We start from the raw sequence: 115343 nt of genomic DNA on the forward strand, positions 1-115343 counted from the left end.
CCAGAGTTTGAAACTTTCTATACCAAAAACATTTTGCTCAACGAGGGTATCCGCGCTTGGATGGCTCCTCAAGATCAGATCCACGAACAATTTGTATTCCCTGAGGAAGTTCTACCTCGAGGTAACGCTCTCTAATTACAACAACCAACCATAACAATAATCAAAGTTGTGGTTGGCGGAATATTGGCACCGCCCAGATTAAATAATCTCCTTGCTTAATGCCTAGCTGGCGTCAATATTCCAAAGTCTCCCACCAAAAGGTGGGAGATTTTTTTGTATTTATGGTTAATACTCTAAATTTATGTGTTATCTTAGGTGAAGGTTATAAACCCAGAGCGAAATGCTCTGTCCCTTTGAGACTAAGACCGCTTAGGCAACAAGGAGGTGATGCCCATGATAGAAAGTAGTAAAAGCATGGGTCATCAGGTTGCAGTTAGCCGGCTGTGTGCCGGGGCTGTTCTTTAAAAGTTAGCCTTAGTCATCTTGAGAGACTAAGTTAGCTCAAGTAGCTAGGCTAAGCTAGAAGTCCCTTCCGGCAGTCTGGTTGCAACCTGAAGACCCGCTAGACCGCTCTGACTAAGATCTCCCGATCTCAATCAGAGCGGATAGTTTTTTGGGGTAATTTTTGTTTTATCAGTGGTTGCTATTCAAAACTCAGATGGTGAGACCTGGGGTAGGCAAAGCCAAGGCGTTAAAATTTTTCAAAAGTTAAATTAATAAAGTATCAACCTCTCATATTTCTGTGTGCAGAATCGAAAAAGTTCGGTTTCATGATATCCAAGATGTAACCAACATATAGTTAGGAATTTTTCAATATGGCACAACTACTAACTGAAACCGAAATTAAAGAACGCGCAAAGGTTCTTTCAGGTTGGGCCGTTGAAGGAGCAAAGTTGCAGACGACTCGTAAATTTCAGGATTTTATCCAAGCAATTGAGTTTGTCAACAAGCTTGTTGAACCTGCTGAGTCAGCAGGACATCATCCAGACATAGAGATTTCTTATAACAAAGTCAAGATTACACTTACAACACATGATGCAGGTGGATTGACCCAGAATGACTTTGATCTTGCTGGAGTGATTTCCCAAATTCAGTAACTGATTTTTTTAACATTAAGTTCAGCTTATACCTTAGGCATTAGTCATTTGTTCCTTCTAAATAACAAATGACCAATGCCCTATGACCTATTTAAAATCCTTGATTTTTAGCTACTTATGTATGGGTGGAATTGATATTTCATCTTGGTTTGTTCCAAAAATATTAGACGAACTTATTTTGCATAAATGAGTGATTAGTTCGTTAATGCTGTGTAGTTTATGATTGTCAAGGCTTGATGCAACGTATAACTCTCTGCCGAGAAACTGCTAAGCCCCTAAAGCTTTTAAAGATTTAGCTAAGTTAGATTAGCCATAGCCTCAAACCCTACTCGCTACTTGGATACATAAATGGCTGATGTGTGACAGTTATTAAGGCGTCGCTTCAATGTTGCCATCTCAATTTAATGTTTTATAATATTTTGATATAAGGATATGTTTTTGCATAAGTTAATCACATCAATTTTTAACTCTAAGTTAATCGTTTATTAGCTTTGCGAAAACTAAAATCGTAAGTAGAGGCATTCATGCCTCATCCACAGGTTTCAAAATGAGATGCCGCATTTTTAAGAATTAGGTGCAAGAAACCGAATTATCTATACAAGGTGTGAGGAGTAAAGAAAAGATGTCTAATCTCTTGTGGAAATCCTTATTGGTTAGCCCAGCAGTTTTGGGAGCAACATTACTAGTCTCAACAACAGCAATTGCGGCTCCAAATACAACCACTGAAGTATCATCAGGCGAACAACCAGCTGTCACTGAAGTTGTCCAACAGCCAGACATATTGGCTCAAACAACCTTAGACCAGATTAACCGCTACAGTAACGAAGGTAACAAAAATAACTCTCAGTCCCAAGTAACATCAGTTTCGCAATTTTCTGATGTACAGCCTACTGATTGGGCATTCCAAGCATTGCAGTCCTTGGTTGAGCGCTATGGTTGTATAGCAGGTTATCCAAATGCCACTTATCGCGGTAACCGTGCTTTGACACGTTATGAATTTGCCGCTGGTTTGAATGCCTGTTTGGATAGAGTCAACGAATTGATTGCTACGGCAACAGCTGACTTGGTAACCAAACAAGACTTAGCAACCTTACAGCGGTTACAAGAAGAATTTTCGGCAGAATTGGCAACCCTACGGGGTCGTGTAGATGCCTTAGAAGCACGCACCGCCGAATTAGAAGCCAATCAGTTCTCGACTACCACCAAATTAGTTGGTGAAGCTGTTTTTGCAGTTAGTGATATTTTTGGCGGAAACACTGGTGATGCCAACAACACGGTCTTCCAAAACAGAGTACGTTTAGATTTGCAAACCAGCTTCACTGGTAGAGACGTGCTGCACACACGTCTTGCTGCTGGTAATAGCACAGCCTTTTCACAAATTGATAATGCTGGTGCTCCTATTAACACTGCTGAAGGCACACAAACATATCAAGTTGGTATTGGCGATGGTAACAACAGCGTCAGAATAGACCGATTGACCTATGAAGTTCCCATCGGCCCAGCCCAAGTTTACCTCGCAGCTAGTGGCGGACGACACAGCCATTACGCCGCGGTCAACAACCCTTACTTTTTCGATCAAACCGACGGGGGTAACGGTGCGCTGTCCACCTTTGCTTCTGAAAGTCCCATCTATCGAATTGGTGGTGGTGCTGGTATAGCGCTGAATATACCTTTGGGTAAAGGTGGCGGTATTCTAGGAAATAGTTCAATCACTGCGGGTTACTTGGCATCAGAAGCTAACGATCCTGCCCTCAGTGCAGGTCTTACTAACGGCGACTATGCAGCTTTAGGACAGTTGAACTTTAGCCTTGGCGATCGCGTAGCTTTAGCTGCGACCTACGTCCACGGTTATAATGCCGCAGGTGGTTTCTTGTTCAACTCCGGTAACAGTACAGATGGAGATATTGTTGCAGTAGGTACTGGACAAGCTAACACTCTAAGTCTTGTAAATGGATCTTCTACTAATTCCTACGGTGTGTCTGCTGCGTTTAGACCCAGCGATAAACTATCCATTAGTGGCTTCGTTTCTTACCATGATGTCACAGGCTTTGGTATAGGTGATGATTTTGAAGCTTGGAGCTATGGTGTTGGGGTAGCTTTACCTGATTTCGGTAAAAAAGGCAATGTTTTAGGTATTTTTGCTGGTGCAGAACCCTATGCACGTAACCGAGCAGGTTTTGTTGGAAATGACATACCTTATCACTTTGAAGGCTTCTACAAGTATCAGGTATCAGATAATGTCTCAATCACTCCTGGTGTGATCTGGTTGACCTCTCCTGGTCAAAACAGCGCTAACGACGATGCAATTATCGGTACGCTGAGAACGACCTTCACCTTCTAGAGCATTGACAATCTGCGAATAATTTAACTTAATTGCTCCCCGCCACGAGGCGGGGCTTTTTGTTGTTCGTAGCAGCAACAAATAAACCCCAGTTGTTAACCGTAGTATAATAGAGGAGTTAGGAGTCGTAACTTTAGAATTACAGCGAAATTCTCCAAGCCAGAATTTGGAAGTAAAACAGGCTTTACCCCAGGCTACCAGACTGAGGTTGTGTACTTAATCAACTTATAACTCGGTTGTCAAAACTTCTAACTTTGGCAATTTTATATTTTGGATGGCACTAAAGTTGTGCTTCCTGCATAAGTTGGATTTTGGATTGATGGAAAAATCTAAAATTTAAAATCCAAATTGAACGACTCCTAACTCCCAACTTATAAACCATTATTGCTTGTGGAACTATCGTGTAAATGTGAATATGCAATTCTAGCTTTATTAGAGATAGCTGCCCATTACGAAAGCGGCGAACCACTACAAATTCGAGAAATTGCAACACAACAAAACATACCCGATCGCTATTTAGAACAACTACTAGCAACCTTGAAGCGTGGAGGTATAGTCAAAAGTCAACGGGGATCAAAAGGTGGTTATTTATTAACCAGAGAACCTCGAAAAATTATCCTTTTTGAAATTTTAGAATGTTTAGAAGGGCAGGAGGTGAGGGCGTGCCAAGAAGATCTTAATTTCAAAAAAGTAGAAAGTTCACTTATTGAAGAAATTTGGCAAGAAGCAAGTCACGCGGCGAATTTAGTTTTACAAAAATATACACTTCAGGATCTTTGTGAAAAAATAAATTCCCGACGGCAGCTAGACATCATCTACTACATTTAGTCATTAGGAGTTAAGAGTTAAGAGTTATTCTTCTTGCCCTCTTGTCTCCCCTGCCCCTTTGCCCCTTTGCCTGTTCCCATGCCCAATAATTAATAACTAAGGAATAAATTATGCGAATTGCTCGTAACATTACAGAATTAGTTGGCCGTACACCTCTAGTGCAGTTAAACCGTATTCCCCAAAGCGAAGGATGTGTTGCTGAAATTGTGGTGAAACTAGAAAGTATGAACCCATCGGCATCGGTCAAAGATCGAATTGGGGTAAGTATGATCAAGGCTGCCGAGGAAGAGGGGCTGATTACTCCTGGTAAGACAGTATTGGTAGAACCTACCTCTGGAAATACTGGAATTGCTTTGGCAATGGCAGCAGCAGCTAAGGGTTATCGCTTAATTTTAACTATGCCAGAGACCATGAGCGGAGAGCGGCGGGCAATGTTGCGGGCTTTTGGAGCAGAACTGGAACTAACACCAGGAATGGAAGGCATGAGTGGGGCAATTAGCCGAGCGCAGCAGATAGTTAATAGTATGCCAAATACTTATATGTTGCAGCAGTTCCGCAATCCAGCCAATGCAAAGGTGCATCGGGAAACTACAGCCAAGGAAATCTGGGAAGATACTGATGGACAAGTAGATATAATTGTGGCAGGAGTGGGTACAGGTGGTACGATCACTGGTGTGGCAGAAGTGATTAAAGCACATAAGCCTAGTGCTAAGGCGATCGCTGTGGAACCGGCCAATAGCCCAGTTTTATCTGGAGGACGACCAGGGCCGCACAAAATTCAGGGAATTGGCGCTGGATTTATCCCGCAGGTGCTAAAGATAAAATTGATTGATGAAATAATTACTGTCACCGACGAAGAAGCGATCGCTTACAGTCGGCGTTTGGCAAAAGAAGAAGGGCTACTATCTGGAATTTCCAGTGGGGCAGCTTTATGTGCAGCAATTCGCGTTGCTCAACGCGAAGAAAATCAAGGACGTTTAATTGTAATGATTCAGCCGAGTTTTGGAGAAAGGTATTTAAGTACACCGCTGTTCCAAGACTTGGAGACCAAGTTAGCCGCTAGCGTCAGCTAACGATACATTGAATTAATGGTCAATTCTAAACACGTTTCTAACCATTACGAAACTCTCAAAGTTAGTCCAAATGCTAGCCAAGCGGAGATAAAGCAGGCTTATCGCCGCTTGGTTAAGTTATTTCATCCTGATAGTAATCAGGAAACAGCCGATCGCGAGGAGATTATCCGCATCAATGCAGCCTACGAGGTCTTAGGCGATAACCAAAATCGCCGCAATTATGACCAACAACTGCAAGATAAATCTCGAAAATTAGATGGCGATCGTCAACAGCGTACAGCATCAGCCCAAAAACGTTACCAGGCAACCCGCAAAACCGGACGGGATGCTGATGAGGAAGTCGAAGAATGGCTGCGTAAGGTTTATCAACCAGTAAATCGCTTACTTTGTACCATTCTTTATTCTTTAGAAGAACAAATGGAGCAATTAGCTGCCGATCCTTTTGATGATGAGTTGTTAGATGAATTTCAGGAATACTTAAATACCTGTCGTAACGACTTGAAGCAAGCACAAACTACTTTTCGTTCCCTGCCCAATCCCCCTAGTTTGGCAAGAACAGCGGCTCACCTTTACTACAGCCTAGATCAATTAGCAGATGGAATTGAAGAGTTAGGTTATTTTCCTTTGAACTACGATGAGCGCTATTTGCACACAGGTCAAGAACTATTCCGCATAGCTACGAGATTACACTGTGAGGCACAAGCATCAGTAGGTTAATGGGTATGGGAAAACGCTGTGATGCTCTGACGCAGACAAAAACTAATGACTGATGAGACAGGAATTAGTTTATGCTGGAAAAAGTGAAAGGTTAAGAAATTTGAAGTTTTATTGCCACTATACTTATGAAATGCATTATTAATCGTCGCGCTCAGTTTTCGGCAAGTCATCGTTATTGGTTACCAGAACTGAGTGAAGCTGAGAATATTGAGAAATTTGGTGTGAGAGCGAAATTTCCCGGACAAGGGCATAACTATGTCTTATCAATCTCCCTTGGCGGAGAAGTAGACGAATATGGCATGGTGTTGAATTTGTCGGATGTAAAACATGTCATCAAGCGAGAAGTTACAAACCAACTAGACTTTTCTTATCTCAACGATGTGTGGGCAGATTTCCAAGAAACTCTACCTACCACTGAGAATATTGCACGGGTAATCTGGCAACGGCTAGCACCCCACCTTCCTATAGTTGGCGTCCAGTTGCTTGAAAATTCTCAACTTTGGGCAGATTACACGGGAGAGGGAATGGAAGCCTATGTCACCATTAGTACTCACTTTAGCGCTGCCCATAGGCTAGCTCCTAATATCAGTCCTGAGAAATACGGTAAATGCACCCGTACTCACGGACACAACTACCATCTGGAAGTCACTGTGAAAGGGAAAATCGACCCACGCACTGGGGCGATCGTAGATGTAGATGCCCTAAAGCGAGTGGTGGAAGATTATGCAGTGGAACCACTAGATCACTCCTGTTTAAATAAAGACATTCCTTACTTTGCCGAGATTGTTCCCACTACTGAAAATATTTCACTTTACATCAATCATTTACTGACTTCACCTATTCAGGAATTGGGAGTCGAACTGCACAAAGTTAGGCTGTTTGAAAGTCATGAACTTTGGGCTGATTATGCCAAAAACGGAACGGAAACTTATTTCACCGTCAGTACTTACTTTAGCGCTGCTCATCGGCTGGCTGACCCCAACCTCAGTCAAGAAAAGAACACTGAGATTTACGGTAAGTGTGCGCGTCCCCACGGCCACGGACACAACTATTATTTAGAAATTACTGTTAAAGGAGAGATTGACCCAATTACTGGGATGATTGTCGATTTAGGTGGTTTGAATCAGATCGTAAAAAATGATGTGGTAGAACAATTCGATCACACTTTTATAAACGAAGACGTTCCTTACTTTGCCGAAGTTGTACCTACTAGTGAGAATATCGCACTTTACATTAGTAATTTACTGCGATCGCCCATTCAAGAATTAGGAGCCGAGCTTTACAAAGTTAAACTCTTTGAAAGTCCCAATAACTCCTGCGAAATCTACTGTACCGAGTCTGACACAAATTCAATCAGTGCAACCGTGAGTCAACCAGTATTAGCAGAGGTTTAGTAATTGGGCATTGGGCATGGGGCATGGGGCATTGGGCATTGAGCATTGAAAGTAAACACTGAGGATTTATTCTCCTTGTCCCCTTGTCCTCTTCCTATACCCAATTAGAAAAGTTTACTTACTAGGCAGTTAAAACCAGGCAGCAAAGGACTTGTCAATTCATCTTGATGAAATAAAGTACTTACTAGTTTTAATACAGCTTGTTCGCGGCGATAAATTTCAACTTTTTTCTGTATACAATCGCAAATCCAATATTCTTGAACTCCTTGCACTGAATACAGTTTTAGCTTTGTTTCTTTGTCGCGTTTCTCGTTTTTTTCGCCGGGTGAGAGAACTTCTACTACTAACTCTGGTGCGCCTGTGAGGTGTCCAGCTTCATCTAGCAAGAGTTTTAAGCGTTCGTGACTTGCCCAAACCACATCGGGGATCACATTGTCTGCATCTGAGAAAATAATTCCGGGGGCGATGTCTGACGACAAGCTGCTCCGCATCTACGCAGCTTTACCTAAACCAGTTTCATCTGACCAAATATTAAGAACTGTAACAATATTGCCGCAGCTCGTTTGATGAACCCAGTTAGGTGCTTTGGTCACAAATAATTCTCCATCAATAATCTCATAGCGATTTCTGCGTTCACGAAGTGTCTCGGAACGAGAATCGCTTGCGAAGAACTCTAGGTCAGCAGTTGTCCAACTGGAATTATTTGCATAAAAACCCCCTAGCGTTTTCTTAAATCATATTTTAATAAAAATACCGACGGCGGGCGGTACGTCGCAAATAGCGATAAATGCCCCAAGCTAAAAACCCGAAAAAGAGATTTAGCAAAAACCGAGTAAGTATAAACCACAATATATCAGATTCAAAAAGTATCGATGGATTCAACGGGCTAACAATTCTGACTAAGAGAAACAGCCCAAAAATAGCATTTCCACCTAGTAAAAGAGCAAACAGTACTAAACTTCTTTGCCAGTAACGTTGTTGGAGTGTATAGGCTGAGATTAGGATAATGGGGGGTTTGCGTTGGACTTTTCGCAGTAATTGTTCCAATCGCCAAAACATCCACAAGAGGAAGGGGAAGAAACCATAACTCAAAAAACGTAAGGGCAGTGAGTAAGCCCAAGCACTAGATAGGACATTAACTATGGCATGACAAATTACAGAATTTACCCAAGCCGTAAAAATAAACTTTCTATTTTGATTTAAACCAGTGTTGGAGGAAATATAGACTCCTAACGCATATCCCCAAGGTGCAGAGAACATAGCGTGGACTGGCGTACCGATAGTACGTTCAAAAATTGATGCTGTACCGTGGAAAAAGTAAATCCAGTTTTCTTCGGCAGTGAATCCAAGGGCAACAGCTATAGTCAAGATAAAAACGCTAGAGAGAAGTAATCTATATCGGCGTTGCAGATAGATTGGAATCACAACGGCAGCCAACTTGCAGCCTTCTTCAATTGGGCCTATTTCTACGAGTTGCCGCAGGGCAATACCAGGAAGCGATCGCTTCATCTGATGCCAGTTTACAACCGAGTTGGCTACAGTTTCAAAAATCCATTCCAGGCTCAGGGCTAAAATACCAGATATTGCCCCGAAGATAAAGAATATCAGCAATCTGAGCAGAGCCGGGGCAAATGGTATTCGACAATAATAGTAACCTAGCAGCAGCAAGGGTGGTATTGCTGCCCAAAAAACTAGAGATAAATCAAGCACTCACCTGAGCAATAATTGTACGGTGACGATGGGTATTGTTAGCGATCGCGGGACTTTGAAAACCCGCCTCAATAATAGCTTGCTCAATGTCCAAAGCAAAATATTCATCTAAATATGGCTCAGTACTTTTGAGCAAAGTCAAAATATAAGCTGGCATCTTTTTGTACACTTCAGAATTCGGATTCATGTCCATGATTGCCAAGCGACCACCCGGACGCAGTACCCGCCTAGCTTCAGCAAAAATTTGTCGAGTTGCTGACTGGGGTAATTCATGAAACATCAGGAAAACCGAAACTAAATCAAAAGAAGCATCAGGTAGTCCAGTAGATTCTGCTTGGGCATGAAGCCAATTAATTTTAGCTTGGCGTTGCCCAGCGTTGTAATGGGCAACAGCTAAAAAGTAGGGAGATAAATCCAAACCTGTGATTTGGGCTTGGGGATAAATTTCTTGCAAAGCAAAAGTACTCAAACCCACACCGCAGGCTAAATCTAGAATGTTTTGGGGTTGATTGGGGAGTTGCGCTTTGAGAATATCGTGGTAACTTTGGCGCAGTTTATCATCTCCTTGTGCTCCAGCATCCCGCCAAATTCCAGCATGGACAGTACGAGCTGCAACTTTTAGCTCCCAAGCAGCTTTCCAACTCAGGTTTCCACCTTCGTAGGCATGGAATGGGCGCAAGTAATATTCTGGGTAGGAAATATGGGGATTTTCTACTTGAGCTAGATCGGATTTCCAATCACGCGCCTGTAGTGTTTCGACTTCTTGCGTCCAAGGCACACCAATTCTTTCGGCACGTTTAATCATCATTTGTCTAGCTTGATGCTTGGCTAGGTTGGCTAAAGGCTGGATTGCCAGTATGGTATTCACCAAGCGGGAAGCGAAGCTAAGATTAGTGTTTACAGCAGCGGTCATAAATCAGTTTGCATTTAACAGCCTCTTTTACTTATGACATAATTGCTCGACACGAGTCTAGAAATGAAATGAATTGAATTATCTAACCAGCGTGGGTAGTTTACCAATATCTATCTCAACAGAGAGGGCAAAAAGCCAACTGCCATATAAAAAAAGACTACAACTAACTTTTCGAGTCTCAACTATGGCAAGAGCAAGAAGAAGAGCAAGTGGCTTTTTGAGAGATTTTCAAGAATTTGCCCTCAAAGGTAGTGTACTTGACTTAGCGATCGCTGTAATCATTGGCACTGCCTTTACTAAGGTGATTACCTCCTTGGTTGAGAATGTGATTATGCCATTGATTAATCCCTTAATTAGTGTCACCGGTAAAGATTGGAGAACCATCACAGTAAGTCCAGGAATTGCCATTGGTCAGTTTCTTGGTGCAATTCTGGACTTTTTAATCATTGCTTTCATCTTATTTATAGGGATTCGCGCCTTACAAAAATTGAAGAGACAGGAGGATGTCGCCATTGAATCTCCACTCTCAGATCCTAAGCTTGCATCTGAGGAAAGACTGACTGGTGCATTGGATAGGCTCAATCAGACATTGGAGGCTCGGAATAATCAAGTTTTGTAGCTGAGAGTGTGGAAATTGGGAGATGGGGGCACAGGGGCAGAGGAAGGAGGGGAGACAAATGCCCTATGCCCTATGCCCCTAACCTATTTTGCACGCTTGAGAGCTAACAGCATCTCTAATTCACTGGTGGATTTGTCGGGGCTGGTGGCGGTAATACCAAAGCCACGAATGGAACTGAGGATAGTATTGGCTTCGGCAGAGATGAGACTATTGACTACGGGCAAAGTTTTAGTTTTTTCCATATCTAAATAGAAATAGCCGCTGTTGGGTTTTTGCAAAGAACCTGTAACAGCTTTGAAAGCTTCGCTCTTGTCGAGAGATTCACTCTTGCGATCGGCGATCGCGTCAGCAATGGGGCCACCAACAGCCACAAACACAGTGTCTTGATCCAGCCAACCATGTGCTAATAAAGCTCCTTGTTGGGGGATTTGCCATTCAGTTACGTCTTTACCGCCGATATTTCTCTTGGCGATGTTGATTTGTTGGGTTTTGGCGAGGGTATCCAATTTTGTGAATGTGGCTTCGGCTGTTTTGCGATCGCTGGTGTCAAATACTAAAGCACCTCCAAAACCAACACTCGCTAACACCCCTTGATTTGAGGGAATCGCACCTAAGGCGAATTCCCCGTTCATCCAGCCAAAAATATCCTTATCCAAGTCAATATTGACAAATTTCAATTGTCCGCGCACTTGTTCTAGGGCTTGCTTCAATTCTGGAGAATCTTTTGATTGTTCGACTACTGTTTCCCAGCCACGACTGATGCCGTTTCCGTTCACCAAAGCAAAGGTTTCTGTGGGAAATTGCCCGACTATATTCCCAGGAGTTGATTGATACTGATATTTGATCAGTTGCGGATCTAAATTAGCGATCGCTTTGACTCGCACTCCTGCATCATCAACACCAACACCCGCCACCACAGATTTCACCTGCTTTAGTTGTGCCAAGGTTTGTGGCGGTAACTGCGTTCCTTGGGGACTTGCGGCTGCTAATTGCTGTACCATGCCTGCATAGTCTGGTACATAAACTTGAGCAAGGCTGTTTTTGACATCCACTCCTTTGAGAATATTGCTTACACCTTCTTTACTGGCAAAGGAGGACTGTCCTTTAAATGTGTCAATTGCTTTTTCTACAGCTTGCTTTTCCGGCGCTAATACCAAGTGATTATTATCTAAAACAACGCTATAGGTAGGTTTGCCATTTTCTGTAGTTTCAATAATTTTTTGACCTTGGTAGTCAGATTCCTTGAATTTAACGCCTTTTTGGGACTTTAATTTGTTAGCAAAATTCAAGGCACTGATTTTGTCCTTGATTCCCACTACTACCAAGATATTTGGTTCTGGCTGTACATTTGGCGGTGGAGTGGGTGCGCCAGGGGGCAAATTTAGCTGTACTGGTTTGGCAGGATTTGGTGGTAACAGAGCAATCATCACACCACCAGCCCAAGGCTTGATATCTTTTTCATAAGAAATGTTACTGTCACTGAACATTTCCTTATTCAAATCTTCCAGACCTTTGGCTACTAACTTTTGTGCTTCTGGGGTGCCAAACTGCCGTAACTTTTCCCAGGCTTGAGGGTCAGTAGTAATATAGGTAGCCATCATCGCTGTTGAAGGTACTACTTTTGCACTGCCTAGAGCATCTGAGCTACCCCCTGATGGGCCGCCTTTTAAATACGTATAAGCTGCGATACCTCCTACTATAACTACGGCGGCACCAACAGCAGGAATAAGAAACTTTGATTTACTTTCAGGCATTATTGTTATCTATCCTCTTTTGCTGAGATTGTTACCGAGATTTATACAAGTGTCATTGTAGAGTTTTCGGATCTATTGATAATTTCACTCATCCATTGCTACTGGAGTTTAGACTAACGCATGACAAAAGTACTCAGCAGCGCCGTTGTTGACAAGCTGCACACCTGAAAATGTAAAAACTAAAAGCTGAAGCTGACTTTGTTGGTTGTTTATTGGTTTTAAAAGTAACCTTTTTAAAATTTATCTACCAAATTATACGTAATAGCGGTTTGTCAGTAGTCCACCAGGGGACTTTCTACGGGTTGTGTGCAACAAAAGATATTAAAATAATTTAAGATATATAAATATATATATACACAAAATTATATTATTTGATATATAGTTGTTACTTACAGAATTACAAGCTGATGAAGTTAGTTTAACTTTAGGACAATATTTGTCAATATTGCAAGGTAGTGTTTACTAACTTTGTAATGTTAGGTTTTGAGTTGTTTTCTCACGAGATTATAGGCATCGATTCATATATTAATCGCAATAATACTATGGCAATTAGTCAAGCAATTTAATTTCTAAAATTAGCAGTAATTAGCCAACTTTTTTGAGAATTTAAATAATCAGAATGAGGGCTTTGCTTTGATTGCAAGATACTTGTTTAACCATGCTAATTAACATATTGATATTTTGGGATATTGGGTTAGTCGAAGATATTTAATGACAATGATTTGAGGTTGGAGAGAGATTGGTTATTGGCATGGTTTAATTCTACCTACGGTAATTTCAGCGATAAATTTAATAGTGCAGTTTTATCTGGTGAATTTTAAAAAGATTACCAAAAATGAAGTTTTGTCTTATATGTAGTGGATATTTTAAAGTATTTTTCAATAAAAAACACCCAATTTTTCTAGTGTAGATATCTTGTCTGCTTTGAATTCAAGGGTGGGCGAAATGCCTAATCTAGTGGACAGAATGACCTATATGTAGATGCAGAAAATCGTCTAGACAAAAAGAATTCCACCGCTATAAGCCATGAGAACGCCAATTGTAGAGCAAGTCATTGCATCGTAGTCAAAATTAACACAGGTTAACTTGAATTTCAGATTGAGGATATTTGACGGTAAATAGCCATCGCTCAAGCTAGATTAGATTTAAGTGACAAAAAGCTTTGTTGTCAGGAATCTTGCAATTGAGCCTCTCATATTTTTTGAGCCGCAATTCCAGTAGCCTTATATCAAGCGATCCTGTCATTTAGTCTTAACTCAGGTCGGTATTTACTGATAAAATTAGTAATCCTACAAATTAGCGGTCTAAAATTAGTCTCAAAAATACTTCAACTAGATGAGAAGCGAATCCGCAAATGATATCCTGTTCATCTCAAACAAAATAGCTCAATTAACACCGACAAGCTATCCTAAGTTATAAGAATAATTAGGAGTATTTGTACTTAATGAAAATCTACCAAGGTGCAAGAGACTCTTGACTTGATGGCAAAAAAGTGCAAAACATCAAGAAAAGTGAATGCGGAGAGATATGGACAAAAGTCCAAGATCGGTGGGCTACCTTTGGAAATTCGGATGAGATTAATTTCAATCCCGCAACGCCTAAAGTTAGTCGTCACTCCGATATTGCCCTATTGATTTGGGAAAAACATTTACTACACCGCTATTTTGCTTAACAACATCCAGCCAAGCCAGACTTTTCAGGATTACAAGGTCAGTAAGCATCAATGTCGCAGTCTTATTTTGATACAGATAATAATGGACACAAACCTTTTGAGTTACCAGGAGCAAAACCCCACTACAGCCCTGACCGTCCTGGGCAAGTAGAGCATATTTTTCTCGATCTGAGCTTAGATATTCCTGGGCAAAGCTGTCAGGGCAGTTGTAGCATTCGCCTGTTGCCAATTCGTAATGGCATTGACCGTTTGACTTTGGATGCTGTCAACCTAAATATCGAGTCTGTGCAGGTAGACGAGGTGGCGCAAAATTTTGATTACGATGGCGAACAGCTTTCGATTCAACTTTCTCAAGGCACTGAGATTGGTAAACACTTGCTGATTGCGATCGCCTACTCGGTGACTAAACCGCAACGCGGTATCTACTTTATTCAACCAGACAAACATTACCCAAACAAGCCCACCCAAGTCTGGACTCAGGGAGAAGACGAAGACTCTCGTTTTTGGTTCCCCTGCTTTGACTATCCAGGACAACTCTCGACCTCGGAAATTCGCGTTCGTGTCCCCAACCCTCTAGTGGCAATTTCCAACGGCGAACTGATTAACACCACAGAAGATGGCGATTATAAAATCTACCACTGGTCACAGCAACAAGTTCATCCCAATTATTTGATGACTTTGGCAGTAGGTGATTTTGCGGAAATCCGCGATGAGTGGAAGGGAAAACCAGTCACCTACTACGTAGAAAAGGGACGGGAGGAAGATGCTAAACGCAGCATGGGCAAAACTCCCCGGATGATTGAATTTTTGAGCCAAAAGTATGGTTATGCATACCCTTTTCCCAAATACGCCCAAGTTTGCGTCGATGACTTTATCTTTGGCGGAATGGAAAACACTTCCACAACCCTGTTAACAGATAAATGCTTGCTGGATGAACGGGCAGCTTTAGATAATCGCAATACCGAGGGTTTAGTTGTCCACGAACTCGCGCACCAGTGGTTTGGCGATTTGGTGGTGATTAAGCATTGGTCTCATGCTTGGATTAAGGAAGGCATGGCTTCCTACTCTGAGGTGATGTGGACAGAACATGAATATAGTCTCCAAGAAGCAGCTTACTATCGTTTATTGGAAGCTCGTCGCTACCTCAGTGAAGACAGCAGCCGCTATCGTCGGCCGATGGTCACAAATGTTTACCGAGAACCAATTGAACTTTTCGATCGCCACATCTACGAAAAAGGATCTTGTGTCTATCACATGATTCGCGCCCAATTGGGAGATGATTTGTTTTGGCAAGCAATTCAAACATTTCTCCAAGATAATGCTCACAAAACTGTAGAAACAATAGACTTACTTAGAGCAATTGAAAAAGCAACGGGACGCAATCTTCTGTTCCTCTTCGACCAGTACGTTTATCGTGGTGGTCATCCCGAATTTAACATAGCTTACTCTTGGGATGGAGATGCTAATTTAGCAAAAATTACAGTCACTCAAACCCAAGCAGGTGATGGTAAAAATGGCACTAAAGATTTGTTTGATTTAAAAATTCCTATTGGTTTTGGCTATAGCCAACAAGAAAAAGTTAGGAGTGAGGAGTTAGGAGTTAAAAATAATTCAAAACTCCAAACTCCAAACTCACAACTCAAAACTTTTACAGTGCGTGTGAATGAACGCGAGCAAAGTTTCTATTTTCCACTAGAAAATAAGCCGCAATATATTAGTTTTGATGTTGGGAATAATTATCTAAAAACAGTATCTTTAGAGTATGCACTACCAGAATTAAAAGCACAGCTAGAATTCGATCCCGACCCCATTTCCCGCATCTATGCAGCAGAAGCTTTAGCAAAAAAAGGCGGGTTAGAAGCAACCAAATCACTGTCTAAGGCATTAAAAAATGACCCATTCTGGGGTGTGCGGGTGCAAGTGGCGAAACAACTAACACAAATTAATTTAGACCAAGCATTTGATGGCTTAGTTGTGGGGTTGAAAGATCGAGACGCCTACGTGCGACGTGCTGTAGTGGAAGGACTTGCTCAAATCAAAACCAACGAAAGCTATAAGGCTGTCAAAGATCTGCTACAAAAAGGCGATAAGAGCTACTATGTCGAAGCCGCAGCCTGTCGTGCAGTGGGGGCGATCGCTTCTGCGAACTTAGAAGAAAAGCCCAAGGAAGACAAGGTATTAAAGCTGCTGAAATCCGTTTTAGAAGAAAAGGCGGGTTGGAATGAAGTCGTCAGAAGTGGTGCAATTGTTGGTTTAGCTGAATTCAAAACCTCCCAAGCAGCTTTAAATCTGCTGATGGAATACACGAAACTGGGCGTACCACAACCTTTGCGTTTAGCTGCAATTCGCGCTTTAGGGCAGATTTCTGTTGGTCAAAGTCCGGTTAATTTAGAACGGATTTTAGAAAGATTAACAGAACTAGCCAAAGAAACCTTCTTTTTAACGCAAGTGTCAGTAGCCACAGCATTAGGGCAAATGGAAACATCCAAAGCAATTGGAATTTTGCGATCGCTAGCTGACCAAACATCTGATGGTCGTGTGCGCCGCTACGCTGAAGAAGAAATTTCCAAGGTGCAAAATAATATCGGTTCCGAAAAAACACTGCGCCAATTGCGCGAGGAATTTGACCAACTCAAACAACAAAATCAGGAGTTGAGAAGCCGCTTAGAAAATTTGGAGGCCAAATCTAAGTAACATTACATGATAACAAAAAAGGCATAATTCGCAGTAGCTATTTGGTAATTCGTAATGTTTTTAGGAAAATTATTAATTACCGAATAGCGAAGACTATTTTAGATTTTAGGTTTTGGATTGATTGCCTTTGTAACTATTCTTACCAAGAAGGGGAAAAGGAGAAAGGGTAAGGGGTAAGGGAAGAAGAAAAAACTTTTCACCACAAGGTATAAAGCCCCTGTTTTTCAAAATGGAGAACAAAAAAGAAGATTGAGGAGATACATAGTGCGATAAAAATTGCCGACTCCATGCCTTTAAACCACTGTTTTTAAATTGCTGGTTCCTTTCCCCTTTCCTCCTCTTTTTCATTTTCTTTTTCAAACTAAAAGTTAATGTAACGAATTACACAATTAGATTAAGAAAATATTCCTTTCCCAGCCCAATACGGTTCGGATAAGCATTTTTCATCTCTGATGTGGGCTGGGAAAAGGGTAAGGGGAAAAGGGAAAAAGTTTGAAATTACCCTTTTCCCTTTTCCCTTTCCCCTTTAACCGAACCGTATTGTTTCCCAGCCCTATTTTGAAGACAGATGGCCATGTGATAAATCGCACAACGATGGATGAAACTATTTCTTTCCTAGTCATCAGTCAACAGCCAACATTTCTATTTGCAAGTTATTATCTATACAATTTTATTTTCCAGTCACACCATCTATCTTTAGGAATACAACAAATTGAAGAGGTAATAAAGTTCTGATGTAGATACAACAAAGATTACCTCTGTGTTTGTTAAACGTGAGTTTAACGAATCAAAGCTGAAAGTTTTATTTAGAAATAATTCGTAAATTCAAAATGCACATGTAGTGTCAATTGAGATATTCTATTGAGAATTTTCTCAATAAATTAGCTTTTTTGGCTGTAAAACGTGCGATACCTGACTACAAATCCTTTTCGACAACCCTAACGGGAAATAGAGTCGATTGGGTTGAGCTAAACCTCTTGGAAATTTGATGTTTGACGACCTTCAAGCATCTGTAGGGATAAGCTAAGCAAGGTTATTGTACAAAGGTTTGAGAGCTATTTTGCTGCTCTAATTCACATTGTTGAATATGGAAATATATCTGGGTGTTTCCATGCAAGTTGTGTTGGGTTGACTTCATGCGTAAACCAATTCTAACAATTTTTTATCAATTCAATCCTTGGAACAGTAGTATCGGAGGAATTCAGACGTTAATCACAACTTTTATTAAATACGCACCCCAAGAATTTGAGATGCGGCTTGTAGGAACAGGGGATGAAAAATTTCAGCCTAGTCAAACGTGGCAAACAGCAGAAATCGCAGGTAGAGAAATTAGTTTTTTACCTTTATTTTCCTTGGAAAATGATAATGTTAGAAGCCTGATTCCCACCACACTCAAGTATACCGCAGCCCTTTTCGGACGTTGCTTGTCTTCAGATTTTATGCACTTTCATCGTCTAGAACCAAGCTTGGCAGCTTGGAATTGGCATGGAGAAAAAACTTTGTTTATCCATAATGATATCCACACGCAAATGCAAGCTGTGGGTGAGAAAAAGGCGATTCTGTGGCGAAGATTTCCCGCAGCATATTTCGCTTTTGAAAGTTTACTAATTCGCCAATTTAGTCAAATTCTTTCATGTAATACCGATGCAATTCAATTTTATCAACAGCGTTATCCTGACTTGCAAAATCGCGTTGCATACATCAAAAATTCCTTTGATGGCGAAATTTTCTATCCCTTAAGTCATTTACAACGGCAAGTTGAACGGCGGAAATTAGCTATAAGGTTGGGTTTAGACGAAGAAACACGTTTTATTCTATTCGCAGGTCGTTTGCATCCCCAAAAAGATCCGCTACTGTTAGTCCGTGCATTCGCTGTTTTAAATCAACCGCAGACTCATTTACTAATAGCAGGTGATGGAGAATTAGCAATAGAAATACGTGGCGAAATTGCTCGGTTGGGATTATCTGACCGGGTGACAATGTTGGGGGCAATTGGTATGGAAGAACTGGCAAAGTTACATCGGATATGCAATGTTTTTGTTCTATGCAGCGCTTACGAAGGTTTACCCTTGGTAGTTTTGGAAGCGCTGGCTAGCGGAACACCAGTAGTTACCACTATATGTGGTGAAACCCCAAAATTGTTAGCTGCTGACAATGGTGTTGTTTGTAAACAGCGTACACCAGAGTGTGTGGCAGATGCCTTACGGCAAGTAATACTACATCCGGAAAACTATCCAACTGCATCCTGTGTGGCGACTGCACAACCTTATAGCGCTCACACTGTTATGGAGGATGTCTATAGCAAAATGCTAAGTCGTTGGAAGTTAGCAGACCATTCAGTTGGTTGATGATAAAATTTTGGATTTTGGATTGGGGATCGCCTTGGTGTATTTGGGTTTTAGCAATCCATGTGTTGCAGCATATTGCAATCATTTTTCAAATTGTTATGACTTGAACAAACATTTTTCAGAAAATAACTATTGCCATGAAAATAGCCGTCATTGGTGTGAAAGGTTTACCTCCCAAACAAGGAGGAATTGAGCATTATTGTGCAGAAGTGTATCCTCGCATAACCGAACAAGGACATTGTGTTGATTTATTCGCTCGATCTTCTAATATCAATTATCCTTGGTTTGGCCATTATGATTTTTGGGGTGTTCGAGTCATTTCCTTACCTAGTTGGGGTTTGCGGGGGGTTGATGCTTTTATTACCTCGGCACTAGGAGCGATCGCTGCATGTGGTCAGCAATATGATATTGTTCATTTTCAAGCTCTAGGCCCATCTCTATTTAGTTGTTTACCCAGAATTGCTAACTCTACAAAGGTTGTAGTTACCTGTCACGGCTTAGACTGGCAACGCGCCAAGTGGGGTAATTTATCCAGCAAGCTAATTCTTTTGGGTGAAAAATCAGCTGTACGTTTTGCCCAAGGGCTAATTGTGGTGTCAAAAGACCTCAAATCCTACTTCCTGGAAACCTATAATCGAGAGACAGTCTACATTCCCAGCGCTCCCGCCAGCTACGGTACATCAGATCCCAAATTTCCCTACGCTACCTCTTTGGGTTTGACACCAGGCCGCTACATTCTCTTTTTAGGCAGACTCGTACCAGAAAAGCGTCCTGACTTGCTCATCGACGCTTTTTGTGCATTGAAACCAACTGGATGGAAACTGGTTCTGGCTGGAGGTGTCAGCGATACCAGATCCTTCAGTGCCAAGCTATTAGAAAAGGTTGCTAATCATCGAGATATTATTTTTGCAGGCGAACTCCAAAGAACTCGTCTTTGGGAAATTGTGCGGGGGGCGGGGTTATTCGTCCTTCCTTCTGATGTCGAGGGACTGCCTTTAGCAATGTTAGAAGCGATGCGGGAAGGTATACCAGTCCTGGCAAGTAACATTCCACCCCACCAGCAATTGATTAATGATAATCGCGGAATACTTTTTAGAGCTGGAAACCTAGACTCTTGTGTACATTCCCTGAACTGGGCGATTAATCATCTGGCTGAAATGGCGGTAATGGCTAAAAATGCACAAAGACACGTGCAGCTTAACTATGGTTGGGATTGCATTACTTCTGAAACCTTAAAACTATACACAACAATACTGAATTCGCCCGATCCAGTAGGGGTATCGGAGCCTAGTAATCTGTCAAGGCGGGTGATAACTGATGCTCTGACACGGGGACGGGGAGACGCGGGGACGCGGGGATGAGGAGATGGGGGGATGAGGGAGTGTGGGGGGAAAGATTTCTTCCCCATTCTCCCACGCCTCCCACACTTTCTGTTTGCCCCATGCCCAATGCCCAATGCCCAATTAGACAAAGGTATATGTAATGGAGAAAAGTATTTCATCTTTAGTAGTGGTTTTGAAGCGGCGAAGTTGGCCGGCTTTGACGACGTTTGTTGCTGTAATTGGGGGAGCAGTAGCTTACTTAGTTTTTGCTCCAAGTTTGTATCGAGCATCAGCACAATTGATATTGGATGATAGACGGGTGAGTGTTTCTGAGTTGGGGCGTGACCTTACACAAGTACCTGCTGGTGTACCTGGCGGGCCTAGCCCGTTGGCTGAGCAGGCGGAATTGGTCAAATCAGTACCTATCTTGGAGCGATCGCTGGCTAAGGTTTTTCCTGTTCCTCAAAGCAAGTTGACAACTAAGAAATTCAGTAAAGGTTTGCGAGTCAAAATTGTTCCAGCGACGAATATCTTGGTTATTAGCTATCAGGCGCAAGACCCAATTCTGGCAGCTAAACTCGTCAATGCTGTTTCTCAAACAATGGTTGAGGAAAGTGCCGAACAAATCCGCAAAGAAGCTGCCAATGTCAGACAATTTTTGGAAAAGGAGGTTCCTTTGGCTCGTGGGCGGCTGCAACAAGCAGAAGTGTTGGAAAACAAATATAAACAAGCTACTGGTCTGATCTCTTTTGCTGACCAAAGTAAAAGTTTAGTTGATAGTTTAGCCACCCTAGAAGACCAGGAGAGGGCTTTATTTGCCCAACTCCAAGAAACGCGATCGCGTGATGCATCCCTACGAAAAATTACTACTACTAAAAGCCTCAGCAATGCTTATGCATCCATACGGGGTGGTCAAGATGAACAACTCCAGAAATTACGCACCAAGTTGGCAGATTTGCAAACCCAGATAGCTACTACACGTCTGCGTTTCACAGAGAACCATCCAAGTTTGATATTACTCCTACAACAACAGCAAGCTCTCAATGCTTTGTACAATCGGGAATTAGCTAACCTTGCGCCGGGAGATCGAGCTATTTCTCAAAATCATGTCGCATCCGATCCTCTGAGTCAGGATCTGACTTCTCAACTGATTGGCAATGAGATTGAAAGCTTGGCATTGGAAAATAAGCTCAAAGTTGTTCAGTCTTTAAAAGCTAATCTCCAGGCTCGTTTAGCACAACTACCAATTCAACAACAACCTCTGACTGTACTTACTCGCCAACAAGAAGAAGCAGCGGCATCTTTAAAGTTGTTGCAAACCAAACTCGAAGAAGCGCGGATTGCTGAAGCCCAATTAGTTGGCAATATCCGAATTATTGAAGAGGCTAAACCACCAACTTCTCCTAGTTTCCCCAAACCTGCTTTGGTATTGGCACTAGCTATTGTGGTGGGAAGTGTTTGTGCTGTTGGTGTGGTATTGCTTTTAGAAACCACGGATAACACCATACACGATACTTCCGAAGCCGAAGAAATACTGACAAAAATTCCCATGTTGGGAACATTACCATCTCTGCCTACCAGAGCGCTCAGCCTGGAAGCAGCAGAAGGTTTTTTGGACGATATTGCTTTGGTTGAACCTTATCGAATGTTGCTCAAGACCCTAGAGTTTCGCAGTTCTAAAAAGTTGCGGAGCATTGTGATTAGTAGTACTAAATCTGGGGAAGGGAAATCAGTAGTTGTCTCCCACTTAGCGGCTGTTTGTGCGATGTTATCTCGGCGAACCTTGATTATAGATGCCGACTTACATCGTCCGATGCAGCACAAGCTGTTTAACTTACCTGCCAAACCGGGACTTAGCGATGCGATCGCCAAACAGCGATCGCTATTAGATGCCGTGCAAATTGGAGATATTGAAAACCTTTCGCTGCTGACTTCTGGCGAATCACATCCAAGACCCTCACAGTTACTAGAGTCTGAGGCGATGAAGTCGTTGATTGCAGATGCTACAGATAATTATGATTTTGTAATCATAGATACTCCACCTCTAAATGTCAGCTCTGATGCAGCTACCTTAGGTCGTTATACCAATGGTGTTGTGCTGATAACACGTCCCAGTTTTACTCTCAAAGATTTTCTAAAAAAAGCGGTATCAGAACTAACACAAAATCGAATACCAATTCTCGGAGTAGTAGTTAATGGGATGGCAGTTCAAACTGAAAAGTCTTACCGCTATTTATCACATCCTGTGAAACATTCAACTCCTGCAAGGGATACTGTCAATTCTGGAAACGGTTTGAGGAACAGGTAATAGGCAATAGGCAATAGGCAAAGAAAGTCTTTTTGTATTTGAATTGAATTTCACGAGCGGTTTATAACCTAAGTACCTACCAAGCATTATGAATCGACTGTAGGGGCATACAGGCTTACACCTTTATCTATATATGGATATGGGATATAGAAATCCTATTTGATTTTTGAAGGGAATTCCGTACACTTAATTCTTCCACAACCTTATTGCCTTTTGCCTATTGCCTATTGCCTAGTTCATGAATCAAATGATAGCCCTATTGAAATGTTATGAAGATGTTGACTAATCAACGCTCCTTGATACCGAAGATTGGGTTGGTAGGTGTGGGAATTGGGTTACTCACAGCTTTTACGCCTGTTTATCTGGGGTTGGTGGTGGGCGCGATCGCAGTAGTTTTGTTGTTTTTTGCCAACTTCGAGCAAACCGTACTCGCACTATTAATCTTGCGTAGTGCCCTCGATCCTTTTTCTGCTCGACAAATCCCCTCTCTATTCGCCATTGGTGTGGATGTCCTAACTTTACTTTATGTGGTAATCACATTACTAACTGGTCGGACAGTACGTACTGATAAGTTTTGGTGGTTTTTTGCAGGTTGGGTAGCTCTCCAAGGTTTGGGAGTCATACTCATACCTTTGGGAGAACAGGATTTAGATGCTGGCGCTTTCGTAGATAGTATCCGTGAGTGGGTACGCCTTTTTTCTTCCCTAATGGTCTACTTGCTAGTAATGCAACTGCAAGACCGACTCCATCCACAAAAGATTATTTCTGCATTATTTTTCGCTCTCATCTTACCTTTGACGGCAGCAACAATGCAGATGCTTGTTCCTGTTTCGATGCTACCAGGCATACTCCAAGCTACCAAAGACCCAATCTCTGGAGAGATTTCCCGAATTAATGGCACTCTTGGTCTGGCTAATACCTTTGCGACTTTTTTGTTGCTGTTTATTGGTTTGACTTATTGGAAACTTAATCAGTCCCAGCACCGTTGGCCTTGGGTAATACTGCTTGTTGTACTCGGCTTTTTCTATGTGAGTACTAAAACTTTGTTTAGCTTGATAATGCTCGCTATTTTCATTCTGGTTTTGATTGCGCCAAGATTGAGTCTGATTAATTTGATTGGTGGAGCATTTTTATTTGCAGTAGTTATAGGCTTATTTGCCAGCACTGAGTTTGGACAACAACGCCTGGCCTCTTTAACTCAAACACCGTTGTTAAATCCAGATTTAGATATATCGCGGGCAATTTTATTGTCACACGGTGATGGTAATAGTTTTAACTGGCGGCTTGCTCAGTGGTCTTTACTCATACAGGCTTGGGGACAGTCGCCTATTTTGGGTTATGGTCTAGCAACTAGCCGCTATTTAACTATTTACAATAACTACGCCCACAATGATTATGTACGGGCATTAGTAGAGGGCGGAATCTTTGGGCTTTTAGCTTTTTTATTCTTTCTTAGTATCGAAGCTACACATTTAATTCAGTTAGTTCGGCGCACTTCTTCTACTAAAGCTCAGCAAGATTTATGTCGGGTATTGTTAGCTATTCTTGCAGCTGTGGCTATCGGTATGATTACTGAGAATATTTGGAGTCACACAACCTTCTTTTTCTATTGGTGGACTCTGTTTGCAGTTGCTACTTGGAATTGGGATCGGGGAGTGGGGGAGATGAGGGAGATGGGGAGATGGGGAGATGGGGAGAAAATTACACCTCACCACCCCACCAGCCCATAATCCCAATGCCCCAATCCCCAATCGCCAGTCGCCAATCCCTTGTTATAAATGAACCTTCTATGATTCAGCGCTTGATTGATACTGATAATTATGCTCAGATGACAGCACGACATCAACGATCCTATCGAGTGGTTTTAGTGCATCCGAGTGCGGGAGTTAACTGGAGTGGTGGCTCGGAGATTTTTGCTATAGAACTTGCCGATCGCCTCAGCACTTACTTTGATGTGGAATTATTAGCAGGCGATCGCTGTAGTCAGTTTTACTATCCAGCTGGTGGTATTGACCGGACGAAGGCGCGTGAGATTCTAAATAATTTAGCGATCGCTTCTCTATTGAAACGTTTTTTTACCCATTCTGATATTGCGATCGAACACTTGACAAGCTTTTTACCTTGTGCATTCAGGCTACTCACACACCCTGCTGACCTAATTTTTCCCTGCAATGATTACGGAGGTTTAGCAATGGCAGCTTTTGTCCGTAGCCTGATTGGTACACCGATGATTTATACCGAACATACTGGATTGTTGGCTCAAGGGCAAGTGCTTGCACGTAATTTGCGATTTCGTCCCGATCATCTCGTAGTTTTTTCGGAAGCTATGGCTAATTTTGTACGAACTTTACGACCTTCTCAACCTACTACCATTATTCCTAATGGTGTAGATACGAACCGCTTTACACCACAAGGAGAACATCTAGACTTGGGTTTAAACAAACCTCTAGTTTTGTGTGTAGCTTCTCTCAATCGTCACAGTCACAAGCGAGTTGAACTGGCAATCAAAGCTGTAGCATCGTTACCAAAAGTTAGTCTTCTCATTTGTGGAGATGGCATAGATCGAGCATACTTTCAATCTTTAGGCGATCGGTTGTTGGGAAGCGATCGCTTTGCCATCAAAATTTTTCCCAGTAATCAAATGCCCAAAGTTTATCGAAGTGTCGATGCATTCACTTTACCTTCGATTAATGAACCATGTGCGCTTTCTTATTTGGAAGCAATGGCTAGCGGTTTACCAATAGTTACCACAGACGATGAAATGCGTCGCTATATGGTTGGAGATGCTGGAATTTTATGCGATGTCACAGATATAGAAAATTATGCTGCTGCTATTGCCAAAGTTTTGAGTGGAGATTGGCAGCAAAAAGCAGTTATAAATGCTTCACGTTTTAGCTGGGATACTATTGCATTATCCTACCGCAATGTGATTTTGCAAACGATTATTCAATCCAGTAAAATTTACTCTAAAAATATTTAAAAATAGGAATTCACAATTTAAAATTCACAAATGCTTTTGTGGGGCGGGCATCTTGTCTGCCAAGTCTACAGGGCGAGCGAGACGCCCACCCCACAAAAGTTAATTGGATATTTCTTTATTTATGAGTATTTTAACTAACCAATCCAGACGCAAATTCTACAAATAAAGAAGCAATAAATACTTTCCCCATTCACAAATTATTATGTCAATTTCTCGACGAATTGCTTTTGCAGTGAGTGTTTCTTGGCTAAGTCGGGTATCGATAATTTGCTCAGGCTTAGTTTTGACTCCGACTCTTTTTCGATTTATGGGAAAAGAGGAATTAGGAGTATGGTATTTACTAGGTAATAGCCAATCTTTTTTATGGTTGTTGTCTTTAGGAATTACGCCAACTTTGACGCGGCATATAGCTTTGGCAAAGGGAAAAAGCGGCTTCGATCCAGAAGTAGAATTAACAGATGAGACTCAGCAACATATTGGAGATTTAGTAGTTACAGGTCGGTTAATTTTACAATGGTTAGCAGTAGCTGTTTTCTTTATAGCGTGGATTTTGGGTTACGGTTTAATCAGTAAAATTGAGTTACATGAAATTTCTCAAGAACAAGTACTTTGGGCTTGGACTTTGATGTGTGCTGGTTACGCGATCGCAGTTTGGTTATCTTACTTTGACTGCTTACTTGCAGGTATGGGATATGTAGGTTGGGATGGTCTAATTGCGGTTTTAACCTATTTTTTAATTATATTTAGCAACATGATTGCAGTCATGTTGGGAGGTGGATTATTAGCATTGGCAACAATTTCTGTAGTTGCTGGTTTAATGCAGCGGTTGATATTTCTCACAATTATTCGCTGGCGTTTTCCAAATTTATTGCTTTTTCAGGGCAATTGGAATATTCAATATGCTAAAGCACTATTTAAGCCTTCCTTATATTGGTGGTTAACTGATTTAGGAGCGTTTCTAATTTTACGCACTGATACTTATTTTATTGCTCTATTTAAGGGGTCTCAATATATTCCCAGTTATCAAGCTACCTATAATTTGATATCCAATATTTCTCAAGCTGCTACTGCTTTTGCAGGTTCTTCGGCAGTTTTTATTAGTCAAGCATGGCAAGCTGGAAATTTAGCAGATATTCACCGAATGACTTTACGGAATGCACGTATAGGATTGTCTATTGTGGCTGCGGGAGTTGCATTTTTGATTGTGGCAGGTGGAGATTTTATCAAATTGTGGTTGGGTAAGGGTAACTTTGTTGGCCTTGATGTCTTGTTAATTTTTTGTATTATCGTAACTCTAGAAACACAACATGTAATTTTAATCACAAGTTCGCGAGCCACAGAGGATGAAAAGTACGCTCCTTGGTCTTTAACTTCAGGTGTTCTGAACTTAATATTTACATGGGTTTTGATTAAACCGTTGGGGTTACTTGGGGTAGCAATGGCAACAATGTTCGCACAGATACTAACAAACAATTGGTATGGAGTCTATAGACCAATGGTGCGTTTGTATTTCAACTTTGGTGTTTATTTACGTCAGGTAGTTGGTTTATGGGCTACTGTCCTGGTATGCTGTTTGGGCCTGTCTTGGTTAGGGAAGAAAAGCCTGTTTCTGTTAGGAATAACTTCAGAATTGGCTGTAATTTTAAGTACCGCAGTAATTTGTGGCGTTGTTTTATCAACTTCACTGTGGATGAGTGTTTTAGAAAACCATCATCGTAAAAGTATTCTGGGAAAGCTAAAAGCTTGGCTGAAGGTGTCTGAGTTTTGAAATGACAGAAGCTGAGACTCTCAGGACTTTTGCAAAATCATGAAAAAACCTAGACGCAAAGCGGCAAGACAGAGGCTACTGCAAAGGACGCAAATGGCACAAAGAAATAAGAATTTCAGAGAGTTTTTGCGTAAACCTTAACTGTAATAAATAGTACTGTCGCCATCTGTACCTGATAGTAAATATAGTTACTAAGTCTTGGGATCGCTCTCGAATTTGTATATATAGGTAAGTATTTATATTTTTATAAACAATAGTTAAGAAAAGATAAAATCGTCTGAGAGATGGATAAGTAGTTGTAGTTTTATAAAGTATAATTAAGAAAAAGATAAACAAATCTAAGCAGTAACATAGGCTAAATTTGCCTCGAACAGTATCCGAAAAGGATGAAGTTCTGATTGTTTTAGATAAAAGACTATCCCTATCCTGTACATGCAGCTAAGTTGCAGGTCAGGAAAGAAGCCAACAAAAGTGTAAATTTCAACAGTTGAAGAGGCAAATAAAGCCGTGGGTCAGTATCAACCTGCTCAGCTAAAAGGCTACAATCCAGAAGCGATCGCTCGCTACTACCGTTACCGTCCCTGGCTAGCTTGGGGGCGATTGCTGAGAATTCTCTGGTCTTTTGCAGGATTTATACTAAGTATAAAGTTGGATGAATGGCGAGATCAAGTTGAGCAGAACAAGCTAAAACGAGCTATTGGGCTGCGAAAACTGCTCACAAGTCTGGGGCCGACATTTATTAAAGTTGGTCAAGCGCTTTCCACTAGACCAGACCTGATACGCAAAGATTTTTTAGAAGAACTGGTGAAGTTGCAAGACCAGTTACCACCATTCGATAATGCGATCGCTTACCAAATTATCGAAACCGAACTAAACCGTCCGATTCACGAAAGTTTTAGCGAACTCTCAGCAGCGCCTGTAGCTGCGGCTAGCTTAGGTCAAGTATATCGCGGTCGTTTGATTACTGGGGAAGAAGTCGCAGTCAAAGTGCAACGCCCCAACTTACGTCCGGTTCTCACACGCGACTTATATTTGATGCGCTGGGCCGCGGGTTGGCTGGCTCCTTGGTTACCTCTAAATCTCGGTCACGACCTGACTTTAATTGTGGACGAGTTTGGCACCAAGTTATTTGAAGAAATTGACTATATTAATGAAGGTCGCAACGCCGAAAAATTTGCCAGCAACTTCCACAACGATCCGCAAGTAAAAGTTCCCAGCATTTTCTGGCGTTACACCAATACCCACGTTATAACCCTGGAATGGATTAACGGCTTCAAGCTAACAGATACCCAGCGCATCCGGGAAGCAGGTTTAGACCCAGAAGCCATTATTCAAATCGGCGTTACCTCAGGTTTGCAGCAGTTGTTAGAACACGGCTTCTTTCATGCAGACCCCCATCCAGGTAACTTGTTTGCTATGCCCGATGGTCGCATGGCTTACATAGACTTTGGGATGATGGATCAGTTAGAAGAAACCACCAAAGAAACCCTAGTAGATGCACTAGTGCATTTGGTGAATAAAGACTACATCGATTTAGCCGAAGACTTTGTAAAATTGGGGTTTTTGACTCCAGACACAAATATTTGCCCAATCGTACCTGCATTAGAAGCGGTGTTGGGAAACGCCATCGGTAAAAACGTCAGCGATTTTAACTTCAAAACCATCACCGATGAATTTTCGGAACTGATGTATGAATATCCTTTCCGAGTTCCGGCGAAGTTCGCTTTGATTATTCGTTCTCTGGTGACTCAAGAAGGTATTGCCTTGAGCCTCAACCCGAATTTTAAAATCGTTGAGGTTGGCTATCCATACATAGCACGGCGATTGTTGACGGGAGAATCGCCAGCATTACGGCGACGACTATTGAACGTGCTATTTAAAGATGGTAAATTCCAGTGGCAGCGGTTAGAAAATTTAATTGAAATCGCTCGTACTGATGGTAATTTTGATGTCGTACCCACAGCCCAAATGGGATTTCAATATTTAATCTCGGAAGAAGGCAAATTTTTGCGGCGACAGTTGGTGCTTGCTCTCACCGAAGATGACCGCCTGCACACCGAAGAAGTCCAACGCCTGTGGAACCTGGTTAAAGACGACTTAAAACCGAATCGTTTATTCAATGTAGCGATCGGTATCTTAACAGAATTATCCAGAGAAGGTGCAGCTGCGATTTTACCAAAAGCTACATTCCTTGGGTCTTTTGTTGGAAACCAGTCAGTTCAGAATTCAGGAGTCAGAATTCAGAATTCAGAATGAACTCTATATTATCACTCGCGGATGTAGCTTAATTATCCGTAACAGAATAACTGAGTTTGAGTCCCCTCATTAATTGATTCTGATTCCTGAATTCTGTTAGCCTAGCGGGGCGTAGCCCATTCTGAATTCTTATTTTTATAACCAGGAGTTTCCATGTACTATTTCCCCTTGCAACCACCTTATTTTCTGTTACTTGTAGGCTTTCTCACAGCCTTAACATCTGGGATCGCATTATCTGGAACTTTGAAAGTAATTGTGCAGAAATGGCCAAGCGACCGCACAGAAAATGCTAAGCCAAGTTCCTCATTAAAACAATTATTTGTGCCATTTCTCGGCATAACTGCTGGTGTTTGTTTATTTATGTCTTCAGGCTTAGAAATATTTGGTTTTCCCTCTTTGCTAGCTTTAGGAGTTGGTTTACCAATTAGTCTGCTGACTTGTTTATTAGTATGGTTGCAGTTGGGAAGTATGCTCACCTTTGCCCAAACTAAAGGAATGCAATCTTTAGATTTAGATACTTAGGGATGATTTAGAAGGCTGAAATACAAATTCATTTGTATTACCATGTCAGTAATTAGCCATCATCCTAGAAAATTATGACATTTACTGACACAAGTGCCCAAGTGTCAACAATTCCGCCTTTAGAAAATGGTGACAAGCTGACTCGTGCTGAATTTGAGCGACGCTATGAAGCAATGCCTAACGTCAAAAAGGCGGAATTGATTGAAGGAATTGTTTATATGGCATCTCCTGTACGAGCGAATAAACACGGCAAACCCCACAGTCACATTATGACTTGGTTAGGCACTTACGAAGCCGCTACACCAGGGTTAGAAACACTCGATAACACAACTGTGCGGCTCGATGCTGATAATGAACCACAGCCAGATGCAATATTGAGAATACAACAAGGAGGGCGATCGACAATTAGCAAAGATGATTATGTCGAAGGAGCGCCAGAATTAATAGTAGAAATTGCGGCTTCTAGTGCTTCCTATGATTTACATCAAAAACTAAAAGTTTATCGTCGCAATGAAGTTCAAGAATATTTAGTATGGCGAGTTTATGACCGTCAATTTGATTGGTTTAAGTTACAAGAAGGTGAGTATATCCAACTTGAACCAAATACAGATGAGATATTTTGCTCCCAAGTTTTTCCAGGTTTATGGTTAGATAAATCAGCATTATTATCACTAGATTTAGTTAAAGTTTTAGCCGTTTTGCAGCAGGGATTATCTACACCAGAGCATAAAAGTTTTGTGGAAAAATTATCTGTTTAGCAAATATTTTCATAAACTATGACTCAAGAAGATAAAGATTTCTGTTTTTGTACCTTATACCGTTTCTTTATGAGGCTGCGCTAAATTTCTTTAGCTGTTTCTTTGTGTACTTTGCGTCCTTTGTGGTTCGTTATATAATTCGGCGCATCTTCATACAGAATTGGTATTAGCCTTGGGTGAGAGATATCGCTCTCATGCTTTCCTATTAGCTAAAGATATTGAAAACCATTCACCTTTGAGCAATTTTGATTTTTATTATAGATAAAAGTGGGGATGGGCGAGTGTGGGAAGATTACAAAAAAGCTTTCCACTCTTCCCGCACTCCCATTACCTAATACCCAATCCCTAATCCCCAGTCACTCTTACTTAGTAATTCTATCTTTGAAATTGCGATAATTTAACTTAAAATTGTTGATTTTTTGCTGAATAAAACTGGTGGTAGATTTTTGCAGAAGCGTTAATTGGCTGGGGCGAGTAAAGGTTTGAGGGCGTTTTTCAGGTGATTTTAAATAGCGATAGTGTAAGAAAACATCGCGGTAAGGAATATCAACATCTTCACCTGCACAAAGTCGCGTAAAATCTGACGAAGATACACTCATATAGTGGAGATATGTTATGGGTGTTTCTTGGGCGTAAAGAATATTATCTACAACATTAAATTTAGAAGCCCAATGACAACCCGTAGCGCCTTCATAATTGGCGTAGTTGTAGTAAGAAATTCCACTTTTTAAAACTAAATAATTAAGAACTGTTTGATCGGAATCTGCCCATGCGAGAGCATCAGCTTCACCAGCTTCTAAACTTTCTAATAGATTTGCTAAAGTAGCGTCATCAAAAATCTTCTTTTTAGAAGCAAACCAACCAGAACAAAAAATGCGATCGCTAATATTTTCTTGGTGAAAAATTTGTTGGAGTTTATCTTCTGTCCAATCAAAAATATACTTCAACTCTGATTTATATTGAAAATCATTCGTAATCCAATCATATCGATCTAACTTTTCATAAACATCATCTAATGGTTTCATCAACAAGGTATCTCCATCAAAGAAGATAAACTTGTTAAATGGCCCATCTAGACAACAAAGTTTTCTATGTCTTTCTATACGAAAATTCTCAGCTAAGCCATATTCTCTCCAGAGTTTTAATGCTCTGGGATGAGCTTTCCAGATACGAGTACCAATTTCTTCCCAGCGAGCTATTGAAGCATAATCTTCAAATAAAGTGACATTATCTCTAGTTGCTATTTCTGCCTTTACTTTGTCTAGCCGCTCATTATATGGAATTACACAAACAGGAATTTTTCTACCTGCATTCGCTTCTATACTATTGAGCAAAGCTACTAGTTGGTCGTATACTACATCATTTGCTAATGTATAAATACCATCAATCATTGGGGTACTCCTAATATTAAGTGCGAGTAGCGACAAAGGGAAATAAACGGCGAGTTAATTTTGGAATAAAGGCAAATTTACCTTCGTGAAGATAGCGATAGTGTTCCCACAATTCCCAATAAGGACTACCAGCTTTAATCCGTGTCCCAGCCCAATGCAGATATTTTAGTCGTTGTCCCCGGTCATATAGCGCGTAATCTTGCTGTTGGAAATTTCGCGAACCTGCCCAACTACCAGCCCCACCTCCAGGAATTTTGACGAGATTTCCACGTTTGGCAATCAGCTTGAGAACTAAATAATTTAAAATTGGTTGGTCTGTCACTCCTTCGGAAAAATCAAAATATTCCCGATGGGCTGCACATTCGCGCAAAGTTTCATCCATTTGTTCTTCGGTGATTGTTCCTTTTTTAGAAGCCCAAAAACCGCTATTGAAAACATCTTCTAGTTGGGTATCTGAAAAGATTTGCTGTTCTTTTACCAATGGCGAAAAAATATTTCGTAGCTTGTCATTGGCGTGATGATAATCACAACAGAAAAAATCGACTTCTGCAAGTTTGTCTAAATTGTCAGCAATTTTTTCAAAAACGACAATATCAGTATCAATATAAATAAACTCATCTAAAGGGCCAAACCAGGCCACCAATTTACGCATTTTATTTGGTAAGGCGAGAAAATCGCGATCAAAAATTTCGCCGATGCGTTGAGTAAATTTATCAATTAAATCTAAATCTGGGAAAATTTGTACATTGTGTAAGGTAGCAAGTTGCTCTGCTACCTTGTGATAATTTTCATTAAAAGGTATGAGATAAACTGTTACTTCTGGGTCGTAGTAACGGATACTATTGAGTAAGGCGATCGCATTATCGATTACCCGGTCGTTAGCAACAATATAAATTCCCCTGCTCATAAATTATCCTTGCTTGATTAACTTAAGTTTTCGCAAAGCTCTTGTGAATAAATTTGGTGTAGGAGCGTCATTATAATTCTTCGGAGGAGTTGTAAATACTGGACGCTTTTCCGGTTGGTGTAAATAACGATAATGGAGAAATAAATCTCGATAGGCAAAGTCAATATTTTCTCCAGCACAGACCGCTTGGGTGAGATTAGGAGGAATACCAATATAATGAATGTAAGTTAGCCGATTGCCTTTGTCATATAAAATATGTTCGCGTTCTTCAAAGTGTTTTGATGTTGCAGAACATCCGGTTTTTAGATTATCTGGTAATTCGCGAGCAAAGTTATAAGTAGAAAGTTTAGACCTCATTACCATGTAATTAATCAGTGGCTGTTCGCCAGCACCTTCATATAAAATTTCTGCTTCCCCGTTTTGTAAATTAGATATCAGCCAATTCCTTTGTTCTGAATCAAATATTCCCCGTTTTGAACCATAAAATCCCGAACAAAATATTTCTGAATCAATACGCTTTTGTTCAAAAACTTCTAGCAATTTGGGAGACTTAACATTATAGATTTTACTAACGTCTTTGAATTGGAAATCATAGACCACAAAATCATGAGTATCTAGCTTTTCAAACACCGAATCAAGTGAATCCATCACCAAGGTGTCTGCATCTAAATAAATAAATTTATCGAAAGGGCCATCAAAGGCACAAAAACGACGATGAGCGCCATAAAGACGGAATTTACTGCGATTCAATCGTTCTGGTGCTGCTGAAAGCATAAATTGATCCCAGCGATCGATTGATTCTTGGTTATCGTAGATAAATACATTGGGACGATTAGCTATTTCCTCGGCAATTCGCTGTGTGCGATCGTCAAAAGGATATATACAAACTGGAGTTTCTTTACCCAAAATTACATCAATACTGTTGAGTAAAGCTACCAGTTGGTCGAAAACATAATCATTGGCTAGGGTACAAATACCATTCATAATTTATGAGTGTTGAACAACAAAATCTGACAACCAGTTAAGTAGATTTAGTTTGTGTAAGATGATTTGACGTGCTTCAGCGATCGCATCTTTAGCCTGATACCAAAAATCAGGTGTTGCTGTCACTTCTTGGATGTAAGCAATGCCTTTTTCATCTAAACTAGGCAATCTTAAAAAACTACCCGGTGGCAATAATTTATCAGCAGCCGGGCCGCCAAAATAAATTGGCAAACACCAAGCAAGCAAACTATCCCAAAGTTTTTCACTTACATACCAATTATTATCAGCATAGTTTTCAATTGCTAAATTGTAATAATATGGCGCCATGCCATACCATTTATTACCTAATTCTCCCGACTTTTTCGACCATTCTGGTAAATTGCGCCCATACAAATCAAACTTAATCCCACTAGATTGTAGGGATTGCAAAAAGTCTAAACGTTGGCGATGGTTGGCTGTGCGGTTAATTCCCGAAGTAATCCAACTACATGGCGCAACTTTTTGGGGAGGTGGCATTTCATTTAAATCTTGAAATGTATTTGAGTGATACCAAATAGCGGGCATATAATCGGGAGTAGGGGCAAAATCATCAGGGCCAGAAATGTAGCCACAATATTTTTCGGCTTCTTGATAATTCCGTTTAGTTATTTCTACAACTTCATCTAAAGGCGGTTCTCTTAGTAAATAAATAATCCGTTCTTTGGGAACACCACGCAGTAGAGAATCAACATCGAAAACTGATTTTTGCTGGCGTTTGCGTAAGCTATCTAACCAAGATTGTTGCGGTGCTGGTTGGGGAAAATCAAATTGATACATTAGCAGAAAATCAGGTTTTGCTGCTCTTGGCTGCATTTGTATGTTGCCCCAAGTTCCAAATTCATGCGGGGTTTGTTGCCAAAGCCAATCGGCTCTAGTTTCTAACCCTCGATAGCTGCTAATCATTCCTACTGTTTTCATGGTCATTTTAGTTATTTGCCATTTGTCATTTATACATATTCAGAAATTAATTCTGTATTATCGACATCCTTGTAGAGACGTAGCATTGCTACGTCTCTACATTTGGCGGTTGATACGTCTCTATATTTGGTGGTTGCATAAATTCTGAATGATTTTATAGATTTTCGTTTGTTTGTGTGAAATTTTTATATTCAGTAACACCATTGTTTTTACCTGAATGCCTTTATTCAATAATTGAAGGAAGTAGAGATTTATCGACGTAACTCAGAATTTTCTCCGCTCTCTTTTCCCAAGAAAATTGCTTGACAAATTCGATGCTATCTGGATATCCTTCTATTTTTCGCGGATGAGTTTCTAAGACTCGCTTCAAACTTTCGGCGAATTTGTTGGGGTTATCTGGTTCACACCAAGCAGCTATAGCTTGGGTATTTTGAAACTCAGTTAATGATGGAATTTCTGTGGCCACGATGGGAGTTCCAGAGGCGAAGTAGTCAAACAATTTTAACGGAGATGTGAAAGTTGCGGCTTTTCCTGAACAATGGGGATGAGCTAAAACATCAGATGCTTGTAGCAAAGATGCTAATTCATTGTGCAAGATATAGCCCAAAAATTTAACGTTGTGAATCTGTTTTTCTTGAATTAATTGCTGATAATGTTCTACTTCTGTTGGCTTACCACCTGCACAGACAAATTGCACATTTGGCATTTCTTGAGCTACATCAATTAGCACATCAATACCTTTAAATTGCTGTATAGCTCCTGCATAAACTACCAATTTTTGACTTTCATCTTGCAAAAGTTTTTGACGCCATTCTGCTGCTTTTTCTGGTTGTCTTTCCATAAACAAGCGATTAAAACCGTTATGCAGCCTAATCACTTTTTCTGGTGGCATACCATTTTTAATCATGGTTTCGCGGATAGTTTCGACAACTGTGACGGCAATTTGTAACAGCGGATTGTTGACTATTTCTGGGTCAAATGGTTTTTCTTCGTGATGGTGATGTTCGTAAATGGCGGGAACGCCATTTTTAATGGCAGCTTTGACAAAATTCCAGTTGCGGCTGTGGACAAGTTTGGTAGTTGGAAGTATATGAAACGGTAAATAATATTTGCAGGCAATGGTGTTAGAATCTGTGAATTTGCTGGGAAAATGGTCAATTGGCCAAGGCATCGGTAAGGGCGCAACTTTTAATTTGTCATGGAGGTTGTAATACTTAATAAGTTCTGTTGGTGTTTTTTTAGGTTGAAAAGGACGCGCCAGATTAATTAGGTTTTTGGAATTTATTTTTTTGTCGAAGTATACCAGAACTGTGGAGTAACCCAAGTTAGCAGCAGCATTAGCAGCGTTTGTAGATTGCACTAAATGAGCCTCTGGCTGGGGCAATTCATCACCAATGAAGTAAATATAATGTTTTTTGTTATTAGTGTTTTTCATAATTTTAGGCGTTAATACTATCCTCAAATTTTTCTAAGTTGTTGATTAGATATATGGCAGATTCATAAGTTTCAGAAAGAAATTGAATTTGTTCTTCGAGGCTGTAAATCAAATTATCAGATAGAGAGCGGAGAGAGCTAAGAATAAGATTTAGAGAAGTCCGAAATTCAGCCGAAATTTGATTAAAATTTTGATAATGGCTACTGATAACATTCTGATTTTGGTCAGAAATTGAAAGAATTTGTCCCCTGATTTGCGAGTTAATAACATCATCAAAAATATCAATTGTATTGAGAATTCTCCAAGCGGATTTGTAAGAGTCTTCAATTAATTCTTGCCGTTCTTGGGCATCATCTACTAAATCATCAAGTAATAAACGCAAAAATCCAATCATCGAGTTTAATTGTGTCCGAATTTCGTGAGAGATGCGGAGCAAGCTTTGATTTTGTTTGGTCACAGTTTCAGGACGTTCGGCAAATTGCATTGAATAGAGGCGTGAGTAATAACCACCTTTTTGTAAAAGTTGTTCATGGGTTCCCACTTCTACTACTCGTCCTTGATCTAATACGGCAATTTGATCGGCTTTTTGGACTGTGGAAAGGCGGTGAGCAATTACTAATGTGGTACGATCGCGGCTGAGTTCATCGAGTGCTGCTTGGACTAAACGTTCGGAAACCGTGTCTAAAGCGCTGGTGGCTTCATCTAAAATCAAAATTTCGGGATTTTGGACTAATGCACGGGCGATGGCTAATCTTTGCCTTTGTCCGCCAGATAACATCACGCCGCGATCGCCAATTAAGGTGTCAAATCCCTGGGGCAATTTGCTAATAAATTCATAAGCATTCGCTCGCTTGGTGGCTGTAATAATTTCATCATCACTAGCCTCAGGACATCCATAAGCGATGTTATTCTTTACGGAATCATTAAAAAGAAACGTATCTTGACTGACAATTCCCATCCGCCTACGCAGGGATACCACATCAAATTGCCGTAAATCGATGCCGTCAATAGTAATAGCACCAGCGATGGGATCGTAAAATCTTGGCAAAAGATCTGCGATCGTCGATTTTCCAGCACCAGAACCGCCTACCAATGCTAAAGTCGTGCCACGCGGTAAATATAAATTTACATCTTTGAGAACTAACTTTTCATGACCGGGGTAAGCAAAGCACAAAGAATTAAAAGATACTCCCTCTTGTAATTTTGTGTAGGTAAGCTTACCGTTGCCCATGAATGGCTTATCATCCAAACTTAAAAATTCATTTGCTACATCCACGCTAGCGGCGGTACTAGCAAAGTTACTGCGAATAGTATTTAACTGAGAAAGTAATGGCAAAACTCGCAGCAACACTAATAAATATGTCAAAAGTACGGTAGAAAGCGAAGAAACTTCATTAGCAAAAAAAGTTTTACTCAAAATTACAATCATCAGCAAAGCTGTAATCCCCATCACTTCACCTATGGGTGTGATTGCTTCGGAATTAACCTGAGATTGGAAATCTGCTTTTTCGCGATCGCGGATTAATTTTTTTATCCGTTGAAATTCTTTTTCTTCATTTCCTGTGGCTTTAACTAACCGAATTCCGTTCAATGTCTCCAGCACAGAAATTGAATATGCTTTTGACATTTCACTGAGCATTTTCCCGAAAATTTTAGAACGGGAAATAGTATACTGATTAACTAACGTCACTAATGACAACAACAGCGTAGCTGCAATAGTCAATTGCCAAGAAATTGACAGCAATAAACCAACAAAAACTAAAATAGTGATTCCCAAAATCACTATTTTGACTGTACTACCTACAGCACTGGCAGCACGTCCAATTTCTCCACCCAGGCGGTTAATTAAATCACCAACCTTAGTTTTGGCATAATAATCTATATCAATTTCTAGTAATAGTTTTAATCCTGCTTCTCGCATATCGGCTGTCAGCTTACGAGTGAGAGAACTCGATGCCAAAGCACTAGCATAAGTAGCTAAATTTTTTAAAATAATTGTGAATATAATTGCCCCAGCCATTATCCCTATCCGATAATTTTCTGGAGCATTATCAAAGGGAGATATCATCTTGCTGAGGATGGGAGGCGCACTAGTTAAATCTACTTCTTGTCCGACAATTTTTAAAACCACCGGCACAATTAAAGCTGTGCTAATACCATTAAATAAAGCTCCAGAAAATCCTAACAATATTGTCAGCAGAATCAAACCTGGATAGGGTTTTGCGAATCTTAGTAGTAGTTTTCTGGTAGACATGGGGTATTTTAATTAATATGATTCACAACTGGGCAATTACTGTTTTGAGTGTAGAAGCCATCGCTTCTATGCTATAGTGTTCCACACATCTTTGTCTTGCCTTAATACCTTGCTGGTTTGCTGATTCTAAATTGTTAAAAATAAATTGAATTTTTTCAGCAAGTTGTTCGGGACAAGCAGGCTCAACTAAATAACCAGTATCAGCTACAATTTCTGGAATATCTCCAACACGGGTTGATAATACAGGTTTAGCCATTGCCATTCCATCTGTCAACTTCAAAGGAAATTGAGCGCGAGTTTCTGGAGTATCTCGTTGGGGAACAACTACAATATGAGCAGCTGCTACTAAATCAGGCATAACATCAGCTGGATATTTTGGTAATTTGATAATCCAACGTCCCCATTGTTGTTGAAGTTGGCGATCGTAATCATCATAAGGACTACCACCTACAATCACCAATCTCAAGTCTGGCTGATTAATTTTATCAAGGGCTGTGAGAATATCTTCTAACCCTTTATAAGGTCTTGGCGCACCAGGAAACATTAAAATTCGATATTCAGATAAACCATAACGGCTTCTACTTGATTCAGCATCATATTGAGCCGGATCGAATAAAGAAGTATCTTTCCCATTGGGAACAAATGCACCGCCAAATCGCTGCTGCAAAAATTTAGTATGCACTGTCACAGCATCAGCTTGATTTATCAAACCTTCCATCCATTTCACATACAAAGGATGATGAGGATTTCTCAGTGCACCGTCTGGTTTTAATAAGTCTCTCAGTAATTGTTTGGGTTCAGGATGATAATGCCAATTATCGCCACCGTGCCAACTCATCTCCCAATCATCTATATCTAGAATTAAGGGTTTTTTGCTGAATATTTTCTTGATTATGGCAACTCCAAAACTCGCTACTTGTGGTTTGATAGCATAAATTATATCTCCATTAATTTTGGGCAAAAATTCGTGGAGTTGTCCAAAAAAATCTGGAAAATTTTTACCTGGAAAATTGTAAACTTTTAAATCTGGAGGTAAATTTCGATATAAATTATTTCCAAATAAAAACCCCATAATTTCAACTTCATATCCTAAATTTATTAGGGCTGTTGCTATCAAGTATGCACGTAAAATAGCTGCACTTGATAAGTCTGAAACCAACAGGGATATCTTTGAAAATTTTTTCACTATTTTTCTAATAATTTTTATAAAGAAGAATTCAGAACTTAGTAGTCAGAATTCTGTATTCTGACTCCTTTTTATTTAGTGCGCCAAGGATTTGTAACTTGATTAGGTAAAAATACTTTAGCCAATCTATCAAAAATCCTTGTGTATAAGGAACGGGTAATATTTTTAGCGTACTGGGGTCGATAAGGATAGGTACAATGAAGGACTTTAATTTCATCCTCAACATTATAAGCATCCTGCCATTTACTGAGATAATTATAGGTAGGCGGTAGTATTTTCATGTGAGGGCGGACAGATGCGATCGCCGAAGCAAAAGCCCCTTGATCTTTTAAAAGCAATTTATCTTGGTTATTTTTGACAATTTCAAAATAATATTGAAATTTATCAAAAAATACCTTGTTGATTTCTGCTTTCCGAAAAGCTATAAACCCACCATTGTATTGCACACTATCTGCTTGCAAGGGTAAGCCTACAGATTGCAGAATTGGCAAGACATGGGGCAAAAGTTCTTCTTGTTTTCCACGCAATAAATTTGTGGCTTTAGCAATGGAAGGTTGCACATCTTCAGTTAACAAAAAATCATATTCATCCATATACTCAAATACGTCGTTGATATCGGAAAGCAAACAAATATCTGAGTCTAGATAAATAGTTCTATCAAATTCGGATGCATCATAGAGAGCCAGCTTTGCTTGTCTTGATGCTAAAACAGTATTTTCATTCGTAGGAACTGGCTTTAAAATTACATTTTTGAAAGCCTTGAGCAACGGATAGAGAACTGGTGGAACTCGGTCAATTAAAATAATTATTGGTTCCTGATGAAACTTTCTAACCGCAGCTAAGAAATGAATACAATCTTGAAAAGGGTAAAGCCCAGTTAAAATTGTAATAAATCCTCTAGTTTCTGTTGGCATAATTTCAATAAATAATGATTATTACTTGTTATTCACTCTTGGGATACTATGTCAGGAAAATTTACTCTAAGTTTGGTTATAGGTAAATACAACAGAATACAGATTGGGAAAATATAAACTTGAGAATTTATTAATTTTAACGACCAAAAATAATCAATTAAATCTAGCTTTGTATTTGTAGATTTTCCCAGAGGAATTTTACTGATAAATTCATCTGAAGTTAGCTTTATTTAAGTATAATTACCGTAAAAGCACGGTTATATATTATCATAGTTAAAATTGCAGTGGAGCTAGAATGAATCAAGTATAAATACTCGATCTAGCTTGTGGAGGTAGCATTATTACTGAGTAAAATGTAGGATTGCTACTCAATACTAAACATTTATGTTGTAAGGGAGACAGAGGTAATGCAGGTAATCCGTCTGGAAGCACTCTCAGACAACTATATATTTTTGTTGCACGATCGCCAACAAAACATCGCCGCTGTTGTCGATCCAGCGGAGGCTCAACCAGTATTAAAGAAACTGGCAGAACTAAAAGCTGAGTTGGTAGCAATTTTCAATACACACCACCATAACGATCACGTCGGTGGTAACAAGCTGTTAATAGAACAATTCCCGCAGCTAATAGTTTATGGGGGTGCCGAAGATCGTGGTAGAATCCCCGGACAGCAGGTGTTTTTGCAAGAAGGCGATCGCGTGCAGTTTGCAGACCGCATAGCTGAGGTTATCTTCGTTCCCGGACATACCCGCGCTCACATCGTTTACTACTTTCCCCCGGAAAAATCTGGTGAGACAGGCGAATTATTTTGTGGCGATACCTTATTTTCTGGAGGTTGCGGTCGCTTGTTTGAAGGAACGCCAACACAAATGGTAGATTCTTTAACCAAAATTCGCTCATTACCCGATAATACACGCGTGTGGTGCGCCCACGAATATACCTTAAAAAATCTGAAATTTGCTTTAAGTCTGGATGGTGACAACACCGACTTACAAAAGTACTTCGAGCAAGTCCAGGTTCATCGGAATCGAGGAGAAGCCACCATACCCTCACTCCTGGGAGTCGAGAAGCGCACCAATCCCTTTTTACGTTGGGATAACCCATCATTACAATTAGCTGTTAACAGGAACGATGCAGTCCAAACCTTTGCACGTATCCGGGAAATGAGAAATAACTTTTAGTTATTGGGCATTGGGAATTGGGCATTGGGCACTTGTACTGAACGTACCCCTACGGGGAAGCAAGCTACGCGTAGCGTCTCGTAGAGAAGCCGAAGTATTGGGAATTGGGCATTGGGCATTGGGCATTGGTTATTCTCCACGTCCCCGCGTCCCCGCGTCTTCCAATCTCCCCAGTCCCCATGCCCCAAGCACTTCAACTTTCTAGCGCGAATAGTTGCGATCGCCCCCTGCGTTTCGCTAGGATCTGTAAGCTTTAGGGTATTGGCAAAGCCGCTCTTAATACAGCACGGCGAAACCCAAATTAATCATATCTTACAGGAAAAACGAAAAACGATGGCGAAACGCGTGCAGTTAGTTTTAAATCAGGATATCAGTAAGCTTGGAAAATCTGGCGACTTAGTGGAAGTAGCTCCTGGCTACGCTCGTAATTATCTGATTCCTCAGAAATTGGCTATCCATGCCACTCCTGGTATTCTCAAGCAAGTAGAACGCCGTCGCGAACAAGAACGTCAACGGCAATTAGAACTCAAGCAACAAGCTGATGAACAAAAAGCAGCTATAGAAAAAGTTGGTAGCTTAACAATTCCCAAGCAAGTTGGTGAAAACGAAGCTATTTTCGGTACAATTACTGCCCAAGATGTTGCAGATGCAATTAAAGCAGCCACCGGTCAAGAAGTAGATCGTCGCGGCATTACCATTCCCGATATTAATCACCTTGGTACTTATCAAGCTGAAATCAAGCTGTTTTCGGAAGTAACAGCGCAAATTGATATTCAAGTCGTGGCTAGCTAGGTTAGACAGGGGGCAGAGGGGCAGAGCAGAGAGGGGGAAGCGTGGGGAGAGAGGGAAGTGTGGGGAGTGTGGGGAGAAATGATTCTTCCCTATCCTCCCACACTTCCTACACCTCCTGCTTGCCCCATGCCCAACGCCCCACTCCCAACTAGCTTTCATCTCAAACTAAAATCGTTTTATGGCTGAAGAACTGAGTTTTCAAGGGATAGGTAGCGAGCGCTTACCACCCCAAAATATTGAGGCGGAAGAAGCGATTTTGGGTGGTATTTTGCTAGATCCAGAAGCAATTAGTCGAGTGAGCGATCGCCTCGTTGCTGAGGCTTTTTATATTAGCGCTCACAAAGATATTTATCAAGCAGCAGTCAGGCTCCATGCACAAGGCAAACCTACAGATTTGCTGTCAGTTACAAGTTGGCTAACTGACCATGATTTACTAGCACGAATTGGTGGCAGAAATAAATTAGCAACTTTGGTAGACCGCACAGTTTCCGCTGTAAATATTGACGCCTTAGCAGGGTTAGTGATGGAAAAATACCTGCGGCGACAATTAATTAAAGCTGGCAATGAAATTGTGCATCTCGGTTACGAAACAGAAACAGATTTACCAATAGTTTTAGACCAAGCAGAACAGAAAGTTTTTAGTGTTACTCAAGAGCGTCCCCAATCAGGTTTAGTTCATATTGCTGATACTCTAATTAATAATTTCCAGGATATTGAAGATAGAAATCAAGGCATCGCCTTACCTGGAATTCCCTGCGGATTTTATGATTTAGATGCCCTTACCAGTGGCTTTCAACGTTCTGATTTGATTATTGTTGCTGCTAGGCCTGCAATGGGAAAAACGGCCTTTTGCCTCAACCTTGCTCATAATATCGCCGCTTCTTATAAGTTACCAGTTGCTGTTTTTAGTTTGGAAATGTCTAAAGAACAGTTGACACAACGTTTATTAGCTAGCGAGGCACAAATTGAAAGTGGTTATCTGAGGAGTGGACGCCTTAGCCAAACACAATGGGAACCTTTAAGCCGTGCAATTGGTATCCTTTCAGAGATACCAATTTATATTGACGATACGCCGAATATTACAGTTACACAAATTCGTAGTCAAGCAAGGCGACTGCAAGCAGAACAGGGGACTGAATTAGGATTAGTTGTAATAGATTACTTACAATTAATGGAAGGAGCAGGTGATAATCGCGTACAAGAATTGTCAAAAATTACGCGTCAACTCAAAGGTTTAGCGCGTGAATTATCTGTACCAGTTATTGCTTTATCTCAGTTGAGTCGGGGTGTGGAATCACGTACTAATAAACGCCCAATGTTGTCAGATTTACGCGAAAGTGGAAGTATTGAACAGGACGCGGATTTAGTAATTATGTTATACCGCGATGAATATTATTCTCCAGATACTCCCGATCGCGGCATTGCAGAAGTGATAATAGCTAAACACCGCAACGGGCCTACAGGTACTGTAAAACTTTTATTCAATCCACAATTTACCAAGTTTCAAAATCTTAAAATTTGAACTGGGCATTGGGCATTGGAATTGCTGAGTGAGGAGTTAGGAGTTATTCTCCTTGTCTCCCTCATCCCCCATGCCCTATGCCCCATGCCCAATTTTTACTTAACTCCTAACAATTCCACATCAAACAACAGAGTAGCGTTGGGTGGGATTACGCCACCAGCACCACGAGAGCCATAACCTAACTCTGAGGGAATGATTAGCTGACGACGACCGCCTACTTTCATAGTGCTAAGTCCTTCGTCCCAACCTTTGATTACTTGTCCGACACCGATTTTGAATTTGAAAGGTTGACCGCGATCGCGCGAACTATCAAACTTAGTACCATCTTCTAAAGTGCCAGTATAGTGAACCTCTACCGTTTGCCCACGTTCGGGAGTCGCCCCAGTCCCCTCTTTTAACTCAACGTATTTTAATCCAGAGGGGGTGGTTATGACATTGTTATTAGACGAGGGGTTAGTTACGGCATCGGCATCAGACATACTGTGACTCGCAATTAAGATATTGTTTTCAGTTAAAATTGTGGGCGCTGGCGGTGTTGAGGTTAATTGGTCAGCAATGGCAGTATTCTGTTTACTGCCTACTTGCCCCGCAACCAAAAGCACAACAAACACCGCTATGAACGCCACACTCAGGAAAATTGCTTTCAAAATTCAGTTCTCCCTACTTAGGTAGCCTGGTCAAAACATTACCAACAGAACACATTTAGTTTAAATCAGAAAGGGCAACCTAGCGCCAAAGCTTATTTTCTAAATCGCGTACTTGACGCTCCAAACGGTCAATTCTACCCCGAAGTTCGTCCACTTCCGACTGCCGAGCCACCCCCAAATCCTGCATCATATTTCGCATTTGCCGTTGCATCTGGGCGTCCCAGTTTCCTTGCTCCGACTTTAACTGCTGGGCAATATCATCTATAACTGCCTTGGCTTGTTCGGGATTGAGCTTACCATCCTTGACCAAATCATCACTTACTTGCCGCAATTTTTCTGCAACTATAGACGTTGTGCCAATACCCATCATCATTAGCTGTTGCAACCAGTTGTTGCTGTCCATACTCCGTATCCTCTTCAATTTATTTCAAACAGCCGACCCTAGCTCCTGAGTGTACGCGATCGAGCTATGCTAAAAGCGTAGTTACTCTAGCCTACAGCTCTATTCTGGCAAATTCGCGAACACAGGCATCAAAGGACGTGGTAATAGAACTCCTCAAGTTTAAAGTTGCTCCTGATTTACAGGAAAATTTTATCCACAAAGATGCAGAAATTTGGACAACAGCGCTAGCTGAGTATCTTGGATTTCTTGGTAAAGAAGTTTGGCTCAACCCCAACGACGCCTCAGAAGTTATCTTTATTATTCGTTGGGAAAGTTTTGAACACTTGGATGCTATACCCCAACAAGAGTTAGAAGCTATTGAAGCAAAGTTCGTGCAAGCATTGGGAAAATTCTATCCAATTGTGGAATCAGCAGAGTATGAAGTTTTAAAAGTATTGGGTGGCTAGAAGTCGCTACTACACAAAGCTTAGCCCACAACAACTATTTAGCGAGATCCTGGTTGTAGCTCAAATGCATCGCTTACAAAGCTTATTTGTCAAAAATATTCAGTTACCATCAGCATAGAAAATATTTCAAAAGTCATATTGAATACTCGAATCCTGTTTTTAGAGGATACAGAGGGGAAGTTGCAGTAATTCTTCTCCTACTGCTTGTGATTGGAACTTTGTAAAAAACTAGTACCAAATCAGGCTAAAATTCAGTACAAGGTAATGCAGTATTTTTTGTCAAGATTGTCATTGGTCATTTGCAAAGGACAAAAGACAAGCTAAAAATATTAAATTTTGAATTATGAACTTATTTCGTGTCAAACCTCCGCAATTATCACGCCGGAAAATTTTACAAATATCTGGAGTTTCCGGCGTAAGTTTTCTTCTTGGTGGCTGTGGAACGCCAATCTTTGAAGATGTTGTGGGTAAACTTTCTGAACCACTCAATCAAAAGGTAGAAAAGCTAATATTTCAACCACAAAAGCTTGTACCAGAATTTTCTTTCAGTGAGATTGAACCAGAAGCTTTGATAGTTAATAGCTTCAGATATAATCCCATTCTTGATTTAGAAAAGTATCGTTTAATTGTTGATGGTGAGGTTAACAATCCTCTTAACCTCAGCATGAGAGAAATTCAAAATTTGCCGCTGACTTCAATGATTATTCGCCATATTTGTGTGGAAGGTTGGGCTGCGATCGTTCAATGGGGCGGTGTACGTTTGCAAGAAATTATTGCCCTTGCTCAACCTAAGCCAAATATCCAATATGCTTACTTTAAATCAGCTGATGGCTACTATGAAAGTTGGGATATCGCTTCAGTGTTACATCCCCAAACTTTATTAGCTTATCAAAAAAATGGTGAGGCTTTGCCAGTAGAAAATGGTGCGCCTTTGCGTTTAGCTTCACCAATTAAACTGGGTTACAAGCAAAGTAAATGGGTGACTCAAATTACACTCACTAGTTATTTATCGCCTTTTAAAGGCTACTGGGAGGATCAAGGTTACGAATGGTTTGCAGGAATTTAGATAGTTGTGAGTAGGATTAAGAACTGGGGAGTTCTGTTGATTCTCTTTATATTTATATAGGTTATGTAGAAAAAATATTATTTCTAAAATTTCAATACCAATCCTTTTTACACTTCTAAAAATATGAATTTTTTTGATAAATTGAATCAAAATATTTTGCAAAATCAAAGCTTACTATTTGTAGGACTCGATCCTAATCCAGAGATGATGCCTACTCGTTATCAATCTGAAGATATCATTGCTGGTTTGTGGGAGTGGTTACAATTCATTATTTCTGAAACATCTAATTTTGTTTGTGCTTATAAACCGACACTCGGCTTTTATGAAGCGCTAGGTATTCCAGGTTTAGAACTACTACACAAAACTTTAGCAGCTATTCCATGTCACATCCCAGTTATTTTAGATGCTAAACATAGTGATTTAAATACAAGTAGCATTTTTGCTCGCACTGTGTTTACAGAATGGCAAGTAGATGCAATCACTCTCAGCCCCTATACAGGACAAGATCATGTAGTACCTTTTTTGATTTATCCTGATAAAGCAGTGTTTATTTTATGCTGTACTTCTAATCCAGGGGCAGAAGCTTTACAACAGTATCCAACAAAGGAATCACCTCTTTATTTGCAGATAGTAAAAGAATCAAAAAACTGGGGTACTCCAGAACAATTGGGTTTGGAAGTGGGAACTACAAAATCTGGAGTTTTGGCTGGTATTCGAGCAGTTGCTCCTGAAAGGATTATCATGGCGCGTAGTATTTGGGCGGGGGGAGCAAACCTGAGGCAAATTTTAGAAGCCGGCTTGAATACTAACGGTGATGGTTTGCTGATTCCTGTTCCTCAAGATATGCTGGGAAGCTCACAATTATCTGAAGAGATTCAATCTTTACGCGCAGAAATTAATCAAATTAAAACTGAAATTATTCACGAAAACTCTACTTGTTCTGTGTGGTTCTCTGATGTTTGTTTACTAAATCAGCATCCCCAACAGGATTTGATTTTACAACTGTATGACATTGGCTGCATTATGTTTGGCAATTTTGTCCAAGCATCAGGAGCCGTATTTCCTTATTACATCGATTTACGCAAAATTATTTCTAATCCCCAAGTTTTCAATCAAGTTCTCACTGCTTATGAGGAGATTTTAAAGCATCTCAATTTTGATAGGTTAGCAGGTATTCCCTATGGTTCTTTGCCAACTGCAACTGGTTTAGCTTTACGCCTGAATTGTCCGATGATTTTTCCCCGCAAAGAGGTAAAAGCCCACGGAACTCGAAGAGTAATTGAAGGTAATTTTCATCCTGGTGAAACAGTTGTCGTAGTTGATGATATTCTCATCAGTGGCAAAAGTGTGATGGAAGGAGCAGAAAAGTTAGAATCAGCAGGATTAAATGTGAATGACATTGTAGTATTTATCGACCACGAACAAGGCGTGAAAGATAGGTTACAGCAAAATGGTTATCGCAGTTATGCGGTTTTAACTATTTCGGAAATTACCAATACTCTATATCAAGCAGGAAGAATAAATGATGAGCAGTTTTTAGCTTTTACTGAAAATTAGGATTAGAGTAACGGCTGGGTTGAGAAGATTAGGGAAAGATTTTGTCGTTTTACCAAATTGATTAAATATGAATTTTTCGCTCAATCAACTACTTAGATGGCTAATTTTTACGCTACTATTTCCTTTAGTTTTTCTCAATTTTTGGTTAGCATCTCGGCTTTTTCAAAGTTTGCAACCTGTGGTGACAATTCTTTTATTGGCTACTTTGCTGGCATTTATTTTAAACTTCCCTGTTTCAATTCTTCAACGGCGAGGTGTTAAACGCAGCTATGCAGTAGCTTTAGTTTTTATAACAGCATCGATAATTTTCGTAGCGATGGGTATTATTTTATTACCTATTGTGTTAGAGCAATTTAATGAGATGGCTAAAGTCCTTCCCCAATGGATTGATTCTAGCGAAGAAAAACTAGAGATTTTAAATCAGTGGTTTTCTAGCCATAAATTAAATGTAAATTTCAGACAATTATTAACACAATTTACTGAGCAGTTGCCCCATGAATTAGAGTTTATTTCAGACAAGCTTTTAAGTATTATTATTGATACGATTGATAATATATCTGAGGCATTAATTATTATAGTGCTGACTTTTTATCTCTTGTTAGATGGGCCGAAAATCTGGGAAGGATTATTTAAGAAATTACCTGGAAATTTTGCTCAAAAAGTCAGCCAGTCTATTCAGCAAAATTTCCAAAATTACTTGATTGGTCAAGGGACTTTGGCTTTGCTGATGGGAGTTTCAGAAACATTAATATTTTTAATTTTTCAAGTCCAGTTTGCTTTGCTATTTGGTTTGGGGGTTGGGCTTTTGAGCTTAATTCCTTTTGGTGATGTTGTCAGTCTTGTTGTAATAACTTTAATCATCGCTTCACATAACTTCTGGCTAGCAGTGAAAGTTTTTGTGCTAGCTGTGGTAGTTGACCAGTTGATCGATCAGGCGATCGCACCTCGTCTTTTAGGCAAATTTACTGGGATTCGACCAATATGGGTATTAATTGCTTTGCTTGTCGGTACTAATATTGGTGGAGTCTTAGGTTTGTTAATCGCTGTACCTGTAGCCGGCTTTATTAAAGATGCGCTAGAGGATTTTTCTAAACCTGCTGATTCTGAAAATTTAGTTGAAGCTGAACCGCCATCAGAATTGTTGGCAGAAGAATCAATATCGCAATGAATAGCAATCACTATTGCTATATTTGCTTATTTTTCCGTCTTCAATTGTTCGCGTTGCTTGCCATATTCCCGCAGCTGTCTCAAAAGATTTTCTTGGGACGAGTTCGGCATAGTTTGACTAGGAATTAATTGAGAGTTCGTAGTACTAGTTTCAAGAGTTGGAGGTTGATTAATTGCATAAACGTTAGGATTTTTCTGAGATTCTATCTCCGGTAAAGGCAACTCTAAAAGCGGTTTTTGATGCGATACTTGCTCTGGAATGACTACTGGGGTACGAACTATATTATTTGGTTTGTTCACAGCAGCTTTTACTGAATCTAGAGTAGTAGCAACCTGCACCTGTTGTTGCATGTTTTGTGTAGAAGATACTAAACTACTAAGACCATTTACGAGTTGCCGGAGATTTTGCCGGAAAGTAGGATCGCCAGTCAATTCATCCAAATCAGATGTAATTTTTTGCGTGTTTTCAAAAGTTACCCGTGCTGAATCTAAAGTTTGTTGCAAGACTACGATATTCTTGGGATCGTTTAAAGCTTTAGAAGCATCACGTAAATTAGCTGAAGCTTGTGCTGCATTATTAGAAAGGGCTTCTAAATTGTTTAATAATTCTCCTTTAGTGAAGCGATTGACAGCTGGTGATAGGCTACTAACTGTAACACGTAATTGATTGCTGGTTTCGGTAATATTGTTCAGCGCACCAACCAGGGAAGCACGATTTGTTGTCAACAAATTATCTAGATTGGTCAACAATCGATTTGCTTGAATTGCAGTTGTACCGAATTGATCTACTGTTTCAGTCGCAGATACATTAAGTTGGTTAGTCGCCCGTTGCACTGAATTAGCAGTGGCTGAAAATGTATTTAATTGTTGTCGCAAACTTTTAGCTAAAGCTTTTAAATCTTGACTTAAATCTGTAAAACTGGTTGCTGCAACTGTAGTAGCTTCCAAAACTCCATTGACATTTTTATAAAATTTGGGATTGTTGTATACATTGGTTAGTTCAGTTGAACTGCGAATTAGTTCATCAACACTGATGCCAACCTGACCTTTTAATCGAGAGCCATTACAAACTATCAGGCTCGGATCGCAATTTTTATCCAAAGGTTTAGCGATCGCAACCCCAGTGGGAAGCGCTGCTTTTGGTGTAATGTCAATAATACTCTCGCTAATTAATCCGCTTTGATTAGCTTCTATCACTACATTACTGGGAATAATCAAGTCTCTTTGGACAATTTGAATCTCGACATCTATGGCATTCGCTCCTGGTTTTATTTGGGAAATATTTCCTACCTTAACGCCACGATAACGAACTTGTGTTCCCTTCTGCATTCCGCCAGCGTTAGCAAATTCGACAATAGCTTTGTATGTACCGCTAGTAGCATTTAATCTATTTATCCACAGAAAGAGTATTCCAAATACCCCAAGTCCTAGTAAGAGTAACAATCCCACAGAACCTTCTCTAAATGTTCGCCCAGAAGCGAAGCGGCTTGTCATGAAACCTCGCATTTTTCCCTCCATCCAATAATTAGTTATAAGTTAAAAGTTAAGAGTAGAGATGCTATTAATAGCGTCTGTAGTTAGGATTTAGGAGTTAGAGTTATAAGTTGAATTTTACTTTTTATTTTTAACTCTTCACTCTTCACTCTCAACTCCTCACTCTCAACTCCTCACTCCTAAATTTTTAACCCACGACTTGAATCGGCCCTTCGACACTTCCACTAATAAATTGTTTAATCAAAGGATGTTCTGTGCTGTATACTTCACTAACTGTACCCTGCCACTGTACTTTGCCTTCATACAGAAATATAAGTCTATCAGTTGTACGGCGTATAGTGCTATCTTGGTGGGTAACAACAGCATAAGTGCTACAGACTCCATGTGTACATTGCAAAGAGCGGATTAAATCTTCTATTACTGTTGAAGCAATGGGATCGAGTCCGGCTGTTGGTTCATCGTAGAGTAAAACTTCTGCACCTTCTTTAGGATTATCGGGGTTAGCCATAATCGCACGGGCAAAACTGACTCGTTTTCGCATTCCCCCAGAAAGTTCTGCTGGGTAAAGGTCGCTGATTCCCGACAAGCCTACCATATCTAATTTTTCTTTTACCAAATCTCGAATGCGCGATCGCGGTAACTTGGAATTTTGATAAAGTAAAAATCCCACATTTTCCTCCACAGTCAGCGAATCAAATAAAGCCGCCTGTTGAAACACCATACCAATTCCAACTGACTCGCCGCCATCCTCAATCAAACCCTCTCTTCGCACTCCTTGAACATAAATTTCTCCTTCGTCAGGAGCCAGTAACCCCGCTATTACCCGTAAAATTGTCGATTTACCAGTCCCCGATGGGCCAATAATTCCTAGCGCTTCTCCTTGGTAAATTGTCAAATCTACATTATCTAGAACTTTATGGCTGCCAAAGGACTTAGAAACACTTTTGAGTTCAATTAATGGTTCAGTCATTGGTCATTAATCATTAGTTATTGGTCATTAGTAGAAACGCGATTAACCCTTGTCTATATATTAGTTATTAGTCATTATTCGTTAGTCATTATTTATTGGTAATTGACAAATAATAACGGACTACAAATAAATGACAAAGGATAAATTACCAACGATTCCTTGATTTTGCAGAGTCAGCGGATTGAGCCGTAAGTCAATCCAGAATCTCAAATCGAAAATTGTCTGACAAATTACAAAGGACAAATATGCTCGATAGTGATGTCATAGTTATTGGCAGGGGATTGTGTAGTAGGCGATCGGTATATGATTAGTATTTTAATTAGCAAACTTTATTTTTTTAGCACAATATTGAGTTAAAAGGTTTAACATCGCAAAATACCTCAATATCAGGTTGACCAAAACACCTAGTAGTTGAATGCCCCAAAGTAATTGAATGTCTCAGTGATGAGAAACTCAGACGCTAGCTTTCTCTGGACATTAGCAAATCAATAATTCAACTGAAGCATCAAGCACAGGCTGAATGCTCGTTACCGCTAATATCACGCTTGTATAATCAACATCTTAAGTTGGCAGGTGGCAGAAATATTCACTAACATTGGAAAAAATACTGATAAAAATCAACTTAGAGATGATGACTATCCCTTCAGAACAGTTTGCAAGTGATAATTCCTCTGGTATATGTCCGGAAGCCCTGGAATATATGATTCGGGCAAATCAGGGTAGCGTTCCCGCCTATGGAAATGATGAATGGACTCAAAAAGCCGCAGATTATTTTCGGGAACTCTTTGAAATTGACTGTGAAATATTTTTTGCCTTTAATGGTACCGCCGCAAATTCTTTATCTTTAGCTGCACTTTGCCAGTCATATCACAGTGTTATTTGTCATGAAACAGCACACATTGAAACAGATGAATGTGGCGCTCCGGAATTTGCCTCTAACGGTTCTAAACTGCTACTCGCTCAAGGAAAAAATGGCAAGTTAACATCACAAGCTATAGAGGCAGTTGTTACTCGGCGTAATGATATTCATTATCCCAAACCTAAAGTTATTAGTATTACACAATCAACTGAATTAGGAACCTTATATTCTATTGAAGAACTTCTGCAAATTAAAGAAGTTGCCAAAAAGTATAATTTAAAGGTTCATATGGATGGCGCTCGTTTTGCCAATGCAGTTGCGGCGATGAATAAAAGCCCTGCTGAGATTAGTTGGAAATCTGGCGTCGATGTGTTGTGCTTCTGTGGTACTAAGAATGGAATGGCATTAGGTGAAGCAATTATTTTCTTCAATAAAGCATTAGCAGAAGATTTTGATTATCGTTGTAAGCAAGCAGGTCAACTAGCCTCAAAAATGCGGTTTATCTCGGCTCCTTGGTTGGGTTTATTGGAAACTGGTGCTTGGCTAAAAAATGCTAGACATGCCAACCAATGTGCTGAATATCTAGAAAATCAGCTATTAAATATAGAAGGCGTTGACTTGATGTTTCCTAGAGAAGCCAATGCAGTGTTTGTGAAATTACCCGAACAAGTTATTCATAGTTTAAAAGCCAAAAATTGGCAATTTTATACATTTATTGGTGTGGGAGGAGCGCGTTTTGTATGTTCTTGGAATACAACTAAATCCAGAATTGATGAATTGATTGATGATATTAAGAATGCAATTGTTTAGGAAAACACTAAACGATACAATAAAATGTGATGATAATTTCTGAAAACAGCAATGGTTCAAGCTACGGAATATCTTTACATTGTTAGAGATAATCAGATTCTAGGTGGGGAACCGATTATCAAAGGAACTCGTACACCTGTAAGAGCAATTGTTGAAACTTGGCGTATGGGTGTCGCCCCGGAAGAAATTCCAATAGGAATGCCCCATCTGACCTTGGCGCAAGTATTTAGTGCATTGAGTTATTATAGCGATCGCCAAGAGGAAATTAATAATTACATCAAACTTAACCGAATTGCTGATGAGCTAATTGACCCATTAGTTAAAGATTTGTGAATAGCCTTTTTATTCGCCTGTACTTAGATGAAGATGTTAATGTTTTGGTGGCAAACTTAATCCGAGCAAGAGGCTTTGATATTATCGCAGCACGTGATGTAGCACAACTTCATGCTAGCGATGCAGAGCAACTTGCTTATGCCGTAAGTCAAACAAGAACGCTAGTTACACACAATCGAACTGATTTTGAAGAACTTGTACAGACTTACTTTGCGTCAGAACAGACACACTATGGTGTAATTTTTGCTGTTCGCCGTTCACCTCAAGAAATTGCACAAAGGTTGTTAGTTATTCTTAATCAAGTAACAGCAGAGGAAATGCAAAATCAGGTAAGATATATATAGTTTTTTGGGCGTTGCTGATTGAAAATATGAATTTGTCTCACGCAAAGTCGCAAAGGCGCAAAGGTACAAAGAAAAGGAAAGGTAATTTTGGCATTTCATATTCTGATTCTGCAACGCCGTTTTTTGTTTACTATTTAGTGCAGTAGCCTTGCACCAATCATCAAACTGGACGACAACCAGATAAAATTTCGTGCATCTTCACGACTTGTCCAATTACTGCGATCGCCGGCGCACCAAATCCTGTTTCCTCGACTTGCTGGACAATTGTCTCCAATGTCCCAATTAATTCTTCTTGTTCTGGGCGGGTACCCCAGCGTACCAAAGCAATGGGCGTTTCTAAATTCAACCCAGCTTTAGTTAATTCTTCCACAATGTAAGGCAAATTGTGAATTCCCATATAAATCACAACAGTTTCGGAACCGTGGGCGATCGCACTCCAATTAACTAAGGGTTTATATTTACCTGCTGCTTCATGTCCAGTTACAAATGTTACCGAAGAACTATACAATCTATGCGTCAACGGTATACCTGCGTATGCAGCAGCAGCGATTCCCGAAGTGATACCAGGCACAACCTCAACTGGAATTCCAGCATTGACTAATTCTACCATTTCTTCGCCACCACGACCAAAAATAAAAGGGTCGCCACCCTTTAGCCGCACTACAATTGCATAATCCTGGGCTTTATCAATCAGCAGTTGAGTAGTTTCGTCTTGCAACAGTGAGTGTTTACCTCTGCGCTTACCAGCGTTAATTTGCTCGGCTTGAGGATTAATCATTGCTAGAATTGCTGGACTCACCAAAGCATCATAGATGACCACATCTGCACATTCTAATAAACCTTTCGCCTTGAGAGTTATTAGCCCTGGATCTCCTGGCCCCGCACCTACTAAATAAACTTTTCCCAAATATTTGTTCCTCTGTGTGACTGTGGGGTTCATTTGTTTATTAAATCCCAAATTAAATCGGCTAATTCTGCACTTGCTCCTAGAGGTTCTGCCAAGTGGAAATTCACTGCCGAAAATTGTAATTTTAGCTTTTCTATTGAGGCGGCGATCGCATCGGTTATTCCACCTGCGAATAAAAAATATGGCAAAATTGCAATTTCCCGATAACCAGCAGCAACCAACTCTTTCACCCGTAATTCTAAACTACCAGGTACAGACCAATAAGCAACCACCGCTCCCAAACTCGCCGCCGTTGCTTCCACTGGTTTTTGAGAATCAGGACGACGGCTACCATGAGATAAGAGAATCCATGCTTGTGCTTCTATTTTAGCAACTTGCTTAAAGAGCAATTTTTTCAAATCTGGGTGAGAACCCAAGTATGGTTGCAATTCAATCGTCATATCTTCACCAATCGCCTCTTGTGCCAAAGCTACTTCGCCGGGAATATCCGTCATTACATGGACTCCTGGCAGCAGAAATAGCGGTAGAATCTTGAGTTGATTTCGATTTTCAGAGACATTGTCAACGCCAAAAGCAGTCTTGGCAAATTCTTTAATCTGCTGGTGTAAAGGCTTTTGACTCATTTCTAAAGCAGCTATACCTACCAGATGTTCGCTATTTGCTTGGTTGTGATTTTTTTCCAATTTCTCACATACCAGCCTTGCGAGTTCCTGCATAGCAACTTCTGGGCGCGGATCGCGACTTCCATGAGATACCAATAGATATGCAGATGACATAGGCAAGCTTAAACTTTCAGTAACCAGTTTTCATATTTTACGCGAGGGACTGGGTATTCGGAGTGTTGAGTGTTGAGTTATTCTCCCAGTCCCCAGATTCTACCTCACAAGGAACTAGCGATCGCCATAACTATATATCAATAAGTAATAACTTTACAGCATAAATGTTCTTGCCTATTGCCTTATTGCTGTTCCGCAGTGAATGTATAAAATTGATCGAAAGCTCCCACAGTTTCAAATTTGTAAGAAGGTACCCAAGAACTTAGTTGTAAATCTGTACGGTAGATACTAAAAAAAATATAATTTTGCCGTTCTGTAGTTCTATTAATAATTTCCTGCATTTGCGGGTTAGCTTGATCGACTAACTTCTCACAATTAAAGCGGATTAAATTTTCGATGAAATTCGTAGTTTTTTTACATACATCGGTTTTCAAGTAGCTTGCCAGCCGTTGCACTGCATATTCCTCATAGGCAACTTGACCGGGATTAGTCTTCGCCATTGTCACACCTAAGGCGGCGAGTCCTGCTGCTGCTCCAGTATACGCGATGATGGTTAACTGTTTCATGTTTGCCAAGTGAAAGTCATTATAAATGTTAGATTCCAGAGACTCTAAATGCAATTCATCCGTTCCTTGAACAAAAAGTCTTGCTCGCTTCCCAAAAAATTGTTATAATTCAAATTGTCTAATGGCGAGCGTAGCCAAGTGGTTAAGGCAGTGGTTTGTGGTACCACCATCCGTGGGTTCGAGTCCCATCGTTCGCCCTTTTCATCTTTATAGACTTAAAAGGCCAGCAAAACCAAATCAGGATATCCATTAATTTACCTTATAAGTAATTACATGTATATAAGCAAATTTACTTGCTTAGGTACAATACAGGTAATTTTAAAATTTTTGGAAAATTCCTGTTTCCATTAACCGTCTGACTCAACACATTCAATTCATTATCTAAATCGATCGCCTGAAATTAATACTCCGCCAAACGTTACTAGCTGACGGTTCGCGTCAATAAAATAGTGCAGAAGATTCTTGGCATTTGGCGATCGTGGCAATGGCTTTGGCTGAACATGCTCCGCCAGGGGTGGATATTTCCCATGCTATCAAAATGCTACTAATTCCCGATTTGGTAGAAATCGATGCTGGTGATTTATCCTGTATTTATAAAGTAAAAATAAAATTATTGTAGTGGCGTGGCAAGACTAAAATAGTGCAATAAAAAAAAGGCGAAAACATTGATTTATCTCAATTATCTTAAAAATCTAATTTGGGGCATAAAAAAGAGTATAAATCTTCTTCATTTCTCTGTGTTCTCTGCATCTCTGTGGTTCGTTAATGCAATATTTTAGCCTTGCCACGCTACTACTTAAGATTTACTGCCCAAGTAGTTAATATGATCTAAATATTTTATTTAAAATCAAAAAGTTTTCTTTGAAAGCGATCGCTAATACATATCTACATAAACAGGAGATTCCCGACTTCTTTTGAGAAATCGGGAATTTCAACTTTGAGAATTGTGTTTTGTAAAGGACTTTCAACTGTTAGAAGATGCCTAGAAGAATGATAAAAGTCAAACCACACAAAGCAAGCAAAGAAATAATCAGAATGTTGCCTATACTGTGGTCAGAAGATGTTAAGTTATGTGTATTGTCAGCCATATCAATCGACCTGATTTAAAAATCTTGATGCTGAAATTATAGCTAGGCTGAATTAAGATGAGTTGAACTTAAGTCAAAAGTTGATTTTAATTCATTTAAGTTTAAATCAAGATTAAGGTTTAAGGGAAAAGAATAACTTTTGTTTCAGCAGTTTGAAGAATATAGTTATAGGAATTCCACAATTCACAAACTAGAGAAAATTTATTACAAATTGCAAATATAATAAGAGTTGGTTTGCTAATGATTGTATCAGTTATTTAACAACCTCTATCAAAAGAAATAACGATTGTATTCCTTTAGTGAGAGACAAAAATACTTAGTAATAGATACTTTAAGTAAAGTAGAACATAATTTCAGTACTGCTGAAAAGTAGATACTCGTAGATACACAGATAAACCATATTTATCTGTGTCGTTTTGTTTTTCTGTGCAGTTAAACAAAAGCTACTGAAAGTTAACAATGCAAACATCGTCATCCACTGGAGTTGCCATGTCTGAATTGCTGCAAGCAGTCTTAGATAGTGAAGAAAAAAATGATTTGCGTTCCTTCATTAGTGAATTACGTCAACAAGAAAAGAAGTACTTGCTGCGAAATGATATACTCAATGTATACGCTGAATATTGCTCCAAGTACCAGAAACCTGAGGCATTTCACACTACATCTGACTTAGGTAAACTCATTTACTACACTCAGGAAATTATTCAAGAGGACTCAAACTTCTGTTTCATCATCCGTTCTAAAATTGCCAGTCAAGAAGTCTATTGGTTAACGTCAGACTTGAGCATTGAGCAGATGACGGTGCAGGATTTACTCGATTTGCGCGATCGCCTGGTAAACAAATATCATCCTAACGAGGGCGACCTGCTAGAATTGGATTTCGGCCCGTTTTATGACTACACCCCAGTCATCCGCGACCCGAAAAATATCGGTAAGGGGGTACAATTTCTCAACCGCTATCTATCCAGCAAAATATTTCAAGACTCCAAACAATTACTGGAAAGCTTGTTGAATTTCTTGCGCTTGCACCAATATAATGGCGTGCAATTGTTGGTAAACGATCGCATTCAATCCCAGCAGCAACTTTCCGACCAAGTAAAGAAAGCCATCAGTTTTGTTAACGATCGCCCCGATGATGAACCCTATGAAAAATTCCGATTCCAGTTGCAAACAATGGGTTTTGAACCGGGTTGGGGTAATACCGCAGCACGCGTGCGAGACACCCTAAATATTCTCGATGAATTGATTGATTCTCCCGATCCCCAGACTTTAGAAGCCTTCATTTCTCGCGTTCCGATGATTTTTAGAATCGTCCTTGTGTCAGCCCACGGATGGTTCGGTCAAGAGGGTGTTTTGGGGCGTCCCGATACTGGCGGTCAGGTGGTTTATGTCCTCGATCAAGCAAAAAGTCTAGAAAAACAGCTGCAAGAAGACGCTTTATTAGCTGGCTTAGAAGGATTGAACGTCCAGCCAAAAGTGATTATTCTCAGCCGCTTGATTCCTAATAGTGATGGTACCCTTTGTAATCAGCGACTAGAAAAAGTTCACGGCACAGAAAATGCCTGGATTTTGCGAGTACCTCTGCGGGAATTTAATCCTAACATGACTCAAAACTGGATTTCCCGATTTGAGTTTTGGCCTTATCTCGAAACTTTCGCCGTTGACTCTGAAAGAGAATTGCGGGCAGAATTTCAAGGTAGACCCGACTTAATAGTTGGTAACTATACTGATGGAAATTTAGTAGCATTTTTGTTGGCGCGGCGGATGAAAGTCACGCAATGTAATATTGCTCATGCTTTGGAAAAATCTAAATACTTGTTTAGTAACCTTTATTGGCAAGATTTAGAGGATAAATATCATTTTTCGTTGCAATTTACAGCTGACTTACTTGCGATGAATGCTGCCAATTTCATTATTAGCAGCACCTACCAAGAAATTGTGGGAACACCGGATAGTGTGGGACAGTACGAATCCTATAAATGCTTCACCATGCCAGAGTTATATCATGTAACCAACGGCATTGAATTATTCAGTCCCAAATTTAATGTTGTACCGCCTGGAGTCAACGAAAATTACTATTTTCCCTACACGCGGACTCAAGATAGAGTAGAAAGCGATCGCCAGCGCCTTGCAGAAATGCTCTTTACCTTAGATGACCCCAGCCAAATCTTTGGGAAACTTGACGATCCTAACAAGCGTCCTCTGTTTTCAATGGCGCGTCTTGACCGCATCAAAAACCTCACAGGCTTAGCCGAATGTTTTGGTCAAAGTAAAGAATTACAAGAGCATTGCAACTTAATTTTGGTAGCGGGTAAGTTGCGTGTAGAGGAATCCGACGATAACGAAGAACGTGATGAAATTGCCAAACTTTACCACATAATTGACGAATACAATCTCCACGGAAAAATTCGCTGGTTAGGTGTGCGGTTATCTAAAACTGATTCTGGTGAAATTTACCGAGTGATTGCCGATCGCCAAGGAATTTTTGTGCAACCAGCTTTATTTGAAGCTTTTGGTTTAACAATTTTAGAGGCGATGGTTTCAGGATTACCGACTTTTGCCACACAGTTTGGCGGGCCGTTAGAAATTATTCAGAATAAGGTTAATGGCTTTTACATTAACCCGACAAATTTAGAAGAGACAGCAGCAAGAATTGTGGATTTTGTCACTAAATGCGACCAAAATTCTCAGTATTGGAATGAAATTTCCCAGCGAGCCATTGAGCGAGTTTACAGTACCTATACTTGGAAAATTCATACCAGCAAGCTGTTATCATTAGCACGAATTTATGGCTTTTGGAACTTTACTTCCAAGGAAAATCGGGAAGATTTGTTGCGCTATATAGAGGCTTTATTCTATTTAATTTACAAGCCAAGAGCGCAACAGTTACTGGAGCAGCATAAGTACCGATAATCAGTGAGGAGTTAGGAGTGAGGAGTTAAAAAGCTATAAATAATGAAAATTTTATAACTCCCAACTCCCAACTCTTAACTAAATTGTTAACGCCCGCCATGTTCGTTGACCAACGACTCCATCCACTGCTAAGTTCCGCTGGTTTTGAAATGCTTTGACAGCAGTTTCCGTCAGCGCTCCAAAAATTCCATCGACTCTAACGGTGTATCCGTTAGATACCAAAAGCCGTTGTAAAGCTCTGACAGCAACACCAGAACTACCAAAATAGAGGGTTGGTAGAGGCTGAGTACCAAATTTATCGAATTTTCCCCCAGACTTTGCACGGTTTTTCCCTACGGACTGAGAATACTTTTGAGGCTGTGCTAAACCAGGAGAAGGTGGAAACTGATTCTTTTTGTTAATTTTTTGAACTGTATGTTCTTTTTCTAGGGCGATCGCTCTGACAGAAGCGTGCAAATTGACATCTGTTTGCATGAATTCAGGTGGTGTGACTTGAGCATTTATTTGTAAGTGACTCTGCTTTGACTCGTTGATGTCATTTTCCTTCTGAAATAATTGCTGTTCTGGCAAATTAGGCCCAGATGCTTGTCTTGCTGTTAAAACGCCCGTCATCATCAGGCCAATTTCAGTCATTGTCGTTCATTTTAGTTAAACCAATATTTCTTTTAACAAACAACAGTACTGCTGTCCGGGATACTGCATACTGTTCCAATAAAAAATCATCTAGTGATTTTTTCACACACAGCAGATTTAACTAAAGTCAATTACACAACGATTAGTCTGGTAGCCAACTAGAAAGCCTCTTTTCCTTTCCAATTTTGACTTTTAATTCTAAGTTCTGCTATATGTAATATTTTTTGTACCTCCCATTCCGCCTAATTAGACTAATATTATTAGCCTTTGTGCTTTTTTTATCTTTTATCAAGCTATCAACTTGTAAGATATCTTATCTAAATCAACGGTTTAGACAATAACATACTATACGATCGCATGGGAATGTTATCAAACAAATTTGTCTAGTCATCTTTGGCTCACGCTTGGTATGCTGATGCTGCCTTATCATGTTTACCTTGCAAGCCAAAATACTACTGGATTTTGAGAGTTAATTTTTTGTGCCTTCATGAGTGTAGTATTTGGCAACAATGATAAACTCTTGATTCTCAATAATTTGTCCTCCCTTAGAGGGGGTTATAAACTTTTTATCAATCAAGATAATATTGATTGATACATCTTGCTTGTGCCAGTATTATCTGGTTTTATAAACTTTACTTGTTATTAGAGCTTTGCGTAAATTCATCATCAATTGAAGGTTAAAAATTCAACGCAAAGCTATGCAGAGCCTTTATGCAAAAAGAATTTGCTAGGAATTAACGAAACACTGTACTGAGGATACTCAGTTGTGGATATGGCAAAACTTTTTACCTTTTTTCATCTCGCCACAAAGCAATACCGCCTAATAAACCAGTGATATTGGGGATAAGTTTCACATTTAACGGTAATTGAAGATTCACTCTTACGGCTTCACCACCACCAATGTATAGATAATCATAATTGAACAGATGTTGCAAAGATGCGATCGCCTTTTGTAAACGCTTATTCCATCGTTTCTCGCCAATTTTTTCTAACTCTGCGCGTCCTAGTTGTTGCTCAAAAGTCTCTCCTTTGCGAAATGGATGATGCCCCATTTCCATATTTGGCACCAGTTTCCCATCCACAAATAAAGCCGAACCAAACCCCGTACCCAGAGTAATCACCAATTCTACACCTTTACCTGCGATCGCCCCAAACCCTTGCATATCTGCATCATTAATCGCCCGTACAGGCTTGTTTAAGCGTTTGAATAATGCTGTTTCCAAATCAAAGCCAATCCAATCTGGATGCAAATTTACCGCTGTTTCCGTGACTCCACACCGCACCACACCAGGAAAACCCACCGAAACCCGATGAAACTCACCTTGAGCCGCCGCTAACACAACAATTGCATTAATTACAACCTCAGGTGTAGCAGGTTGTGGCGTATCTAAACGCGCTCTTTCAGTTATTGGATTTCCCGTAATATCCAAAACCATCGCCTTAACGCCACTACCGCCAATATCAACGGACAATGTACGAATCGATCCATTTTCTTCAACCATTGAGTTACATCCCTGTCACAGCTTGTTATTTCGTTATTATGCTCTGCTACATCTAGTAATATCCCGATGTTTGGAGAGTCTTCATATTCAGGGACTGGGGACTGGGTACTGGGGACAAAGGGAATTGGGAACAAGGTGAAACAAAAGACTTATTCCAAGTTTTCCACCTTGTCTGGTTGTCTCCTTCTCTTTGCATCTCTCCATCTCCCCCAGTCCCCAATCCCCAGTCCCCAGTCCCCAATGCCCTAAAATATAAATATTTCAATATGCATAGTTTCATTCCCCCAAAACGGTTTTTCCCCTACCTGAGTTGGACTGACATCCAGGCAATGCCAAACAAGGAAAATGTGGTTATCATCCAACCAGTAGGGGCAATTGAACAACATGGCCCCCATCTGCCCTTAATTGTAGATGCTGCTATTGGTGTCGGCGTACTGGGCAAAGCGTTGGAAAAGCTTGATGTCAGTATTCCGGCTTATGCATTACCAACCCTTTATTACGGCAAATCTAACGAACACTGGCATTTTCCCGGCACAATTACCCTCAGCACGGCAACTCTGACGGCAATCATTATGGAAGTAGGAGAAAGTATCTACCGTGCTGGGTTTAGAAAATTGGTGTTAATGAACTCCCACGGCGGACAACCTCAAGTCATGCAAATGGCGGCGCGAGATTTACACGTTCAGTATGATGATTTTTTGGTATTTCCGCTGTTTACTTGGCGTGTTCCTCATATTACTAAAGAATTATTAACACCCAAAGAAGCAGCACTAGGAATGCACGCCGGAGATGCCGAAACTAGTATTATGTTATCGCTGTTGCCAGAACAAGTGCAGCTAGAAAAAGCTGTTGCAGAGTATCCGCCAGAACAGACAGAAAGTAGTTTACTGAGTTGGGAGGGTAAGTTACCTGTGGCTTGGGTGACGCGAGATATTAGCAAAAGTGGAGTCATTGGTGACGCGACAACCGCAACTAAAGAAAAAGGCGATCGCATTCTCGAATCTGTCGCTAACGGTTGGGTACAAGTTATTCAAGATATTTACGCTTTTCAACAACCAAAAGTTCAAAGTTAATAGATCTGCTACGGCATATATAGTAGTCATATGAGCTTGTTGACAGTTGGCACTCAACAGTCAGCATTCAACAAGCCAATCTTTTTCACAACTCAAATAGGATTGCGATAAATTTGTTAATCTAGGAATAATGCAAATAGTACTGGCTTAGCTAGTTAAAATCTCTCGAAAAGTAAGTTCCTATTGAAAATTTTCTCAGAAAAAGAATTATGACGGCCTTTGAACCTCAAAGCATCCGCTCTTATAGCCAAGAAGATGTACAACAAATTCTCAATCTAGCGATCGCTCGTCAAGCTGATGATAAAGACACAGAATTTTCCTACGAACAGATATTAGAAATTGCTGCTGAGTTAGAAATTTCACCTGAATCTTTAAAATCAGCAGAACGCGATTGGTTACTCCAACAAGGCCAAGCCCAACAACGAAAAGCTTTTGACGCTTACCGCAAGAGAAGCTTTCAAAAGCGTCTAGGCAATTATGCAATTTTCAATGGCTTTTTGATACTTGTCGATTTAATCGCTGGTGGTGGAATTTCTTGGTCGCTGTATATTTTACTATTCTGCGGATTACCAGTAGGGCTGGATGTCTGGAATACCTTTCAAATTAAAGGCGAAGAATACGAAATCGCATTCCAAAAGTGGAACCGCAAGCATCAAATTAAGAAAACCATCAGTACAGTTTTGAATAAATGGTTTAGAGCGTTCCAGACTTATTAGATATTAGATATCGAAAACTTGGCCGATGGAGGATTAATGGTCTGTTGGTTCAATTCTTGCACCAAGTTGAAGAACTCGTCCGAGGTCATCAGCGTTTCGCCAAGTTTCAGTTATCTTCCCATCAACAATCCGATGAATGAAAGTAGCTGTAAACGTCTGCTGACGACCACGAGCAGGTATGCCGAAGAAACTTTCTTGGGTGCAAGTATTAGTTGCACGCACAACAACTTTATCAGCTTCAGCAATTACATCTTCAATTGTCCATTTTTGGTCAATATCTCCAAATGAAGCAAATAGTTGACGTACACCATCAGGCCCTGGGGAAAGCCCAGGTAAACCACCGTGCATTTTCCAATTTGGAGCAGTCATTTCACAAATATCTTCAATATTATGTTCGCTAATAAGTTCAATCCAGCGTCGAGCTATTATTTTGTTGTTCTCAATATTAGACATCGCTACTCCCTTTGAATAGTATTCCTATTCGTCTAAGCATCAAGCAATTTTATACCAATATCTATAATTTAAAAAGCCCTGAAAAAATCCAGGGCTTTGTTTTTATATCCGGTTTATTAAATGCCAGCTAAAAATCTTTGCCAGCGCTTTTCTATACACATAATCATCGCTCAATGGTTTGCTGAAAAATAGGGGGTAACTACCCAATTTTTACCCATTTTCTCTGGGTATCCTCTTAATACTTTCTTTAGATTTCTATAAACCTCAATCGAGAATCGGTTATTGGGATTTAAACATTCCACTATTCTGCAACGCCATTTTTCTTTGTAAATGTCTGATTCACGATCTTTACTGCTGGTCGGAAATCCCGTAGTGTTGTGCCTGCATATTCCACAGCGCGGTATATTCGCCTCCACGCTCCAAAAGTTCCTGATGAGTGCCATCCTCAATTAAACGTCCAGCTTTGAGAACTAGGATTCGGTGAGCCATCCGCACTGAAGCCAATCTGTGGGTAATGAGAATGGTAGTTTTGCCCTCAGCTAGCTCAATAAACCGAAGATAAAGATCGTACTCGCTACGGGGATCGAGTGCAGCAGTCGGCTCATCCAAGAGTAATAATTGGGCTTCTTTGCGGACAAAAGCACGAGCTAGAGCTAACTTTTGCCATTGACCTCCAGAAAGTTCAGTCCCGCCAAACTGCTTGCCCAGTGGTGTATCCTCCTTTGTGGGAAAATGCTCGACTAGTTTGACGATATCGGCTTTTTCAACCGCGTACTTTAGAATATCTGGACACTCCAAAGCAGCTAGGTTTCCTAAAGCGATATTTTCTCCCAGCGTCAGCGCATAGTGTCCAAAGTCCTGAAAAACTCCAGCAATTTGCTGCCGCCACTGTTCTAAATTGAAATTTCTCAGGTCGATGCCATCCACTAGAATGCTTCCTGTGGTTGGATCGTATAGCCTCGTCAACAGCTTAACTAGAGTAGTTTTACCCGCTCCATTTTCGCCTACGATCGCTACCGTTTGACCAGAGTAAAGGGTAAAAGAAATATCCTTGAGAGCCAGCCGACCATCTGGGTAGCAAAAGTCAACTTTCTCAAAAGTAATACCTGAGCGAATGGGAGTTGGTATTTTCTCTCCAGGTATGCTCAATGGCATTGAAATTGGGCTATCGAGAAAATTGAAAAACTTCTGCATGTAGAGAACATTCTCAAACAAATCCAGCCAATTACCAACAAATCCTTCTAAATTATTCTGAAAGTAAGTCAATGACTGTACGAACAGAAGTACGCTTCCTGGGGTGAAATCTCCTTTAAAAGCCTTATTTACCACCCAGTAAAAAGAAAAACCATTTCCTAAAGTACTCAAAATAGCTAAGCTAGATGACCAAAATGCTTGCTTGCCCCTGAGATAACGCATAGATTGATGTAAAGACTCGAATGCTTGCAGGTAACGCTCCATAAAAAACGAACCTAGCTTAAATAACCTGATTTCTTTGGCATAGGTGTCAGTGAGCATCACCGAAGTGTAATATTGCATCCTCCGCGCGTGAGGACTGTTTTCAAATAAAGTTAGCCAAATAGCTTTGCCATACTGAGAAGAAACCACTATCTGAGGTATAGTTGCGATCGCTATTACAAATGGTATCCAAAAAGCTAGGGGTGCTAGTAGTCCAACAATAACTATCAACGTCACCAAAGATCGACCTAATTCAACCAAATTATTCAGCAAATTCAACGGCTTATAGTTAATTTGTTCTTGGAGAAGTTGTAGCTCATCATAGAACTGAGAATCTTCAAAACGGCTCAGGTCTGGAAAAGTATCAGCTTTACGCATTAACAATAAGCTGATATGAGCCATTAACTTATCATTGAGATTTCCCTGGAGTGCGAATATCCAAGGATACAAAAGCGTTTGTAATAATAAAGCTCCCACCCATCCTGCTACTAAAGGTAACAAGATTGCATTACCTAATTCTTTGCCGGATGTTAATGCTGTTGCTACAGTATCTACCACTAGTTTAGTAATCCAAACACTGATAGCAGGAAGAATCCCCTGTAACAAAGTGACAGCAATCAAAAAAAGCATTTCCTTCGGTGCTGCTGTCCATAACAAAGGCAGAGAACGAAATAAAGCTCTAGTGTAGTCTTTAAACCCAACTCTGAAATCGCTCATGAATTAAACCTGATTTGTTATTTAGATACTTCTCTAATTTCAAAAAGGTTGGATTCTGTTATCTCTCACTTGATTACTCCCAATCAACTTATATCTCCATTTCTAGGGTATGAATATATCAAAAATAATTAAAGTTTATGCCCTAAAGAATTTAAAGCTCTATGAAAATAGCCTACAACCTATATCAACTCTGGAATTCAACCTTGAGGAGATATTTAGCTTGAGTTGCTGTTGTTCGATAATCTCCTGTTTATAATCGTAGTATGGCTATTTTTCCTAAGGCGATCGCATAAATATAAGCTCTAGAGTTAAAGCCTGATAATATATTTAGCCCAAACTAACTTTTTGCGATAATCTTCTACGTATAATCGTAGTATTACTACTTGACTAAAGTTATATTCATAAATGAATAGAGCCACATTTTTCAATAGTCTAATCGTTACTATTGAAAAACTAGCTTTAACTCTCAAATTACGTTATATTAAAGAATTTTTTTAAATAAGTAAAGCAATATTATCGCTTTTGTTATTGCTATCAACAGTTCATGCCATCTTACTTAGTAAAGAACAAAATTGTTATCCATAGTACAATATACCTCTTGAGAAAGAATAAAAAGCTTTAGAAGAAGATATTGTTATAAGAATTAAAGGCTCAAAAGAGACACTATTGGTGACGTTGATTACAGCAAAATTTTTTCTAATACTAAGTTCTGCTTCAACAGAATATTCTCACTCCCTACTCCGAAACCAAGTTACTATCTGTGACTGCAACTTAGTATAAACACAAGATTTTGAGGCACATATCCATGTGTAAGTCCACGTTACTGATAAGCAACTTATTTTGACTTTTTGTAGATGAGTGAGACTCTTATCTAGAGTCTTAGCTTTTGTTAGCTAAACCTGCCAAGGGATGATAGTTGAAAATTAAGCTTTGTCTCATCTTCTGGTCATTCCTTCCTACTCACTTCTTTAAATACGTATTCTTCCGTGAAGATTTAGTTGACTCAAAAACGTCATCAAACTTTTTCCGGAAATCGAATGCACATTCACAGACAGATTAATGAATTGAACTTAAAAGGAGTAAGGAATCATGCTTGCCCAAAAAACACCGACTCAACAAACAGTAGAAATGCGTCTGATAGACAAAGCAGACAAACTAGAACAACTTCTGTTGTCTGATGAGGAAATAGCAGCTTTAGAAAAATTAGCAACGCCAGGAGAATTTGAGTCTACCATTCAACAAAGATGGTTTGCTAGTTGTGGCGGATGTGGCGGATGTCGCGGATGTGGCGGATGTCGCGGATGTGGCGGATGTGGCGGATGTATACCATGTCGCGGATGCATACCATGTCGCGGATGTGGCGGATGTGGCGGATGTGGCGGATGTAGATTTAATGGTGACAAAACAGTATCTGGTGTCATAGAAGACAATGATGAGGTCGGATTTGGATACTAATTAAGCTCATCCCGCCTCTTAAAGGTGATGGAATTTCGCGTTGACTGTTGACTGTTGATTGTTAACAGTCAACAGTTAACAGCCTTTTGAAAAGCCTATGAAATTAAACGACGATCGCCGCCTGCGTCTACTAGAACATATCATTGTTCGCGTTATGCCACCAGATTGTCATGACGAAGAAACTATGATATTCAAAACGACGCGGCGAACACTAGCAGTAAAAGGTCAAGCATTGCACGATGTGGAAAAGATTGTTTTACCTTTATTAGACGGCTCCCGAACAATAGGAGAAATACGTACTGCCATTGGCGAAAAGTTGACAGATTCTTCACTAAATCAATGTTTAGAGTTTTTGATGGATAATCGCTTAGTAGAAGACATTTTAGAAGATACAGTCGATTTAGATAGTCGTGCTTATTTACTCCCTCAGATCGCTCTTTATCATGAGCTAGGCTTTGAGCAAAAAGATGCCCAGAAGTACTTAACCAACGCTAGAATTGCTGTTTTCGGACTCGCAGGTTCAGGGCTGGTAACAGCAATGAATCTAGCTAGTGCTGGTATTGGTTTTCTCCGTCTGTGCGATGATGCTTGCACAGTGGTGTCCGATTCCCTGATGATGTCAGGCTCGGTATTGAATCAAATCGGTGCTTTTCGAGGTGTGGAAGCAGCTCGACAAATCGAGGCGATGGCAGGAGTCACCCGAACAGAAGTTGTAACAGATTCTTTAACTAACGATGAAACAGTAAATACTTTGCTTGATGATGTTGACCTGGTTGTTGTCGCCACCGATGCAGTATCAGTCAATTTAGCCTATCGCTTGAACAGACTATGCTTGAAAATGCAGCGTCCATTGCTCCCAGGCGGTACTGCTGGTGTTGAAGGAACTATCGGTCCATTGGTCTTTTCTCAGGATGGCCCTTGCTATTTGTGTTATCGGATGCGGGCTATGGCCTGTGCGAAACTTCCGGAAGCTGAGTTGGCAATTGAGCAGTTTCTCAACCGTGAACGCCGTTCTCAACCACGACTACGAGAAAACTTGCCCATAGGGCAGATGTTAGTTGGTAGCTACCTGGCTCTGGAAGCAATCAAGATGTTGCTCGGTTTGCCCATGGCCACTGACGGAAAATTATTGCATCTCGATTTGATCGGCACAAAACTGACTCACAACGTTGTACTAAAAAAACCTGGTTGTCCCCATTGTTCGGGGCAGGAGAGAACACAGTGAATGCAGCGATCGCTAGTCCACGCTGGCGCGATTTAGTCAGCCCCCATACTGGAATTATCCGAGCCATAGATAGGTTCGCCAAGCCTTATACAGAGTTTGAGTTGCCAGTTTTGTGGCAGGCCGAATTAGCAAATTTTCAGCTTCACAAACAGCAAGATGATTTACGCTACGGCGTAGGCAGGGGTATGACTGATGAACAAGCGATTTTTGGTGCTGTTGGCGAAGCTATAGAACGCTACTGCGGCAGCATTGTCGATCGCCACCAAATCGTTATCAGTAGCTACGAAGAATTAGGCGATGTTGCAGTTCCTCCTCCAGCTTTTTTCTCGTTTTCTGACAAACAATATTCTGACCCAACTTTTCCTTTTGCACCTTTCGATCCAGCAATGCAGACTTCGTGGATTGCTGCTTTTTCTCTGGCAACTAACCAAGAAGTTTTAGTCCCAGCATCCCTGGTTTATTTTGATTGGCATAGCGATCTACCAGGGGATTATATTTTACCTGTCAGTTCTAATGGCATGGCTAGCGGCCCAACTCTTGAGTTTGCTGCCTACAGTGGCTTGTGTGAGTTGATTGAGCGCGATGCTTTTATAATTACATGGTTAAACCGCTTACCTGTTCCACGCATTTATTTCGACCACCGACCAGGAATTGAGACGGAAATTGCACGCCACTACGCCAGATTTGGAATTGAGCTAGTTACCTTCGATTTGACCACTGATATTAAAGTCCCAGTTGTGATGGCCATGTTAATCGATCGCTCCGGCAAAACTCCAGCCGTTGCAACTGGTCTGGGATGCCATCTCGATGGGCCAACGGCGCTTCGCAAAGCGATTTTTGAAGTTTGCCAATCCCGCTTTGGCGACATAGAACGTATGGCTGGGGGCGCTGGGGCTAATCTCAATCAGTATAGTGATATAGAATCTTTGGAGGATCACAGTGCTTTTTTCTATACAACCGCTCGACTGGGTGAGTTGGACTTCTTATTTAACCATGACCAAAACCTCAATGTTGAAGATTTACCAACTTACGCATCTCAACTAGAGGTAGAGAAATTGCGATCGCTGATTGTTAGCTTGCATTCAGCCAATGTTGAACCTTATTTAGTCGAGATTACAACCTCTGATATCAGGCCTCTTGGTTTTCGAGTAGTGCGGACTTTAGCCAGTGGACTAGTCCCTATATATTTCGGCTATGGACAAGAACCACTAGGTACTCAACGTTTGTTCGAGGTTCCAGAAAAGCTGGGTTACGGCGGAAAACGTACAGAAGATGCTCTCAATCCTTGTCCGCATCCTATGGCTTAAGGGAAAATCGTAGACGCATAGCGGCTTCCCGTTCGCAGAGCGTCCCGAAGGGAAGGGTACCACAGAGGACGCAGAGGGCACGGAGAAATAAGAGTTTTAGAGAGTTATTGTGTAAGTTTTCATAGTGTAAACACTTAATTTAACGTGAGAAAATTAAAGTAATGTATACAGATAAAGAACCTCTGGAGCTAGCTCTTCTGTATCATTTAAACTCCCCAGTGCCTAAAAGTTATGTCAAGCGTGTTCCGGCTACTCAACTGCGGTATATGCCGGAGGCTCCTTTTCTCGAACTTCCGAAAGCACCGCGCAATAACCCGCTAACTGAGCTTTTGGAAGGACGTTCTTCTGTGCGATCGTTTGAGAATAAGGTTATGCCACTCATCTCATTGGCTCAACTGCTCGACGCCGGATGCGGAATCAACGGTCTGCGTCAAGTGGAGGGTCAATTCTTTGAAGGTCGCAACTCTCCCTCTGCGGGAGGACTTTATCCGATTGAAGTTTTCGTATCCACCCAAGCAGTAGAAGGTCTAGCTGCTGGATTATATCACTATGAACCACGCGGTCACGGTCTACATCGGGTTAGTAATGCAGTACCCACAGATTTTGTAGAACCCCTATTGCAACAGGATTATATTGTGAATGCCAATGCTGTGTTTGTGTTCACATCTGTTTTCATGCGATCTATGTGCAAATACGGTGCCCGTGGCTATCGCTTTGCTCTTTTGGAAGCTGGCCATCAAGGTGAAAATATATGCCTAATGGCTGTGCAATTAGGCTTTGGCAGTCTTTGTATCGGGGGATTCCATGATATGAGTCTGAACGCCATTTTAGGCATTGATGGAAAGCATCATGCTGCACTTTACTGTGTTGCAGTCGGTAGTTTTGACAGGTAATAAGAACAGGCAATAAGAGACTATTTATAAACAGGACTTACGCAAGATGTGACCAAAAGCCTTATTCTTGCGTAACGGTAATTCATGTAGACGCACAGCGGCTTCCCGCAGGGTATTACCGCTACTTTCGTTATATTTTGCGTAAGTCCTAATAAAGTAAAAATAAAATTATTGTAGGGGAGCCAGTGCGGGCTTGCGGGTTAAGAGATTTGAAGCAACTGGCGTTGTGTTAGGCGTAAATAGGTAGTTGTGAATATTTATCGTCAGGATAAGGCAGGAGGCAGGAGGCAGGAGGCAGAAGGAAAGAGGGTTTTAGTTCACTTAATCTTTATTAACATAGTTTGATTTTTTCACACCAACTTACTTATATTTTGAGATTACTTACCACGAAAAATATGAGATGAGCGCCTAACGCACCGCTATATAAGAGGGTGCGTTAGGCTAAAGCCGTAACACAATGTCAGTTGCTACAACGGAGGGAACCTCCGCAACGCACTGGCTCCCCTACTTAAGATTTATTTTATAAATGATCTCTTATAGCTAGTGATTTTCATTTAAATAACGTACAAGTTAGGGTAGCACAACTGTGCTACCCTACAAATTATTGGTATTCCTGACCCAGGATTATGTTAGCCTAGTTCATCTTGCCATTATTGCTGCCAATAACGGAATTAAGGCAAAAAGTGACCAAGAATTCAGATTTCTATCGATCGCGAAGACAAAATCATTAACAGGGGTTGCTACTGTATTCCCTAGTGATTCCAGCTTTTTCTCGATTGAATGGCTGGTATCAGTTTTGTTATGGCGTTTGTTTTCAGGTTTGATGGTTATAGATGAACATAGGAATAATCCAGCCTTACGGTAACGGGTTTTTGGACGTTGTGCCAGACGGTGAAGGCAGTGACTATTGGCAGATTGCAGCTATACACATCAATGGCCAAGCTTACTGCCCGACTCCTCGGCTTTATCGTTCAGAAAAAGTGGCATTAACAAAAGCTGCACAAATTTACGATTGGATAGTTGACCATGAACACCAAATCAGTAATGGAGCTTACAACTGTTCTGAATTGAAACTCATCCTATGGCAGCAGCCAAAAGTATCTTAGTTAAGTAAGCTGATGCGCTTTTAAATTGCATAACTCTACTCGCCAACAAGACGCCGGGACACGGGGACAGGGGGACACGGAGATGCAATTTGAATGACGATTAGCTTAGCGATATTGCTTTTTTTGAGCGATATCAATACATTTGGCCATCGCTTTTACAAACTACCATCAAGTACAATCAATTCCTTATGGTAAAAGTGAAAGCGATCGCTTTGTTAACATAATGCGAGCTGACAGCGAACGGCATTGATTCTGCCTTCAGAGAAAGAATCTAATTTAGGTAATTTTGGCGATTATACAAAAACTCAAGTTTGAAGTTGAACGATTTCAAAACTTAACTCACTAAAATGCAAAATCTAAAATAATATAAATACGATCGCTGGAGGCAAAAAATGAGCTTAGCTGGATTAAGAATTGTGTTGGTAGAGCCAGCTGGGCCCTTCAATGTCGGCGCGATCGCCAGGGTAATGAAAAATTTCGGGCTAAATAACTTAGTATTAGTCAATCCCCAATGCGATCCTTTATCGGCAGAAGCTTTAAAAATGGCTGTTCATGCCAAAGAAATTTTAGAATCTGCGGTAATAGTGGCAACTTTACCAGAAGCATTGCATGGATGTGTCAGGGCGATCGCCACCACCGGTCGCGATTGCAGTTGGGAAATACCTTTAGAAAACCCCCGCACTGCCCTACCCTGGCTACTGGAGGAACCAGAAAAACCCGCAGCCCTAATTTTTGGTAGAGAAAACCGAGGATTAAGCAATGAAGAATTAAATTACGCTCAGCGCTTTGTTTTTATTCCCACAAACCAGAATTATCTATCCTTGAATTTAGCTAGTGCTGTGGCAATCTGTTGTTATGAATTGTCACAATGCACCCAGCAACCAGAAACTCAAACCCTACCCCAAAATGAACTCGCGCCTTTAGATGTTGTGGAAACATACTACCAGCAATTAGAATCATTACTACTGAAAATTGGTTATCTGTACCCACATACCGCAGCTAGTCGCATGGAAAAATTTCGCCAACTGTATAATCGCGCAGGGCTGCAAACTGCCGAAGTAGCTATGCTGCGAGGGATTTTGCGGCAGGTAGAATGGGCACTTAAAACTCACAAGGATAGTGAAAACTTGTAATAATTCGTTTAATATATACGCAATCACCCCCCCCAAAATATTTAATATTAAACTAAACACAAAAATGCTACTTAGTGGCAAAGTGGAATTTGAGCATCAATATTGCTTGAAGGTTAAGTTTTGGGTCAGGAGTCTGCAAGAAAACAGTCCAGTGGGTCACAAGGAGTACCAGTGTCAGAGTCAAGTGACGAACTAACAGCTTTCTCGCGGCGTCAACCCTTAAACCGCCGCCAGCGTCCACAAAAGGTTCAAAAAGTGGCACCAAAGAAAGTGAAAGCGAACAGCCAGCAGCAAGTTGTTGCTGGTAAAACGGCGCCGCTAGCACGCCCAAAAAATCGCATGGGTTCTGGGCAAACCCCAGCGGCTACACGCAGGGTAAAATCAGAGTTACTCATGCCAGCAGCAGTTAAACCTATACCGAGTGCGAAAATAAGAATTCCTCCCTCGCAATCGGGTGTTGCAACAGTTAAAACGGTGCGGATGGAAAAGCCAAAAATTGGCAGGCGTTCATCGCGTAAGACACGGTTAAAGCCAATGGCCAAAACCATATTGTATGTACTGCGCTTGTTGATTGTCGGTGTTGGTATGGGCGCAATCGTAGGCACAGCCTTGTCAGTATTAGACCCCGCTAATCGCATCACCACAAGTTCAGCGCCCCAATCTAGTAATAGTAATGTGACGCGATCGCAGGCGCAACCCACCCCTACTGCCCCAGTGACATCTTCAACCCTACTTTTATCTCAGGAAATCATCCCCTTAAAAACTACGGTGCAAAATTTAGCCACCAGCAACCCAAATCTCACACCGGGAGTTTTCTTAGTAGATTTGGATACTGGTAATTATGTAGATATTAATGCCTCTACCAGTTTTCCTGCGGCTAGCACAATCAAAATCCCGATTTTAATTGCCTTTTTTCAGGATGTCGATGCAGGGAAAATTCGCCTTGATGAAATGCTGACCATGCAGCAGGAGGCGATGGCAGGCGGTTCGGGAAATCTGCAATACAAAGCAGCCGGAACCCAGTATGCTGCTTTGGAAGTCGCCACTAAAATGATTACCATCAGCGACAACACAGCCACAAACATGCTAATTACCCGACTGGGAGGCATAGATGCTTTAAACCAGCGTTTCCGCAGTTGGGGATTAACAACCACAGTCATTCGCAATCAACTGCCAGATTTGCAAGGGACAAACACCACTAGCCCCAAGGAACTAGGGAATTTGATGGCAATTGTCAGTCAGGGAAATTTAGTCAGTATGCCATCACGCGATTTAATGCTGGATATTTTGCGCCGCACCCAGCGAGACTCATTGTTGCCATCCGGTTTGGGAACAGGTGCTAGAGTATATCACAAAACAGGTGATATCGGCACAATGTTGGCAGACGCAGGTTTAATTATTGTTCCCACTGGTAAGCGCTACGTGGCTGCTGTGATGGTACAACGCCCCAACAACGACCCCCGCGCCGAAAAACTCATTAGCTCAATTTCTCGTGCTGCTTATCAAGAGTTTAGCCAGAATCCAGTTACACCAAGCAATACTACAACCACTGTACCTACTAACGGTTATCAACCGCAGATTGTCAATCCTGTTTTACCCAACACCACCACAAGCACCGTACCTATGACTGGTTATCAAGCTCCGATTATTAGTCCTGTACCCAATGGTATGGGAAATACTTTACCTACAAATAGTTATCAAACTCCAGTTATGAATCCGCAGTATTATCCCCCAAGATAAGGGACTTGGAAATAAAAAAATATCCCATCGCCTTGGCGCAGGGGAGCAGAGGGGAGGAACAGTTGGATTTAGTCCAGAAATTTGGATAATTTATTTTTTGGAGTTCTCTAATTTGGGATTTTTGAATTTTTAATTTTGCATTTATCCTGGCATCTACCACCCTCCAAATCTAATTTTTTGCTGGAATTGTAGTGAAATTAATGTAGTTATAATATAAATTTAGGTCAATACTAATACAGATGTAGGGTGTGTCACGCCATAGGCTAACGCACCCTATTATTGTTTTGTGTGCAATTTCAGTTGATACTGTGTCAGTTTAAGGTTCATACAAATATAGCAATTGCCTGCTATAGGACTCCTATTTGATTTTTGAACAAAACTGAGTACACATTCATTTTCTAAAACCCTATTGCCTATTGCCTTCCTACGCAAATCAGTTCAGTAATCAAAGCGGATTCCTATAGTTTATCCCTTTTTAATCACTACCGGAAAATAAAAAAATACTATTCCCAACTTTAACCTTAGACAAAATTAGAAATTGAGCGATCGCGGTCTAGTTTTCTCATTTAAACTGGTTTGTTGGCTATCAACCTATCCCAGTAGTACCAAAAATGTGAGAATCTGCTTTTCAAATTTTTAATTATAAAATCAAGCTTATATCTAGCTTGTATTTATATCTAAGCTTGTATATAGTTAAATAAAAAACTTGAATTCTGAATTCTTGCTCATAAATCTAGCTATTGCTAGATGTTCCAATTTTGTTAAAAGCTATAATTTACATCTGTTGCACCGAGAGATTAGCTTGTGGATGCCATATTAGAACGATCGCACGAATTAAAACAAGCCCTAGTTGATTTTGTCCTCGACGCAGAAGGCGAACTCGCACAAGCACTGGAAACTTACGCAGCTTCTCAGTTGCGCCGTGGAAGTGGCGATAGTACCCAGCAGGACTTAATCATCGATAGCTTTATCACAGAAGGAAAAGTCGGGGAACACTCACCATTAGAGTTGTTTCTCGAAAGTCATCCAGATTTAGACCAGAGCGATCGCAACTTAATCAACAGTTGGCATCGTAGTTTTATTGGCTTATTTGCCATCACTAACATCCTACCTGATGGCTTTGAATTAACCAACTGGCTAACAGATAAACACTACATTGTCAAGGCAAACAATCCTCAAACATTACAGGCAATATCTCGTTTGAAAGTTGGAGAGATTTTACTAACTCGCATTTCTCCTGTTACCGATAGCTATTGGATATTTTCTGGCCCTTACACACTCATGGGTAAATTAGGTAAACCAAAACTTGCTGTAGCAATTGGTAATTTCAAAGAAAACTATAAAAGTAATCTTTACAGCGATGCTCCCGAATTGCTAGAGGAAGCTTGGGAATCGGTAGCCAAATATCATCAACAGTTTCTCGAATTTTTTGATACTGATGAAATTACATTACCAGGATACCAACTGAATAAAAAAATAGCGGAATTTCAAGAAATAATTACTGAGAAAAGCTTGGCAGCAGCCGGAATCGATACTTCTAAATCCCTGGCAGAAGTGGCAGAAGAAGCTGGCATTGACGATGAAGAAATCAAAGCAGCAGCAGCAGAATTGGGTGCTGATTCCAACGCAGTTTCTCAGATATTTAACAACAAAAAGGGCAATAGCAAAATGGTGATGCCCAAAGTTGATTTACCGCCTGAACTCAAGAAAGCAGAACAGGTCACGGCTCTTTCTCATCCTCGTTGGGGGCAAATGTTTTTACCAACATATACTAAGGTGCAAACTATTTTATCAGCACAAGATTGGCAAAGTGTTGAAGGCGCTGAAAAATTAATTCGCTTTTACATTGAAGATAAAAGTATTAATGCCTTTATTTGGCATCGATTAGCGCAACAATATCCGACTCAATTAGAAAATGTGTTGCAAACATTTCTGCAACGTCCAGATTTTCGGCTTGAAAGTGATTTAGACCCACTTTTGCAAGAATTCAACAAACCTATTGAGCCAGAGTTACCAGAAATTGCTAGCGTACCCATACATCTACACAACTTATTTCAAGAAGCATTAGGAGAAGTGAATAAATCTAAGCCTAAGGGTAAGGGGCAGCAAAAGTCAGCCAAGGGTTTTCAAAGAAGTTAGCAGATAAAGCAGAATTTAGGAGTCATAATTCAGGGGTCAACAATTTCAAGGTGCGTTGCACTACGTGACAACACACCCTACATCAAATTTATATTTTTTCATATAGATTAAATTTTTCTTGCCGACTTACTATATATTTTAAAGTTCGGAATATATAAGCTGAACAATCTGATCTACAATTTTTTCTGGACTCTCAAGCTTGACTAGAAATCGATCGAAACCAGCATTCAAAGCCTTATGCTTTGAGACTTCCCGTGTATAAGAAGTAATGGCGATCGCTGGCAACTCTCTTATAAATTGGCAAGAATGCACTCTAATTTGCTCAATTAACCAATTTCCATCATGGCCAGGCAATCTCATATTGGACAGCAAAATATCGGGATGAAGAGTTTCGACTAAAGCCAACGCTTGTTCGGCATTGGGTAAAGCAATCACCTCTGCGCCAGCTGCTTCCAAAATAAAAGTCAGTAAATCTGCAATCTCTGGCTCATCTTCTACCAGTAAGATCAGGATTCCAACAAGGCTATGCAGCGAATTTAACTCACTTTCTTGGTTGGTTGTTCGATCCGTTGCCATAGCTTCCTTTTATTGCCTGTCATATTCTGCTATTTCTATTGCAACGCATCTAGTCGAATAAGTGTTCACCCTAAATACACAAATTTGGGGTGAAAAACTCTATCAAAAAAACTTAATAACAGGGAAGAGGCAAGAAGGCAAGAAGGCAAGAAGACAATAGGCAATAGGCAATAGGCAAGAAGACAAGAAGGCAATAGGCAATAGGCAATAGGGGAATCCCCGTAGTTGAAATTAGGGGATTTTAAAAAGGATGTATTCAAGTATCAAGGGCTACTACCTATTTTTAAATGTTTAATTTCTCTATAAGAAAAATTAGGAGCAAGGAGTCCGATTATTGAGGCAGGTTATCTTCACTATTGCCCATTGCCCATTGCCTATTGCCTTTTAATCATTACCGAGTTTCAGCTTGAGTTGACACTGTTAATACTTGCGGTGGTGTAGCATCTGGTGGATAGAGGAAGTCTACTTCTACTAAAGAGCGATCGCCAGCTTTCATGTTTAATGAAACTAAGGGTTCTCCTGGTTGACCCCGCTTTTGTACTAAATGCACAAACTCTGTTTTTGGCTGATTTTGCTCGTCTTTATAACGTATCCGTACTGTCCCTCGAAAGAAGACTTGACGCGCTGGTGTACTCAAAAAGCGTAACCCTGGCTGAACTAACCGATCCTCTTTAAGGGGAGTTTGTATTGATACACTCACTGTTTGAGAACTTTGGGTATTGTTATATAACGGCAGCTTCAAACTATATTGAATTCCATAGTTGCCATGAGCGCGATACGCAGTGTCAGGATAGCGCACCAGCATCTTACCACTTTGAATTTGATTAGTTCCTAAGGTACCACGATGCAGAGTACTCAAAGCGTAGGAAAACATTTGGCCGGGTTGGGGAATAGTTAAATACCTAGCTTTAGGATTATCTACTAATAAGGCTCGCCATTGGGTACCAGCAACCACTCCAGCAACACGCCCGTAAACTATTGGCTTGTCAGTTTCTTCTAAAGGAGTGGGGGTTTTATCTCGTGGAGTAGCTAAATCACCATTATTTAGTAAATTTTCCCATTCTTCCAAAGTCGGCGCACGTTCGCCACCATCAGAATTTGTAGGGGCGAACATAGCTAGACTAGCTGCATAGACAGTACCATTACTTTGCAACCGTATCAAAGTAGACCGACCATTGAGAGGCGGCGTCAATCCCTGCACCGGAATTGGTAAATTTAGTAACATCCGACTTTGCCCTGGTGGAATTTCAATTTGGGCAGGGAAAATATTTTGTCGTTGTCCTCTTAATATATCAGTCATCACGCGATCGCCTGGGCCAGCAAAAATTTTTCCTAAAGGATTTGGGGTAAAGGATGGTAACTCAATAAATGGTGCATCGGGTTGGCTTAAATAACTCGCTGCCTGCAAAATATTTACCTTCACCAACTGCGAAGTAGGGTTATGCAACATTATCCCCAGATAAAGAGAACGTAAATTTTCTGGTGGTTCGGCTCTAGCTACATGATGAGCAAAAATATCAAATCTTCCTCGAAAGGGAAAATTTAGATGTGCTGTAGGAAATTTTTTGTCTTTTGGTGGAAAAGTTGAAAGTAAAATTCCTTCTTTTAAAACTAATTCTGGACTATTACTGTTAAAAGTTGGCACCGTATCCAACTTACCTGGTAAAGGGCGCACTTGCTGTGATTGCACCACTTCTTGAGGCGGTGCTGTAACAGGTGTCGATTGGGCTATGGGAGAAATTAGTAAAAACGGCAACATATACTTAGGTAACACTTTGAACATACAGACACTAACAACTTGATGAAAGTGCCAGATTGTTAATAATTAATAAGAAATCAGCCACAATGCCACTCAAATTTTCTCCATTGAGAACCGGAACGTGAACAAAGATACAACGCGCTGGTAATTGTTTTTGCTTTAGGTAGTCTAAGACGCAATAGTAAAGACCTTCGCAAACAAATTTACCGCAGTCGTGGCTAATGTCAATTGCCACTGCTTCGGCGACTAATTTTTCTAAATCAACATCTGTGTGCAAAACACTTTCACCAGAGGTGGCGGTTAATTCCACACTTAATTTTGTGCGACTGGCAGCCATGCCACAACAGATAATGTAATCAGGTTGGATTGCATTGATTTTTTCAATTACCAGAGAACTGGCCTGTTGCACATCTACGGGTAACGACCGCAAAAAAGTTAAATCATGGGGAATCACCTGAAGTTTCGTAACTTCTATTAATAAATCATCAGATGAATTTGATTGTTGATCCCTCAGCCAAGTGTCAAAAGAAGTTAATAGAATTCTTTTCTGCATAACAAATATTATTTACAATAGGAATATTATTTAGAATAGAAAAACCCTCCATAATAATTTTACAAGGAGCAGGTAGATGCCAGTGATTGCGGTCGTAGACTACGAGATGGGAAATTTGCACTCAGTCTGCAAAGGTTTGGAAAAAGCCGGGGCAACTCCTAATGTTACTTATTCTGCAAAGGAATTAGAACAAGCAGATGCAATAGTTTTGCCGGGAGTGGGAGCATTTGATCCCGCAGTACAACATTTAAGATCGCGTGGTTTAGAACAACCGATCAAAGATGCGATCGCATCCGGCAAACCTTTTTTGGGCATCTGTTTGGGACTGCAAATTCTCTTTGAATCAAGTGCAGAAGGTATCCAACCAGGACTGGGAATTATCAAAGGAAAAGTCCGGCGGTTTCGTCCCGAACCAGATATTACTATTCCTCATATGGGTTGGAATCAACTGCAAGTGACTCAGCCAAAAAGTCTTTTGTGGGAGCATTTGCCGTCAAATCCTTGGGTGTATTTTGTCCATTCCTACTATGTCGATCCAATAGAAGAGCAAATTCGTGCAGCAACCGTCACCCACGGTACTCAAACTGTAACAGCTGCCATCGCCCGCGAAAACCTGATGGCTGTCCAATTTCACCCGGAAAAATCTTCTAATATTGGATTGCAAATCTTGTCTAATTTTGTTGCTCAAGTACGGGAAAAAATTCCTGCATAATTATTTTTGTCATGAGTCATTTATGAATAAATGAAAATGATCGTTAGAATTCCCAATGCCCAATACCCAATGCCCCATGCCGAATGATCGATGAGTCTGAGAATTTACGGGAATCGCCAGCTAAAAACTTTACCAGGTAAAGAGACTAGGCCTACTAGTGCTAGAGTAAGGGAGGCGGTCTTTAATATTTGGCAGGGAAAAATTACAGGTTGCCACTGGCTAGATTTGTGCGCTGGTACTGGTTCAATGGGCGCAGAGGCTTTGTGTAGAGGAGCCGCCTTAGTAGTGGGAATCGAAAAATCCAGCCGAGCCTGTGCCACAATTGAGCAAAATTGGCAACAGGTAGCTAATCCCGAACAAGAATTTCGGGTACTGCGGGGAGATATTATTGGGCAGTTAAAAACGTTATCAGGCAAACAATTCCATCGGATCTACTTCGATCCACCTTATGCCAGCGGATTGTATGAGCCAGTTTTAGTAGCGATCGCCCAGCATCAACTTTTAGATCCTAACGGCGAAATTGCAGTTGAACACGCTTCACAAGATTGGACATCGCCAGAGATTCCCACTTGGGAAATTTGCCGCCAGAAAGCTTACGGCAACACATCACTTACTTTCTACCGAATTCGGAGCCAGGGGGATGGGGAGATGGGGGGATGAGGAGATGGGGAGAGAATTTCACCCCACCACCCTATCACCCCACCACTCCTAACTCAACAATCACTCTAGCCTCCCAGCTGGTTGGGGCGTTTGTATTGCTTATAAGCAGCGTAAAACAATCCGGCAAGGGTGACGAAAACTAGACCAAGGACAATACCTGAGAGCAGGGGTTCAACCACTGTAAGTCTCCTATGCAATTCTTCAATATTTGTTTCCCGCTTTTGATTTTACCAAATTTGGTATGAATCCTCCGCCCTAGAGTCTTTTGCAAGACCGACTATCCAGATTAAAATGTCTTGGTGTGCTTGCAGACACAATCAAGAACTTTTAAGCTATGTGTAGGAAATGAAAACTTTTTAGCACACCTAAACTTTTACAGCAAACCTTTTGGATAATCAGATTACCAAACCCGAAATTTTGATTCAGCGCATCATTTTATTGGTGCTGACCATCTTGCTAGCAGTGCCCTTGGGCTTTTTTGGCGTTCACTTGGTGCAAGCCTCCGATCCTTATGTCAAGAGCGTTTTGTCCCTAACAGGAAACCCAATTCAAGGACACGCTATCTTTCAAATTAATTGTGCTGGTTGTCATGGCTTGGAAGCAGATGGGCGAGTGGGGCCTAGTTTGCAAGCTGTATCGAAGCACAAGTCTCGGTATGGACTGATTCACCAAGTCATTAGTGGCGACACGCCCCCAATGCCAAAGTTCCAGCCTAGCGCCCAAGAAATGGCAGACCTTCTGAGCTACTTAGAGTCGTTGTAGACGTTCGATTCTTTGTCTGAGAAATGCGTAAATTCCTCATAGAAAAAGGCAGCATATAGAATGCTGCCTTTTTCCGTTTGTGAAAATCTTTAATAAATCTTAACAAAATCTGAAAAATACTAGATGCGTTTTAACCTCTTGTTTATAATCTGGTAGTTTTTACGTAGAATCTTTGATAAAAACTTATAGAAATTGTATATTTTTAAGTATGTTAGCAAATTACTATTTAATTATTCTGAAATTGAGCTTAACGTACTTGATTTAGTGGGACTAAGGCAAAAGTTTCCAGTGAATCGGCTACAGCATAGCTTCTTTGACAAACAAGATATTCTTTAAAATACATTAAAGCTAATGACTGAAGCGCTCCAAATCGGTAATCGTAAAATCGCAGCTAGTGAACTGATTTCTTTACTAGCTAGTTACCAAATGCTGCCACAATTGCAGCGGGAATTGATTGTGGATGAGGCAATTGAGCAAACCTCACGCTCAGCCAATGTGGCAATAGATCTGACACCTGAAGAAGTAGCCCAAGCTAAACAGCAATTTTACGCTGAAAAACAGTTGAAAAATGAAGAAGACATCCAAGCTTGGATGGTACGTCAGGGTCTGAGTTATGAACAACTAGAAGCGGTTACCACTAGAAAACTGAAAATTGAAAAATTTAAGCAAGCCACCTGGGGCAATAAACTGGAGGCGTACTTTTTTCAGTCCAAGGCAAAACTCGACAAAGTAATTTATTCCCTACTGCGAACCCAGGATGTGGGAATTGCCCAAGAACTTTACTTTCGCATTCAAGCAAAAGAAAACTCTTTTGCTGACTTGGCACGGGAATATTCACTCGGCCCAGAAGCCCAAACTGGCGGTTTAGTAGGCCCAGTAGAACTTAATGCACTGCATCCAGTGATGGTGCAAATGCTCTCTAGCAGTCAACCAGGACAAATATTACCTCCTACTCGCATCGCTGAATGGTTTGTCATTTTGCGGCTAGAAAAATTTATCCCTGCACAATTGGATGAAAGCATGAAAGCCCGCTTACTGAATGAACTGTTTGAAGCTTGGTTACAAGAACAACAAAAACAAATGATGTCTGCACGATTAGAACAGGTTGCAACAGAAACGCAGGAAGACGTTGAAAAACCATTAACCTAATATGAATTCGCAATTTGTAATAGTCGCCAAGGCGTGAAAAGGAAGCTACGCAATTGGCAATGACGCTCGTTCTCTGCCAGATGCTACGCGTAGCTTTCTTGTATGCAGGAGTACGTCGTTAAAGCTGCGAAAAATTTGCAATTAATAAATTCGGCGTTGCTGATTGAAAATATGAATTTGTCTCACGCAAAGTCGCAAAGGCGCAAAGGTACAAAGAAAAGGAAAGGTAATTTTGGCATTTCATATTCTGATTCAGCAACGCCATAAATTCAGATTATATAAGACTCCTGTCATATCCGTTTAAAGACTTATCATTTAGAGGGCAGGGGGAAAAGGCTTTTGGGATTTTTGCACAGATGCGATAATCATAAATGATTAGTCGGACATGATATCATACTTAATTTTTGAAACCTATGTAATAGCGTGTCAAAGCTAAAGTCTACAAGCAACTTGGGTTTTCAATGAGTAACCGTTTCAAAAACCTTTAACTCTTTTTCTGATACAGCCTGATGTTCTTTGCGCCAAGCCTGGGGAGGTAAGCCATGATGTTGGCGAAACTGGCGGGAGAAATGAGATACATCTTGATAGCCCAATGCTTTGGCAATTTTCTCTATGGTCTGGTTATTATTTTGCAGTAAGAAACGCGCTCCTGCCATCCGGCGTTTAACAATCCAAGAGTTAACAGTTTCTCCTGTCTGCCTTGCTACTCGGTTAGTTAAGTAAGCCGGTGAGTAACCAACAGCCTCAGCCACATCACACAAAGTAATTCCTTGATGATAATGGGCTTCGATGAAGTCGAAAACTTCTTTTAATTGGGGAATGCGAGGAAAGATGGATTTTGTAAAGATAATATCTTGACAAGAGTCTTCTGTGGGAGAGTGTTCTCTACCAGAGGTTTCCCTACGAGAGGCTCCGCCAACGCCAACATTAGAATTTTTGGCGATCGCTGTAGTATTATCATCTACAAATATTGATTTTGCAGGTGTCTCAAATTGAACTGTACACCAGTATTGGAGATTAGCTTGCTTTTGCAGTCGGCTAGCGATCGCTCTGAGCAATTCATCTAGTGTAGAGGGTTTGGTAAGATAATCATCTGCCCCCAATTCCATAGCTTTGCGAACATCTGCTTTGGTGCTACTACCAGTCAGAAAAATTAAGGGAATAATTGTTGTCAGAGGATTTTGGCGTAGCGCAGTGAGAACACTATAACCATCCATATCGGGCATCGTGATATCGCAGATTACCAAATCGGGTACATGCTCTTGTGCTTTTTCAATACCAGCATGACCATTATCAGCACCTATCGTATCAAAACCTTTAGCATTCAGACCTTTTAAATAAAGATTGCGGGTAATGTTATCATCTTCGATAACGAGAATTTTCTTTGACGATTGGTACATCATTTCCCCTCACCATAATTCTTTGCAATCGATAATTGTTAGACTCTTTATTTTGATGTGTAAAGATAAATGAGATTAATTTCCTTTTTTAACAGCTATAAATTTTGAAACATTAAATAATAATTATCTCGATTTCAACATTCATAACTTAGAATTGGTGAATTTTCATTTAAGTACTGGCAACATCACAGTAAAGGTACTACCCACACCAAGTTCGCTTTCTACAAAAACTTGACCTTGATGTAAGTCTACAAGAGTTTTAATAATCGATAGCCCCAGCCCAGTACCAGGTATATTATCAATATTACTACCTCTAAAAAATGGCTCAAATAGTCGTTGTTGATCTCCTAGCGAAATCCCAATCCCTCTATCTTTTACACTAAAAATTACTTTCTTTTTATTACAGGATAACTTCAACTCAACTACTGGATTCGAGGGAGAATACTTAATTGCATTATCGAGCAAATTCTTCAAAATTGGTTCTAATAGTTTTTTATCTATGCAAGCTATTAGAGAACTATCTTGACTTATAAAATTTATCTGACTTGGGTTGACACTCATCTGTATTTGTGCAACTAAATCATTACAAAATTTAACTAAGTCAAGCGGCTTTGGTTCAAAATTTAGTTTTGCTGATTCTGCCTTAGAGAAGAACAGAATATCATCTAACATTTGTCCGAGTTCTTCAGTCGCTTTTTGAATGTGATCGAGTAGTGGTTGTATTTTCTTTTGTGTACGTTTGTCTACTTCTTCCTTTAGTAAACTATTTGAAAATGAAACAATATTCAGCGGATTACGGAATTGATGGCAAACCATAGAAAGAAAGCTGGCTCTGAGTTCGCTTAATTGTTTTGCTTTTTCTAAAGCTTGATTAAGGTTTAATTGTGCATATTTGTAATCAGTAATATCAATACCTGCAATCATTTCAACTGGTTTTCCATCAAAATCCAGGACTCCATCCAAGGTTGCAACTGCACAAGCTAACCAGCGTTCCGTGCCGTTTTTTGTGAGAATATTCATCTCTTGATATTCAAATTTAGCTGCTTCAGTCTGGTTACGCACCTGTCTACGTTTTTTGCTCTTAATTAGTCGGCGCAAATCAAAGCCTGTTAATAGTTCTTCTTTTGTGTAGCCCGTAAGTTGTTCTACTGCTGGATTTATGTAGCAAAGCCGCGTACCTTGAATTAAGAAAGTGCTAGCATCTGTTGTTTCTGCTAAAGTCCGAAATCTAGCTGCATTGAGCCGTAATGCTTCTTCTGTTCGTTTAGATTCAGTAATATCCCAAATACTCCAGACTCTACCAATAATTTTGTCTTCAAGCACGTGAGGTTTAGAGTAGTGTGCAAAGACTCTCCCATCTTTTAACTCTAGAATGTCATAGCTCTCGAAATCAGATTGGCTAGATACTTCCCAAACTAGCCGATTAAAAGCTTGTGGATCTTTAAGTTGGTTCTCAAAAAATGTTTTGCATTGAGGACATTTTTTAGATAGTATTAGAGACTCTGGAACCTGCCACATATCTATAAATTTCTGATTCAAGCTCAGAATATCTCCCTCAAAATTAACTACAACAATCCCAATGGCGGTAGATTCGAGGGTAGAGCGAAGTAAAGATAGAGATGCTTCTAATTCTATTTCTTTGGCCTTAAGTTCAGAAATCTCCTGTTGTAAATACTCTTTAGTGCCCTTTAATCCATCAGTCCACTTTTGTACGCTTAATTCTACTATTTCATCAGCTTTCTCACGAACAAAGGCACAGCTAAATTCTAGATCTTGATCTTTGGCATAAGTAATGGATATTTCTGCTAGAAATATTCGACCTCTCTTTGTCCGATAACGAGATTTAAAGGTAAGGGAATTTTGCGTTCTAATATCTGACCAATTGTGTAGAAAAAAGTCTACATCTATATCAGCCAGTGTCATTGAAAGTAGTTCCTCACGGGAATACTCAGTCATCCTACATGTAGCATGATTGACGTAAAGAAACTGTGCGTTTTCTCCTAAACAAAAAGCAGCATCTACAGTGCTATTTATTAGGAAGTGAGCAAACTTCATCTGTACTTCTGGCTCTTGAGGCCAATGTGTGTTGGATGTAGTCAATGTGCGATCGCCAGAATTCATATCTTTAACTTGCTCCTTTTAATCAATCAGCACCATAGCTGCTAATGAGCTAGCAATCTCAATCTCCCTAAATCCCTAGTGCACTTTAGGCTGCTGACAATCAAAGTAATTTGCAGATTAGATACACTTAATCATGAACTTTACAAAACTTATCATACCAACAAAACCTATAAAAAGTGAACAATTTCACTTAACTTCCTCAAACAACCTAGATAGTTGGAGTTGATTTTTGAGTTAAAAAGCTTTTTATGTCTATATCAAATTTGGGCAAATCTAATCAAGATTTGTCAAAATACTTTATTGAGATAGGAGTTGAGAAATCTTATCTCTACTAAGTTAAAAAGATATTTTATATTTAAACTCTAATATCAGATTTAACTAGTACCCAACGACATAAGTACACCAACCATACCCTACTTTAAACAAGCTACAAAATTGCTAAAAACTTATATAGCATTCCCCGTTCTAGTGAGGTACAGGGTAGGGCCGCAAAGCTTTGCTCCTCTACAAATTTTTGTACCTCATTTGATTGGGAACTGCTATAAATAAGCTTTGAGAATTTTGAATTACACATATTCCGCAAAAAAGCAAGCTACGCGTAGCCTTTTATTGAAATACGGTAGTAGTGTAGAGCCTTTGATTATCAACATAAATGAATCTGCCCAGCTAAGCATGGCTGGAATAAGCAAATTTTTACTCATGAATTCATTTTCTTAATTTATCTTAACTTACACACTCAGGGATTTAACTATAGAATAATGCTCTGAGTCATCTGTCTCAAGAAATACATTTGTATTAAAATACTTAAGACTAAATGTTGATTTTGTTACATTAGTCATTTACAAAAGACGGCAAGAAAGCCCATTGCTTCTATATATAGGATGAATCGCCGTTCGCTGTCTTTCTCAGCAGTGTCTCAAAGAGTGAATGTCGTGAAAAAGTACTAATGGCTCCAAACGTCTTGAAGGAGGCAGGAGGCAGGAGGCAGTGTTTCGACTACGCGGTAATCGAGCGAAGTCGAGATTCAATAACCAGGCAGAAGGCAGAAGGTTTTTATTCAGAAGGGGATTCAGACCCCTCCTGAATAAGAGCTACCAAATTTTTAATTTGGTGCGGTGTTTCACCTTGTCCTGACGGTACGAGCAGGAGTTAGGGGTCAGTTTTCCTCCTGCTTCCTGCCCCCTAACTCCTGCCTTCATTGATAAAAGATAGACTCAATCCCAAGATTCCTTAGTCACCCCTCAAAAGAAATATAAAAAATTAAGAAATTATGTTTTTATTGTTACAAAAAATCGTATCAAACTATATCTAAGTGTGAGCATCATCGTTTTAGATTTTTATGGACAAGTGAGTCAGCTTAATTAAACTAAACTATGTAAATCTTTGTAATAAAAAAGGCTAAAGCTTATCTTGCTTGTCCTTTTAGACCTTAATCTTATTAAGATATAGTTGCGTTTATTTGCACCAACTGGCTGAAACTGTTGTGGTTTAGCTGATGTGGAAGCTAAAACTGATTTGATGTATATCAAAATCAAAAGAGTCTTCATTATAAATGTAGCGATGTAACTGATGAGCGATCGCTAGATATTAATCTTCCAGAGTAGATAAGTAAAAATATTGTAGCGATCGCCAGAAAAGCAAAAGATTTGACATACTCATCAAAAGATTTTTCATTGCATATCAAACTTAATTATATTAAGCCTCATCGAATATCCATCTTTGCATGTGCTGAGTTTGAAATAACTACCGTAATCATTGCAATAGAAGCGAAAAATTTGACACGCTCATCAAAAGATTTTTGATTGCACATTTGTATTTATCTCCTCTATTGTGATTTGTATAAGCACAGCCTGATTGCTGTATGATTTGCAAAATTTTTTTTGGTAATTCACTCACAAGTATCAATCAGCAGCAATCGACCACTTCTACTATCGACTAGGCTTGGTGATAACTGTAAAAATACAGATTTTTTTTGTATTGAATATTTCTAGCGCTGTGATTCTAAACGCAACAGCCCTTGTGTAACTTTAATGTAATTACCCCAAAGCAATGAGTCAAAACTATACAGCTTCAAACTCTCCTCCAATTGCCCCTGAGTCATACAACGAATTTCCATCTAACAAATATGTAGAATCTGTGTCTGACGTTTCCCATCAGGTTGATGAATCAGAGAAGAATGGGGAAATTCAGCCTTTTTTCTACCATGAAACGCCGCCAGTACTCTCAGTTGCAGATGCCATCGCCCAGATGTTGGTGAGTTTAGGAGTAAACTACGCCTTTGGTGTCGCTGGCGGTGCAATGGCCAGCCTTTGGGGCGCCCTGTCCAATAGCAACATACAGGTGTTGAACTTCCGCCATGAAGCGGGAGCGGCCTTTGCAGCTACAGAAGCTTACTTTGCTAGCGATCGCCCTAGCGTCGTTTTCACCACAGCAGGCCCTGGTATCACCAACGCCCTCACCGGCTTATTTGCAGCTCGTGGTGAAGGTGCAAAGGTGATTTTACTGTCGGCTTGCACCTCCGCACCGCAACGCGGACGTTGGGCAATTCAAGAAACCAGCACCTACACCTTGCCCAGCGGGGGAATTTTCACCCCAGGAGCGCTATTCAACTATGCAATCACCATTGAATCTGCGGCTCAACTTCCGCAGATTTTTCGTAAATTAGCCTTAGCTTTAGCGCAACCAGGTGGATTTGTCGCTCATTTGAGCATTCCCACCGCCGTGCAGACAAGCTTAGTTGAAGGTGTAGCCTTTCCCCAGCTAGATGTTTCTCATTGTCAGGTAACTCCTTCTAGTGAAGCGATCGCTAAATCTGTGGAGTTATTATCATCTGGCCCCTTTGCCATCTGGGTCGGTTTCGGTGCCCGTGACGCCGCAGACGAAATCCGTCAACTCGCCGAAAGAAGTGGAGCAGCCGTCATGTGTTCGCCCCGTGGGAAAGGTATCTTTCCGGAAGATCATCGTCAGTTCGTGGGTGTCACCGGTCTAGGGGGTCACGCTTCCGTCTTGACTTACATGGAACAACAACGTCCACTACACACACTCGTATTAGGCACCCGTCTTGGCGAACCAACTTCCTTTTGGAGTTCGGCGCTAGTTCCCGAAAGAGGCTTTATCCATGTGGATATTGACCCAGAAGTGCCAGGAGTAGCTTATCCACACGTTGAAACTTTTGGGGTTAGGTCTGACATCAAAACTTATCTCCAAGAATTGTTGCAGCACTTACCAGGTAATCCCCTTGCACATTTGTCCTTTCCTCGTCCGGAACACCAAGCTATCGTACCAGCATCAGAAGTAGACTATCCAGTGCGACCAGAAGTATTGATGGCAGCAATTCAAAAGATTGTTGTTGAAGGTAGCGATGCCATAGTTATGGCAGAGTGTGGTAACTCATTTACTTGGTCAACGCATTTACTACAATTTGCCCAAGCCAATCGTTACCGAGTTAGCACCGGCGTGGGAGCAATGGGTCACGCCGTCACCGGAGTGTTGGGTGCAGCGCTGGCGAACAATACTAAAGCCGTGGGTATTGTCGGCGATGGTGCAATGCTGATGAATAACGAAATCAGCACAGCAGTGAAATACAAAATTCCGGCGATTTGGATAGTACTCAACGATGCACGTTACAACATGTGCCATCAAGGGATGAAAATCTTGGGATTAAAGGGTGCCGATGCAACACTTCCACCAACAAACTTCGCCATGATTGCGCGGGGTATGGGAGCTGAAGCGATCGTAGTTGTCAGAGAGTCCGATATTGAACCTGCATTAGAACAAGCGATCGCTTCAAATGTTCCTTTTCTGATTGATGTTGTCATTGATGGCGATCGTTTAGCACCCTCCGGTGGACGTAATAAGAGTTTAGCAGCGCAAGGAATCAAATCAAATTCCGCTCAAACTCCAGCCAAACCAGTTTCATTTCCCTCAGTTTAACTTGAACAACCTTCTAATACCAATTCTTACAGCAGTTTGCAACTAAATGAGGTACAGAACCAAGGATTCACAAATTAAATTATTCTTCTGCCTCCTGCCTGGTTGTTGAATCTCGACTTCGCTCGATTACCGCGTAGTCGAAACACTGCCTCCTGCCTCAAAACCAGTGATTTTGTACTTCATGCAAAAGAAAACTGCTGTAATTCGTAATTATTCAGATGGCGAATTTTCAAGAATTGGTATAGGTTTCAAAAACCCGCGCTAATCAACCCAAAATTAATGTTGAGAAACTAAAATGCTGCTATTTGAAACTGTTAGAGAAATGGGCCACGAACAAGTCCTTTTCTGTCATGGTAAAAATCCAGAAATTAAGGCGATTATTGCTATCCATGACACAACGTTAGGGCCAGCAATGGGAGCTACAAGACTGTTTCCTTATGTTAGTGAAGAAGCTGCTTTAAAAGATGCTCTGCGTCTGAGCCGTGGAATGACATATAAAGCTGCATGTGCTAACATTCCGGCTGGTGGAGGAAAAGCAGTTATTATTGCTAATCCTGACAATAAAACAGATGATTTGTTGAGAGCTTACGGACGTTTTGTCAACAGTATCAATGGACGTTTTATTACTGGACAAGATGTAAATATTACCCCTGATGATGTACGGACAATCGGTCAAGAAACTCAATATGTTGTCGGGCTATCAGAAAAGTCTGGCGGCCCTGCTCCCATAACATCTCTAGGAGTTTTTCTAGGAATTAAAGCTGCTGTCGAGTTTCGCTGGCAAACTAAAAGACTTGATGGCATGAAAGTAGCAGTTCAAGGTTTAGGAAACGTAGGTAAAAATCTCTGCCGTTATCTACACGAACATGGTGTTCAGCTTTTTGTCACCGATATAAATCCAGCAAAAGCAGAAGAAGTCAAACAGCTTTATGGTGCAACTGTTGTAGAACCATCGGAAATTTATTCTCTTGACGTAGATGTTTTTGCTCCTTGCGCTTTAGGAGCAATTCTTAATAGCCATACAATTCCTTTTCTCAAAGCTAGTATTGTTGCTGGTGCAGCTAATAATCAATTAGAGAATGAGCAGCTACACAGTCAAATGCTTGTTAAAAAAGGAATTCTTTACAGCCCTGATTATGTCATCAATGCCGGAGGGCTAATTAATGTTTATAACGAAATGATTGGCTATGACGAAGAAAAAGCCTTGAAGCAAGTTCATAACATCTATAACACATTACTAGCAATTTTTGATATTGCAAAACAGCAGGGTGTTACTACTAACGATGCTGCTAAAAAATTAGCAGAAGACAGAATTGCAAGGGTTAGAAGCAACAAAAATAAAGCGATCGCAGCTTAACTCATAATTATGAATTCTGACTTTTGAATTCTTAATGGTAGTACTTAGAAGGAGTGAACAATGGAAAAGAATACGTTTGCAACATCAGCTTATATCGCAACTTCACCAGAGATTGCTTTTGACTACCTTTGTAGTTTAAAAAACTTGGATGAATGGACGCTTTATAGCCGGATGAAAGAGCAAATTGACGAAGATACTTGGTTGGGAAGTGCGTCTGGTTATCACAAAAATCTCTACTATCACGTTAAAAAATTAGAGAATAAACTTTTCTACGGTATTGAGTGGCACTGCGGGTTAGAGTATCAAAAATATTTTCAAGTTTATCCTGTCTTGCTCTTTCCTCCAGATTATATCGAGCCTGGATGTGACGAAAAAGGTGTGTACTTTCACTGGTTAAGTTTTGTCGATCCAAAACGGCAAACTCAGATGATTATGCAGGGAATCCACACAGTACACACTTCCGAATGTCGTTCTCTCAAAGGAAATTTGGAGCGCAAAGCTGGTTATACCACAGCAGCTAAAGGGCGCTACTTTATTGATACAGACACCATCTATGTTGATGCCCCAATTGAAATTGGAATTGAATACTTAAAAGACTTACGAAATATAGATGAGTGGGCGCATTTACTACGACCAAATGGCGAGATTAATTTGGATTCAGGCGAATTCAAAGATGAATATGACCAGCAAGTCAAAGTTTCGGTTCGGATACATAGTTTGAGTAAATACTACTTAGTTGAACAAGAATACTTTTATCCAGACTACGAATATTATCAACGCTCTGTAGCGTTAATGATTCCAACCGCTTATGCTTTCGCCGATCCCGAAGCCTCTGGTTTTATTTTGCATCGAATCACATTTTGGAAAGCAGATGGAACCGTTAGCCACGGCAAACTTCAGATTGAAGATTTTGGGGCTGAAAGCATGAATATTAAACGTTTGCTGGAAGCAAAAGCTGGCAATTTAAGCTCATTCGATCGCGGCATGAGTTACTTACCAAAAATTAAAGAGGAGTTAGTTACTAATCATTAGTCATTAGACAAATGACAACTCAAAAAATATGAAACTGAAGCAAGCTACTATCACTTTACTGAGTTTTTGTCTTGTCAGTTTTTCGGGAATCAAATCTGCGGTAGCTGCATCATTTTCGGTAATCGCTGAGGGTCTTTATAATGCAGGAGGTTTAAGTTTTGGCCCTGATGGTAATCTCTATGTCACAGAGGCCGGAATCGGCGGAAGTGGAAGTTGTGTTCCACCACCAAGTGGTCAGGGCGATTCTTTATGCTATGGCACAAGTGGTGCAATTACCAAGATTGGGAATGGTAAAACCGAACGTATCCTTACAGGACTTCCTTCCTTAGCACTACCAGATGGTACTGGAGGCGGTGGGCCTCGTGACATCAAATTTGATGCTACAGGTAAGCCTTATGTTCTGCTAGGGTATGGGGCTAATCCAGTTTTTCGCGATAATTTGGGTAACACCGACCTCGGTAAAATCATTGCACCCGACTTTAAAACCAACTCTTGGACAAGTATTGCCGACATAGCTAACTATGAACTTGCTAATAATCCTGATGGAAATGATGTAAGTAGCAATCCCTTGGGTTTTGTAATCGACGGCAATAATTTGGTTGTTGTTGATGCTGGTGCAAACAACTTACTCAGTGTAAAGACTGATGGAAGTAATTTGCAGACTGTTACCACATTTCCTCAAGACATACTGACTAACCCAATCTTTCCGCCTGCCGGTACTCCATCCAATGAACCATCGCAGGTACCATCTGTAAACGAAACACCGCAATTGCAGTTTCCCATTCAAGCAGTACCCTCAAGTGTCGCCAAAGGCCCAGATGGTGCTTATTATGTCAGCCAATTTACTGGTTTTCCCTTCCCAGAAGATGGAGCAAAAATCTATCGCATAGGTGCTGATGGTTTACCAACAATCTATGCTGATGGCTTTACCCAACTTACAGACTTGGAATTTGATACTGAGGGTAATTTGTATGCTTTGCAGTACGCCAATCAGTCAGCTTGGAAGGGGAATTTTGATGGTTCTTTAATTAAGATTGCGGCTGATGGGACTCGTACAACCATCCTCAGTGGCAATGGATTAGAGTCACCCAGCGCCTTGACTATTGGTTTAGATGGTGCAATTTACGTTACAAATCGAGGCGATCGCCCCGGTCAAGGACAAGTCCTCAAAATTGAAAGTTTCAAATCTATTCCAGAACCGAATAGTGCTTTAGGCATATTAGCGATCGGTGCTTTGGGTGTTGCTTGGTCGCACAAAAAAAGAAGCCCCAAATCGCTAGCACTCAAGTAAAAAGTTTCAAACCAATAAAGGATATTTATCCTGTATCCTCGCCCCCTAAATTCCTTGTCTTTAAAACCATAAAAGTTTCCCTAAATTATTTAACTCAATCTCCAAAGGTATGAAACTCAAGTCATTTGCCCTTACATCTGTAACATTTTGCTTTACTGCTATCTGTGGAATCCCATCTGTACAAGCTGCAACCCTAACGAAAATTGTCGATGGAATTAGTAATGCACGGGGTGTTAGCTTTGGCCCTGATGGAACTCTCTACGTAGCAGAGCCAGGTATCGGAGGTAACGGAAATTGCCAACCATCTCCGAGTACCCTGTTTCAGCCTATTTGTGCTGGTAACAGTGGTTCACTCGTCAAAGTTACGCCAGGTGGCCAGCCACAGCGGATACTCACAAACTTTCAGTCTCTAGCAGAACAACCAAGCGGTAACCAAGGCGCCGGTATTCAAGATATACAATTCGATTCTCTTGGAAATGCTTATCTTTTGACTGGCTTTGCTGGTTACCCAGGAAACCGCGATTTAGAAACACTTAACCTTGGTTCTCAATTTCCCCTCCCACCGCAGCAACTTGCTACTTTCCCCCCATCCACGCCCGATAAAGTTTTGAATACACCGCTTTTAGCACAACTGTACAAAGTTGACTTAAATACCGGTAAGCTGGACAGTATTTTTGACTTTGCCAAGTATGAAATCACCAACAATCCAGATGGTGGGGATGTGGTAACCAATCCCTATGACCTGTCTATTAGCGGTGATAGTGCTTATGTCGTTGACGGTGGTGGGAACACTGCTTACAAAATTAAACTTGATGGAAGTGAATCCCAGGCAATTGCAATTCCTAAAAATATTATTAGTAAGTCCGATTTACCACCAGGATTAGAAGTACCTCCAGGGCTATTAGATGAGCTTCCAGGAGGAAAAATCGCAATTCAATCAGTACCTACAGGTGGTGTAATTGGGCCAGATGGAGCTTTATATGTTGGTGAATATACGGGTTTTCCTTATCCAGAGGATAAATCACGGATTTTCCGCATCGGCGAGGATGGCAACCCAGAAGTTTATCTGGATGGGTTTACGCACATCACAGATTTAACCTTTGATGAGGACGGCAATTTGCTGGTGTTACAGTTCAGCGACACCTCCCAATTAGGAGGCGACATCACAAATCTACCTGGTTCTTTGATCAAAGTTGCTGCTGATGGCACTCGCACAACACTTGTTGCAGCAGGCCAAGGGCTAGATTCGGCTGATGGAATTGATATTGGCCCTGACGGCAAGATTTATATTACTAATCGTGGTGTCGGCGCAGGACTAGGGGAAGTTGTTCGGGTAGATGGCCTGGTTGCAGAAACTATCCCCGAACCTGGTTCAGTAGCTGGCTTATTAGCACTTGCAAGTGTAGGCGCTACCGCCGCAATGGGCAAGCGAAAACGCCTTCCAAAGTTAGATGAAGAGTTGGTAGCCAAAGCAGAGACTGTCTAATTCCTTTTTACCTGGCTTTGTCAGGGAGTGCTTAGAAAATAGAATGCTGCCTCACAGAGAAAGTTGCATTTCAAACACGAGGCAGCAGTCCAAACTTCAGAGTTCCCAAACTAGGACTGGGAACAAAATTACTCCAGGAAAGAGTATAACTCATACAACCAGGACTTAAAATTCATGGGATTAGTCAAAAATTTGTCAATTGGCATTCTCAGTACCGGATTCGCGGTGTTGGCAACAGCAGCCCAAGCCAAGGCTGTAACATTAACTTACGACAGAAGTATCGGCAGTCCTGGCTTCGGCCCTGGGCAACTTTTTGTCCCCCAAGGCATAGCGGTGGATAGCCAAGGGAATACCCTCATAGCTAACGGACGCGGTGTTAACCCGGATGGTACTCCTAACTACAGCCTCGGTAACAAAATTGAAATATTTAATCCTAGCGGTCAGTATATTGGAGCAATTGGCTCCGGCGGGACAGGACCCGGACAGTTTGATGAGCCAACAACTGTAGACTTTAATCCAGTAACAGGCGATTTGTATGCAGGTGATGTTTACAACAACCGCATCAATCAATTCGATTCTCAGGGTAACTTTATTAGATCCTTTGCAAATGGATTATTTACCCCTCGCGTAAACGATCGGATTTTCTTTGGCCCATCTGGTGTGACATTTGACAAAGCTGGCAACGTTTACGTAGGTGATTTTAACGGCGAAAGAATCCTTAAATTCACATCAGACGGACAGCAAATTGGTGTCATTGGTGGCACTTTAGGCACTGCACCTGGGCAATTCCAAGGTGTAGCAGGTGTCAGAATTTCCCCAGTTAGTGGAAATATCTTTGTAGCTGACCAGTATAACAACCGCGTTCAAGTACTCGATCCAAATGGTAATCCTCTGTTGGCATTTGGTTCAGCAGGTAGCGAAGCTGGACAGTTTCTTCAGCCAATTGGCATCGAAGTGGACGAGTATGAGAATATTTATGTAGCTGATTCTATCAACAGCCGCGTACAGGTGTTTGATAAAAACGGTAACTTCTTGACTTCCTTCGGTGAAACAGCCCGCGATGCATCAGGTAACCCTGTACCGCCTCCAGCATTAACTGGCCCTCCTTTTGGCAACCCCCTCGACCTCACTCCCGGCAGATTTAACTGGACGGGTGGCACAAGTTATAAAGATGGCAAGCTTTATGTGGGCGATTTCTTCCAAGGTCGCGTCCAAGTCTTAAATGTAGAAGGCAGAAAACAAGTACCCGAACCTAGTTCAGCGTTGGGGCTAGCATTACTCGGACTTGGGGCTGCTACCGTCACATTGCGGAAACATAGACAACAAAAATCAGCTTTCAGTTTTGAAAAGGAACTGCAAAATAATTACTAATTCGTAATTCGTAGTTCGTAATTAAAAAGCGTAGAGCAGCCGACACGTTCATTTTTAATTGAGCGATCGCCAAAATAGTGGAGAGTCAAAAACTACCACTCAACTGTAATTACGAATTACGAATTACGAATTACGAATTACAAATAGCTTCCAGGGAATTAACATTTAATGCACATTCTGATTTATTCATACAACTATTATCCAGAGCCAATTGGTATTGCACCTTTGATGACTGAACTAGCTGAAGGACTAGTTAAACGAGGTCATCAAGTACGGGTGATTACAGGTATGCCTAACTATCCCCAGCGCCAGATTTACGATGAGTACCGGGGTAAGTTATACATTACTGAAGAAAGAAATGGCGTGATTATTGAGCGTTCTTACCTGCGAATTAAGTCTAAACCTAACCTTTTAGACAGGCTACTCTTAGAGTTGAGTTTTGTCTTTACAAGTTTTCCACAAGCTCTCAAAGGTAAACGGCCTGATGTAATTCTGTTAACAGTACCGCCGCTACTAATTTCCTTACCTGCAATCTTACTTGGTTGGTTATACAACTGCCCAGTGGTGTTGAATGTGCAAGATATCCTTCCGGAAGCTGCCGTGCGTGTTGGGTTAATTAAAAATAAATTGATGATCCGGACTCTGGAAGCTTTAGAAAGATTTGTTTACCGAAGTGTACATACTATCAGCGTCATTGCCGATGGTTTTGTTGATAATTTAATCAAGAAAAATGTACCTGCTCGTAAAATTTCCTGCATTTCAAATTGGGTAAATCTCAATTTTATCCGTCCTTTTCCAAAGGAAAATAACTCTTGGAGAGCTAATCATAAACTCGATGATAAATTTGTAGTTCTTTATTCAGGTAACATTGCTTTAACGCAAGGTTTAGAAACAGTAGTAGAAGCAGCAGCTTGCTTGCGTCACATCAAAGAAATTGCCTTTGTGATCGCTGGAGAATCCCAAGCCCTCAAAACATTGCAACAACATTGTCTTGCTTGTGGGGCTGATAACGTTTTACTGCTGCCATTGGAACAACGAGAAAAACTACCACAAATGTTAGCAGGCGCAGATGTGGGGCTGATTGTGCAAAAGCGCAATGTAATTTCTTTCAATATGCCTTCTAAAATACCATTGCTGTTAGCCAGTGGTCGCCCAATTGTGGCTTCAGTTCCCGCCACTGGTACTGCTGCCAAAGCTATCGGACAAAGTGGCGGCGGCTTGATTGTTGAGCCAGAGTCAGCAGATGCTTTGGCGAGTGCGGTACTGGATTTATATAATCATCCAGAACTGGTAACACAATTAGGGCAAAAAGGCAGAAAGTTTGCGGTAGAAAATTATTGCTTTGAGCAAGCTTTGGAACGGTACGAAAAGCTATTTGCTAATGCGATCGCCAAAAAAACATCAACTTTGGATATCTTACCAAAATTGAGTTCTAAAGAATCACTTGTTGATATTTGAAAATGGGTAAGTAAAGTGAAAAAAAGTAACCAAAGCTCGATCGCTCTAATTGGCGATCGCCTATCATTCTTAGATAAAGAATTACTTTCTCCAGCTGAGATACCTGAATCTGTAATAAATGATGTCACTCCCCGAAAAATTACTATCATCGGTGGACATGGCAGAATGGGAAAATTATTTAAAGAGCAATTTTCAGCAGTAGGCCATCACGTTAGCGTTCTAGAACATGAAGATTGGGGATATGCACAGCAACTCTTAAACTCTGCCGAATTAGTTATAGTCAGCGTTCCCATTGAATATACAGTTGATGTTATCAAGCGTGCAGCTAAATATCTTGCACCAACTACAGCTTTGTGCGATGTCACGAGTATTAAAATACAGTCAACTCAAGCAATGCTCGAATACCATTCAGGCCCCGTTATGGGTTTGCACCCGATGTTTGGGCCGAATATTAAATCCTTTTTAGGACAAAAATTTGTGATTTGCCCAGGGCGAAACGATGAAGCATTCCTCTGGTTATTAGACTTGATTAAAGGTCATGGTGGCGAATTAATTGTTTGCACACCTGAAGAACACGATCGCATGATGGTAATTATTCAAGCAGTGCAGCATTTTTGTAGATTGAGCTTTGGTATTTTCTTAGCAGAAACAAGAATTAATCTAGAACAGAGTTTATTACTATCAACTCCTAGCTATCGGCAACAAATTGAGAGTATTAAACGTTTGTTTTCCCAAAACTCTCACTTATGTGTAGATATTATGCTAGCTACAGAAGAAAGATGTGAAGCAATTAACTCTTTAGCTAATACTTACAGTCGCTTGGCAAGACTAGTAAAAATGAAAGATAGGGACGCATTAATACAAGAGTTTGAAAGTATCCAAGGATTTTTTGAGGAAAAAACAAGGCTCTTGTAAAATCAGTGAAATTTTTAAAATATAGGCGATAGTATTTTGAATTTTGGATTTTAGATTGAAAATCGCTTTTTATAGCGGGTTATGGAATTTATTTGTGGCATTTTTTTTAAAACTAAATTATCTAGATTTTTATTATTGTTGTAATATATCAGATTAGCTAAAGTAATTACAGTAGATGGATAGATAATCATTTACTACTTTGGATAGAGGTCAATCATTACAGTAAATGCCATCAATAAATATTTGATTAAAGCAGTGCAAAAAGCGAATAAATTGACACCCAATCTAAAAATTATCCAATGTCTTATTTGCTTGATATCTTGTATTCTTAAATAAGAAGCGAAAAGATTTTAATTACATTTTTATAAATAACTTCCGGATTAAGATAGATTGATTCAGATTGACATAGAATCATCTAATTTTATTCTCAATCCAAAAATAAATACTAACAATGATAAATGGTTATTGGCTAATGATTGACTAAATATTTATTCCAGAGAAATTCCCCATGATTTTTGATTCCCGTTCCTATAAAACCCTTGGCGGTGTAATTGTCTCTCGCTCCATAACCGAAGTGAAAATGGACACTGCCCTTGAAGATATTCTGTTCCACCTAAATTCTCAGCGTGGAGGCTTATTAACGAGTAGCTACGAATATCCAGGAAGGTACAAAAGATGGGCGATTGGATTTGTCAATCCACCATTGGAATTGACTACGCAGGATAATGTTTTCACGTTGAGAACATTGAATGAACGTGGTTGGATACTTTTACCATTATTGTTAGAGTACTTACAGCAATCAAAACAGCTGGAGAGAGTTATCCAAGACAATAAATATATCACAGGATTTGTTAAACCTACCAAACAATTCTTTGCCGAAGAAGACCGGAGTAAGCAACCTTCAGCATTTACAGTTGTCCGTGAAATTCTACATACTTTTTCTAGTCAAGAAGACGAGCATTTAGGATTGTATGGTGCGTTTGGCTATGATTTAGTTTTTCAATTTGAACCAATTCGCCAGCGCTTAGAACGTCCTAAAGATCAACAGGATTTGGTACTTTATTTACCTGATGAATTAATTATTGTTGACTACTACCAGCAACGTGCATTTTGTCTGCGATATGACTTTGAAACGGCGTATGGTAGCACTAAGAATATTCCCCGGACAGGCGAATCTATTGATTATCGCGGAAAACATCTGGTAGCAACTCAAACTGGTGACCATGCAATAGGTGAGTATGCAAAAAAAGTTGAAGTTGCGCTCGATTATTTTCGCAGAGGCGATTTATTTGAAGTGGTTCCTAGTCAAAACTTTGTTGAAGGTTATGAAGAAGAACCCAGCAAGTTATTTGAAACTTTAAAGGATATAAATCCTAGTCCTTATGGATTTATTTTTAATTTAGGTGGAGAATATCTAATTGGTGCATCTCCAGAAATGTTTGTGCGGGTTGAAGGTAAGCGGGTAGAAACTTGTCCCATTAGTGGCACTATTCGCAGGGGGCAAGATGCTCTTGATGATGCTGTGCAAATTCGGCAATTACTCAATTCACACAAGGATGAAGCTGAGTTAACCATGTGTACTGATGTGGATCGCAATGATAAATCTCGAATTTGCGAACCTGGTTCAGTACAAGTCATTGGTCGTCGTCAAATTGAATTATATAGCCATTTAATTCACACAGTAGATCATGTTGAAGGTACACTGCGATCGCAATTTGATGCCTTAGATGCATTCTTGAGCCATACTTGGGCAGTTACAGTCACCGGCGCACCCAAAAGAGCAGCAATAGAATTTATCGAACAATATGAAAAAAGCGCTCGACGTTGGTATGGTGGAGCAGTTGGCTATTTAAATTTCAACGGCAATTTAAATACTGGATTAATCCTGCGAACAATTCGATTAAAAGACTGCATCGCCGAAGTGCGAGTTGGTGCTACTGTTCTTTATGACTCCATACCACAAGCAGAAGAACAAGAGACAATTACTAAAGCTGCTGCATTATTTGAAACAATTCGCCGCGTTAAACAAAGCAGTCCGAAAATAGATGATTCCACTTCTATCAAATTAAATAAACATATCCCAAGCGCTCAACCAGGCAAACGCATTTTGCTAATAGATTATGAAGACTCATTTGTTCATACATTAGCTAATTACATTCGCCAAACCGGTGCCAGCGTTACCACATTACGTCATGGTTTTTCTGATTCCTTGTTCGACAAAGAACGACCAGACTTAGTTGTTTTATCTCCCGGTCCTGGTAGACCAAATGATTTTCATCTTTCCGAGACTATCGGTGCAATTCTTTATCGTCAAATTCCTATTTTCGGAGTTTGTTTAGGACTGCAAGGTATCGTCGAAGCTTTTGGTGGAGAATTAGGAGTTCTCAACTATCCCCAACATGGTAAATCCTCGCGAATTTTCGTCACCGATTCCGATTCTGTTACCTTCAATAATTTACCAAAATCTTTTGCAGTGGGTAGATACCACTCATTATTTGCTATCCGAGAACATTTACCAAAGGAATTCAAGGTAACAGCAATTTCCGATGACGATGTAATTATGGGCATCGAACATCAAACACTCCCCATCGCCGCCGTTCAATTTCATCCAGAATCAATTATGACCTTAGCAGGAGAAGTCGGTCTGGGAATTATTAAAAATGTGGTAAGCGCGTATACGAATGATAAGTTAGGAGTGATGAGTTAGGAGTGATGAGTTAGGAGTGATGAGTTAGGAGTGATGAGTTAGAAAAAGCCAAATTATTAACTCAATAAGTCCTGATTAATAGCAAATAAATCCTAACTCTTAACTCGTAACTCTTAACCCTAACTCCTAACTCCTAACTCCTAACTCCTAACTCCTAACTCCTAACTCATTCCTATTACCTACCCCATGCATTTTATGATTAACCAAGTTACCCATCCTCGCCACATTCTTGAAGAGATTGTGTTGCATAAAAAGCAAGAAGTTGCACGAATGCAGGAAGAATTTTCTTTAGCTTTTTTGGAACAACAGTTAATTGTGGCTCCGACTGTACGAAATTTCTTGAGTGCTTTGCAAGAAAATCCTAAAGTACCTAGTTTAATTGCTGAAGTCAAAAAAGCATCACCTAGCCGTGGGATTATTAGAGCAGATTTTGACCCGATCGCGATCGCTCAAGCTTACGAACGAGGCGGCGCAGCTTGTTTATCAGTCCTCACTGACCAAAAGTTCTTTCAAGGCAGTTTTGATAATCTGCGTGCTGTACGTCAGCAAGTAGCATTACCCCTACTGTGCAAGGAGTTCATCATTGACCCCTATCAAATTTATTTAGCACGGACAGCGGGCGCAGATGCAGTCTTGTTAATTGCCGCTATTTTATCAGACCAAGAACTTCAAGACTTTTTGCAAGTAATTCACGATTTGGGGATGAATGCATTAGTCGAAGTTCATACCTTAGCTGAATTGGATCGCGTGCTAAACCTTGACAACTTGCGTTTATTAGGAATTAACAATCGTAATTTAGAAGATTTTACAGTTGATTTAGGAATAACACAGCAACTTTTAACACAGCGTCAACAATATTTGCAAAGCTTAGATATTACCGTCGTCAGCGAGTCTGGACTGTATACACCTGCTGATTTATCTCTTGTCGCCGAAGCTGGTGTCCGTGCAGTTTTGGTGGGAGAGTCTTTAGTGAAACAAACCGATGTAGAACAGGCTGTGCGTAGTCTTTTAAGTGCTGAGTCTTGAGAAAATTTTAAAAAATGGAGTTTAAAGACTCGTTCACGAGTATCAAAGACTCGCTCACGAATATCAAAGACTCGCTCACGAATATCAAAGACTCGCTCACGAGTATCAAAGACTCGTTCACGAGTATCAAAGACTCGTTCACGAGTATCAAAGACTCGCTCACGAGTATCAAAGACTCGCTCACGAGTATCAAAGACTCGTTCACGAGTATCAAAGACTCGTCCACGAGTATCAAAGACTCTCCCGCGAGTATCAAAGACTCGCTCACAAGTATTAAAGACTCGCTCACGAATATCAAAGACTCGCTCACGAGTATCAAAGACTCGACAACAAGAATCTTAGCGTAAGTATCGCTAATTGCTAAGTGTTGATTATTGCAGAACTATTAACCAATCATTAAGTATATTTCAAAATGACTTCTATCTCCGCTGACTTTCAAACTTTGCGCGATCGCCAAGAGTGTGCTTTAATCCCCTTTATCACAGCGGGCGATCCTAATTTACAAACCACAGCCGAGGCTTTACGCATTTTAGACCGCAACGGTGCAGACTTCATTGAATTGGGCGTTCCCTACTCCGATCCTCTGGCAGATGGGCCTGTAATTCAAGCAGCAGCAACTCGCGCCTTGCAAAATGGCACGAAACTAGAGCAAGTATTAGACATGTTGCAAGCTGTCATTCCTAACCTAAAAGCGCCGATAATTCTATTTAGTTACTACAATCCCATTTTGCATCGGGGTATTAAGCCGTTTTTAGGAGAAATTGCCGTTGCTGGGGTGCGAGGCTTGGTAGTGCCAGACTTACCCTTAGAAGAGGCAGAAGAATTAATCCAAACTGCTGCCTTTTTTGGAATTGAAGTAATTTTACTCGTAGCTCCTACCAGTTCTCAAGATAGAATTACAGCGCTCGCTCATCAATCTCAGGGTTTCATCTACCTTGTGAGCGTTACAGGTGTTACAGGTGTACGTTCTCAACTCCAAAACCGCGTAAAGAATTTAATTACAAATTTGCGAAGCGTCACCGATAAACCAATTGGCGTTGGCTTTGGCATCTCAACACCAGAACAAGCATACCAAGTCAGAGAATGGGGAGCAGATGCAGTAATTGTTGGTAGCGCCTTTGTCAAACGGCTAGCTGAAAATTCCCCAATTCAGGGACTAGAAGCTATTGCACAACTGTGTCGAGAACTCAAAGCAGTAATTACACAAACTCAGCGCAGTTCATCTGTTGAAGGGGTGGAGTATAGCAAAATGCTGAGTGCTGAGTACTGAAATCTGCGAGGTGTAGGAGGTGGGGAAGAAATTTCCCTATCTTATCCTCTGCCCCTTTGCTCCTGTGCCTTCCTGCTTCTAGTAAGACAATGAAATCATTGCTAAAATCGGTCAAAATATTAATTTATAGCGTACTTTTAGTTAGTGCCTGTGCGCTTACAGTCTTCGCCCACGATCGCATTAGCGACGGACAATACAAATATCATTGGGATCATAATTTCCCAGGACAATACGCTCACCTAGCTGTGAGAAAGAACGTAACTGACCTGACACCAGCAGAGAAAACAGCCTTTGTCAAGGCTATCAAAACCTTAAAAACTACAATTCCCGTAGGTAGCAAGGTCAGTATTTACGACCAATTCATTGCCATACATCTAGGGGCAACACGCTTAATTCATAACCATAAAGGGCATTCCAATGGCTCCGTTCAGGAACTTGCTCATGAAAATGCCGCATTTTTCCCTTGGCATCGAGAGTATATTCGCAGATTTGAACAAGCTCTGCAAGCAGTAGACCCAAGTGTTAGTCTCCCATACTGGGATTGGACAGACCCCAAAGCACTGGATGTGATTTTTAATGATGACTTTCTTGGCTCTAATGGTCAAGGAGTAACCATCAAAATTCCAAATCAAGGGAATTTTACAGGCGGCCCTGTACAGTCTGGGGCTTTTGCTGCTGCAAATGGTTGGGTTATGAATCCAGTATTAAACATTAACCCAGATACCGAAACATCCTTAGGTACATCACTTGTACGCTTTCTTAGAGTACCTCCTGCCAGTGATTATCCTTTGCCCAAAAAAGATATTGAGCGTGTCCTTGCTCTTAATGACTATTCTCTTTTTCGCGCTGCTTTGGAAGGATTTATCTCTGTGGATGAGCAGGGTAAGGTCACCCCAGGAGGATTTATACATAATTACATTCACGGCTTAGTCGGCGGGGTGCAAATAGACGCAAGTACAACACCTGTAACCTTTAAAGGTCTGGGCACCATGAGCAATATACCAAGTTCACCCTATGACCCAGTGTTTTGGTTACACCATGCTAACGTAGACCGCCTCTGGGCTGAATGGCAAGACAACGGACATAAAGGTAGCGATTTTTATCCTGCTGATAGTCAACCTTACGGTCATAATCTCAAAGACCGAATGTGGCCTTGGGATGGCGGGATGTCTACCCCCAAAGCTACGGCGTTAGGGAATTTAGTATCCCTGTTACCAAAGTTTGACCCTGAGGATTTGGTGAGGCCTATAGACGTTTTGAATCATAGAAAACTGGGCTATACCTACGAAATTAAGGAAAATTCAACGCGAAGAAAATTTCAGCTGTGGGATAAGTTCTAAAAACTTAGAACAAAAGTAAAAATACTTGAACATCAAAGGAATTTAACCAATGGTAAGCATAAAACACATCAACACTGCAACCATACAACCAGATTTTTTAGGTAGATTTGGGAAATTCGGCGGCAAGTACGTTCCCGAAACCTTAATGCCTGCATTAAGCGAACTAGAAACTGCATTTTATCAATATCGCAACGATGCGGATTTCCAAGCCGAACTCCAAAACTTGTTGCGTGACTACGTAGGACGACCCAGCCCATTATATTTTGCTGAACGCCTCACAGCAAACTACGCTAGACCAGACGGCACGGGAGCGCAAATTTATTTAAAGCGCGAAGATTTAAATCATACAGGCGCTCACAAAATTAATAATGCATTAGCTCAAGTGTTGTTAGCCAAACGCATGGGTAAGCAACGGATTATTGCAGAGACCGGTGCAGGCCAACACGGTGTAGCAACTGCAACCGTTTGTGCGCGATTTGGTTTGGAATGTGTAATTTACATGGGCATCCACGACATGGAACGCCAAGCCCTAAATGTCTTCCGCATGAAATTAATGGGTGCAGAAGTTCGTCCAGTCGAAGCAGGTACGGGAACTCTCAAAGATGCAACCTCCGAAGCAATTCGGGATTGGGTGACGAATGTAGAAACAACTCATTACATCCTGGGTTCTGTTGCTGGCCCTCATCCTTACCCGATGATTGTGCGTGACTTTCACGCTGTAATTGGCAAAGAAACTCGCCCTCAATGCCAAGAAAAATGGGGAGGACTACCAGATATTTTACTGGCTTGTGTAGGTGGAGGTTCCAACGCCATCGGACTTTTTCACGAATTTGTGTCTGAATCTTCTGTACGCCTAATCGGAGTCGAGGCAGCAGGTGAAGGTGTAAATACAGAAAAACACGCTGCTACCTTGACAAAAGGCAAGATAGGTGTATTGCACGGTGCAATGAGCTATTTACTGCAAGATGATGACGGTCAAGTAATCGAAGCTCATTCAATAAGCGCAGGGTTAGACTATCCTGGCGTTGGCCCTGAGCATAGTTATCTCAAGGATATTGGTCGTGCCGAATATTACAGTATTACCGATAAACAAGCACTAGAAGCATTTCAAAGACTTTCGCAACTAGAAGGAATTATCCCAGCCTTAGAAACCGCTCATGCGATCGCCTATTTAGAAATCCTTTGCCCTCAGCTAACAGGCAGTCCCCGCATCGTCATCAATTGTTCCGGCAGAGGCGACAAAGATGTACAAACTGTCGCTAAAGTTCTTATTCCTTAGTCTTCTGTTCCAAAGAGTGGAGAGATGAGGAGCTAGGGGAAAAGGTTAAAGGGAAAAGGAATAAATTTAATCTTTCCCCTTACCCCTTTCCCCATACTCCATGCCCCATGCCCCATGCCCAATAACCAATATGATAGCTATAACCCAAATTCCACACGACAATATTTCCGTCGCTGCTGAATTCTACAACTGGCCGGCTTTATTACAACAATTATTAAATCGGCAATCGTTAACAGTTTCCCAAGCTGCGGATCTAATGCAGGGTTGGCTCACAGATGCCATTCCTCACGTCCTATCCGGAGCGATTTTAGCCGCGATTCAAGCTAAAGGCGTATCTGCCGATGAATTAGTCGGCATGGCTAGTGTTTTACAATCCCAAAGTCTAGGGACTGGGGACTGGGGATTAGGGACTGGGCAAGAGTTTTCCCAATCCCCAGTATCCAGTACCCAGTCCCCAGTTCCCCTAATTGACACCTGTGGAACTGGTGGAGATGGTGCTTCAACTTTTAATATTTCCACTGCTGTCGCTTTTGTTGCCGCAGCGGCGGGGGTAAAAGTTGCTAAGCATGGCAATCGTTCTGCATCTAGCAAGGCTGGTTCTGCTGATGTGTTGGAAGCTTTGGGTATAAATCTCAATGCCAGCCCAGAAAAAGTACAAGCGGCGGTGGGTGAAGTGGGAATCACGTTTTTGTTTGCTCCAGGCTGGCATCCTGCACTCAAAGCTGTTGCGACTTTGCGAAAAACTTTGAAAGTGCGGACTGTTTTTAACTTGCTCGGCCCTTTAGTAAATCCTATGCGACCGACGGGGCAAATTATTGGTGTGAATGACCCGCTTTTATTAGAGGAAATTGCTGAAGCTTTATCACAATTGGGATGTCAGCAAGCGATCGCCCTTTACGGACGCGAACGTTTAGATGAAGCTGGTTTAGCTGATGTCACTGATTTAGCCGTACTCCAAGAAAAAAAAGTACGTTCTTTAACACTCAATCCTCAAGAATTGGGTTTGAGTTTTGCACCAACTACAGCGTTGCACGGTGGAGATGTCCAAGAAAATGCCGAAATCTTGCAGGCAGTTTTGCAAGGTAAAGGCACTCAAGCGCAGCAAGATGTGGTGGCTTTAAATACAGCACTAGCGCTGCAAGTTGGTGAAGCCATTGATGGAGAAAAAGATATCCTCGCAGGATGTGTCAAAGGTATTGCCATTGCCAAAGAAATTCTGCAAAGCGGTGCTGCTTGGACAAAGTTAGAACAACTCGCAGAATTTTTGCGCTAGACAAACTTCTCTTATCTAGCCTGCCTTTGCTCATAACTTACAGTTGACACCAATTCTCTAAAATCGGGCAACACATTCAAACTCCGAAACCCAAACCATCACTAGCTTTCTTAATTACGAATTACGAATTACGAATTACGAATTGCTATTACATACAACTCTCTTGACCTGCACCTTTATTGCATCGACCTGCACCTTTGTTGTATCGAACGGTACTAGGAAAGGGGCGATCGTATTACACAAATTACATGGAAGGAAAAACAGATGATTATAGTACTTAAGAACGGTACGCCTGCTGAAGAAATTACTCGTATCAGCCAAGAACTGAGTGATACTTGGAAAGTCACAGTAGAAAAAAGCATCGGCACTCATAAAGTTGTGCTGGGGATAATTGGCGATACTTTGAGCATCGATAAATTGCAAATTCAAGAAACCAGTCCTTGGATTGAGCAAGTGCTACGAGTGCAACAACCTTTCAAGCGGGTTAGTCGGGAATTCAGAAATGGAGAAGCCAGCGAGGTTGTTGTACCCACGCCTAACGGTCGTGTCTTTTTTGGAGAACATCATCCCATCGCAGTCATCGCCGGGCCTTGTTCTGTTGAAAATGAAGCGATGATTGTGGAAACGGCAAAGCGAGTCAAAGCAGCAGGAGCAAAGTTTCTGCGTGGTGGAGCCTACAAACCCCGCACTTCACCTTATGCTTTTCAAGGTTATGGTGAAAGTGCCTTAGATTTGTTAGCAGCAGCTCGTGAAGCCACGGGTTTAGGCATTGTTACGGAACTGATGGATGCTGCGGATTTACCAGCAGTGGCGCGGGTAGCTGACATAATTCAAATTGGAGCGAGAAATATGCACAATTTCTCGTTGCTCAAAAAAGTAGGCGCTCAAGATAAGCCAGTGCTGCTCAAGCGCGGGATGTCTGCCACAATTGACGAATGGCTGATGGCGGCAGAATATATTCTGGCATCGGGAAACCCAAATGTGATTCTTTGCGAACGGGGAATTAGAACTTTTGATGGCAAATATGCCCGCAATACTTTAGATTTGTCGGTGATTCCGGTGTTGCGATCGCTCACCCATCTACCAATCATGATCGACCCCAGTCACGGTACCGGTAGATCTGAATATGTTCCACCTATGGCAATGGCAGCGATCGCTGCTGGTACAGATGCCTTAATGATTGAAGTTCACCCCAATCCTGCTAAGGCTTTATCCGATGGCCCCCAGTCTCTAACCCCTGAAAAGTTTGACCGCTTAGTTCAAGAAATGTCAGTTCTAGGCAAAGTAGTCGATCGCTGGTCTACACCTGTATTTGATAACATTGCTGAAAGCGACCTTCTGTTGGCTGGCAGAACTCTCAAAGCCGATAGACAGTAATTTTAGCCGATTTTTGGCGTTGCTGAATTTGCGTAAAATCCCATCCTCTTTTAGGGGATGGGATTTTAAATAACCAGAATCAAAAATCAATTTTTAATCTGGAACTAAGACTTTTGATTAGCGACGTACTCTTGAATTAGCTCTATTAGAGACTTTTTGCTGGGTAAACATTGCTTGCAAAACAAGCGCCGGATCTACATAGTTATTGCTATATTTTAGTCCCCAGTGGAGATGTGGCCCAGTGGTACGTCCAGTCATTCCTACCCTACCAATTCTGGCTCCAGTTGGTATTTGCTGACCTTCCGCAATGAGAATTCCACCTGCACGGTCAATGAAATAACGACGACCAGATGCAGTTTCTACGTTTCCTTCCATGTGGCAATAAGTGTGTTCCCATTCACCCGATCTAATTACGATATGAGAACCGCAAGCGTCACCAGCACCAACTTTAATTACTGTACCTACCCACCAATTACGAATATAACTACCTTGGGGAGCAGCCATATCTAAGCCGCCATGAAACTCCCAATCGGAAGCACCTGTAGCTGAGGGACGGTAACCAAAACCAGATGTGTAAGCTTGAAAGTTTTCTACAGGAAAAGAAGCTGCTTGCCAACTATTAACTCTGGCTACTTTCTTTGGCTGAACTTCTTTGGCTCTAACTATTTCTGGCTTAGGCAATAGAGTAATTAAACTTCCAAAAAAAAATCCTAATATCAACAGTCTGGCTCCAGAAAGTATTACCCTTTGTTGCCTCTTAGTCATTTTTTTGATTCCTGAATCCAACAAAATTATTGATTGTTTACTAATTTTCAGCTTCAATAATTTTAAATCATTACGCGAACGAACCAAAGTTACCGGTCCAGTTGTGTGGAATCTGCTGACGAATGCGATTAAATTTACACATTTTATAGCCTCCCTTTTAGGATCGGGAAAGTATAAATCATCAAGTGAAGTTGTTCGCCAAGGATTGCGGTTACTTCAACAACAGATATTATCAACCTCTAAGCCTGGAAAAGAAGCTAGTTCACAAGAGCAATGTCTAATAAAAGATAGGCAATTAGATCCGTTTCCTGGTTCTGGCGAGATGAGAGAACGGATACGTAATTTTGATTGGGCAAGCACATCTGTTGGCTCTATAGAAACATGGCCGCAAAGTTTGAAATCAACCATACGTACTTTGTTACGTTCGCGTTATCCGATGATTCTGCTATGGGGAGAGGATTTAATCCAAATTTATAATGACGCATACACCAGCCTGATTGGGGCGAAACATCCTCTGGCGTTGGGTCACTCCATCCGAGAAACGCAGTCAGAATCATGGGATGTAATTGGGCCAATGATTACCGAAGTAATGACAAAGGGCGTTCCCAACTGGGTAGAAGACCAGATGCTGGTAGTGAACCGAGCTGATTATAACGAGGAAGCCCACTTTAGTCTGTCTTACAGTGCCGTGGAAGATGATGAAGGCGTAATTAAAGGTATGCTTTGCGTGTGTAGCGAAGTAACCCAGCAGGTATTAGGGGAGCGCCGTTTGCGGTTGCAACGCGATTTGGCAGCAAGGGCGAGTGATACACGCAGCGTAGACACTACTTGTAAAGATATTCTGTCTACCATAGCCGAATATTCGTTATATGTGCCGTTTGCGCTGATCTACTTGGGCGAATCAGATGGTAAGACAGTACGATTATTTGGTAGCGTGCATGTGGAGGAAAGCGATCGCATTGCACCAACTACTGTCCTTGTTCAAGAATTTAAAGGTATATGGCCATTTGCACAAGTGATGGCAGGTCAAACAATTCTAGTTGAAAATCTCAATGGTCATATTACCATTGCTGGTGGGCCTTGGGGCGAAATTGTCGATCGCGCATTAGCACTGCCCATTCCCTCATCAAATATTACTGCACCCCTTGGGGTAGTGATTGTCGGCATCAGCCCTAACCGTGCCTTGGATGAAGCCTATAAATCGTTTTACGAGCTGTTAGCAGGACAGGTTTCGGTTTCGCTCCGCAATGCTGGGGCATACGAAGAGGAACGCAAAAAGGCTCAAGCTTTAGCTGAACTAGATCGGGCGAAAACAACATTTTTTAATACTGTTTCCCATGAGTTCCGCACACCTTTGACATTGATGTTAGGGCCTAATTCAAATGTTTCTCATGGTGCAGAATCAATGTCTGCAAAAGCTAAGAATCAAGTTTTACTCAACGGTTTACAAATATTAGTAGTTGATGATGAAGCTGATGGGCGCGACCTTGTTAGTTTTATCTTGCAGCAACATGGTGCTTTAATGATTCAAGCAGCATCATTAGCCCAGGCATGGTCAGTGCTAGAGCGGAAAATGCCACACATACTCATTTCAGACCTGGGAATGCCAGAAGAAGATGGTTACAGCTTTATTCGCCAAATTAGGGCATTACCAGTAGATAAAGGTGGAAGAATACCAGCGATCGCTCTTTCTGCTTATGCTAAAGAAGAAGACCGAAGACAAGCGCTACTTACGGGTTTTCAAATGTACTTATCCAAACCATTCGATCCAGATGAATTATTAATAATGGTTGCGAGTTTGGCTGGTATATTTCAGCATTGACTTTTTAAGCTAATATACAGCAGAATTCAGAAGTCAGAATTCAGAATTATAATAGGCTCTGTACCTAACTACTAGACCTAAATAGTGTACTCAATCGACTTGAAATTTGCTGTAAATCCCGACTGCGATCCGTTAGACATCTCCGAAAAAGAATGTAGAGACGTAGCAGTGCTACGTCTCTAGAAGGGTTGTGGTTAAAGCATATTTAATTTGTGGAGATGTCTATTTCTTCAAACGACACGAACCAAGTGTTCTGAGAATTCACGTTAAATCTAAGTCTGTAACAGCACCAACGCTGCTAGAGGAAACTAACTTAGCATATTTCGCTAAAATCCCTTTTGTATAACGAGGTGGACGGGGTTGCCATTTGGCGCGGCGACTGGCTAATTCTGCATCGTCTATGTTGATTTGTAACAAGCGAGAATTAGCATCAATGGTAATACTATCGCCTTCTTCCACCAGAGCGATCGCACCACCAACGGCGGCTTCGGGAGCAACGTGTCCGACTACCATCCCGTAAGTTCCACCAGAAAAGCGTCCATCGGTAATTAACGCGACTGCATTGCCTAAACCCGCACCAATAATTGCTGAGGTGGGTGCTAGCATTTCCCGCATACCAGGGCCGCCTTTAGGCCCTTCATAACGGACGATAATTACATCATCGGCTTTAATCTTACCTGCAAGGATGGCATCTAAGCATTCTTCCTCAGAATCAAATACCCGTGCAGAACCAGTAATACTGGGATTTTTAACTCCGGTAATTTTTGCTACTGCTCCCTCTGGAGCGAGATTTCCTTTGAGGATGGCTAAGTGTCCTTGAGCATACATTGGGTGATTCCAAGGACGAATTACATCTTGATTGCTTGGCGGTTCATCGGGGACATCTGCTAAAAGTTCGGCGATGGTTTTACCTGTGATGGTGATACAGTCACCGTGAAGTAATCCATGCACCAATAGCATTTTCATCACTTGGGGAATACCGCCAGCTTGATGTAAATCTGTGGCGACATATCTACCGCTGGGTTTTAAATCGCATAAAACAGGGACACGATCGCGGATAGTTTCAAAATCATCTAAATTAAGTTCTACACCAGCTGCATGAGCGATCGCCAGGAAATGTAACACGGCGTTAGTTGAACCACCCACAGCCATAATTACAGAAATCGCGTTTTCTATAGATTTGCGCGTGATAATTTGTCGGGGTAACAGTTGATTGCGAATTGCTTCTACTAAAACCTTCGCTGATTCTTCGGTGCTATCGGCTTTTTCGTCATCTTCCGTCGCCATTGTGGAAGAATAGGGTAAACTCATGCCCATCGCTTCAAAGGCCGAAGACATAGTATTTGCTGTGTACATTCCACCGCAAGAACCAGCACCAGGACAAGCGCGGCGTTCTACTTCCATCAGTTCGGTGTCGTCAATTTTGCCAGCACTGTATTCACCCACAGCCTCAAAGGAACTC

The 115343-nt window shown here is 40.9% G+C and carries 89 protein-coding genes, 1 tRNA gene and 3 pseudogenes (1 of these 93 running past the window's edge); 61 read left to right on the forward strand and 32 right to left on the reverse strand.

From position 1 onward, the window contains the following. The 7 genes and pseudogenes from H6H03_RS06605 to H6H03_RS06635 form a co-directional block, all read left to right on the forward strand. A pseudogene (locus H6H03_RS06605) lies at nucleotides 1-135 on the forward strand (photosystem II D2 protein (photosystem q(a) protein)); the annotation flags it as partial. A 680-nt stretch (nucleotides 136-815) separates the two neighbouring features. Next, on the forward strand, nucleotides 816-1097 hold the full coding sequence (locus H6H03_RS06610) for a 4a-hydroxytetrahydrobiopterin dehydratase (protein ID WP_190954356.1): 282 nt from the start codon (nucleotides 816-818) through the stop codon (nucleotides 1095-1097). A gap of 622 nt (nucleotides 1098-1719) precedes the next feature. Further along, nucleotides 1720-3438: an iron uptake porin gene (locus H6H03_RS06615; protein ID WP_190954357.1), complete on the forward strand. Its 1719-nt coding sequence runs from the start codon at nucleotides 1720-1722 to the stop codon at nucleotides 3436-3438. A gap of 390 nt (nucleotides 3439-3828) precedes the next feature. Further along, nucleotides 3829-4266 (forward strand): RrF2 family transcriptional regulator, encoded by a 438-nt coding sequence (locus tag H6H03_RS06620; protein ID WP_190954358.1) that lies wholly within the window; start codon nucleotides 3829-3831, stop codon nucleotides 4264-4266. Nucleotides 4267-4376: 110 nt separating this feature from the next. Then, nucleotides 4377-5339 carry a cysteine synthase A gene (gene cysK / locus H6H03_RS06625; RefSeq protein WP_190954359.1) on the forward strand — a complete coding sequence of 321 codons (963 nt, stop codon included), beginning with the start codon at nucleotides 4377-4379 and terminating at the stop codon, nucleotides 5337-5339. Nucleotides 5340-5354: 15 nt separating this feature from the next. Continuing rightward, the gene (locus H6H03_RS06630) at nucleotides 5355-6056 is read left to right on the forward strand and encodes a J domain-containing protein (RefSeq protein ID WP_190954360.1); all 702 of its coding nucleotides are present in this window, start codon (nucleotides 5355-5357) and stop codon (nucleotides 6054-6056) included. 125 nt (nucleotides 6057-6181) lie between these two features. After that, a complete protein-coding gene (locus H6H03_RS06635; protein ID WP_190954361.1) occupies nucleotides 6182-7450 on the forward strand; it encodes a 6-carboxytetrahydropterin synthase in 1269 nt (422 codons plus the stop codon). A 104-nt stretch (nucleotides 7451-7554) separates the two neighbouring features. Here H6H03_RS06635 and H6H03_RS06640 read toward each other — a convergent pair. The 3 genes and pseudogenes from H6H03_RS06640 to H6H03_RS06650 form a co-directional block, all read right to left on the reverse strand. Then, nucleotides 7555-8142 (reverse strand): annotated as a pseudogene (locus H6H03_RS06640) (Uma2 family endonuclease); the annotation flags it as partial. A gap of 49 nt (nucleotides 8143-8191) precedes the next feature. After that, on the reverse strand, nucleotides 8192-9160 hold the full coding sequence (locus H6H03_RS06645) for a PrsW family intramembrane metalloprotease (RefSeq protein WP_190954362.1): 969 nt from the start codon (nucleotides 9158-9160) through the stop codon (nucleotides 8192-8194). Then, nucleotides 9153-10073 carry a class I SAM-dependent methyltransferase gene (locus H6H03_RS06650; RefSeq protein WP_190954363.1) on the reverse strand — a complete coding sequence of 307 codons (921 nt, stop codon included), beginning with the start codon at nucleotides 10071-10073 and terminating at the stop codon, nucleotides 9153-9155. The genes H6H03_RS06645 and H6H03_RS06650 overlap by 8 nt, the downstream gene beginning before the upstream one ends. Nucleotides 10074-10257: 184 nt before the next feature. On the opposite strand from H6H03_RS06650, the gene mscL reads away from it, so the two are divergent. Beyond that, complete coding sequence (gene mscL, locus H6H03_RS06655) at nucleotides 10258-10692, forward strand: large conductance mechanosensitive channel protein MscL (RefSeq protein WP_190954364.1); 435 nt, start codon at nucleotides 10258-10260, stop codon at nucleotides 10690-10692. Between the two features lie 83 nt (nucleotides 10693-10775). Here mscL and H6H03_RS06660 read toward each other — a convergent pair whose 3' ends face one another. Then, nucleotides 10776-12446 (reverse strand): DUF3352 domain-containing protein, encoded by a 1671-nt coding sequence (locus H6H03_RS06660; RefSeq protein ID WP_190954365.1) that lies wholly within the window; start codon nucleotides 12444-12446, stop codon nucleotides 10776-10778. Nucleotides 12447-14169: 1723 nt separating this feature from the next. Between H6H03_RS06660 and H6H03_RS06665 the strand changes: the two genes are divergently transcribed. The 10 genes from H6H03_RS06665 to H6H03_RS06710 all read left to right on the forward strand — a co-directional run bounded on the left by H6H03_RS06665 (nucleotide 14170) and on the right by H6H03_RS06710 (nucleotide 31074). Next, entirely contained in the window at nucleotides 14170-16812 is a 2643-nt protein-coding gene (locus H6H03_RS06665; protein ID WP_190954366.1) for a M1 family metallopeptidase, read from the forward strand. Nucleotides 16813-17948: 1136 nt separating this feature from the next. Beyond that, entirely contained in the window at nucleotides 17949-19160 is a 1212-nt protein-coding gene (locus H6H03_RS06670) for a glycosyltransferase (RefSeq protein ID WP_190954367.1), read from the forward strand. A gap of 137 nt (nucleotides 19161-19297) precedes the next feature. Next, the gene (locus H6H03_RS06675; RefSeq protein ID WP_190954368.1) at nucleotides 19298-20521 is read left to right on the forward strand and encodes a glycosyltransferase family 4 protein; all 1224 of its coding nucleotides are present in this window, start codon (nucleotides 19298-19300) and stop codon (nucleotides 20519-20521) included. Between the two features lie 121 nt (nucleotides 20522-20642). After that, nucleotides 20643-22790: a GumC family protein gene (locus H6H03_RS06680; RefSeq protein WP_190954369.1), complete on the forward strand. Its 2148-nt coding sequence runs from the start codon at nucleotides 20643-20645 to the stop codon at nucleotides 22788-22790. Between the two features lie 275 nt (nucleotides 22791-23065). Further along, entirely contained in the window at nucleotides 23066-24520 is a 1455-nt protein-coding gene (locus H6H03_RS06685; protein ID WP_190954370.1) for an O-antigen ligase family protein, read from the forward strand. Then, nucleotides 24472-25770: a glycosyltransferase gene (locus H6H03_RS06690; protein WP_242057770.1), complete on the forward strand. Its 1299-nt coding sequence runs from the start codon at nucleotides 24472-24474 to the stop codon at nucleotides 25768-25770. The genes H6H03_RS06685 and H6H03_RS06690 overlap by 49 nt, the downstream gene beginning before the upstream one ends. 202 nt (nucleotides 25771-25972) lie before the next feature. Then, entirely contained in the window at nucleotides 25973-27538 is a 1566-nt protein-coding gene (locus tag H6H03_RS06695) for a lipopolysaccharide biosynthesis protein (RefSeq protein WP_190954371.1), read from the forward strand. Nucleotides 27539-28045: 507 nt separating this feature from the next. Beyond that, entirely contained in the window at nucleotides 28046-29794 is a 1749-nt protein-coding gene (locus H6H03_RS06700) for an ABC1 kinase family protein (RefSeq protein ID WP_190954372.1), read from the forward strand. A gap of 153 nt (nucleotides 29795-29947) precedes the next feature. After that, nucleotides 29948-30316: a hypothetical protein gene (locus H6H03_RS06705; RefSeq protein ID WP_190954373.1), complete on the forward strand. Its 369-nt coding sequence runs from the start codon at nucleotides 29948-29950 to the stop codon at nucleotides 30314-30316. Between the two features lie 74 nt (nucleotides 30317-30390). Then, the gene (locus H6H03_RS06710; RefSeq protein ID WP_190954374.1) at nucleotides 30391-31074 is read left to right on the forward strand and encodes a Uma2 family endonuclease; all 684 of its coding nucleotides are present in this window, start codon (nucleotides 30391-30393) and stop codon (nucleotides 31072-31074) included. Nucleotides 31075-31436: 362 nt separating this feature from the next. On the opposite strand, the gene H6H03_RS06715 is transcribed toward H6H03_RS06710, so the two are convergent. The 8 genes from H6H03_RS06715 to H6H03_RS06750 form a co-directional block, all read right to left on the reverse strand. After that, on the reverse strand, nucleotides 31437-32465 hold the full coding sequence (locus H6H03_RS06715) for an Npun_R2821/Npun_R2822 family protein (RefSeq protein ID WP_190954375.1): 1029 nt from the start codon (nucleotides 32463-32465) through the stop codon (nucleotides 31437-31439). A gap of 16 nt (nucleotides 32466-32481) precedes the next feature. Beyond that, nucleotides 32482-33372, reverse strand: coding sequence for an Npun_R2821/Npun_R2822 family protein (locus tag H6H03_RS06720; RefSeq protein WP_190954376.1), 891 nt, complete (start codon nucleotides 33370-33372; stop codon nucleotides 32482-32484). A 3-nt stretch (nucleotides 33373-33375) separates the two neighbouring features. Further along, a complete protein-coding gene (locus H6H03_RS06725) occupies nucleotides 33376-34356 on the reverse strand; it encodes an Npun_R2821/Npun_R2822 family protein (protein WP_190954377.1) in 981 nt (326 codons plus the stop codon). A gap of 3 nt (nucleotides 34357-34359) precedes the next feature. Beyond that, on the reverse strand, nucleotides 34360-35319 hold the full coding sequence (locus H6H03_RS06730; RefSeq protein ID WP_190954378.1) for a glycosyltransferase family 10 domain-containing protein: 960 nt from the start codon (nucleotides 35317-35319) through the stop codon (nucleotides 34360-34362). Between the two features lie 217 nt (nucleotides 35320-35536). Continuing rightward, complete coding sequence (locus H6H03_RS06735) at nucleotides 35537-36748, reverse strand: glycosyltransferase (RefSeq protein ID WP_190954379.1); 1212 nt, start codon at nucleotides 36746-36748, stop codon at nucleotides 35537-35539. 4 nt (nucleotides 36749-36752) lie between these two features. Next, complete coding sequence (locus H6H03_RS06740) at nucleotides 36753-39002, reverse strand: ABC transporter ATP-binding protein (RefSeq protein WP_190954380.1); 2250 nt, start codon at nucleotides 39000-39002, stop codon at nucleotides 36753-36755. 22 nt (nucleotides 39003-39024) lie between these two features. Further along, the gene (locus tag H6H03_RS06745; protein ID WP_190954381.1) at nucleotides 39025-40188 is read right to left on the reverse strand and encodes a glycosyltransferase family 4 protein; all 1164 of its coding nucleotides are present in this window, start codon (nucleotides 40186-40188) and stop codon (nucleotides 39025-39027) included. Nucleotides 40189-40259: 71 nt separating this feature from the next. After that, entirely contained in the window at nucleotides 40260-41102 is an 843-nt protein-coding gene (locus H6H03_RS06750; RefSeq protein ID WP_190954382.1) for a hypothetical protein, read from the reverse strand. A 407-nt stretch (nucleotides 41103-41509) separates the two neighbouring features. On the opposite strand from H6H03_RS06750, the gene gloB reads away from it, so the two are divergent. Next, on the forward strand, nucleotides 41510-42283 hold the full coding sequence (gloB, locus tag H6H03_RS06755; protein WP_190954383.1) for a hydroxyacylglutathione hydrolase: 774 nt from the start codon (nucleotides 41510-41512) through the stop codon (nucleotides 42281-42283). Here the strand turns inward: gloB and H6H03_RS41175 are convergent, their stop codons facing one another. Further along, on the reverse strand, nucleotides 42284-42409 hold the full coding sequence (locus tag H6H03_RS41175) for a hypothetical protein (protein ID WP_277926139.1): 126 nt from the start codon (nucleotides 42407-42409) through the stop codon (nucleotides 42284-42286). It abuts the gene before it with no gap. Nucleotides 42410-42616: 207 nt separating this feature from the next. Between H6H03_RS41175 and rplI the strand changes: the two genes are divergently transcribed. After that, a complete protein-coding gene (rplI, locus tag H6H03_RS06760) occupies nucleotides 42617-43075 on the forward strand; it encodes a 50S ribosomal protein L9 (protein ID WP_190954552.1) in 459 nt (152 codons plus the stop codon). A gap of 178 nt (nucleotides 43076-43253) precedes the next feature. Further along, a complete protein-coding gene (dnaB, locus tag H6H03_RS06765; protein WP_190954384.1) occupies nucleotides 43254-44597 on the forward strand; it encodes a replicative DNA helicase in 1344 nt (447 codons plus the stop codon). A 95-nt stretch (nucleotides 44598-44692) separates the two neighbouring features. On the opposite strand, the gene H6H03_RS06770 is transcribed toward dnaB, so the two are convergent. Both H6H03_RS06770 and H6H03_RS06775 read right to left on the reverse strand, forming a co-directional pair. Further along, complete coding sequence (locus H6H03_RS06770; RefSeq protein WP_190954385.1) at nucleotides 44693-45244, reverse strand: FKBP-type peptidyl-prolyl cis-trans isomerase; 552 nt, start codon at nucleotides 45242-45244, stop codon at nucleotides 44693-44695. Nucleotides 45245-45323: 79 nt separating this feature from the next. Beyond that, on the reverse strand, nucleotides 45324-45647 hold the full coding sequence (locus tag H6H03_RS06775) for a phasin family protein (protein ID WP_190954386.1): 324 nt from the start codon (nucleotides 45645-45647) through the stop codon (nucleotides 45324-45326). A 137-nt stretch (nucleotides 45648-45784) separates the two neighbouring features. Between H6H03_RS06775 and H6H03_RS06780 the strand changes: the two genes are divergently transcribed. The 4 genes from H6H03_RS06780 to H6H03_RS06795 all read left to right on the forward strand — a co-directional run bounded on the left by H6H03_RS06780 (nucleotide 45785) and on the right by H6H03_RS06795 (nucleotide 49884). Continuing rightward, nucleotides 45785-46093: a TIGR03792 family protein gene (locus tag H6H03_RS06780; RefSeq protein WP_190954387.1), complete on the forward strand. Its 309-nt coding sequence runs from the start codon at nucleotides 45785-45787 to the stop codon at nucleotides 46091-46093. 343 nt (nucleotides 46094-46436) lie between these two features. Next, nucleotides 46437-47159, forward strand: coding sequence for a molybdopterin-dependent oxidoreductase (locus H6H03_RS06785; RefSeq protein ID WP_190954388.1), 723 nt, complete (start codon nucleotides 46437-46439; stop codon nucleotides 47157-47159). 123 nt (nucleotides 47160-47282) lie between these two features. Continuing rightward, nucleotides 47283-48716, forward strand: a complete 1434-nt coding sequence (locus H6H03_RS06790) for a bifunctional orotidine-5'-phosphate decarboxylase/orotate phosphoribosyltransferase (RefSeq protein ID WP_190954389.1) — start codon at nucleotides 47283-47285, stop codon at nucleotides 48714-48716. A gap of 67 nt (nucleotides 48717-48783) precedes the next feature. Further along, nucleotides 48784-49884, forward strand: coding sequence for an AI-2E family transporter (locus H6H03_RS06795; RefSeq protein ID WP_190954390.1), 1101 nt, complete (start codon nucleotides 48784-48786; stop codon nucleotides 49882-49884). 26 nt (nucleotides 49885-49910) lie between these two features. Here H6H03_RS06795 and H6H03_RS06800 read toward each other — a convergent pair whose 3' ends face one another. Both H6H03_RS06800 and H6H03_RS06805 read right to left on the reverse strand, forming a co-directional pair. Next, entirely contained in the window at nucleotides 49911-51389 is a 1479-nt protein-coding gene (locus H6H03_RS06800) for an MlaD family protein (protein ID WP_190954391.1), read from the reverse strand. 175 nt (nucleotides 51390-51564) lie between these two features. Continuing rightward, complete coding sequence (locus H6H03_RS06805) at nucleotides 51565-52347, reverse strand: ABC transporter ATP-binding protein (protein ID WP_190954392.1); 783 nt, start codon at nucleotides 52345-52347, stop codon at nucleotides 51565-51567. 631 nt (nucleotides 52348-52978) lie between these two features. On the opposite strand from H6H03_RS06805, the gene H6H03_RS06810 reads away from it, so the two are divergent. The 3 genes from H6H03_RS06810 to H6H03_RS06820 are packed head-to-tail and all read left to right on the forward strand — an operon-like array spanning nucleotide 52979 to nucleotide 54693. Next, on the forward strand, nucleotides 52979-54016 hold the full coding sequence (locus H6H03_RS06810) for a threonine aldolase family protein (RefSeq protein WP_190954553.1): 1038 nt from the start codon (nucleotides 52979-52981) through the stop codon (nucleotides 54014-54016). Nucleotides 54017-54067: 51 nt separating this feature from the next. Then, a complete protein-coding gene (locus tag H6H03_RS06815) occupies nucleotides 54068-54349 on the forward strand; it encodes a DUF433 domain-containing protein (RefSeq protein ID WP_190954393.1) in 282 nt (93 codons plus the stop codon). Further along, nucleotides 54346-54693, forward strand: coding sequence for a DUF5615 family PIN-like protein (locus H6H03_RS06820; protein WP_190954394.1), 348 nt, complete (start codon nucleotides 54346-54348; stop codon nucleotides 54691-54693). The genes H6H03_RS06815 and H6H03_RS06820 overlap by 4 nt, the downstream gene beginning before the upstream one ends. 160 nt (nucleotides 54694-54853) lie before the next feature. Here H6H03_RS06820 and cobA read toward each other — a convergent pair whose 3' ends face one another. From cobA to H6H03_RS06835, 3 genes are all read right to left on the reverse strand, one after another. After that, nucleotides 54854-55633, reverse strand: a complete 780-nt coding sequence (cobA, locus tag H6H03_RS06825; RefSeq protein WP_190954395.1) for a uroporphyrinogen-III C-methyltransferase — start codon at nucleotides 55631-55633, stop codon at nucleotides 54854-54856. After that, on the reverse strand, nucleotides 55630-56376 hold the full coding sequence (locus tag H6H03_RS06830; RefSeq protein ID WP_190954396.1) for a sirohydrochlorin chelatase: 747 nt from the start codon (nucleotides 56374-56376) through the stop codon (nucleotides 55630-55632). Before H6H03_RS06830 ends, cobA begins: the two co-directional genes overlap by 4 nt. 182 nt (nucleotides 56377-56558) lie before the next feature. Then, nucleotides 56559-56942: a DUF4359 domain-containing protein gene (locus H6H03_RS06835; RefSeq protein ID WP_190954397.1), complete on the reverse strand. Its 384-nt coding sequence runs from the start codon at nucleotides 56940-56942 to the stop codon at nucleotides 56559-56561. A 124-nt stretch (nucleotides 56943-57066) separates the two neighbouring features. Here H6H03_RS06835 and H6H03_RS06840 point away from each other — a divergent pair. The 3 genes and pseudogenes from H6H03_RS06840 to H6H03_RS06850 all read left to right on the forward strand — a co-directional run bounded on the left by H6H03_RS06840 (nucleotide 57067) and on the right by H6H03_RS06850 (nucleotide 60940). Beyond that, nucleotides 57067-57139: transfer RNA gene (locus tag H6H03_RS06840), tRNA-His, on the forward strand. Between the two features lie 260 nt (nucleotides 57140-57399). Beyond that, nucleotides 57400-57561 (forward strand): annotated as a pseudogene (locus H6H03_RS40155) (HD domain-containing protein); the annotation flags it as partial. A gap of 958 nt (nucleotides 57562-58519) precedes the next feature. Beyond that, on the forward strand, nucleotides 58520-60940 hold the full coding sequence (locus tag H6H03_RS06850; RefSeq protein WP_190954554.1) for a sucrose synthase: 2421 nt from the start codon (nucleotides 58520-58522) through the stop codon (nucleotides 60938-60940). Nucleotides 60941-61018: 78 nt separating this feature from the next. On the opposite strand, the gene H6H03_RS06855 is transcribed toward H6H03_RS06850, so the two are convergent. After that, the gene (locus H6H03_RS06855) at nucleotides 61019-61573 is read right to left on the reverse strand and encodes a peptidoglycan-binding domain-containing protein (RefSeq protein WP_190954398.1); all 555 of its coding nucleotides are present in this window, start codon (nucleotides 61571-61573) and stop codon (nucleotides 61019-61021) included. A 785-nt stretch (nucleotides 61574-62358) separates the two neighbouring features. Next, nucleotides 62359-63075: an ROK family protein gene (locus H6H03_RS06860; protein ID WP_190954399.1), complete on the reverse strand. Its 717-nt coding sequence runs from the start codon at nucleotides 63073-63075 to the stop codon at nucleotides 62359-62361. 266 nt (nucleotides 63076-63341) lie between these two features. On the opposite strand from H6H03_RS06860, the gene H6H03_RS06865 reads away from it, so the two are divergent. Then, the gene (locus H6H03_RS06865; RefSeq protein WP_190954400.1) at nucleotides 63342-64148 is read left to right on the forward strand and encodes a creatininase family protein; all 807 of its coding nucleotides are present in this window, start codon (nucleotides 63342-63344) and stop codon (nucleotides 64146-64148) included. A 209-nt stretch (nucleotides 64149-64357) separates the two neighbouring features. Further along, nucleotides 64358-64864, forward strand: coding sequence for a 2TM domain-containing protein (locus H6H03_RS06870; RefSeq protein ID WP_190954401.1), 507 nt, complete (start codon nucleotides 64358-64360; stop codon nucleotides 64862-64864). A 33-nt stretch (nucleotides 64865-64897) separates the two neighbouring features. On the opposite strand, the gene H6H03_RS06875 is transcribed toward H6H03_RS06870, so the two are convergent. Continuing rightward, the gene (locus H6H03_RS06875; protein ID WP_190954402.1) at nucleotides 64898-65317 is read right to left on the reverse strand and encodes an ester cyclase; all 420 of its coding nucleotides are present in this window, start codon (nucleotides 65315-65317) and stop codon (nucleotides 64898-64900) included. 348 nt (nucleotides 65318-65665) lie between these two features. After that, on the reverse strand, nucleotides 65666-67489 hold the full coding sequence (locus H6H03_RS06880) for an ABC transporter ATP-binding protein (protein ID WP_190954403.1): 1824 nt from the start codon (nucleotides 67487-67489) through the stop codon (nucleotides 65666-65668). A 1089-nt stretch (nucleotides 67490-68578) separates the two neighbouring features. Here H6H03_RS06880 and H6H03_RS06885 point away from each other — a divergent pair. The 8 genes from H6H03_RS06885 to H6H03_RS06920 all read left to right on the forward strand — a co-directional run bounded on the left by H6H03_RS06885 (nucleotide 68579) and on the right by H6H03_RS06920 (nucleotide 78487). Then, nucleotides 68579-68944 (forward strand): hypothetical protein, encoded by a 366-nt coding sequence (locus H6H03_RS06885; protein ID WP_190954404.1) that lies wholly within the window; start codon nucleotides 68579-68581, stop codon nucleotides 68942-68944. 97 nt (nucleotides 68945-69041) lie between these two features. Further along, entirely contained in the window at nucleotides 69042-70169 is a 1128-nt protein-coding gene (locus tag H6H03_RS06890; RefSeq protein ID WP_190954405.1) for a TOMM precursor leader peptide-binding protein, read from the forward strand. Then, complete coding sequence (locus tag H6H03_RS06895) at nucleotides 70133-71476, forward strand: YcaO-like family protein (protein ID WP_242057772.1); 1344 nt, start codon at nucleotides 70133-70135, stop codon at nucleotides 71474-71476. Before H6H03_RS06890 ends, H6H03_RS06895 begins: the two co-directional genes overlap by 37 nt. Before the next feature lie 161 nt (nucleotides 71477-71637). Then, a complete protein-coding gene (locus H6H03_RS06900) occupies nucleotides 71638-72369 on the forward strand; it encodes a SagB/ThcOx family dehydrogenase (RefSeq protein WP_190954406.1) in 732 nt (243 codons plus the stop codon). An 833-nt stretch (nucleotides 72370-73202) separates the two neighbouring features. Next, a complete protein-coding gene (locus tag H6H03_RS06905) occupies nucleotides 73203-73475 on the forward strand; it encodes a hypothetical protein (protein ID WP_190954407.1) in 273 nt (90 codons plus the stop codon). 392 nt (nucleotides 73476-73867) lie between these two features. Beyond that, a complete protein-coding gene (locus tag H6H03_RS06910) occupies nucleotides 73868-74608 on the forward strand; it encodes an RNA methyltransferase (protein ID WP_190954408.1) in 741 nt (246 codons plus the stop codon). A gap of 171 nt (nucleotides 74609-74779) precedes the next feature. Further along, on the forward strand, nucleotides 74780-76348 hold the full coding sequence (locus tag H6H03_RS06915) for a serine hydrolase (protein ID WP_190954409.1): 1569 nt from the start codon (nucleotides 74780-74782) through the stop codon (nucleotides 76346-76348). 804 nt (nucleotides 76349-77152) lie between these two features. Beyond that, nucleotides 77153-78487 carry a hypothetical protein gene (locus tag H6H03_RS06920; protein WP_190954410.1) on the forward strand — a complete coding sequence of 445 codons (1335 nt, stop codon included), beginning with the start codon at nucleotides 77153-77155 and terminating at the stop codon, nucleotides 78485-78487. Between the two features lie 138 nt (nucleotides 78488-78625). Here the strand turns inward: H6H03_RS06920 and H6H03_RS06925 are convergent, their stop codons facing one another. From H6H03_RS06925 to H6H03_RS06935, 3 genes are all read right to left on the reverse strand, one after another. Beyond that, entirely contained in the window at nucleotides 78626-79063 is a 438-nt protein-coding gene (locus tag H6H03_RS06925; RefSeq protein WP_190954411.1) for a response regulator, read from the reverse strand. A gap of 391 nt (nucleotides 79064-79454) precedes the next feature. Then, nucleotides 79455-80822 (reverse strand): DUF3370 domain-containing protein, encoded by a 1368-nt coding sequence (locus tag H6H03_RS06930; RefSeq protein ID WP_190954556.1) that lies wholly within the window; start codon nucleotides 80820-80822, stop codon nucleotides 79455-79457. A gap of 31 nt (nucleotides 80823-80853) precedes the next feature. Next, the gene (locus H6H03_RS06935) at nucleotides 80854-81375 is read right to left on the reverse strand and encodes a pyroglutamyl-peptidase I family protein (protein WP_190954412.1); all 522 of its coding nucleotides are present in this window, start codon (nucleotides 81373-81375) and stop codon (nucleotides 80854-80856) included. A gap of 76 nt (nucleotides 81376-81451) precedes the next feature. On the opposite strand from H6H03_RS06935, the gene hisH reads away from it, so the two are divergent. Then, on the forward strand, nucleotides 81452-82087 hold the full coding sequence (hisH, locus tag H6H03_RS06940) for an imidazole glycerol phosphate synthase subunit HisH (protein WP_190954413.1): 636 nt from the start codon (nucleotides 81452-81454) through the stop codon (nucleotides 82085-82087). A gap of 90 nt (nucleotides 82088-82177) precedes the next feature. Then, on the forward strand, nucleotides 82178-82747 hold the full coding sequence (gene rsmD / locus H6H03_RS06945) for a 16S rRNA (guanine(966)-N(2))-methyltransferase RsmD (protein ID WP_190954414.1): 570 nt from the start codon (nucleotides 82178-82180) through the stop codon (nucleotides 82745-82747). 65 nt (nucleotides 82748-82812) lie between these two features. Here the strand turns inward: rsmD and petG are convergent, their stop codons facing one another. Next, entirely contained in the window at nucleotides 82813-82926 is a 114-nt protein-coding gene (gene petG, locus H6H03_RS06950; RefSeq protein WP_063721252.1) for a cytochrome b6-f complex subunit V, read from the reverse strand. Nucleotides 82927-83134: 208 nt separating this feature from the next. Here petG and H6H03_RS06955 point away from each other — a divergent pair, with 208 nt between their 5' ends. Beyond that, entirely contained in the window at nucleotides 83135-83509 is a 375-nt protein-coding gene (locus H6H03_RS06955) for a c-type cytochrome (RefSeq protein ID WP_190954415.1), read from the forward strand. A 351-nt stretch (nucleotides 83510-83860) separates the two neighbouring features. Next, a complete protein-coding gene (locus H6H03_RS06960) occupies nucleotides 83861-84658 on the forward strand; it encodes a peptidylprolyl isomerase (protein WP_190954416.1) in 798 nt (265 codons plus the stop codon). A 458-nt stretch (nucleotides 84659-85116) separates the two neighbouring features. Here the strand turns inward: H6H03_RS06960 and H6H03_RS06965 are convergent, their stop codons facing one another. After that, nucleotides 85117-86061, reverse strand: coding sequence for a response regulator transcription factor (locus H6H03_RS06965; RefSeq protein ID WP_242057773.1), 945 nt, complete (start codon nucleotides 86059-86061; stop codon nucleotides 85117-85119). A gap of 162 nt (nucleotides 86062-86223) precedes the next feature. Further along, nucleotides 86224-88179: a scytonemin biosynthesis sensor histidine kinase gene (locus H6H03_RS06970; RefSeq protein WP_190954417.1), complete on the reverse strand. Its 1956-nt coding sequence runs from the start codon at nucleotides 88177-88179 to the stop codon at nucleotides 86224-86226. Nucleotides 88180-90228: 2049 nt separating this feature from the next. Between H6H03_RS06970 and scyA the strand changes: the two genes are divergently transcribed. The 15 genes from scyA to aroF all read left to right on the forward strand — a co-directional run bounded on the left by scyA (nucleotide 90229) and on the right by aroF (nucleotide 111294). After that, on the forward strand, nucleotides 90229-92112 hold the full coding sequence (scyA, locus tag H6H03_RS06975; protein WP_190954418.1) for a scytonemin biosynthesis protein ScyA: 1884 nt from the start codon (nucleotides 90229-90231) through the stop codon (nucleotides 92110-92112). A gap of 295 nt (nucleotides 92113-92407) precedes the next feature. Further along, the gene (gene scyB, locus H6H03_RS06980; RefSeq protein ID WP_190954419.1) at nucleotides 92408-93469 is read left to right on the forward strand and encodes a tryptophan dehydrogenase ScyB; all 1062 of its coding nucleotides are present in this window, start codon (nucleotides 92408-92410) and stop codon (nucleotides 93467-93469) included. A gap of 60 nt (nucleotides 93470-93529) precedes the next feature. Next, nucleotides 93530-94501, forward strand: coding sequence for a scytonemin biosynthesis cyclase/decarboxylase ScyC (gene scyC / locus H6H03_RS06985; protein ID WP_190954420.1), 972 nt, complete (start codon nucleotides 93530-93532; stop codon nucleotides 94499-94501). Between the two features lie 28 nt (nucleotides 94502-94529). After that, nucleotides 94530-95792, forward strand: a complete 1263-nt coding sequence (locus H6H03_RS06990) for a ScyD/ScyE family protein (protein WP_190954421.1) — start codon at nucleotides 94530-94532, stop codon at nucleotides 95790-95792. A 109-nt stretch (nucleotides 95793-95901) separates the two neighbouring features. After that, entirely contained in the window at nucleotides 95902-97278 is a 1377-nt protein-coding gene (locus tag H6H03_RS06995; RefSeq protein WP_190954422.1) for a ScyD/ScyE family protein, read from the forward strand. 174 nt (nucleotides 97279-97452) lie between these two features. Further along, entirely contained in the window at nucleotides 97453-98649 is a 1197-nt protein-coding gene (gene scyF, locus H6H03_RS07000; protein ID WP_190954423.1) for a scytonemin biosynthesis PEP-CTERM protein ScyF, read from the forward strand. A 168-nt stretch (nucleotides 98650-98817) separates the two neighbouring features. Further along, nucleotides 98818-100107, forward strand: a complete 1290-nt coding sequence (locus H6H03_RS07005) for a glycosyltransferase family 4 protein (protein ID WP_190954424.1) — start codon at nucleotides 98818-98820, stop codon at nucleotides 100105-100107. Between the two features lie 15 nt (nucleotides 100108-100122). Then, complete coding sequence (locus H6H03_RS07010) at nucleotides 100123-101022, forward strand: prephenate dehydrogenase/arogenate dehydrogenase family protein (RefSeq protein WP_313931803.1); 900 nt, start codon at nucleotides 100123-100125, stop codon at nucleotides 101020-101022. Nucleotides 101023-101530: 508 nt separating this feature from the next. Continuing rightward, nucleotides 101531-103729 carry an anthranilate synthase gene (locus H6H03_RS07015; protein ID WP_190954425.1) on the forward strand — a complete coding sequence of 733 codons (2199 nt, stop codon included), beginning with the start codon at nucleotides 101531-101533 and terminating at the stop codon, nucleotides 103727-103729. 195 nt (nucleotides 103730-103924) lie between these two features. Continuing rightward, nucleotides 103925-104755 carry an indole-3-glycerol phosphate synthase TrpC gene (gene trpC, locus H6H03_RS07020; protein ID WP_190954426.1) on the forward strand — a complete coding sequence of 277 codons (831 nt, stop codon included), beginning with the start codon at nucleotides 103925-103927 and terminating at the stop codon, nucleotides 104753-104755. Nucleotides 104756-105167: 412 nt separating this feature from the next. Further along, nucleotides 105168-106025: a tryptophan synthase subunit alpha gene (gene trpA, locus H6H03_RS07025; RefSeq protein WP_190954427.1), complete on the forward strand. Its 858-nt coding sequence runs from the start codon at nucleotides 105168-105170 to the stop codon at nucleotides 106023-106025. A gap of 89 nt (nucleotides 106026-106114) precedes the next feature. Next, nucleotides 106115-107365: a tyrosinase family protein gene (locus H6H03_RS07030; RefSeq protein ID WP_190954428.1), complete on the forward strand. Its 1251-nt coding sequence runs from the start codon at nucleotides 106115-106117 to the stop codon at nucleotides 107363-107365. A gap of 49 nt (nucleotides 107366-107414) precedes the next feature. Then, nucleotides 107415-108644 carry a tryptophan synthase subunit beta gene (gene trpB, locus H6H03_RS07035; protein WP_190954429.1) on the forward strand — a complete coding sequence of 410 codons (1230 nt, stop codon included), beginning with the start codon at nucleotides 107415-107417 and terminating at the stop codon, nucleotides 108642-108644. 130 nt (nucleotides 108645-108774) lie between these two features. Further along, on the forward strand, nucleotides 108775-109917 hold the full coding sequence (trpD, locus tag H6H03_RS07040) for an anthranilate phosphoribosyltransferase (protein ID WP_190954430.1): 1143 nt from the start codon (nucleotides 108775-108777) through the stop codon (nucleotides 109915-109917). Nucleotides 109918-110181: 264 nt separating this feature from the next. Next, a complete protein-coding gene (aroF, locus tag H6H03_RS07045) occupies nucleotides 110182-111294 on the forward strand; it encodes a 3-deoxy-7-phosphoheptulonate synthase (RefSeq protein ID WP_190954431.1) in 1113 nt (370 codons plus the stop codon). Nucleotides 111295-111411: 117 nt separating this feature from the next. Here aroF and H6H03_RS07050 read toward each other — a convergent pair whose 3' ends face one another. Continuing rightward, the gene (locus tag H6H03_RS07050; RefSeq protein ID WP_190954432.1) at nucleotides 111412-112059 is read right to left on the reverse strand and encodes a M23 family metallopeptidase; all 648 of its coding nucleotides are present in this window, start codon (nucleotides 112057-112059) and stop codon (nucleotides 111412-111414) included. A gap of 103 nt (nucleotides 112060-112162) precedes the next feature. On the opposite strand from H6H03_RS07050, the gene H6H03_RS07055 reads away from it, so the two are divergent. Beyond that, the gene (locus H6H03_RS07055) at nucleotides 112163-113881 is read left to right on the forward strand and encodes a response regulator (protein ID WP_313931804.1); all 1719 of its coding nucleotides are present in this window, start codon (nucleotides 112163-112165) and stop codon (nucleotides 113879-113881) included. A 261-nt stretch (nucleotides 113882-114142) separates the two neighbouring features. On the opposite strand, the gene ilvD is transcribed toward H6H03_RS07055, so the two are convergent. Continuing rightward, a protein-coding gene (ilvD, locus tag H6H03_RS07060; RefSeq protein WP_190954433.1) for a dihydroxy-acid dehydratase crosses the window boundary here: on the reverse strand, nucleotides 114143-115343 show its 3' portion. It continues 485 nt past the right edge of the window; 1201 of the gene's 1686 nt are visible here — the last part of the coding sequence; the start codon falls outside the window, past its right edge; its stop codon occupies nucleotides 114143-114145.

Source organism: Nostoc paludosum FACHB-159 (assembly GCF_014698835.1).
Taxonomy (GTDB): Bacteria; Cyanobacteriota; Cyanobacteriia; order Cyanobacteriales; family Nostocaceae; genus Nostoc; species Nostoc paludosum.

Excerpts from the sequence above, each read along its gene's own strand:
- dnaB (WP_190954384.1), top strand. The coding sequence starts at position 43,254 with ATGGCTGAAGAACTGAGTTTTCAAGGGATAGGTAGCGAGCGCTTACCA.
- H6H03_RS06805 (WP_190954392.1), bottom strand. The coding sequence starts at position 52,347 with ATGACTGAACCATTAATTGAACTCAAAAGTGTTTCTAAGTCCTTTGGC.
- H6H03_RS06835 (WP_190954397.1), bottom strand. The coding sequence starts at position 56,942 with ATGAAACAGTTAACCATCATCGCGTATACTGGAGCAGCAGCAGGACTC.
- H6H03_RS07050 (WP_190954432.1), bottom strand. The coding sequence starts at position 112,059 with ATGACTAAGAGGCAACAAAGGGTAATACTTTCTGGAGCCAGACTGTTG.
- H6H03_RS06670 (WP_190954367.1), top strand. The coding sequence starts at position 17,949 with ATGCGTAAACCAATTCTAACAATTTTTTATCAATTCAATCCTTGGAAC.
- scyC (WP_190954420.1), top strand. The coding sequence starts at position 93,530 with ATGGAAAAGAATACGTTTGCAACATCAGCTTATATCGCAACTTCACCA.
- scyA (WP_190954418.1), top strand. The coding sequence starts at position 90,229 with ATGAGTCAAAACTATACAGCTTCAAACTCTCCTCCAATTGCCCCTGAG.
- H6H03_RS06870 (WP_190954401.1), top strand. The coding sequence starts at position 64,358 with ATGACGGCCTTTGAACCTCAAAGCATCCGCTCTTATAGCCAAGAAGAT.
- H6H03_RS06970 (WP_190954417.1), bottom strand. The coding sequence starts at position 88,179 with ATGAATTCTGGCGATCGCACATTGACTACATCCAACACACATTGGCCT.
- H6H03_RS06680 (WP_190954369.1), top strand. The coding sequence starts at position 20,643 with ATGGAGAAAAGTATTTCATCTTTAGTAGTGGTTTTGAAGCGGCGAAGT.
- H6H03_RS06690 (WP_242057770.1), top strand. The coding sequence starts at position 24,472 with ATGGGGAGATGGGGAGAAAATTACACCTCACCACCCCACCAGCCCATA.
- H6H03_RS06905 (WP_190954407.1), top strand. The coding sequence starts at position 73,203 with ATGAACATAGGAATAATCCAGCCTTACGGTAACGGGTTTTTGGACGTT.
- H6H03_RS06630 (WP_190954360.1), top strand. The coding sequence starts at position 5,355 with ATGGTCAATTCTAAACACGTTTCTAACCATTACGAAACTCTCAAAGTT.
- H6H03_RS06830 (WP_190954396.1), bottom strand. The coding sequence starts at position 56,376 with ATGTCATCTGCATATCTATTGGTATCTCATGGAAGTCGCGATCCGCGC.
- H6H03_RS07005 (WP_190954424.1), top strand. The coding sequence starts at position 98,818 with ATGCACATTCTGATTTATTCATACAACTATTATCCAGAGCCAATTGGT.
- H6H03_RS06885 (WP_190954404.1), top strand. The coding sequence starts at position 68,579 with ATGCTTGCCCAAAAAACACCGACTCAACAAACAGTAGAAATGCGTCTG.
- H6H03_RS06660 (WP_190954365.1), bottom strand. The coding sequence starts at position 12,446 with ATGCCTGAAAGTAAATCAAAGTTTCTTATTCCTGCTGTTGGTGCCGCC.
- H6H03_RS06965 (WP_242057773.1), bottom strand. The coding sequence starts at position 86,061 with ATGATGTACCAATCGTCAAAGAAAATTCTCGTTATCGAAGATGATAAC.
- H6H03_RS06635 (WP_190954361.1), top strand. The coding sequence starts at position 6,182 with ATGAAATGCATTATTAATCGTCGCGCTCAGTTTTCGGCAAGTCATCGT.
- trpC (WP_190954426.1), top strand. The coding sequence starts at position 103,925 with ATGATTAACCAAGTTACCCATCCTCGCCACATTCTTGAAGAGATTGTG.
- H6H03_RS06925 (WP_190954411.1), bottom strand. The coding sequence starts at position 79,063 with ATGGCAACGGATCGAACAACCAACCAAGAAAGTGAGTTAAATTCGCTG.
- H6H03_RS06730 (WP_190954378.1), bottom strand. The coding sequence starts at position 35,319 with ATGACCATGAAAACAGTAGGAATGATTAGCAGCTATCGAGGGTTAGAA.
- H6H03_RS06855 (WP_190954398.1), bottom strand. The coding sequence starts at position 61,573 with ATGACTGAAATTGGCCTGATGATGACGGGCGTTTTAACAGCAAGACAA.
- scyF (WP_190954423.1), top strand. The coding sequence starts at position 97,453 with ATGGGATTAGTCAAAAATTTGTCAATTGGCATTCTCAGTACCGGATTC.
- H6H03_RS07015 (WP_190954425.1), top strand. The coding sequence starts at position 101,531 with ATGATTTTTGATTCCCGTTCCTATAAAACCCTTGGCGGTGTAATTGTC.
- H6H03_RS06850 (WP_190954554.1), top strand. The coding sequence starts at position 58,520 with ATGTCTGAATTGCTGCAAGCAGTCTTAGATAGTGAAGAAAAAAATGAT.
- H6H03_RS06810 (WP_190954553.1), top strand. The coding sequence starts at position 52,979 with ATGACTATCCCTTCAGAACAGTTTGCAAGTGATAATTCCTCTGGTATA.
- rsmD (WP_190954414.1), top strand. The coding sequence starts at position 82,178 with ATGAGTCTGAGAATTTACGGGAATCGCCAGCTAAAAACTTTACCAGGT.
- H6H03_RS06995 (WP_190954422.1), top strand. The coding sequence starts at position 95,902 with ATGAAACTCAAGTCATTTGCCCTTACATCTGTAACATTTTGCTTTACT.
- H6H03_RS06740 (WP_190954380.1), bottom strand. The coding sequence starts at position 39,002 with ATGTCTACCAGAAAACTACTACTAAGATTCGCAAAACCCTATCCAGGT.
- H6H03_RS06715 (WP_190954375.1), bottom strand. The coding sequence starts at position 32,465 with ATGATTGATGGTATTTATACATTAGCAAATGATGTAGTATACGACCAA.
- H6H03_RS06615 (WP_190954357.1), top strand. The coding sequence starts at position 1,720 with ATGTCTAATCTCTTGTGGAAATCCTTATTGGTTAGCCCAGCAGTTTTG.
- trpA (WP_190954427.1), top strand. The coding sequence starts at position 105,168 with ATGACTTCTATCTCCGCTGACTTTCAAACTTTGCGCGATCGCCAAGAG.
- H6H03_RS06720 (WP_190954376.1), bottom strand. The coding sequence starts at position 33,372 with ATGAGCAGGGGAATTTATATTGTTGCTAACGACCGGGTAATCGATAAT.
- H6H03_RS06875 (WP_190954402.1), bottom strand. The coding sequence starts at position 65,317 with ATGTCTAATATTGAGAACAACAAAATAATAGCTCGACGCTGGATTGAA.
- H6H03_RS06935 (WP_190954412.1), bottom strand. The coding sequence starts at position 81,375 with ATGCAGAAAAGAATTCTATTAACTTCTTTTGACACTTGGCTGAGGGAT.
- H6H03_RS06675 (WP_190954368.1), top strand. The coding sequence starts at position 19,298 with ATGAAAATAGCCGTCATTGGTGTGAAAGGTTTACCTCCCAAACAAGGA.
- H6H03_RS06775 (WP_190954386.1), bottom strand. The coding sequence starts at position 45,647 with ATGGACAGCAACAACTGGTTGCAACAGCTAATGATGATGGGTATTGGC.
- H6H03_RS06800 (WP_190954391.1), bottom strand. The coding sequence starts at position 51,389 with ATGCGAGGTTTCATGACAAGCCGCTTCGCTTCTGGGCGAACATTTAGA.
- H6H03_RS06790 (WP_190954389.1), top strand. The coding sequence starts at position 47,283 with ATGAATTTTTTTGATAAATTGAATCAAAATATTTTGCAAAATCAAAGC.
- aroF (WP_190954431.1), top strand. The coding sequence starts at position 110,182 with ATGATTATAGTACTTAAGAACGGTACGCCTGCTGAAGAAATTACTCGT.
- H6H03_RS06785 (WP_190954388.1), top strand. The coding sequence starts at position 46,437 with ATGAACTTATTTCGTGTCAAACCTCCGCAATTATCACGCCGGAAAATT.
- trpD (WP_190954430.1), top strand. The coding sequence starts at position 108,775 with ATGATAGCTATAACCCAAATTCCACACGACAATATTTCCGTCGCTGCT.
- scyB (WP_190954419.1), top strand. The coding sequence starts at position 92,408 with ATGCTGCTATTTGAAACTGTTAGAGAAATGGGCCACGAACAAGTCCTT.
- H6H03_RS06725 (WP_190954377.1), bottom strand. The coding sequence starts at position 34,356 with ATGAATGGTATTTGTACCCTAGCCAATGATTATGTTTTCGACCAACTG.
- hisH (WP_190954413.1), top strand. The coding sequence starts at position 81,452 with ATGCCAGTGATTGCGGTCGTAGACTACGAGATGGGAAATTTGCACTCA.
- H6H03_RS06685 (WP_190954370.1), top strand. The coding sequence starts at position 23,066 with ATGTTGACTAATCAACGCTCCTTGATACCGAAGATTGGGTTGGTAGGT.
- mscL (WP_190954364.1), top strand. The coding sequence starts at position 10,258 with ATGGCAAGAGCAAGAAGAAGAGCAAGTGGCTTTTTGAGAGATTTTCAA.
- H6H03_RS06860 (WP_190954399.1), bottom strand. The coding sequence starts at position 63,075 with ATGGTTGAAGAAAATGGATCGATTCGTACATTGTCCGTTGATATTGGC.
- H6H03_RS06930 (WP_190954556.1), bottom strand. The coding sequence starts at position 80,822 with ATGTTGCCGTTTTTACTAATTTCTCCCATAGCCCAATCGACACCTGTT.
- H6H03_RS06735 (WP_190954379.1), bottom strand. The coding sequence starts at position 36,748 with ATGAAAAACACTAATAACAAAAAACATTATATTTACTTCATTGGTGAT.
- H6H03_RS06665 (WP_190954366.1), top strand. The coding sequence starts at position 14,170 with ATGTCGCAGTCTTATTTTGATACAGATAATAATGGACACAAACCTTTT.
- rplI (WP_190954552.1), top strand. The coding sequence starts at position 42,617 with ATGGCGAAACGCGTGCAGTTAGTTTTAAATCAGGATATCAGTAAGCTT.
- trpB (WP_190954429.1), top strand. The coding sequence starts at position 107,415 with ATGGTAAGCATAAAACACATCAACACTGCAACCATACAACCAGATTTT.
- H6H03_RS06710 (WP_190954374.1), top strand. The coding sequence starts at position 30,391 with ATGACATTTACTGACACAAGTGCCCAAGTGTCAACAATTCCGCCTTTA.
- H6H03_RS06650 (WP_190954363.1), bottom strand. The coding sequence starts at position 10,073 with ATGACCGCTGCTGTAAACACTAATCTTAGCTTCGCTTCCCGCTTGGTG.
- gloB (WP_190954383.1), top strand. The coding sequence starts at position 41,510 with ATGCAGGTAATCCGTCTGGAAGCACTCTCAGACAACTATATATTTTTG.
- H6H03_RS06960 (WP_190954416.1), top strand. The coding sequence starts at position 83,861 with ATGACTGAAGCGCTCCAAATCGGTAATCGTAAAATCGCAGCTAGTGAA.
- H6H03_RS06890 (WP_190954405.1), top strand. The coding sequence starts at position 69,042 with ATGAAATTAAACGACGATCGCCGCCTGCGTCTACTAGAACATATCATT.
- H6H03_RS06900 (WP_190954406.1), top strand. The coding sequence starts at position 71,638 with ATGTATACAGATAAAGAACCTCTGGAGCTAGCTCTTCTGTATCATTTA.
- H6H03_RS06910 (WP_190954408.1), top strand. The coding sequence starts at position 73,868 with ATGAGCTTAGCTGGATTAAGAATTGTGTTGGTAGAGCCAGCTGGGCCC.
- H6H03_RS06750 (WP_190954382.1), bottom strand. The coding sequence starts at position 41,102 with ATGCCAACAGAAACTAGAGGATTTATTACAATTTTAACTGGGCTTTAC.
- H6H03_RS06795 (WP_190954390.1), top strand. The coding sequence starts at position 48,784 with ATGAATTTTTCGCTCAATCAACTACTTAGATGGCTAATTTTTACGCTA.
- H6H03_RS06695 (WP_190954371.1), top strand. The coding sequence starts at position 25,973 with ATGTCAATTTCTCGACGAATTGCTTTTGCAGTGAGTGTTTCTTGGCTA.
- cysK (WP_190954359.1), top strand. The coding sequence starts at position 4,377 with ATGCGAATTGCTCGTAACATTACAGAATTAGTTGGCCGTACACCTCTA.
- cobA (WP_190954395.1), bottom strand. The coding sequence starts at position 55,633 with ATGAACCCCACAGTCACACAGAGGAACAAATATTTGGGAAAAGTTTAT.
- H6H03_RS41175 (WP_277926139.1), bottom strand. The coding sequence starts at position 42,409 with ATGCCCAATGCCCAATGCCCAATTCCCAATACTTCGGCTTCTCTACGA.
- H6H03_RS06705 (WP_190954373.1), top strand. The coding sequence starts at position 29,948 with ATGTACTATTTCCCCTTGCAACCACCTTATTTTCTGTTACTTGTAGGC.
- H6H03_RS07030 (WP_190954428.1), top strand. The coding sequence starts at position 106,115 with ATGAAATCATTGCTAAAATCGGTCAAAATATTAATTTATAGCGTACTT.
- H6H03_RS06990 (WP_190954421.1), top strand. The coding sequence starts at position 94,530 with ATGAAACTGAAGCAAGCTACTATCACTTTACTGAGTTTTTGTCTTGTC.
- H6H03_RS06815 (WP_190954393.1), top strand. The coding sequence starts at position 54,068 with ATGGTTCAAGCTACGGAATATCTTTACATTGTTAGAGATAATCAGATT.
- H6H03_RS06610 (WP_190954356.1), top strand. The coding sequence starts at position 816 with ATGGCACAACTACTAACTGAAACCGAAATTAAAGAACGCGCAAAGGTT.
- H6H03_RS06865 (WP_190954400.1), top strand. The coding sequence starts at position 63,342 with ATGCATAGTTTCATTCCCCCAAAACGGTTTTTCCCCTACCTGAGTTGG.
- H6H03_RS06880 (WP_190954403.1), bottom strand. The coding sequence starts at position 67,489 with ATGAGCGATTTCAGAGTTGGGTTTAAAGACTACACTAGAGCTTTATTT.